Consider the following 115,343-nt stretch of genomic DNA (forward strand, 5'->3'; position numbering starts at 1 on the left):
CGCCAGCGTTCGTCCTGAGCCAGGATCAAACTCTCCATAATAGAGAACTTAAAAAGCTCATTTTGTTTTGCTGGCATCATCATTAAATGATGTCATAATTGTTTTGCTGTCGGACTAACTGAAGTTAATCTTTCAAGCTATATTTCTTAACGTTTTGCATGTTCAGTTTTCAATGTTCATGGTTTTAATTAATGGAGCGGGTGAAGAGAATCGAACTCTCATCATCAGCTTGGAAGGCTGAGGTTTTACCACTAAACTACACCCGCATATATAAAATTCAAATGTTGTTGTTTTTTTTGGCGCGCCCGGCAGGAGTCGAACCCACAACCTTCTGATCCGTAGTCAGACGCTCTATCCAATTGAGCTACGGGCGCATTATTGCTTTGGTGCGGCCGAGAGGACTTGAACCTCCACGGGGTTATCCCCCACTAGGCCCTCAACCTAGCGCGTCTGCCATTCCGCCACGACCGCGTAGTTAATAATTAGGACATGTTTTATTGTACTCTCATCAACTAAGTTTGTCAACAACAAATGATGAGCCATGAAGGATTCGAACCTTCGACCCTCTGATTAAAAGTCAGATGCTCTACCAACTGAGCTAATGGCTCGTAAAATGGCTGGGGAACCTGGATTCGAACCAGGGCATGACGGAATCAAAATCCGTTGCCTTACCGCTTGGCTATACCCCAATATGGCGGTCCCGACCGGGATCGAACCGGCGATCTCCTGCGTGACAGGCAGGCATGTTAACCGCTACACCACGGGACCTTGGAAATATAAAATTGAAATGACCCCTACGGGATTCGAACCCGTGTTACCGCCGTGAAAGGGCGGTGTCTTAACCGCTTGACCAAGGGGCCATATAAATGGCTCCGAAGGTAGGACTCGAACCTACGACCAATCGGTTAACAGCCGATTGCTCTACCACTGAGCTACTTCGGAATAATTTTTGTCGTTTTGTTCTTCTCGACTTTTTCTATTATAAAGAGCCTTTCGCGAAACGTCAACTACTTTTGTGAAATTTATTTAAGTTTTTTTGAAGTTACTAAAACAAGGTCCCCCAAACACTTGCCACATCTGTATTTGCGTGTATTTAAACGAATTTTCCGATTATATGCCAAGGAGCATTTTGCACATTGATAAGTATATCTATTCCTACTGACGCGTCTATTCCGTTCAACAAGAGTAGAACAAAACCTAGGTGAATTCGTTCTTTTCAGTAGCTCTCTAAAATCTGCATCTCGATGTTTATAACCCTTTCCTTCTATATGTAAATGATAATGACAAAGCTCATGTTTAATTACTCCAATCAATTCTTCCATTCCGTGTTTTTCAAGGACAAGTGGATTAACTTCAATATGATGTGTTCTTAACATATACCTTCCACCCGTTGTACGCAGGCGTTTATTAAAATAAGCTTCATGCCGGAAGTCTTTCCTAAAAACCTCCTTTGATACACTACAAACTAGTTCATACAGCTTTTCATCCGTCATAATACCTCTCCTATTTAAAAAAAGCTTGTCCAATGACTAAACATTGGACAGCCGTTAAATTGTTACACCTGTTGCTCTGGAGGAAGCATTGTAAGTGCGATTCTTCCTTTATTCGCATCAAACTGATCTACCCATACTGTTACTATATCTCCTAACGAGACTACATCTAATGGGTGTTTCACAAAACCTTTTTTCAACTTCGAAATATGAACAAGTCCATCTTGTTTGACACCGACATCGACGAACGCCCCAAAGTCGACTACATTACGAACAGTTCCTTGGAGCTCCATACCTGCTTTTAGATCTTCCATTTTAAGGACGTCTGTTTTCAAAATAGGTTGTGGGAAAGCTTCACGTGGATCGCGGGCTGGTTTGATCAATGTGTCTACAATATCTTTTAATGTGATGTCGCCAATTTCTAATTCTTTACTTACTTCTTCTATTGAAATGTTTTTTAAAGCTTCTTCAGCTTCTTTTGAGCCGATTTGTTCTTTTTTCAGTCCTGCAATTGCTAGCACTTGTTCAGCTGCTTTATAACTTTCTGGATGAATTCCTGTTGCGTCAAACGGATTTTTTGCATCTGGTACTCTTAAAAATCCAATTGCTTGCTCGTATGTTTTCGCACCCAAGCGTGGTATTTTCTTTAATTGTGCCCTTGAAGTAAACCTTCCTTGCTCGTTTCTAAGATTTACTACGTTTTCAGCGACAGTTTTTGATAGCCCGGAAACGTATTGCAAAAGGGATGCAGATGCTGTGTTTACGTTGACTCCAACTTGGTTAACTGCAGTTTCTACTATAAAAGAGAGTGACTCGGATAATTTTTTCTGTGATACGTCATGTTGGTATTGACCTACCCCTACCGCTTTTGGATCTATTTTTACAAGTTCAGCTAGTGGGTCTTGTAATCTTCTTGCGATCGACACCGCACTTCGCTGCTCAACTTGTAAATCAGGAAACTCATTTCTTGCAGTTTCGGATGCAGAATATACGCTTGCCCCAGCTTCATTGACAATAACGTAAGCAACATCACCTTCTACTTCTTTTAGACAATCTACTATAAACTGCTCTGTTTCACGAGAAGCAGTACCATTACCTATAGCGATTAACGAGATCGGGTATTTCTTAAGATAAGTAAGAACTTTCTTTTTGGAACCTTCTACATCCATTTTCGGTGCATGAGGATATATTGCGGAAACGTCTAATAGTTTACCAGTGTCATCGACTACAGCAAGTTTACATCCAGTCCGGTACGCAGGGTCTACTCCAAGAATTACTTTTCCTTTTAACGGTGGTTGTAATAAAAGATTACGTAAGTTTTCAGAGAAGATGTGAATTGCTTGTGCTTCTGCTTTTTCAGTAAGCTCCGTTCGGATTTCACGCTCTACCGAAGGCTGTATTAGACGTTTGTATGAGTCTTCTATTGCAAGTTTGACGTGTTCAATGGCATCGCTAGAGGAATAATTGGGTATCCACTCTGTTTGCATTACTGTTGTTACCTTATTTATTGGAACTTGAATACTTACTTTTAGTACATCCTCTTTTTCGCCACGGTTAAGCGCTAGTATACGATGTGGCACGATTTTTTTTACTGGTTCTTCATATTCATAGTACATTTCAAATACATTTTTCTCGTCTAATTCAGCCTTTTTCACGGAACTGATTATCAGTCCATCCGCACGTGAAATATTGCGGATTTGTTCTCGAATTTTTGCATCATCCGCGAATTGCTCAGCTAGTATGTCTCTTGCGCCTTGTAGAGCTTCTTCTATTGTAAGTACTTCTAGTTCTTCATTCAAAAAGTCTTTTGCTAAAACAGCAACTGACTCTTTTGGAAAGGTCATCAATATACTCGCAAGTGGTTCTAAGCCTTTTTCTTTGGCAATCGTCGCCTTTGTTCTACGTTTTTGCTTGAATGGACGATATAAATCTTCTACTCGTTGCAGAACAGTTGCATTTTGGATAGCTACACTCAACTCTTCTGTCAGCTTCCCTTGCTCATCAATAAGTCGAATCACTTCTTCTTTTCGCTGTTCTAACTGTTGTATGTAGTTATAGCGATCTTCAATTGCTTTTATCTGAACTTCATCCAATGATCCAGTTTGTTCTTTTCTATAACGCGCGATAAAAGGAACTGTATTTCCTTCTTCTAATAATTTAATAACTTGTTCAGCTTGAGAAGATTTAACACCAGTTTCTTTAGAAACGAGCTGTAGCATTTTCTTAATTTCCAAAACAAACACACCCTTTCCTTATTAAGTTTAGTTTAACACAAAAAGCTTACCCTAATGCCTTCTAGAGTAAGCTTCCTACTATAAATGTAGCGTCGTCGCCATGTTCAATTGTATCGAGCACTGAATTGTAAAGACATCTTGCATTCAGTGCATTTTTAATCGTTTTTTTAGGACTATTCATGTTCACACCATCAGAATGTAACATGAATAAATCATTTTTCTTACATGCGTAAGTTTGTGTTTTTACTTTTTGTTTCCTCCCTGATAAATAGCCCATTACTGGTAGGGGGTATAACATTTTATCTGTTTCCTTCTGGTACATATAAAATTTGATATTTCCTATGCAACTATAGGATATAGTTTCAAGATTATAATCTATTTTCACAATTGCGACAGCAGCGCCTCTTTTTTGAATCATTCGTTCATTACATCGTATTAATAATTCGTCTAACGATTCTTCAGGGTATTTCTCCAATATCTCTGGAATGATATCAGCAGATTCTTTTGCAATAGGTCCATTCCCTAACCCATCTGCAATAGCGCACAACATGAAGTTTTCATTTTTAGACACATAGTATGTATCCCCTGATTCTAAATTACCCGACTTGGCTTCTTGAAATACTAACAGCTCAACTTTTTCGTCCGAAAAATTCTTCACTTCACTACTCCACCTGACGCTAATATTGCCTCTTGCAATTTCTTAATCGCTTTTCGCTGTATTCTCGAAACGTGCATTTGAGAAATTCCCAGTCGATCGCCCGCTTCTTTTTGGCTCAATTGCTCTAAGTATGTAAGTTGAATTACTTCCTTTTCACGATCAGATAAAACACCAAGAGCATTAGCTACCAGTAAACGCTGATCAGTCTTTTCAAATTCTCCGTCCGCTTTTCCAATTACATCGAATAATGTAATCGTACTTCCGTCTGAATCTGATTCTAGCGAGTGATCCATGGATAATGCTTGATAGCTTTTCCCCATTTCCATTGCTTCTAATACATCTTCTACTTCTACATTTAAGTATTCGGCAATTTCTGGAACTAATGGTGAACGTTGGAATTCATTTGTTAATGTTTCTACGGCTACCCTAATTCGAGGGCCAAGTTCTTTTATTCTTCTCGGTACATGGACAGCCCACGTTTTGTCTCGAAGAAAACGTTTAATCTCACCTATGATTGTTGGAATAGCGAATGCTTCAAAGTTTTTACCGAACGCCGGATCATATCTTCGTATTGCACCAAGCAGTCCTACCATTCCAACTTGCACAATATCCTCATGATGGGATTTTCCATTTGAGTACTTTCTTGCTATAGACTCAACCAATCTAGTGTAATTTAAAACCAAACTGGTCTGTGCTTCTTCACTCTCTGTCTTTTGATATTCACTTATCCACTCTAGGATTTTTTCTTTGGATTGCTTGTTAGGAAGAGATGTGTTCGACATTACCATCCACCTGCTCTACTCCGACATGCTTCGTCATAAATACAGTTACACCTTCCTGTTGATGCACTTTCACCTCGTCCATTAATGTCTCAATTAAATATAATCCAAGCCCGCCTTCTCTCAAGAAAGAAATTTCTTCTAATTCATTATATGGTCCGACTTTTGCTTTTGTCTCTTCGAAGTCAAAGCTTTTTCCATGGTCTGCTACCATGATTTCCATTTTCTCTTCGTATAATGCGCAACCAATTACAACCTCACCGTCTTCATCTTCGGCATACGCATGTTGAACTGCGTTTGTTATCGCTTCGCTCGCAGCTATTTTTAAATCTTCTATCTCGTCATATGTAAATCCAACACGGTTTGCTAGTCCCGAAATTGTTAAACGTGCAACACTTACATATTGCGGCTTTGCAGGCACTCGAATTTCAACATAATCAAACGGTTTCATCTATTTTCACCTCTCCACTGCTCGCTTGTATATCCATTATTTCTCCTAAACCAGTTATATCAAACAGTCGTTTTAAACGAGATGAAAGTCCAATTAGCTCCATATGACTATTCGATGCATTTATACTCTTATAAAACCCAACAAATACTCCTAACCCTGTACTGTCCATATAGGATACATCTGTTAAGTCTATTGTCACTTGAAGGTTTTCTTTTAGGTCAATCTCGGCAAGTTTTTCTCTTAAAATTGGTGCTGTAAATGCATCAATTTCTCCTTTTATGATTCCATTAACTATTAGCGAGTCTTTTTGATGTAGTTCAACTGTAATATTCATGTGTTTTATCCCCCGTTTTATCTATATAGTGTTTGTAATACCACGATTCAACTAAAGTTAAACATCTTTACAAAAAAAGACTATACTTTTTTGAAAATCACAAGGGTGAAATCATCTCGTTGTTCAAAGTCTTGTAATTCTTCCAACTTATGAAACACATACTCTACCATTTCTTGAGCAGATTGATCTTTAACATTTTCAATTATATCCATAATCGTTTTTTGTTCGATAAACCCCTCTTTTGAACGACATTCCGTAACCCCATCCGTCATCATCACAACAAAATCACCTTTGTTTAGGGTAATAGAATGTTGTTCATATTTCACATTGGGAATTACACCTAAGAGTAAACCTTTTGCTTGTAACTCAGAAAAACTAGATGACTCCGAGCAATAAAAAAGCGGAGGTTCATGTCCAGCTGAAGCGTATGTAAATTCACTATTCGATGTATCATATCTTCCGTAAGACATGGAAATAAACATCGAGTCGCTTACACTTTTCTCTACGATTCGGTTGATCACATCTAAAACAATTACTGGATCCGTTTCTGCACCGTCTAAACTGTCCATTCCGTATTTAATCATGGACATACATAGCGCAGCAGGAATACCTTTTCCGATAACATCTGCTACTGCTATACCTACATGTGTGTTGTCATGCAAAAAGTGTGCATAATCCCCGTTCATTTCTTTTGCTGGAACTGAAATAATACCTATATCTAAATCTATTATTTGAGGTACTTTCGTTTTTAACAATGTTTGTTGCACGTTCGCAGCAAGCTCCATTTCCATCTTGATATTTTGCTGTTTTTGAATCAAAGTTTGATGCTCTTTAAGTGCCAATCCATAGCGAACCATCACTTCAATGAGTAAATCAAAAGAATGCATTACATCGCCATCTAAATCAGACATAATCTCTTCTAATGACGCCTTATGTATGCTGATTACTTCCTCAGGAGAGATATTTTTCTGAATAAGTTGCCTACTAATATTTTGACCTTCATACAAATTATGTTCCGTCTGTTTTAATATATATTGTTCTAAAATTTGTTTATATTCTTTTTTAAATTCCTGCATTTTTTACAACACCCTCCTTACCTCATCCACTTGGTTGCACTAATCACCGTACCTTCTCCTATAACTGTTTCAATCTTAAAGTCATCCATGAGCCGCTTTACTCCAGGAAGTCCAGCTCCTAATCCACCAGATGTTGTAAATCCATCTTCCATCACTTTCCGAACATCTGCTATACCTGGGCCTTTATCGGATGCAATAACTAGTAATCCTTTAAGATTGCCTTCTGTAATTTGTTTTATTTCTATATTACCTCTTCCTGCATATAAATAAATATTACGAGCAAGTTCACTAATTGCTGTTGTAATTCTAGCCTGGTCAACTGTACCGAAACCTACATCCTTCGCTTCATTTCTTCCAAGCTGCCTAGCAGCAACAATATCCCACTCCGTTATAATATCAACAGAAGACCTTAAGTTCATAATGGACTAGTCCTCCAATTCTCGTTCTAATTTTTCCAATCCATTTTCTAAATCTAGTGCTGTTACAACGTTTTCTAGTCTAATACCTAGCTCTATTAATGTAATGGCAACAGCAGGCTGAATACCGGTAATAACTACTTTTGCCCCCATTAAACCAGACATATTAATAACATCTCCTAGTACTTTAGCGATGAACGAATCAATAAAGTCAATTGGAGTCAAATCAAGTACTACTCCTCTTGCTGCAGTCGTGTGCAATTTTGCCAATAAATCTTCTTGAAATGCTAACGCAGTTTGATCATCTAATTCCCATTGGATTGAAACAATTAAGCAGTCTCTTAGTTTTAAAATTGGAATTCTCGTCATCATTTCACGTTCACCTCAATAATCGCCCGATTTGTTAAAGCAAGAGCTTGCTCCATTCCTCTTTGCAACGTACTTGTCGTAGTAAAATCAGTTAAATTTATACCAAGCGTTACAATTGTTTGCGCAATCTCTGGACGAATTCCGACAAGCATACATTTAGCACCTACTAAACGAACGGCGTCCGCTGCTTGAATAATATGATGAGCGACCATTGTATCTACTACAGGAACACCCGTGATATCAAGCAATACAACCTCTGCACGATGCTTCACAACACCTTGTAGTAAGTTTTCCATAATGAGCTTTGCACGTTCCGTATCAATTGTACCTACTAACGGCATGACAGAAATTTTATCAAATACAGGGATTAGGGAGGCTGAAAGTTCTTGCAAGGCAATTTTTTGGAGATTCACGGTTTTTTCCCAAACTTTAGAATAGGCATCTACCACACTATGATTAAGCGGTGTAATCCAATTTGTCAGTATTTCTCTAAATGATTTATAATTACTTTCATTTAACGAACCTGCTTCTTCCATTTCTTCGTAGATTACTTCCGTGAAATTGTTAAGTGCTCTTAGTACAAAAGTGATCGACCAGCCATAACGAACAATTTGAACAGAAAAATCCTTTAGCTTCTCATCGTAGGTTTCTCCACTTGCTGTTAAACTAGAAACCATCAGTTCTCCAAATTCGCGAACGGTAGTATCAATGACTTGATCAGACATTATTTGAAAGAATCGGTCATCCTGATCGTCTTCCATTTTTACTTTCCATCTATCTAAAATATTATCTATATTATCATGAATATATGTTGCAATTTGTTTATTCATACTATTTCGTCCATCTCCTCTTTTTGGTATTCGTACTTACATTCTAACGAATTACAGGATAATATACATCTTTTAACGCAAAAAATAAAAAACACAATGCGTATTTGTCGGCTACACATTGCGTTTTGTCTATGTATTAAAATTTTACAATTCCCAAGCTAATACCTAATGCATGATCGACTTCACACATAACATCTTCATCTAAATGTGTAATTTTATCTGTCAGCCTAGATTTGTCTATCGTACGCAATTGTTCTAACAAGATAACCGAATCTCGTTCAAAATCATACTGTTTCGCATTGATTTCCACATGTGTTGGTAATTTTGCTTTTTGAATCTGCGCGGTAATTGCTGCAATGATAACAGTAGGACTGAATCGATTTCCTATATCATTTTGTATCACCAAAACGGGTCTGGTTCCACCTTGCTCAGACCCGATTACAGGTGATAAATCTGCAAAAAAAACGTCCCCACGTTTTACGATCAAGTTTTCATCCTCCACTTACGAGTCGCTCTGTCGTATGTTGCGCTTCATATTCCGCATGTAAACATTCCGAACTTATGGATAAGTTTATATGAGACATTTCAACATAACCTTTCATCATCGCTTCTCTTATAAGATTTGCCTGGCCTTTCTTAATGTATTCATTTGCTTGGACACGAACAAGATTTTCACTATTAGCGAATGATTGTTTGACAATTTTTACTCCTTCATTAACCATTTGCTTTGGAAGCTCTATAACTGCTTCCTTTTTCTTTTTTCCACTTACCACAGCAAACACCTCCGACAAAACATTTCCCTATATGACAATATACTTAATCTTACCATTACTAGAGGCATAATAAAAGACATTATAAGAAATGGTTAGACAAATCATGCACTAAGTTCGAGTTTTGTCGAAGAATTATTCACTATATAATCTAGGAAGTCTATTGGAAAAGGTGCAGCAAATTTCATATGGTATTGTCTGCAAAGCGTTTGCCCATTCTTCTATCCTAATCTCTTCATTCATTTGTTTCCCTAGCAACACTACTTTTTCACCAATATCCACTTGTTCATCTAAACGGATCATACACTGGTCCATGCAAATTTTTCCAACGATCGGCATTCTCTTTCCTTTTACCAAAACGAATTGGTTATGCAACTTTCGCAAGAATCCATCTGCATAACCAATCGGTAGCGTTGCAATCCACTCATCCGTTTTAGCTGTATACGCTGCACCGTAGCCAATCGTCGCACCTTTTTTCACTTTCTTCACATGCACTATTTCCGTATGTAGCGAAAGTGCTCTTTCCAATGGAAATGGAAGGTTTTCATCTATCCAATTTGAGGGTGCAATTCCATACATTGATATACCGAAACGCACACCATCATAATGTTGACTAGGATTTCTAAGCGTTGCAGCACTATTGGAAGTGTGTACAATTGCTGGTCGTTGTTCAAATAATTGAAGCATTCGTTCGAATGATAAAATTTGTTTCTTTAAATGATTTTCGTCTTCTTCGTCTGCTGTCGAAAAATGGGTAAACACGCCCGTTACTTCTATCCAATTTCTTTCTCGAATAAAAGCAATTGCTTTCTGTAATTCTTCCTCTTGTACAATACCAATTCGGCCCATCCCACTGTCAATTTTAATATGTGTTTTAAAAGGTTTTGTAAATTCCCGTGTAGCAAATAACCACTCAAACGAATATGCTGTTAGTGTGATGTTCCGTTCTGATGCAATGGATAAAAAAGAGATCGGGGAAGCTCCGAGAACAAGAATATCAGCAGTTATTCCTGCATCTCTTAACTGAACCGCTTCCTCCGGAGAGGCGACGGCTAATTGAGTAGCCCCTGCTTGTAAGGCTGCTTTGGCGGTTTCAATTGCTCCGTGCCCATATCCATTTGCTTTTACAACAGCCATTATACTAGTATGCTTTGGTAACTTTTCTTTTAAGCGCTTGATATTAGACTTGATTGCTTGTAAATTTACTTGGATAAATGTTGGACGGTAATATGGCTGAGACATAAGACTTCCCTCTTTTTTCGTTTGTTTTACTATTATGCTTCTAATTATCCTACTAGTGAGAAGAAGTCGTCAATTAGTTTACTTCAGTCCAGCTATCGTCATAGATGCTGCTACTTCAATCATTTCTTCTTTGGTTAATGATGTAGATGCGATGAAGAATGACATTCCATCTTGTTCCCAAGTAAGTGATTGATCCGTTACTGCCCCAACAGCTACCCCTAAATCTACAGGATCACCTGGTGCAAATACTGGGATAGTAGATGATACACTTGGGTCGCTAAGTTGCTGAATAATTGTAAATTCTTTTTCACCACTAAATGTTAAAATAACCCGTTTATCGTCTTCCACTTTCATCTCTTTTTCATCGATCAAGTGAACACCTTCCCACTTAATCACTGGATAATGTGTTTCAAACTCTTTGTTTTCCATCTCTGCTGAAGCTTCTACAGTGCCCTCTTCCACTTTCCCAGTTGGCTTTTGATCAATTTTGTACTCTCCTGCTGCATGTGTTTTCCCAAGTGATACTTGTTTGAATTTAATATGAATCTGTTCTTCTTTCTTTTCATTCAATATCGCAACATCTTTTGGCAATAAAGTCTTTTTGTCGATGTAAATTCTTTGAGTTGGTAGCATGTTTTTGTGATTATTCGAAGTTTTTGTTTCAAATACATAGTTTTTTCCTTCTTCTTTAAATGTTGAAGATTTATCGTTTTTAATATCTTGCGCAAGCGAACCGATTAAATAAGCTTGGCTATTTTCCGCTGGCCAGTTACTTTGAAACTTATACGTTTTGTTAAGCGCTGGTGTTACAACAAAAACTCCTTCAGTATTGCGTACAATCATTTGCGTATTTTCGGCATTCTTATCTGATACTTTCACGCGGTAAAAATCAGGCTTTGTATGCCAAACCTCCACGTCATACACTCTCGGCTCTTGACCAGTTAAGATGCTCATTTCCGCAGTTAACTCATATCCTTTTGCATCCACCCACTTATTACTCAATTTTTTTACTACGTCTTCTTTTGACTCAGCTCCACATGCAGATAGTACCAGGATCATCATAGCTAATACAAATAACAGTTTGGCCACTCGGCTTTTCAATCAGTCCACCCTTTCTATTATCACTGCGTTCGTTCATTGTATGTAGTTGGACGACCGGTTATGATTGTAGAATTACTTGAGCAGCTGCATATTCTTTTGTGTGGGTAATGGAGACAAAGCCATTTACTTGGATTCCTTTAAAATAAAGGCTTGGTTTGCCGTTATTTTCCTTTAGAATTTCAATATCATGAAAGCTACATTCTTTTCCTATTCCCGTTCCTAACGCTTTCGAAAATGCTTCTTTTGCTGCGAATCGTCCCGCTAAAAATTCTATTTGTCGCGAAGCTGATAATTTCTGCATTTGTGCAATTTCTTTGTTCGTTAAAATACGCGCTTCAAATTTACTTGTCTTTTCTTTAATTTTTTTTATTCTTGTTAATTCGGTTATATCTATACCTATTCCAGTAATCATGAGCGTTTCTCCTTTTCAAATGTAGCTTATACAAGCTATACTATTAGTAGAAAAATTGAGGTGAAATAATGTTTACAAGAACTGAGAATTTTAAACAATACACTAAACTCTATCCAGTCGTTTCTACTTTGCTTGCTTTAAATATTGTTATTTATATTTTAACGAATATCCCAGTCCTAGGAGATGCAATTTACTCTCAGGGTGTTCACTTTAACTTACTTATAAGCGAAGGTGAATATTGGCGTTTAGTTACCCCGATGTTTTTACATGCTACTTTTTTTCATTTGTTATTCAATATGTTCTCTCTATATCTATTTGGTCCAGAGCTTGAACAAATTGCAGGTAAGGCTCGTTTCTTAACCATTTATATGTTATCTGGTTTAGTCGGTAATATCGCTACTTATTTAATACACGATTGGAATTATATAAGTGTAGGTGCTAGTGGGGCAATATATGGTATTCTTGGTGCCTTTGGTGCTTTAGTTTATTATACGAGAAATTTAATGCCACAGCTAAAACAAATTATTATACCTATAATTGTTATAGGGGTTATTATGACATTTCTTCAACCGCATATTAATGCTACTTCACATATTGCAGGCCTCATAACAGGTTTTGTAATCGGAATTATTTACTTCCACCCAAAAAGAATCGCTGCATGGAAAAAACGTAAAAGTCATTTAAAATCAGTGAAGTAAAAAAGTATAAATGTTCTTTATGTATATCTGGCTTTTCAAAGCCTTAGGAAGTTGTACAGTATAGAGATACTGCGCACTAATGGAGGTTTACAAAGCGACCACTATGATTTCCGCTGTAGGCGGACGCTTTCCGCGGGGTGAGCGATAAGCCATCGCCGACGCATACGCGTCCGCCTGGAGTGGAAATCATAGTGACTCCTAATAGAGCAAGTTACGACACAGTATCTCTAAATAGTGGCGTACCATCTACTTTATAATTTCCAAAAGAATAAGAAAAGAACAGCCTTAATCTACTGGCTGTTCTTTTTCTATGGTTGTTTTATGATATGGTTCATACCAATTTAAAAGCATTTCTGCATCCGTTTTTTCAATATGTGGGATTGTAGTTGAAGCACCTGTCACACCAGATTTAATCGTTGTAATAATAGATGAAACGTTTGCCTTTTTTTGAAAAAGCGTTGTGCTTTCCGTCATGGATTGAATTCTTCTTTTCTCCATCCATACCATTACTTTACTAAACAGTCGGTATTGTATAACTAGCTGACGTTCATTCAAATAATAGCCGGCAGTTTTTTGTTGCCACACACCAAGCCCGTAACTTAGTGGGAATAATAGTAGCGAAAATAATCCAAAAGGGTAAAAAAAGTAGCTAACTGCTCCAGCGACCGGAATCATCCATATATAATCTAATCGATAGAAAAACTTTCTTGACCTATTTGGTATTCTAGTAAGTTGATGGTTAAATAGAAGCTCCGGAAATATTTCCTGTAATATTGGTGTTATCTTCGATTTTTTAATAAGTGGAAGCAAACGGATTTTTTCATCTTTTTCCGCTAGAGAACCTCCAGCACTATCGACAATTACTGTTGCGTAGCCCATTAGCTGACGTAATGGATTTTCAACTACTCGTACTCCTTGGATTCGGGAAAGTGGAATTGTTATTTTTTTCTTTTCTAACAATCCCCTTGTAATAATAATTTCCTCATCCTCTACTGTAATCATAAATTCATAGTAGTTTATAAATGTGAGCACAACGGAAACTATCCAAGCGATTAACAACACAACAAAAACAGCTAGCGCCACAATAAGTGCTCCAAAACGAATGAACACAACTATTTCTTCATAAATCGCTCCATACGGAATAACATTTGAAAATTGAGAGGCAAAGACGGCTAGCCCTGAGAAAAACACACCTACTCCACCAGAAGTACTTGCAAGCACAAACAAATCTTTTGGAGACATTTTAAAAATCGCTCGTCTTTCCTCTTTTACAAGTGGTTGTACTTCCATCGAATCATTTAATTCTTCCGGAAGTTTATTTTTTGCTTGTAGCATCTCAAGTTTAATCTGATCGGCTGCAACTTTTGTAATGGCTGTCAACTCTGCGTCCGCTTCCTTTGTTGCTCCTCCACCAGCCGTTTCTACTTTTATTTTCACTAATCCAAATGGTCTATGGAAGATGCCTTCCGTATAGTTCAAACTTTGAATACGTTCAAAAGGAATATATCGCTTTTTCTTTACGAACAATCCATATTCAATACGGAGTTCCTCTTCTTCAAACCAATATCTGAACCGTTTCCATTTAATTATGCCACTAACTAACATAAAGATTAGAATTATCGCGTAAATACCATAGGTAATATAGGAGGACCAATGACCAGAATCCTCACTTCCTCCAAAACCATTGACTGCAATGACTACAATAAATGGGATAATCATTTCTTTTAATACTTTTACAAAGTTTATGACTGCAGAAATCGGATGTAGCTTGTATTTTTCTTTAGACATCATCTTCCGCCACCCTTGCAAGTACAGAAATTCTTCCACGTAGTTCATCCGCTTCTGCGGTAATAAGTGCAGGTATTGTATGATTCGTTGCAGCTGTTGAAATTGTAATAGAAGCTAAATCATATTTCCGTAAGATTGGTCCTTGTTCTGTATCGACATGCTGTACACGAACCATTGGCACTAATGTCCTCTTTACAACGAATAGACCGTGCTGAAGTTCTATTTCTTGTTCTCGTACTTCATATCTCCATCGCGCCCATCTAACTTTAGGAAACAAGTAAATTAGTAAATACGCAATAATTAGTACAATTACCAAATCTACTATGTACAGCCAAATGTACTCGCCAGTAAAGAAGTTTATAACCCCCACACCTATACTGAGTAGTAATGCAATGAGTGTTTGGAAAACCCCATAGATTCGCCATACACGTAGTCCTTTTTTAGATAATTTATTTATTGGTTCTGCTCTCATTATCAACACCTCTTCCCTTGTATTGTATACGATTTTAGAGGGTAAATGTTTCAAATTATAATAGGAATGTTTCTTAAGCTAGTTGATTATCCGATTTTTCTACTAGATCATCCGATTAACTGATGTGATTATCCGAATATCGTCGTTCATTATCCGATTTCATTATTTTAAAGAAAAAAAAGGATGAATCCACATCGAAATGTGAGATTCATCCTAAAAATTTAATATTAGCCTTCGTTACGTGGTGAACGAGTTCTTGTGCTACGTTGAGTAGAACCGTCACGTGGACCGCTGCTACGACGTGAGCTACTAGGACGTGAACCTCCGCTTGAGCGTGAAGATCCGCGATCGCTTCCTGCGCGTCCTGACGAGCTACGTCCTCCGCCGCTGCGGTTACCACCTTTGTAACCACCACCGGAACGAGATCCGCCGCCACCGCTACGCTCTCTGCGAGCAGGTAGTGGACGCTCTTCAGAAAGTGCGATTGGTGTTGCGTCTGGTTCTTTCGTCATTGATTTAATAGCTGCAGCAATTACGTCTATTGCTTCAAACTTTTCAAGCATTTCTGAAGCTAATGTACGGTAATCCCCTAAATCATTCTTTTTCACGATTTCTGATAAATTTTCAATCGCAACACGTTGCTGACCTACTAACGCTTCATCAGAACTTGGTGGAGTAAGAGCTGTCATACGTTTTTTCGTAGTATCTTCTACGATACGTAAGTAACCCATTTCTCTTGGCGTTACGAATGTTACAGCGACACCATTTTTCCCTGCACGGCCTGTACGACCAATACGGTGAACATAGCTTTCAGGGTCTTGTGGGATATCGAAGTTGTATACATGTGTTACACCAGAAATATCTAATCCACGTGCTGCTACATCCGTTGCAACAAGGATATCAATTTTATTTGATTTGAATTGTTTTAATACAGACATACGTTTCGCTTGGCTTAAATCTCCGTGAATTCCTTCCGCTAGGTAACCACGAATGCTTAGTGCTTGAGCTAATTCGTCTACACGACGTTTTGTACGACCAAAGACAATTGCAAGCTCAGGTTGGTGTACGTTTAATATTCTTGAAAGTACATCGAACTTTTCGCGCTCTGTAGCTTTTACGTAGAACTGTTCAATGTTTTCAACAGTCATTTCTTTAGACTTGATTTTTACTTCTACTGGATCTTTCATGAATTTTTCAGCAATTTTACGAATTGGACCCGGCATTGTAGCTGAGAACAATAATGTTTGGCGCTCTGGAGGAACGCTTTCTAAAATTTTGTTGATATCTTCAATGAATCCCATGTTAAGCATTTCATCAGCTTCGTCTAAGATAAGTGTTTGAACTTGATCAAGTTTTAACGTACGACGATTGATGTGGTCAAGAATACGACCAGGTGTACCAACGATTACTTGAGGTTTGTTTTTAAGTGCACGGATTTGACGACCAATTTCTTGACCACCATATACAGATAAAAGACGAACCTTTTTGTCGTAACCTAATTTATAAAGCTCTTCCGAAACTTGGATTGCAAGTTCACGAGTTGGAGCGATAATAAGTGCTTGGATATTAGGGTTTTTTGTATCGATTTTCTCAATCATAGGAATACCAAAAGCAGCAGTTTTACCTGTACCAGTCTGTGCTTGACCGATAACGTCACGTCCACCCATAGCATGTGTAATAGTACCTTCTTGGATTGGGGTAGCTTCTTCAAATCCCATACGTTGAACGGATTTTAATGTTGAAGCGCTAATATTTAATTCTGAAAAATTTGTCAAAATTTTAATCTCCTTTTTCTTGTGTTTTGACAAATGGTTACATTTTCAGATGAAATTGCGGCAAATTCGAGCCTATACGAGGAACGTTTCCGTTACTTAAAATTCTCTGTGGTTTACAGTTCAGAGGGGTCTTTTATAAAGGGAAAGCCCGGTCTTTTGCCGAGCGGTTTGTTAATGAGTGATCTTATCCTACTTCAACAAACCGTTATGTTCAAAAAAAAGTACTCTTCATCAAATACTGAAGAGTCTTCACACAAAATGTATCCATTGCTCTAAACGTAGTATAGCATGCCTTATTATTAGTTGCAACGAAATAGCCACTGTTATAATTATTAGTTTAATCATCCGCTCCTTTTTCGCTTATAAATCTTAACGCTCTATCAAACCAATCTTCACAGTCCTCACAATAACAAATATGGTGTTTACCTGTTTCGGAAAAGATAAGTTCTTTTTCCTTTGAGCCAATTTGATTGAATAAAAATTCAGCGGTCGTATAAGGTACAATACCATCTTTTTTACCTTGGACTAAACAGACTGGTATTTTAATGTGGCCGTAATACGGCTCAACTATACGTACTAATCGTATAAATTCGAGCGTTGCACGAATCGGTGTTTTTTTCAATTTAGAGCTGTATCGCTTGTACAATATATTATCTTCTAGTTTCCCTTCCACTGCTTCTTTTGCCATTTCTTTAATATCTTGCAAGAGCTGTGTAGGATAAATATATTTAGCTGCAGCACTTAACAAAATAAGTTTGGAAATTGGATACCGAATTGCTAAGTACATCGCAATGATCCCACCCATTGAAAATCCAACTATGTATACCTTGTCCACATCTTTTAGAAGTTCTCTTAGTGCTAGCTCTGCTGCCATCAACCAATTTTCCGCTGTTACCTGTTTTAGTTCCAGCGTTTCTCCATGGCCAGGAAGTGTAGGGACAATAATTGTCCAGTCTGTCCTTTCCTGTAAATACTCCACGAACGGTTGCACCTCATATGGTCCACCAGTAAAACCGTGAATACAAAGGACACCTGTTTTCATATTGCCCTACTCCTTTCTTGTTTTTACTTTTGAAAAGGTTCAATGATTCGCTCTAACTTCATACCACGTGAACCTTTTACTAATACTATGGACTCTTCATTTATTTTTTCATTTAAAAATGAAATGATTTGTTCATGCTCATTCTCAACCCAAATTAGCTGTTCATCCTTGAATTGATCTACTAATTTCTTGTAAAGCCACTCCATTCTCGGTCCAAATAAACAAACGCCTGTAAACACTTGTTCTGAGATAAATGTACTCATCTCTTCATGATACAGCTCTTCATTCTCACCGAGTTCCAACATGTCTCCAAGTACGAGCCATTTATCTGATTTTATCGTCGATTTTTCTACAAAAGAAATAGCCGCTTTCATCGATGTGGGTGCTGCATTATAAGCATCATTGATAAAAATTGCTCCATTAGTAGCTTCAATTACTTGCATACGCATATCTGTTAACACAATTTGCTTTAATGCTGCTCGCATTTGCTCGGACGAAAGCCCAACTTCTTTTGCGATCAATAGAGCCGCCAACGTGTTTTTCACTTGATGCTCCCCAAGTATTGGAATCGACATTTCTTCATTTAAAAAGCCATCTGTGTGGAACTTACTACCTTGTTCGGTAAATGTCACTTCTGCAATGCGCAGATCATTGGCTTCTTCTGTACCAAAAGATATTGATTGTAGGGAAGGGATATTTTCTACAAACGGGCGTAGTAATGGCTCATCGCCATCATAAAAAAGTTTCCCTTTCTCCTGTAAGCCTGCAATAATTTCAAATTTTGCTTTTGCAATTCCTTCGCGGGAGCCAAGATCTTGCATATGCGCTTCGCCAATATTTGTAATAACTGCATACATTGGTTTTGCAAGCCTTGATAGAAACTCTATTTCGCCAAATGAACTCATACCCATTTCCAATACGGCAAATTCCGTATCTTCCTCTAGGGAAAGAATTGTTAGAGGCAATCCTAGTTCATTGTTAAAATTACCTTCCGTCTTTTTCACACGGAAATACGGAGAAAGGATACCGGCTACTAAATCCTTCGTAGACGTTTTTCCGTTCGATCCTGTAATTCCGATAAAAGTAGCGTTCAACTCTTTGCGGTACGCTACCGCCATTTGCTGAAGTGCTTTTTCCCCACTGTCGACAAATAATAATGGAACGTCCTTTGGTGGATTCGGTTCATCTTTTAACCAAAGGGACGCAGCTGCTCCTTTATCAAAAGCATCTTGCACAAAGCGGTGTCCATTTACATTTTCTCCACGGAAAGGGATAAATAAATCGCCGGCTTGCAATGTTCTTGTATTAATCGAAACACCTGTTACAAGTGGATTATTTTCAAGGAATACATCTTCCCCTAACCAGTTTGCGATTTCTGCTAAACTTTTCTTCAACTTGCTCACTCTCCGTCCTTTGAATGCTCAAGCTGTTGCTTTTCCTCGAACCGTTCGAATGCAAGTGTGATTAGTTCCTCGATTAATCCAGGATAAGTCAAACCGGATTCCATCCAAAGCTTCGGATACATACTAATCGGCGTGAAACCTGGCATTGTATTTACTTCATTAATAATGATTTCTTCATTATCCGTCACAAAAAAATCTGCACGAACAAGCCCAGAACAATCGAGCACTTTAAATGCACGAATCGCTGCATCTTCCATTCTCTTCAGCAAATCTGCAGATACTACAGCTGGAATCGCATAATTCGTCGTACCATCTTCGTATTTTGCTTCGTAATCGTAAAAATCTTTTGCCGGCAATACTTCACCAGCTATGGAACATCTTGGATGGTCATTGCCGAGAACACTCATTTCTAATTCGCGAGCTTTAATTCCTTGTTCTACAATAATTTTACGATCGTATTTGAAAGCTAATTCTACAGCTTTTATCAGCTCTTCTCTGTTCGCCGCTTTTGTAATCCCTACACTCGATCCAAGATTAGCTGGCTTGACAAATAATGGCCATTTTAAGCTTTCTTCCATTTGTTGAAGAAGGGCTTCCTGATTACTTTTCCATTCTTTACGAATGAAATGCAAATATGGAACTTGGGATAATCCAGCTACTTCAAAAAGTTGCTTCATTACTACTTTATCCATTCCAGCAGCAGATGCGAGCACCCCATTTCCTACATATGGTAAATTCAACACTTCAAGTAAACCTTGAACAGTGCCATCTTCACCGTTTGGACCATGAAGTAATGGAAAAATAACATCTAAATTAGAATTGTCGTTTCCTTCTACTGGTAAGAAACTTGAAATATTATTTGGCTTGCTAACACCTTCTCCAAACTTAAGTGTTTCAACGGTTTCCGCTGGACCTGCCAAAACACTTCCTTTTCTCCATTCACCATTTTTTGTTATATATATTGGATATACCTCATATTTATCAAAATTTATCGCTTGTGTTACTGCCCTTGCTGTAAGTAATGACACTTCATGCTCAGCAGATTTCCCACCGTATAATAAACCTAATTTAATTTTCATTTGTAAATACCTCCACGTTTCGGATAATACTAGTTTATCACGTACAACATAATTAGATGAACACTTATCCGAATAATTTCAAGCCAACCACGCCAAAGATAATGCAACTTAAAAATAATAACTTTTTCCAGCCTTTTTTCTCATGAAAAAAGTACATGCCTATTAAGACACTTCCAGCTGCTCCAATTCCCGTCCACACTGCATAACCAGTACCTACCGCAATATCTTTCAAAGCAAGAGATAATAGGAAAAAACTTAAACAGGCTGAAATAATAGTTAGAATGGTGTACTTTACATTTTTAAATCCATCCGAAAGTTTCATATTGACCACGAATGCTACTTCAAATACGCCTGCAATGATTAATACAATCCACTCCATTAAGCAACCTCCTCTTCATCATCTACTAGTTTTAGCCCAATGATGCCAAAGAGTAATACACATAAAAAGAATAGCTTGCCGAAGCTAACTTCTTCCTGAAACCAGAGTATCCCAACAATCACAGTTCCGGCCGCACCGATCCCTGTAAAAATAGCATATGCCGTTCCAATTGGAATCGTCTTCATTGCTTTTGCAAATAAGAAAAAACTTATGATTAAAAAAATTATTGTCATAATAGAAGGTATAAGTTCAGTAAAACCATTTGCTTCCTTTAATCCAATCGCCCAAACGATTTCTGTCAGTCCCGCAAAAATTAAAAATAACCAAGCCACTTCTAAACACCTCTGTTCTTTTTCATCCGCTCATTTTAGCACATTAATGATTTGTGTAAAAATAAAAGCCCAAGTAGCTTCAAGTGTATCCTCTTTTCTGATAGTTTCCACAAAAGAAAATATGTGCAATATAGGGATAATGCGTCTTAGAAAGTTGAATAAAGTGTCCGCAATGATTTTTGCTACAGGGCGGACGCTTTCCGCGAAAATCAAAAGAGCTTGCTGACTAATTAGTTTCTCGCTTTATAAACCAAAAGTTTTATTAGAATCGAAGAGAAAAATCCATTATTATTATTATTATTATTATTATTATTATTAAGCATCTCATTAAAATTAATCCAGTAAATGGCTAAGAGCAATCAATTCCCATAACAAAGAGTTTACTTAATAGGAGACGACCATTAATAACACCAAAATATACATTATTTGGTCATTCATAACGTAGACGTTCACTGTTTAATAAGCAAATTTTCAGATAGTGTTAGCTGCCACTTTCGCCTTCGTGCATCGGTTCTAATATTTCTTAGTGGTTTGTTTAGCTAAACGCGCTAATTAGCTAGCATATTTCGTTGATTGGAGCGGAAGGCGGCGACTCCAACGGGAACAGCAGATGTTTTTTGCACCGAAAGCGAAGCGACAGGTGCACGAGCTGAAAGCCCCGCAGGAACGCACAAAGGAACAAAGGCTAAGAACGCCACCCCGTGTGGCAACGCCTTCGTGACCAACATCCTGTTGGCCCGAGGAGATTGAAGCCGTGCCCGCGGAAAGCGTCCGCCTGGAGCGAAAATCAACTGCGCTTGCGGTATTCCACTGCGACGCATTATCATTAAAAAGTGACATACTATTTTTTATTAGGAAGTTATCCACTTGTATAATTTGTATAATAGCCTTAAGCAAAATAAACGCCTTTGCAGTTGGAGCCTTGCAAAAGCGTTTTAATGTTATAGTTCGATTATAAAATCAGCCGGCTTTTTTAAGTGAAGTTTTAAATCGCCTAGCACTTCATCTGGAAATATGTTCTCTGGCAAACTTCTAATTTCAATTCCATAATTCGTTTTGCCTATTTTACATAAAGACATTAACACACCGTCCTCGTAGTAGTCGGCATATGCTTCTACTTTTTTTGTCGTCAATTCCGGCAAAACGATGTTGTTTTTTTTCCGCCAAAATGCAGTAGTTTTCGCTTTTTCACTAATTTGTTGGTTAAACACACTAGCAACCAGTTGATTGAAGTCTTCTGTATCGCGGAAATAAATTTTCGTTATTTGTTCACTCTCATCCGTTAAATAAACAAACCTATTTTGAAGATGATGATAAAAAGGCAAACGCAATGTCTCTTTTTTATGTGCGATATATAGCAACTCCGCTTGTTCTTGAGGGGATAGCATATTTAATTTTCGTTCGTCCGTAAAATCCAATAAGCATAAAGCGGTTGGTCTTTCTGCAAAATCCTTTAAAAAGCGATTATATTGACCATGCACAACAAACTCTAGCTGTGTATGGATATTAAAAGATGCTTCTTCGTATTGATGTTTTAATAATAAAAGAGCCGGCAAATCTGAGAATTGCCGAATAAACTGGTGAACTGAAATACCACTAAACAATACAAAATGTTCAATATCGTTTACATGCACATATAAATGCGCCATATATTCTTCAATTTCTTTCTCTTTTTTTGCCACTAAATTCACCCCTTATTCTACCTAATATAACATAGCATAATTTTTCCAATGAAACATCTTTATCTCAATCTTCGTCTCTTATACCTACAAGCCAAAAACATTATTTTAAGCTATAATAAATAAGTGAAATTTGAAAGAAACTTAGGTGACTCTTATGGAAAATAAAAAAGGCTTTGCCGATCGCTTCGATTGGACGCTCGCTTTTATTATATTATTATTTTTAATCGTTAGTTTACTAGCGATTACTTCTGCACAAACAACTGGTCAATATGCCGGAAAGAATTTTGCAGCTCAACAAGTTTTTTGGTATGGTGTTGGAACGGTTATTATTGGTTTTACTATGTTTTTTGAACCAGAACAATATAAAAAGATGTCTTGGATTATTTATGGTATTGGAATTTTTCTATTGTTCACTTTGTTCATATTACCTGATAGCTTGCCGCTCGTAAAAGAAGTCAATGGTGCAAAAAGTTGGTTTCATTTACCCGTCGGTAATATTCAGCCTGCAGAGTTTATGAAGACATTTTATATTTTAGGTCTTGCCAGGTTAATCACTAAGCATCACGAAACATATTTAATAAAGAGCTTGAAAACAGATTTTATATTACTAGGAAAGATTGGCATCACTTTAATTGTCCCACTTGCATTAATTATGGAACAGCCAGACTTCGGTACTGCACTTGTATTCTTGGCTATTACAGCAGCATTAGTAATCGTTGCAGGGATAACTTGGAAGATTATTCTTCCCGTGTTTTTTGGTGCAGCAGGTTTAGGTGCTCTGTTATTGTGGATGGCTCTCTTTATGCAAGACTTTTTAGAGGAAAAGTTTGGGTTTGATCCTTATCAATTCGCACGTATTTATTCTTGGTTAGATCCTTATTCCTATGCTTCCGATGAAGGAATGCACTTAATCACTTCTTTGAACGCCATTGGTTCAGGTGAAATTTTCGGAAAAGGTTATGGTGGACGAGTTGTATATGTCCCTGAAAATCATACAGACTTTATCTTTGCGGTTATCGGTGAAGAGTATGGGTTTATCGGAACAAGTATTGTCATCAGTCTATTCTTTTTACTCATTTTTCATTTGACGAAAATTACGCTTCAGTTAAAGGATGCTTATAGTACGTATGTGTGTGCAGGAATAATTGCTATGATCACATTCCATGTGTTCGAAAACATAGGCATGACGATCCAACTATTACCGATCACTGGGATTCCACTTCCGTTTATAAGTTATGGTGGTAGTTCGCTTATGGGTAATATGCTTGCACTTGGCTTAGTGTTTAGTATGAAGTTTCACCATAAAACTTATATGTTTGCAAAAAATGAAGATGATGACTAAGAAAAGCGGAAGCACCTAAAAAGAGTGGCTCTAAAGTTCATTTACATACGAACTTTTCGAGCCACTCTTTTTAACTTTGCGTGTGGGGAGTTTGTGCTGGTGGTGCTAACGCTTTAAGTATGTCAAGTCTCGATTTTGTCATTGTAACTGTAACACCCAGCTTTGAAAGATTACTTACAATTTTCTTTAAATCAACTTCCTTTGCCATTCTATCCACCTCGTCCTCTCCATTTATTATTACGATTTATTGTGAAAAAAGTTTCTTAGGTTTTTCATTTTGTTTTTATCATACCACTTTTTTATTCATTTTAAACTTTCATTTATATTACATATTTTAAACTTTTGTAAACCACACTAATTAAGAAAAGCCTACAAAAGGAGCGATTTTAAATGAATGTGAAAGATGTGATGAGCAGAGAAGTAGTGACATGTAATCCACAAGATTACGTAAATGAAGTTGCAGAACAAATGCGAGCACTTGATATCGGTTGTTTGCCTGTTGTCAGCAACAAAAAATTAGTTGGTATGATTACCGATCGGGATATCGTAACACGCGCTGTTGCAAAAGATGTCAAAAGCAAAGTGGAAGATGTCATGACGAAATCTGTAATTTCAGTTTCTCCTAACGATACTACTGCAGACGCCTCCATTGTAATGGCCCGCAATCAAGTTCGACGGCTTCCTGTAATGGATAATGGGCTACTTGTCGGCTTCGTATCATTAGCTGATTTAGCATTCCCCTTTCCGCATGTTCAAGAAATTTCTAGCGCTATGGAAAGCATTTCCGAACCACGAAGTTATTAAACATAAGAGCTATCCCAAAATTTTCGTGGGATGGCTTTTTTTCGAGTTAGTCGTGTTCAGCAACTGGTTCATCTAAAATATGGTTATATTAGCTACACCTTAATTTATGACTCCATTTTCTATGTGCCAAATTGTATGGAAATGTGTAATATAGAGGGTAGAAGTTTTGCAGAAGGCAGGTTTTTGTGTGAAAAAGACTCTTTTTATATTAATGTCCATACAGTTTTTAGTTTATCTAGGATTTGGGATCATCATCCCTGTGTTACCAGAAGTAATTTTACACCAGAATTATCATGAAGTTCATGTTGGTGGTTTATTAACCATTTACTCACTAGCTGCGTTTTTCACTGCTCCACTGTGGGGAATGCTGTCCGATCGTATAGGTCGAAAAACACTTATTTTAGTAGGTCTTGTTGGATTTAGTTTGAGCTTCTGGCTATTTTCCTTATTTTTCGATTCACTGTTTATGCTTTATTTATCCCGTGTAGTAGGAGGATTATTCTCTGGCGCACTTTACGCAGCTGTAACAGGATTTGTGGCTGATTTATCGAATGAAGAAAATCGTAATAAGTATATGGGTTTTCTTGGGATGTCAATTGGTTTAGGTTTTATTTTTGGACCTGCAATTGGCGGTGTGCTTGGACACATTAACTTGGCATTGCCGTTTACTGTTTCAGCACTGTTACTACTTTTGATATTTGTGTATGCGTTTATTATTTTGAAAGAGCCAGTGCGTGCTGGGGAAGCAAACAAACGGGCACTTCTTCCGAGAGGTGCCGCAAGTCTTTGGGGTTATCGTATTAAGTATTTGTTCTTGTTTTCATTTATGGTAACGTTTTTACTTGCTGGTTTAGAGGCTACATTCCAATTGTTCCAAATTGAAAGGATTGAAATTACGCCACTTCAAATTGGTTACTTATTTATGTTTAGTGGGTTTGTCGATGCAGCCATCCAGGGCGGTGTTGTGCGCCGCATTAAAAATGGTACCGAAACAAAGTGGCTGTTATATGCACAGATTATTACTGCAATCGGCCTGTTCCTGACCGTATTTACGAATAGTATTTTCTGGGCTGGTTTTTCTTTATGTGTATTTACAGCTGGTAATGCACTCGCAAGAACTACTATAGTTTCCCTTACCTCGAAAGAGTCTGGAGGCCGCTATGGAACAGCAGCTGGAATGGCTTATTCGATGGATAATTTAGGAAGAATCATTGGTCCATTATTATTCGCATGGTTGTTTACCGTGCAACCAGATAATATTTACATGGTGTCAGGTGTGCTTGCGGTTCTATCTATTGGATTGATCTTTGCATTCCGCAATTCAACGAAATCACTTAAAAACGTGGAGTGAGATTGCAATAAAAACAAAATGCCAAGGAGTTGAATAATGACTCCTTGGCATTTTTCTATTTTCTAATTCAGGATGTGCGTTACGAATAACGAAAGATCTTACATAGTTCTACACCATCCAATTGATTTATCCATTTTCTATGAAAAAGATGCAAATATGGCATTATTACTTATGAAATAGGGCAAGCAAAGAAGTCGTCTCCACATCATTTCTGACTGGGAGACGATACTTTTATCTATGTGGTTGTATTATTTTTTATACGGTTGGAAACCAGGACGTAAAATTACCATTTACTCTGTATGGTATTTCCAGTAAATATCCATCCAATTTGTAAACTTCGACCAAGCATCTTCAAAATCAGGTTGTATGCATGAAACTTGTAGTAGTCCTCTTTCTAACAAATAATCACTTCTATAATGGAGATCGAAGCCAGACATTCGTGCATCTTCTGCTAAATAGGGAAAAGTTTTTTCCTGCCAAGTAAAAATCATTGGATAAGGTTCATTAGCTAATAATGGAATTTTATACTTATTAACTTCTGCCTCGATGAACTTCATCCGGTTTTGTAAAAGTGTATACCTTGCACCATTCTCATACGCTTTCAGTGCATATTCTAAGCATTGAACTAGCTGAGATGACATGGTGAACGGAATCATATGGTTGGCCGTCAAACCAATATCTAAATAAGCAGGAATTTGATCACTCGTTACTATTTCCGCGTTTGAAAAGACGAATGCTAAACCACTCATTGTTCCAATAGCTTTTCCACTCACTCCGGTAGCTAAGTACACACCATCCATTGAATAGGGTAGCGCACCAAAGGAACTTACACAATCTGCACATAGCAATACATTATGTACCTTACAAATTTTAGCTATCTCATCTAATTGATTTAACATACCGGTTGAAGTTTCTCCATGCGTCATGAGTAACCAGCTATAATTACCCGTTGCAAGTTCTCTTTCAATCTCATCCAATTCAAATGAAGTTCCCCACTCATGAGCTTTTACATTATATGATAGCTTCCATCTGCCGGCTTGCTTCTCCAAACGTTCTCCAAATGCACCATTTGTGAGGATTAGCCCCTTCTCGCCTAATACATGTAACTGCGCAATCATCGCTTCGTTCGCAAGTGTTCCACTTCCAGCTAATAGATGCACATAGTTTGCTCCACTCATCGTCAAAAGGTTATTTTTTACACGCTCGAGCATTACTTTAAACTCATGTGAGCGATGAGATATTGGTTTTTCTAGAAATGCCTGTGAAATTAATCCAGTTTGTTGAACAGGTCCTGGATAAAACGAATATCTTTTTTGTTTAAATCGAGCAGCAACCGAACGATCAAATCGTTCTCTTGTTAACACCATCGGTACAAAAAGTGCATCTCCTGTTCCTACTGTCCCTGCAAATGGTTCAAAACCAAGCTGATTATATAATTTTTGTTCTCGAATAGTTCCAGAGATAACTGCTGCTGCGTATCCATTTTCATACGCATAATCAGATAATGCACGCGCTAAATAGTAAAATACTCTTCCGTTTCGATGTGCCTTATCAACTGCCATCAGCCTGACCTCGCACAACAGCCCGTTAAGTGCATCTTCGGGAAGCAAGTTCTCTATCGGTCCGAGCTTCAAATCTAATGAAAAAGGACGGACTGCACGAAACGCAACCATCCCTGCAAGTTCCTGATCCTTCAGTACTATCACATACACGTTTTCATGATGAAATGGATCTACCCTCATTCCACTTGGATCCGGCTCATGTTGCGGAATTTCTTCTACGAACGTTTGATAGTTTAATCTAGCAATCGCTTCAAATTCTTTTTCCGTTCTCGCAATTTTACACCAGTACATCCCAAACACCCCTATCTACTCACCTACTCACTAGAATGGTATCGTGCTGTTCTTTTTTCTAGTAAAGTAATACCAATTACTATTAGCAATGCAGCTAATAGTATCATCATACTTATATACGTACCAACTCCAACTAAAGTTTCCCCATAAATAGTAACTCTTTTTAAAGCTTCCATCCCGTAATAAATGGGTGATAGCCATTTCATCGCGAGCAAGCCATCTGATTGTACAATTTCTAAAGGCCAGTAGGCTCCGCCAATCATCGCAAAAGCTACAGCAAGTAAGGAAATAATAACACTACTCTGACTAACAGTTTTCACAAGTGAGATGATAAACAAGGAGAAAGCCATTACGAGTAATACATAAAAACTAGAAATTACGACTACTTTCCAAAATCCACCGTACATATTCGTACCGATGATAAATCGAAACAAGAAAATGACTAATAGCATTTGAACAAGTCCAATAAGATAACTAAAAGATAAATGACCGAAATACAATTGGAATCTACTTATAGATGCAAGCTTCAAACGATTCCATATTCCTGTACGTTTATCTTCTAAAATAAATTGTACGTTGATAGAAATTGTATAAAAGACAAAATAGAGCATGAATCCAAAAAGACTTTGAAGTGCTCCGTCATATCTGAAAACTTGCGACTCATCCATTGAATCCTTCTTTAATAGAAAAGATGGCTCTTCTAATATACCTTTTTCTACTTCCTCCCACTTACTTTCCCCGGCAACAGCAACTACTTGGTCGTGAAAAGCAAGATCGTTATACATTGTTTCTACTGCGAGAGACAGCATTCTTACGACGTCCGATTCCGTATCTGACAGAACAGAATACGTTTTTTCATGAAGCAGTAGTCCTATTTTGTCCCTCTTTTCCTTTATTATTTTCTGTAATTCATTTTCTGTTAAAACCGTTACTGTATAGTCATCCTCATTTTGCAGCCTTTCCAGAACCTCATTACTCATGGTCGTATTATCCGTTGCTACGAGTAAAGTTAAACTACTACCAACACCACCGCTTAGTATATACGCAAAAATAACAGTCATAACCGTCATCGAAATAAGAACGAGAGGCTTTCGTTTCAAATTTTGAAGTCTTGCCAGCCATATTCCCTTCATGACGTCACCCCTCTTTTCGGAAATAAAACAATAGATAGAAATATACAAAGAACAAACCATCCATACAATGGGAACATATATGACCAAATGCCCCCTAGTTGCTGACCTTTTTGAATCGTCAAAATTGCGGTCATGGTTGCTCCATTTGGCGTGAAATTTCCTATAGTCGCAAGTAGACTAGAGACATCCCCGATATTGAAAAAAGAACCTCCTAGAAATGCGAATATAGAAACTACTAAACCACTAAATATATTTGCAACTCCATCTGATTTCGTTCGAAGTTGTAATGTTGTGAGTAAAGCGGAAAGTCCTCCAACAAATAAACTATAGCTTAAGACGATTACAGTCATTCCCTCTAAACCAATCCAGTCAATTCCTAACACAAATTTACCGAAGAGTAAGATTATGACTTGCTGCATTAGCGCAACGATCATTCCCGTAATAAAAATAGAAAAAGCATATAATGTAGCTGACACACCAGCTAAAATAATTCGATTATATACTTTCCACTGCACTTCCTGTAATGCGAAGCCAGACAAAAACGTCGGAATATAAAGAGCAAACATCACCAGCATTCCAATCGTGTAATAAATGGACGCAGGAATCTTTCGCTCTCTTTCTTGTAACACCTGTTCTATTCTTTCTATTGTTTGCCCATTTTGCATTATTTCATCAGGTGAAATTCCTACTTTCGTTAAAGCTAGCGATTTTGTAAAACCAGTCTGCCACTCGTGAAGCACAGATTGAATAATCGAAGCACGTATTCCATTCTCTTGGCTTAATAATAAGTCCATATCAGGTGTTTCATGTTCATCAAAATAAGCTGATTTTATATAATTTAAACGAAAGTTAGTAGGGATCACTAAAATACCATCAATTTCTTTGTCTTTTCGGATGTTATCTAGTTCTGCAGGTTGTCGCTTTTCTAGCGCGATATACTTATTTATATCTTCCGAGTTCAAAATAGATCCTTCTAAAATACGAATAGGATCATTGCTTTCAAAAGTTTGAATTAAAGCCTCCAAAGCAGGTCCTCTAACTTTCTGCTCTTCCAAGAACTTCACGATAGATGCCTCTTCTTGTTCCCAGTTTGACTCATCTATTAGGACTAGTCTTGCTTGGATAGCTGTTTGCTCATCACTATTCATTACGCTAGCAAGGGCAGTAGAAAGAATAGTAATGAGTACAACAGGCATTACTAGTAAAATGATAAGAGGTTGTTTGTTACGCAATAGCATTTTCATCTGTTTTCCAATTAAACTTAATAGCATTACAGATCCTCCCTAATCTCTCAAAGCTCTGCCTGTTAAATGTAAAAATACATCTTCCAGTGAAGGAATTTTCACAATTGCAGAAGTTATGGTCACAGTATTCTCCGCAGCAATTGCAAAAATAGTCGCTAACGGTTCTTCATTTTTAGGCACACTAATCAACAGTACCTCGTCTTCTTTTCGAACATTAGCAGCTGGCAGTTGCTTTTTTAATGCCTCTTCGAATTGGGGATTGAGTAGATGTGCTTTTAATTCAATTGTTTGATTGTCCGAAACGAGCAATTTTAGTTGTTCTTTTGTTCCATATGCAATGATTTCTCCTTGGTCCATTATGTAAATCTTGTCACAGAGAAGCTCTACTTCTTCCATGTAATGACTTGTGTATAGTAATGTCATGCCCTCTTCCACAAGCTGTTTTACGGTATCTAAAATATACGCTCTCGATTGAGGGTCAATCCCAACTGTTGGTTCATCCATGATTAATATAGATGGTTTATGTAAAAGAGCAGCTCCGATATTTAAACGACGCTTCATGCCACCCGAAAAGGTTTTAACTATATCATTTTTGCGATCAGACAATCCTATTTTTTGCAAAGTTTCTTCCGTACGTTTTGCGAGTAATTGTCCTTTCAATCCATAAATCCGCCCAAAGAAGTGCAAGTTTTCTTTTGCAGAGAGCTCTGGATATAATGCTATTTCTTGTGGCACGACACCGAGCGTTTTACGGAGTGCTTCTGGATTTTTATTGATTGATACGTTATTCCATAACACCTCTCCGCTAGTCGGCATTACTAATGAAGAAAGCATCGAAATGGTTGTCGACTTACCAGCTCCGTTTGGACCAAGTAATCCAACAGATTCTCCTGCTTCCAATTGCATATTCACTTGACGTACTACCTCTTTTGTTTTGAATTTCTTATGAAGATCAACTGCTTGTAGCATTTATCCAACTCCTTGTTATACATATTTAGTTAAATTATAACAAACTATTTTCACAATATTTGAAATTCTATCCGTTAAATTTATGTAAAGTATAGTGAAATTATTTAGGATTGACATAACTAAAATATAATTGACTTTGAAATGTATCTTGTAATTCGAAAACTCCCACAGTGCAGTATAGAGATACTGTGTCGTAAGAAAGTTACCGTAGGATTTCCGCTGCAGGGCGGACGCTTTCCGCCGGGTGAGCGATAAGCCATCGCCGACGCTTACGCGTTCGCCTGCGATGTCTTATCTGTCTCACTCATCCGGCAGGAGTCGCCGCCCTTCCGCTCCAATCCAAAAGAAATTGCAAGCTAATCAGCACCACTGTTACAAATGAAATCCAATAAATGGATAAAAAAGACATAACAAGCTACGAACACGACAAACTTCCTCATAGTAAGACCTTACTTGTGATGGGATAGCATATTCTAATTTCATTTAATAAATATTGGGAAGTAAACCTGATCAATTAAATCTATGATAGCTGCAGACACCAAATTAGCAAGCAATTCCTATTGATTGTAGCGGAAGGCGGCGACTCCAGTGGGAATAGCAGATGTTTTTTTGCACCGGAAGCGAAGCGACAGGTGCATGAGCTGAAGACCCCGCAGGAGCGAACAAAGGAACAAAGGCTAAGAACGCCACCTCGTGTGGCAACGCCTTCGTGACCAACATCCTGTTGGCCTGAGGAGGTTGAAGCCATGCCCGTGGAAATCATAGTGGTCGCTTTGTAAATCTCCATTAGTGCGCGGTATCTCTATAATGCGCATGAGGTGACTTTAAGTAAGTCATCTACAGGAGGATGCTTAGCTCAAACAAATAGAATTTTTTTATTGTTACGATAAAGTTATCCATATGCTATAGATTTAATAATTTCATACAACACGAAAAAGCCGCCCTCGAAAGGACGGCTTTTTGTATTTCTAGTTATGCTTCTACTGTTTGTGAATCTAATGGTGCATTGTATACATCTTTATCTAACTCACCTGTGATTTTTGCAGTAGTAACACCCGCTGCCATTGATCCACTTACGTTTACAGCTGTACGTCCCATATCAATTAATGGTTCTACTGAAACTAGTAAACCAGCTAAAGCAACTGGTAGATTTAAAGCAGAAAGTACTAGAATTGCAGCAAATGTTGCTCCGCCTCCTACTCCAGCCACACCAAACGAACTAATCGCAACAACTGCTACGACTGTTAAGATGAACATCGGATCTAGTGGATTAATCCCTTGAGATGGTGCGATCATGAATGCAAGCATTGCTGGGTATACACCCGCACACCCATTTTGTCCAATAGACAAACCAAATGATCCGGAGAAGTTAGCAATTCCTTCCGATACACCTAATTTGTTTGTTTGCGTATTAATATTAATAGGTAATGTTCCTGCGCTTGAACGTGAAGTAAATGCAAAAAGTAATGGCTCTGCTGCTTTTTTCAAATAAGTTATTGGATTTAGTCCCGATAACAGAATGATTAGTAAGTGCATTCCAAATACTACTGCAAGTGCTACGTAGGAAGCTACAACGAACTTTCCTAAGTTAAAGATCGCTCCAAAATCAGAGGTTGCTACTGTTCTAGCCATAATTGCTAAAATACCATAAGGAGTTAAACGTAAGACAATTTTCACTACACTCATGACAAGTGCATACACTGCATCAATACCTTTTTTAATAATAGTTGCATTATCTTTGTCTCTTCGCGAAACCCCTAAATAGGCAAATCCTAAAAATGCTGCAAAAATAACCACTGCGATAGTCGATGTAGAACGTGCTCCTGTGAAATCTAAAAATGGATTTGCAGGAAGTAAATCTAATATTTGTTGAGGAAGAGCTTTGTCTGCAACTTCTGCAGAACGCCCTTCGTAATATTCAGCACGTGCCGATTCTGCATCTCCTTGCACAATCTGATCAGCATTTAAATCAAATATTGCCGCTGCCCCCATACCTACAACTGCGGCTACTGCTGTCGTACCGATCAGGAAGCTTAAAATTATTGCTGCCATTTTTCCAAAGTTTTTACCAATTGTAATTTTCGTAAAAGCACCTAAAATTGAAATAAATACTAATGGCATTACAATCATTTGAAGAAGCTTCACATAACCGGATCCAATTAGGTTATACCATTGTACTGAATCGGCTAATACTTCTGAAGTTGCTCCGTAAATAAAGTTAAGTGCTAATCCTAGTGCGATCCCTAGCCCTAACGCTGTAAATACTCTTTTTGAAAAAGAAACATGTTTCTTTTGCATTATGATTAAAATCCCAACGAATATTAACAATGCTACTACGTTGAGAATAATAAATAATAAATCCATCTAAAATACCTCCCTATTAACTCTTAACATATAATAATTCTTTTATTCCTATCGGTCAAGTGGGTTTTTAAAATTAACTCAACTCCTACCTATATCACAGATTTCGAAGCTCGTCGCAAAAGTACATGCTCCTGCGCAAAGCTCATCGCAAAAGTACATGCTCCTGCGCAAAGCTCGTCGCAAAAGTACATGCTCCTGCGCGAAGCTCATCGCAAAAGTACATGCTCCTGCGCAAAGCTCGCCGCAAAAGTACATACTCCTGCGCGAAGCTCGTCGCAAAAGTACATGCTCCTGCGCAAAGCTCATCGCAAAAGTACATGCTCCTGCGCAAAGCTCGCCGCAAAAGTACATACTCCTGCGCGAAGCTCGTCGCAAAAGTACATGCTCCTGCGAGAAGCTCGTCGCAAAAGCACATGCTCCTGCGCGAAGCTCGTCGCAAAAGTACATGCTCCTGCGCGAAGCTCGTCGCAAAAAATCTTTTGTCGCAACGACTGCATGATCTACATCCTGTAGGCCTTTAGCGCAATTCAAAATCGGGACGCAATTACACTGGAGCGTATTTGATTTTTGCTTTTCTTCTTTCTTTTCGTTAAATCAGCTATACTGAAGATAAACTTCACTTTAGGGGGTGTTATTATGGCAGCAAGTGTTTATAGCCTACTCGTTTTCGGCATTCTTATCTTAAATATTTTCCTTGCTATTGCATTAATATTTTTGGAGCGACGAGACGCTTCATCTACATGGGCTTGGATTATGATTCTGTTTTTTATTCCTATCGTAGGATTCGGTATTTATTTATTATTTGGAAGAAAGTTACGTAAAAAGCATTTGTTTCGATGGGAAGGAAAAAACAAAATCGGGATTGATAAGCTGATCGAATTCCAAATGGAAGCCATAGAAGATGATTCTTTCGATTTCCGCCTAGATGATGCTAGCCTCTATAAAGAGCTTATTATTATGCATTTGCACAATAACCACGCAGTTTTAACACAAGACAACGATGTTGAAATCTTCACAGATGGTCGTAAAAAATTCGATGCTCTTTTACATGACTTAGAAAATGCAAAAGATCATATTCATATTCAATATTATATTTTTCGTTTAGACAACCTTGGGCAGAGGATTTATCAAGTACTTTTAGCAAAAGCAAAACAAGGGGTAAAAGTTCGAATATTATACGACGATACGGGATCCCGTTCTTTAAGGAAAAGGCATTTTAAAGAATTAATTGATTTGGGTGGAAGAGTAGAAGCTTTCTTTCCAGCCATTTTACCTCTTATTAATCCGCGTATGAATTACCGTAATCACCGAAAAATTGTCGTAATTGACGGACGTATCGGCTATATCGGTGGATTTAATGTGGGAGATGAATATTTGGGATTAAACAAAAAGTTTGGATATTGGCGAGATACACATTTACGTATTGAAGGAAGTTCCGTCCATCCGCTCCAAACACGTTTTATACTCGATTGGAACCAGGCTTCTGCAGAACATGATATTGAGTACTCCGATATTTTTTTCCCGGCTATCCCCTTGAAAGGTTCTGTCGGTTTACAAATCGTTTCAAGCGGTCCAGACTCTGAATGGGAACAAATTAAAAATGGATACTTAAAGTTAATCATGATGGCTAAAAAGTATATCTATATACAAACTCCGTACTTTATCCCAGATGCTAGTTTTATGGATACATTACGTATTGCCTGTTTATCGGGAATTGATGTGCGCATTATGATTCCAAACAAACCAGACCATATTTTTGTTTATTGGGCAACTTACTCTTATGTTGGGGAACTTATAAAAGCTGGGGCGAAAATATATATTTACGAAAATGGATTTTTGCATACAAAAATGATTGTGATCGATGACGAAGCCTCTACTGTAGGAACCGCTAATATTGATGTACGTAGTTTCAAGTTGAATTTCGAAGTAAATGCATTTATTTATGATCGAGAAACTTCGCATAAATTAGCTGAAATTTTTGAAGAGGATATGAAAGTATCGACCGAGATGACGTGGGAGATTTACGAAGAACGAACTAGAATGATTAAATTTAAAGAATCACTGGCTCGACTACTATCCCCAATTCTATAAAAAAGAGGTTTCCATAAGTCGGAAACCTCTTTTCTTTTACAACTTGAAATATTCTTCTAACGTTGTTCCTGCTTCAAAAATCTTTGGAGCAAGCTCTTTACCAACATATCGGAAATGCCACGGTTCGTACATATAACCAGTGATTTTTTCTTTTCCAATTGGATAGCGCATTATAAAACCATATTTATGGGCATTGGCAGCCACCCATTTACCAGCTTCTGTCTCTCCGAAGCTTTCTCTAGCAAAATGTTGCTCAAAATGTAGTTCTCCTATATCGAAAGCGAGCCCTGTTTGATGTTCAGAATAACCTGGCCTTGCACTATAACGATCCGCTGCCTCTTGACCATCGTTACTTACATACTTTTCATATAAAGTAGTTTGATAATCAAACGAACGATACGTACTGAATGCGACTAACTCATATCCAGAGAGTGTAGCCTCTGCTGCCATTTCCGCGAATGCAGCTCTTGCTTCCTTGCTTTCACCGGGAGAATATGTAGATGGTAATGGATATTTTTTACTCGAAATCAATACACCTTCCACGTATGTCGGTTCTTCTGGTAATATTTCGTTACCCACATAACCTTTTGCTCCTGACATATCGACTTCAGGCTCTACTAAAGGTGGTGTTTCCACAACTGTTTCTTCTACAGGTTTTTCTTCCACTTCTTCTACGGGAACAGACTCTTCTGCTTTATTAGAAAGACCTAAAGCAGACATACTTTTATCTATATCCCAATCATTCCACCAAATCCATCCGACAACTGCTACTATTAAAACTCCTAAAATGGATCCTGAAACAATATAAGGCCATTTTCTTTTTTTCTTCTTTTGTAAAAGACTATATCTTGATTGCATAACTTGGTCTTCCTTCTTTCCACTAACGATACTTCTAGTTTACCATTTTTTTATGAATAATTCGCTAGACTATCTTCATAATTTAAAAACGAAAAACTACCCTTAAAAAGGATAGTTTTCGCACTTCAGGAATAGTGCGACATAAAAGCTCTATTAGGAGACCAATGATTTCCGCTGCAGGCGGACGCTTTCCGCGGGCATGGCTTCAATCAATCGGAATTTCTTGCTAAATTAGCGTATGCAGTTATCAGAGATATAAATTTATCCGGTCCACTACCCAATACTAATAAACCTAATTAGAAAATGCAGTCTCCAAATAAGTGGAGCATTTACTAGGATAAAGTTGGTTTCATTCATTAAATCATTTATTGACATAACGCCTCGTAATCATTGCTGTCTTGCTTATTTTGTTGCTGTCAATGACCGGTTTGTTGCTCTAAGCTATCTTTTAGATTCACACATTTAAATAACTACATAATATTTAGTTTTAGCGAGTCAGTACTAATTAAGTAAGCATTTCCTTTGATTGGAGTGGAAGGGCGGCGACTCCAGCGGGATGAGTGAGACAGATGAGACATCACAACGAACGCGATAGCGGCGGTGATGGCTCATCGCTCACCCCGCGGAAAGCGTCCGCCCTGCAACGGAAATCCTAGCGGAAACTACTTGTTGCGCACTATTCCTACAATGCGATTAATATAAAAAAAGTTGCATAACTTTGGTTGCATAGAGACTGTTATCCACATAACATTACTCTTATAATGCAATAAAAAAACGTCTACCTTTTTCAGGTAAACGCATTTATTAAAATAATATTAATCCTAACATGACGAAAAATAAGACAGTAAAGATGATTGCCATCGTTCGCATCCATTTCGCTTCACGTACATATCCTTTTTCTTTAAAACTTATTGCACGATAGCCATTACTAAGTGCAAAAATAACCGTCATAAATAGAACCGCCAAGTTCAAATTACCTTGGACAATAAACACTAATGCAGTAATTGCAAATCCAACAATTAAAACTCCAAAAATCCATTTGTTCTTCATTACATACACCTCACAAGAAAAAACGAAGCTATCGAAGCTTCGTTTTTCATACTGTTTCTTCTGCTTTCTCTGGATGATTCGAGTAGAATTTTCTTCCTAAGTATGTTTGGAATATTAATAATAACCCACCAACTGTCCAGTAAAGTGGCAATGCTGCCATTGAGCTGAACGAGATGAACATGATCATAATAGGCGAAATATAAATCATCATTTTCATTTGTTGCTTTTGTTGTTCAGGTACCGTCCACAGTGAAACTTTTGCTTGAATGAAATATACTGCTCCAGCAATAAGCGTCATTGCAATATCAGGTGAACCTAAGTTAAACCATAAAAATGGATGTGTCTTGATCTCTGTAGAATACAAGATCGCAAAATAAAGTCCCATGACAATAGGCATTTGAATAACCATTGGTAAACAGCCCATATTTAGTGGATTTACTCCGTGTTTACGGTACAGACCCATCATTTCTTGCTGTAAAGCCATTTGTTCTTCTTTAGATTTTGTTTCCTTTAATTTCTTTTGAATTTCATCCATTTCTGGTTTTAATTTATCCATTTTTTCTTTCATGCCTTGTTGGTGTTTATAGTTTCTAAGCATTAACGGCATAAGCGCAAAACGGATGATAACTGTAATAGCGATAATCGCTAGTCCATAGCTACCATTGAACATTTCACCGAAGAAATGTATTAAGAATTCAAAAGGTCGAACAAATATATTGTAAAAAGTACCTTCTTTGTTTTCTACTCCTGAACATCCACTTAGTACAACGGCTGCGAATACAAGAATAGAAAGTAAACTAATCTTCTTTTTCAATTCATTCACCTACAATTATTAAACTATACAGAGTATACATCACTATGAAGCTATTTATCAAATCTAAAGTGATTTTGGTTCATTCGGGAATACATATTTGAAATTTGGATGTTCGAGATGATTTCTAAATTGTTTTGGAGTTACTCCCGTATATTTTTTAAAAATACGCGTAAAGTAGCTTTGGTTACAAAAATGAAAAGTATCTGAAATATCCGAAATAGCTTTATTCGTGTGCCGTAAGAAAAACTGGCATTCTTCCACTTTACGGATGTTTAAATACTCTACTAGAGTTACTCCAGTATGTTCTCTGAATATACGGGACAAATGGCTTGTACTAATATTGAAATGTTTTGCAATATCCTCAACCGTTAAATTCGTCTCAATCCCATCGTTTATAAAAAGTATTACTTTATTAACTGTTTGATGACCAAAGGAAGGTTTTTTCCTTTCTGTAATTACCAAAACGAAAAATTCAACTAACTCATCTGCACATTGGAGAAACTGAGCATCATTCATTTGTGTTTCAATAATATCGACGCTTGCAATATTAAATGCCATTACTTTATCAGTAGGCACTTGGTTTTCGTAAAGTTTTCTCGCCATAATGGATGCTAATTGTATGTAGTAGTTTTTTACATTTAAAATCATCTGTTTTCCAGTTCTAGCGATGATTAAGTCAATCATTTTTCTTAATACTGCTTTTGCTTCCTCAATATCATATGAAAACATATGTAGAAATAGCTTTTTCTCTAATTCGAAAAATTGATCTAATCCTTCGATTCTATTTGTGACACCCATTTCTTTGTTATAAGACTTGGAGAAAAATTCTAAAAATATTTTATCTTTGCTATACATATAAACCTCAACTTTCTTTCTTCTAGTACTTTTGTAATCTTATATTTAGGATTACAGAATCACTTTATATCATTATACTGGAATTTTAAACTATTATCACTTAAATTAGGTGAAATTTTTCACAAAAAATTCCTGTGTATATATATTTAAATAATTATAGAGTTATATTGTATTATAGTTTATTTCGACATTTACCACTTTTTTTCAAATACTTTTTTACTACCCTTTTGTTGATTCCTATATTTCTTTACATTTCTAGTGTGAAACTGTTCTAAATGCTAAACTAAAGAATAGGTTCAATATAGAAAAGAGGAACTAAATTGCGCTTATTTGTTTATATCATCATCTTTTTTTCATTTTTTGATTTGTTTACACAGTTGCCCATTATGAGTCCTTATGCTAATAAACTTGGTGCGACGCCATTTATAACCGGCTTAGTTGTAGGTATGTATTCATTTGCAAATACAATTGGAAATGTCATTTCTGGTTTCTTGACTGATAAAAAAGGACCTTTTTATATTTTGCTTTTTGGTTTGTTTGCTACAAGTGGTGCCTTATTTTTGTATCAGTTTGTAACAGAACCATTAGGCTTATTATTCATACGATTTATCCACGGTTTGGTTGCAGGATTTATCGTTCCTGCTGCTTTTACTTTTTCGGCTAACCAAACAGCTAGTGATAACCGCGGGAAGGGTGTGGCACTATCTGGAGCATTTGTTGGATTAGCTGCTATAGTAGGACCAGCTATGAGTGGGATTATTGCTAGTAAAAAAAGCGAAGTGTTTGTACTTAGTATTACGGCTTCCATCATGCTTTTGTTAAGCGTTTTGTCCGTTATTCTTTTAAGATCCATTACAAATCATAAAAAAACAATGATTGCCAAATCTACTGCCACTATCTCAATTCGTAATTTCTTCCAGGAAGCTGGACTAGTAAAAGCTTTTGCAGGTGCATTTTTCTTAATGTTTTCGCAAGGTGTACTAGCTTATATGCTACCTTTAAAGATTTTGCATCTCGGATTTGATTCTAAAACTAGCGGATTGCTACTTAGTATTTTCGGGCTTGTCGCAATTCTTATTTTTATTTTGCCAACTAATCGAATTTTCGATCGAGTAAAACCTGTAAAAACGCTAGCTTTTGGAATGGCTCTTATGGGAATAAGTATGTTGCTTTTAGGACAAACAGAGATATTGTTTTTGATGTTTATTTGGATGGGTTTTTATGGGGTTGGCTTTGCGTTTTTATTCCCTTCCATTAATTCACTATTGATAGATTCTACAGATTCTTCATACCGGGGTAAAGCATATGGTTATTTCTATGCGTTTTTTTCTATTGGAGTTGTCGCTGGTTCGGGTCTGACAGGTTATTTAGAGTTAACAGCTAATGACGGCTTTTTTCTAACAGGTATCATATTACTGATAACTTCTGGGTTATCTATTTTAATTAACAAAAAATAAAGGCTAAGTTAAACAATAATGTTGATTCGTTGTTGGCGGCATTTTCCACTACAATCTAATAAATGAGTTAAAATCAACATTTTAATATAGCACAGCTAAATTAAAAAACATATACTTCCCAAAAATAAAAAGTGCCCTTAATAGGCACTTTATTTTGTTTCGTCTGTGTTTTTTGGGGTTTTGTCTTGTACTTCTTCGTTGTAGTACTGGACACTTGTCATTGCCCCTTCAGATACCATTTTGTTATCTGGGATATCTTGCGGATCTGGGTTACCCGTTGCTGTTAAATCGGAATTATTATGCTTTTGGGCATCCATATACGAATTTACTTTTGCTTTTGTATTATTAAAAGCTACTACCGCTTTATCTCTATTTTCTTTTTTTCTAAAATAGGCATATGCCCCTGCTGCAAGACCTGCTAATAGTAATGATTTATTTTTTGCCATTTAAATTACCTCCGATGTTTATCTTAATGTATTACCTGTATACCCTTATTTGAAACATATAAACTTATGTTCTTTCGCCTAGCAAGTATTGTTTGTATTTTTTATTCTACTTATCGGTAGAAGATTGTTCGTATTTTTGATATGATAACAAAAAGAATTTAGAGGTGATTTCAAATGATTAGGGCGACGACGTTAGAAGATATTTCAACTGTACAACAAATCGCAAAGATCAGTTGGAACGAAACATATAAGGATATTATTCCTGATAATATACAAACACTATTTTTAGACAAAGCTTATTCGAATACAATGCTTGCGAAAAGAATGGAAAAAACTATTTTTTTAATCGCCGAATATAATGGGCAACCTGTTGGATTTGCTAGCTTCACCTATGTAGATGAAGATGGCGATTCGGAACTCACTGCCATATACATATTGCCCGAGTATCAACACCTCGGTTACGGCAAAAAGCTACTCCTAGCTGGATTAGAAGAGATGCATACCGGCCGCCAATTATTCGTTTACGTAGAAAGTGAAAATAAAAAAGCTCGTGCGTTTTATGAATACTTTGGATTTGAGTGTTTAGAAGAATTCGACGAATATTTTGAGGGGCATCCATTATCCACAGCAAAATATATGTATCTATTGAAAACACCAGCTTACTAAGCTAGTGTTTTTTTAGTTATATTGTTTTGTAGTAATCGTCTTGCTCCTGCGCAAGCTCGTCGCAAAAAAATCAAATTCACTACTTACTTAGAAACATTTTTTTCCGTATTATTCCACTTTATTTAGTGTTTAGTATTCTTGTTCAGCAGATTGTACTGGTGATTTACGAACAAAGCACATAATAGCCGCGACATACAATAAAATTGAAGTTATTGAAATAATTCCAGCAAATAGCCCCGCCAATATGAACATAGCACCTGCAAGCTTTGGTTTTTTGTTTTTAGTAACAGAAATAATTCCAACGATATTCAACACAAGGCTAATCACAAGGACAATAATGAATCCCCACCCAAAAGCACTGAACATACCTGGTAATACCTCTAAAAATTGTGCAAGCATTTCTGCTTCCTCTCCTGTTAAAGCTGGGTCATTCAATATTTGTTGTTGTATTTCAGCGTTTACTGCCTCGTCATTAACCGCAGCACTTCCACTAATTACAAGAAAAGCTAATGCTATAATTGAAATAGCCGTAAATATTGCACTTATAACTCCTAAAACCATTTCTCCTGTTCGTTTCATGTGTAATCCCTCCATTTATAAATTCAACTATACTTACTCTACGAATATCGTTTATAAAAGTTTCGTCTTTTTTAGTTTTCCCTTCACCCTTTTAGCTAAACCTGTTTATAAAATTCTAAATTCGGGTAATTATATACTAACACTCATATTAGAAAGGATGATTAGATGGAGAAAAAATTGATTTTTAACCAGTCTGATTTCTTTTACACATTGGCAGGTGCTTCTGTATTAACAGGTATTTTAGTATTGTTTACACAGATTTAATACATGAACGATAAAAAGGCAAACCACTTATTAAAAGCGGCTTGCCTTTTTATTGGCATATGAATAAATTTCTACAAGTGATTCTTCGTCTAGACTTCAGCGCCTTGCTCCTGCGCACAGCTCGTCGCAGAAGAACGTTGCCCCTCGGGGTCAAATGTGAAAAAGTTGCTCCTGCGCAAGCTCGTCGCAAACAAAATCGCTTGTGGTGGCTAAGGAGCTGCCTCCTCGCTTTTTCACATTTGCCTGTCGGGGCAGACATAGGCGCTTCCGCATTTGTTCTTTACTTAAGCCTTTATATCATTATATTCATCTGATTTATTGAAGACCGCTACAACATATGAGCATACAGCTTCCATTTTTAAATTATTTTGGCGAGCATAGGAAGCGGCAGCATCCAGTAGTTTTTTTGCGATACCTTGACCTCTTAACTTATCAGAAACGTAAGTGTGATCCATTACCATAATGTCTCCCAGTAATGTCCAAGTTATTTCACCAAGTTTTTCACCCTCTTGCGTATACTCGTACGCAAAAACGTCATTGCCTAATTCTTTGTATTGAAAATCCATTGTCTACCACTCCTTTTCTGAATTTTAACACATTCATTTGTTAATTGACAACGGTCGCAACTTGGCTTCGATTTGTTCTCTTTGTGGTTCTAAGAAAGGTGGTAGTGCAAGTTTTTCTCCAAGTGATTCCATCGGTTCATCGGAATCGAACCCTGGTTCATCTGTTGCCAATTCATATAAGATTCCGTTTGGTTCTCTAAAGTATATCGATTTAAAATAATACCGATCGACTAACCCTGAAGTAGTAAACCCACGTGTGCGTAGTAATTCTTCCCATTTAGGGTAATCTTCCATTGTCGGAATTCGGAAAGCCACATGGTGCACACTTCCACGACCTGGTCGCTCAACAGGCAAATCTGTACGGGTTTCGATATGCACTTCTCCTGCTGGTCCTCCTTTTCCTGTAGTATATACAAGAATATCAGGCATATTTTCTATTTTAGATGGATACGATCCTGCTAATGTAAAACTAAGTATACTTTGAAGTACTTTTTCTGTTGCTGCTGGTTTTCTTACCGTTAAAGTTACTGGACCTAAACCTACAATGGCGTTTTCAGCAGAGATTTCATCTTTAACCCATGGTTTTCCATAAGGAATCCCCTGTCCGTCATCTACTACAAGCATCATTCTTGATCCTTCAAAATCCTCAAAGTAAAGTGTGTTTCTACCGTATCTTTCCACGATTTGATCGTGAGGCACCTCATATTCCTCTAATCTTGCTTTCCAAAATGTTAATGCATCATCGCTTTTCACACGAAATGCAGTATTGCTAATACTAGATACTCCAGGGTATGTTCTGCCTGCCATCGGAATGTCAAAGTACGTCATATCCGTTCCAGGTGTTCCTATTGCATCTGCATAAAACAAATGATATGAAGAGGTACTATCCTGATTGACGCTTTTTTTCACTAAACGCATTCCTAATATTCTTGTAAAAAAGTCATGATTTTTGTCTGCATCCCCAGTAATCGCTGATACATGGTGTATACCTGCTAATTTCATTTTTTATTTCCTCCTTATTTATCTTGAATTCGAGATATGTTAATTATATATTAACAAAGGTTTATTTTGCATGTAAATAATTAAGCATAATAGCTTTAAGTGTATCCTGTTTTCCATGAAGATAATATGTGCAATATAGAAATAATGCGTCGTAAGAAGTGTCCGCTAGGATTTCCGCTGCAGGGCGGACGCTATCCGCGGGGTGAGCGATAAGCCATCACCGCCGCTTACGCGTACGTTGTGATGTCTTATCTGTCTCACTCATCCCGCTGGAGTCGCCGCCCTTCCGTGAAAATCAGAGGAGCTTGCTGACTGATTAGTTTCTCGCTTGATAAACCAAAAGTTTGATTAGAATTGAAGAGGAAAATCCATTATTAGTAAATATCTAGTAAAATGATCCAGTAAATGGCTAAGAGCGACTAATTGGTCATTGAAAGCAATTGATCCTATAAGGAAAGCGACCAATTTATATACGGAAGCAATCCATTAATATTGTGAAATTAGACATTATTATTTGGAAATTAATAAAATAGCGAAGCTCATGTTCACTGATTAATAAGCAATTTTTTCATATAGTGATTGCTGCTACTTTCGGCTTCGTGCAGCGGTTAATATTTCTTATTGGTTTGTGTTTTAGCTAAACGCTAATTAGTTAGCATACTTCGTTGATTGAAGCGGAAGGCGGCGACTCCAGCGGGAACAGCACGAGCTGAAAGCCCCGCAGGAACGCAGTGACGAGGAGATTGAAGCCGTGCCCGCGGAAAGCGTCCGCCTGGAGCGAAAATCAACTGCCCTTGCGGTATTCCACTGTGACGCATTATCTCTAAACAGAGGCGGACCTTATGTGTTGAGAGAAAACTATACAATTACAGATACTTTATAATTTCCACAATTATAAAAAAACATCCTAATTATCTCGTATGGACAATTAGGATGTGCGTATTAGTTAAACATAGAACGAATAGATTCAATTAAATTATTAAAAAAGTCTTTAACACTTTGCCAAAAGCCTTCGTTATCTACAAGATTACCGACTTTTTCTTCAATTGTCTTACTTAAATCATCTAACTGATCTGACCATTTGCTAAAATCGATATCTAGCTGACGAATACGATCCATAATGTCAATTAATAACTGACGTTCTTTTTCAGAAAGTTCAATTTGCAATTTTGTGAGCTGCTCAGATACAATCTTTTCTACCTCTTCACGAGTAACTGGGTTTTGTTCAGCGATTTGCTTTTTAATTTCTGTTAACAATTCGCTTACTTTCGCTTCATCAATACCCGCTTCTTTTGAAAGTATGGTAGCAACAGATAACTCATCATTCGCTACATCTGTACGTTCAGTATCTAGCTTTCCACCTGTTACTTCATACGCCTTGTAAATACCGACTAATGCCGAATGACCAGTAACTGGTTTAGGAGCTGCAATTTCAACAACTGCATCTTGAATACCCGCTGTTAGCATTGCATTGGCATACATTTCAGACGTTACTTCTGTAATATTGTTCGGGGTAACGATATTAATAACTAGCCCTTTCCCTGCATCTTTTCTTGTAATCTTAGCAGAAGAAAACATTCTAGCAGACGCATCGCCGTCTTTTAAATAAGTAACCAGATCTTGCCCTGTTACTTCAATCTCTTGAACGTCAGAGCTATTTGTTATTTTCAAACTTTCTTTTACGCTATTCTTTTGATCTTCTGTTAGATTGCCACCGTAAACAACGATTGGTGCGCCAAACTTCTCATTTACTACTTCTTCAGTTGTCGACCCATCTGAGTCTGCTAGTGCAATAGACGGGGCAATAAACGCGCCTATTACTAGTATTATAGCCATTATGGTTTGCAAAAACTTTTTCATTTCATCAAACTCCTTTCCAGTTGGCTCTCCCATTAGTACGTAAAAAGGAGCAAAAAGTTCCGAATAAATCGATTCTCTTTACCCCTTTTTTCCTACTTTAGGAAATTATAAAATACCCGGCATGTGAATAACTTTCTACAAGTGATTCTCCGTCGAGACTCCAGCGCCGCGCACAACTCGTCGCAGAAGAACGTTCCCCCTCGGAGGCAGACATAGGCGCTTACGCTTTTATTTCTTACTCTTTTACTTGTGTCCAGCCTTCGCTTTGCACGATTTTGCCTTCTTTCATAAGTTTACCAAGTGCTCGTTTAAATGCCGCTTTGCTCATCGTGAACATTTCCTGAATTTCTTCCGGTGTTGATTTGTCTGTGAATGGCATTTTTCCACCAACATCATTTAAATAACGAAAGATTGACTCTGCATCATCGCCTATACGCTCGTGTCTCCGTGGAAGTAGTGACCCATTTAAAGAGCCATCTTCTTTCGTATCAATAATTCGAACGGTTAGATCTTGTCCAAGTCTTGGCTCTTCCACACGTTCTGATTGATGTACGAAAATTCGATAGTTTTCTGGTACGCTTAGTAAAAACGTCCCGATAGGAAGTAATCGATAAGGTCTAGCTTGAATATTTTGATTAAATAATGTAGTTGGAGCATCAATATATAATTCTTCTACTCGATCCTCTGTTGCCAAACGTCCAAATAACTCCCCGTCTTTATCTGTTCGAAGGGTCATATATAGATGGTCGCCATTTACTGGCCAAAGTTCTTTTATCTTAGGTAAGTCCTCTGCTTTTACTTGCACTTCTTTGGAAGTACCAATATCTACAAGAGCGCCTTCTATTTCAGAAACTTTGATTACTCTCGCCCATCCATAAGTTCCTTTTTGTATAGTGGGAAGTGCTGTTGTTGCAGATAAATTACCTCTTCGATCCACGAATAGAAATACCTCAATCGTATCATCTACTTGTAAATTTTCTGGCGCTTCTGATGCGTTTAATGGAATTTCCATCGCTTGATGCTGTAGCAGCCATTTTGATCCTTCTTGTGACTTTACTTTTAATTGTACAATTTCTCCTGATGCTAGTTCTGTCAAATGTATCGCTCTCCTTATAACCATGGATAATAGTGGTTTTGTTTTAGTCTTTTGTTTCTTCTTTTAATGCAAGAAGTCTCGATTGCAGCTCTGGGTTTTCTTCCAAAAATAAAACCAAATCGGCAATTCGATCGATAGAATTCCAACTCAAATGATGTTCAATACCTTCAACGTCTGCATAAATATTTTCTTCTTCTACTCCGATTAATCGTAAAAAGTCTTCTAGTAAATCATGTCGCTTCACTAGTTTTTTACCAAGTTTCATACCTTTTGTTGTAAGGGTTAGACCACGATATTTTTCGTATATTAAGAAACCATCTTTATCTAGTTTTTGTACCATTTTTGTAACGGAAGATGGTAATACCGATAATGCTTCTGCTATGTCAGACACACGAGCATATCCTTTCTGCTCGATTAATATATATATTTGTTCTATATGGTCTTCCATGCTTGGTGTAGGCATTTACATCTTCCTTTCATCACTTCTTTGTTCATTTTACTACATACTGTGACCTATCACAATTCAAGACCTATTTTCCTACAGTAGTTTGATGAACTTACCGCTCGTTCTTTTGTGAATTCATGAGAAGTGTTTCTTTATAAATGTATTGTGGAATTATTTTCCTAAACGGAAAATGTTTAATACCCTATCTTAAAGGGTAACTTTTTAATAACAACATATATCAATGGAAAGGATGTTCCATATGGGCAAAATATTATGGACGATTATTGTAATATTAATCGTACTTTGGTTATTAGGTTTAGTATTAAAAATAGGCGGTGGACTTATCCACGCACTATTAATTATTGCGGGTATTATTTTCGTCATTCAACTTGTAACAGGAAGACGATCGCTCTAGAAAAAGGTGTTGCCAATTGGCAACACCTTTTTCATATGATTTATGCTCTTGTTTTAGCATAAATGCAAGTATCTCTTAAATTTTTACCATTAGCAGATAAAGAATCGTGGTGAAGCGTTCCTTCTAATGTGTATGATAGCCTTGCCGCAACGGAGCGGCTTCGTACATTTTCACTATCACAACGAATTTCTACGCGATTTGCACGTAGCTCTTCAAACGCAAATTGGGTAATGCGCTCAACTGCCTCCGTCATTAGTCCTTTCCCTTCAAACTTACTATCGATCCAGTAGCCAATTTCAAATTTTCGTACATTCCAATCAATCCGATGTAAGCCAGAAGAACCTACAAATTCGCCCGTCTCTTTTAAGAACAAATGCAATCTTAAGTCTTCGCGGGTGATAAAATCAGCAACCGCTTGTCGCAAATTAGTAGTAGTCTGCTCCAATGTTTGTTTCGATTGCGCCCATGGCATCCATTCTTTTAAAGCATCATGCGAACTTATGATCGCTTTCCATACTACTTCTGCATCTCCTACTTCGGGTGCTCTAATGATTAATCGTTCCGTATCGAGTTCTTCTGAAAAGGAATAGTCTTCTGTTATATGCATTTCTGGATGAGAATCATCATCCCATTTTACTGGAGTTGCTGTTCCTTTTAAAAAGTCTTCTCTAGTCATACCATACGTAACTGCATCATAATAAGATTCTTCTTTCGGAGAAAACCATGCTTGACGGAGCTGTGCCTCTTTTACAAAGCCAGCGCGTTCAAACGTTTTACGCATGGCAAAATTATCTTGTCTTGTATGACCTTCTAAACGAATTTTTGCCTCCGGTAATTGGAAAACATACTCAGCTACCATTTTTAATGCTCGAGGACCATAACCTCTTCCTCGTGCTTCATCTGCAATTCGCAAATCAAATAAAGGAATCTCATCTTGCAAGTCGTAAATTTTAACGATGCCAACTTGTTCATTTTCTTCATTTTCTACCCAAAATGTTTTTACTTGATCGGATTGATATCCGCCTTCCTCGATTGTTTTTTCTATTAATTCTCTAGCAGGATGAGAATTTCCATGGTATGGCCATGTGTTTGTAGTCATGAAATGGATGAGCTGCTCTTGCTCTTCCATCGTCCATTCTGTAAGCTTCATTTTATTCCCTCCGAACATACTATTTATGCACTTTTAATAGTCGTAATGAATTCAATACTACTAGTAAAGTTGCCCCCATATCTGCAAAGATGGCAATCCATAAAGTTAACCACCCCGGAATGATGAGCAATAGCGCAATAATCTTTAACCCTAAAGCAAACATAATATTTTCTTTAATAATATGCAATGCTTTTCGACTTAATCGTATCGTATATGGAAGTTTTTCTAAGTCATCTGCCATCAGTGCAACATCTGCAGTTTCGAGTGCAGCATCCGTTCCAGCACCACCCATCGCAATCCCTACAGATGCTGCGGCTAGAGCAGGGGCATCATTTACTCCGTCCCCAACCATTGCAACTGCCCCATATTTTTCTTTTAATGCTTTAATAGCATTTAGTTTTTGTTCTGGCATAAGTCCTGCTTCGACATCTGACATGTCAAGTTTAGCCGCAATAGCGTTTGCTGTTCGTGCGTCGTCTCCAGTAAGCATAACCGTGTGCTTGATGCCTGCACTTTTAAGATCTTGAAGCACTTTCTTGCTAGTTGTACGCACTGGGTCTGCAACAGCGATAAACCCTTTGTATACCCCATCCTCTGCTGCAAGCATTACCGTATTTCCTTCTGATTGCAATTGCTTTACTCGTTCAATTACTTCAGCTGAAACGGTGCTATTCGAAAGAATCCAAGATACACTACCTACTGACCACTTATTCCCACCGACAACTCCTTCTGCACCTTTTCCTGTAATAGACTGGAAATTATCAATGGTCAAGGCATGTATATGCTCTGTCTTTCCGTATTTCACAATTGCTTGTGCAAGCGGATGTTGGGAATACGCTTCAATTGACACTACTTTTTGCATGAAATCTTTTGGGTTTTCGGACTCAACAACTGTTACTTCAGGATATCCTTTCGTTAAAGTTCCGGTTTTATCAAAAGCAATTGCTCGTATACGTCCGATTTCCTCTAAGTGAATTCCACCTTTAATAAGCACACCTTGCTTCGCAGCATTTCCGATAGCCGTTACGATTGCTACTGGTGTGGATACAACTAAAGCACATGGACATCCTACTACTAACACCGCAAGTCCTTGGTAAATCCATGTTTGCCAGTCGCCACCAAATAATGGAGGTACGATTGCTACTAAAAAAGCAATTGCTATAATTACAGGTGTATAATATTTAGCAAATTTATCGACAAATTTTTGGGAAGGTGCTTTTTCCGCTTGCGCCTCCTCGACTAAATGAATTATCTTCGCGATCGTTGTATCTTCAACTCTTTTTGTTACTTTTACTTCCAAAGAACCTTCTTCATTTAATGTGCCAGCAAACACTTCGTCACCAGTTGTTTTATAGGCAGGTACTGCTTCACCTGTAATAGATGCTTGATTGACCGATGAAGCTCCTTTCAACACAATTCCGTCCATCGCAATTTTTTGTCCTGGTTTTACGATTAACACATCATTTATTTGAATAAATTCCGTATCGACTTCTACTAATTCATCGCCTCGACGAATGGTTGCAGATGGGGGTGCTATATCCATTAACTGGCTAATCGATTGTCGCGCTTTATTCATCGAATATGCTTCTAATGCTTCACTAACTGCAAATAAAAAGACAACAACTGCCCCTTCACGCCACTCACCGATAATTGCTGCCCCAATAATCGCAATCGTCATTAGCGTTTTCATATCAAAATAAAAGCGAGATAAATTAAACAACCCACTTTTGAACATATCGTATCCACCAACTACAATGGCGATTACAAATAAGCTAATTGCAATAGGATGTGTTTCCTCATACATAAACGAGGCGATAATCCCAATTACTAAAAAAACAAAGGAGATGGCCGTTACTACATTTTCTTTTCGTTTGAAAAATGGCGTTTTTTCTTCTTTTCGTTGTTTAACGGGTGCCACTTTAATACCGTCAAAAGCACCCGCCTTTTCAATATCTTCTACGGTAACATTGCCAACAACAGCAACTTTAGATGCACCGAAATTAACAAATGCTTCTTCCACATTTGGCAGGCTTTTTATATTATTTTCAAACTTCATTGCACAGTTTGCGCATGAAAGGTTTTCTAAGCGATATTCATTTTTAGCTGTTTTCTCCAATCTTCTCACCCTCTTCTATCGCGTGTTCGTACGCGATCTTAACTAACTTGTTCACGTGATGATCCGCTAATGCATAATAAACTAACTTTCCTTTACGTTCGGATTTTGCCAGTGATAAATCACGTAAATATCGTAAATGATGTGATGCAGTAGCTGTAGAAGAACCGATTATTTCACTCACATCACATACACAAAGCTCTTCTTCTATTGTTAATGCATACGCTATTTTCAAACGTGTTTCATCTGCTAATGCTTTGAAAATTTTCGCAACGTTCGTTACATCTGGAAGTTGCTGTTTCACCGAAAATACAACATCTTCATTTACTTTTGTTACCTCACACATATCTTTCGTTTGCACTTTCTCACCTCATTCAAATGTCTGTTTGATTGTTACCATCATTATATGTTCAAACTATTCAAAAAGCAAGGTCATTCAAATATATATTTGAATGACCTTGCTTGGTTGTGAGCAGTCCGCGCTTTCAATAAAAAAACATCCTTGTAAAGGACTCAATATAAGGATAATGCGTATAATAATTAAAGTGGTAAGCCTAATGTTGATTAGAAAGTTATTCAAATAACATTAAATTCACAATTTCTTTAGGCATAAAAAAAAGAACCTGTGAATATACATTCACAGGTCCACATTCTCTCCGACAATTTTCACTTCAAGTTCAAGCTCCACGTCAAAGTTTTTCTTGACTGCTGCTTTTACCATTTCGATTGTACTAATATAATCGGTTGCTGTTGCATTGTTTTTATTAATAATAAAACCGGCATGCTTTGTTGAAACTTCTGCTCCACCATAGCCTTTTCCTTGCAATCCACTATCTTGAATAAGTTTCCCTGCAAAGTAACCAGGTGGGCGCTTGAACACGCTACCTGCTGAAGGATATTCAAGCGGTTGTTTAGATTCCCGTTGGAACGTTAAATCTGCAATTTTTGCATCGATTACTTCCTGGATACCGGGTTTTAATTCAAATTCAGCCGATAATACATAATACCCTTTTTTCGTAATGATACTTTTACGGTAGCCAAGTTCGAGCTCTTCTTTTGAAAGAACAAGCTTCTCACCACTTGGTGTTAGAACAGTTGTTTGAACGATCACATCTTGAATTTCTCCACCATATGCACCGGCATTCATTGCCATTGCACCGCCAATTGACCCAGGAATACCGCATGCGAACTCTAATCCGGTGAGTGTCTCACTTGCAACCGCTCTTGAAACATCGATAATATCTGCTCCACTTTCAGCGATCACTCTGTTTCCGTTTATCGTAATCTTGTTCAGTTTTTCCAAACGAAGTACTATACCACGAACCCCACCATCTCGAACGACCATGTTAGAACCATTTCCTAGTAGCAATAAAGGAATATTGTTTTTATATGCATATTGAACTGTAAACGCTGCTTCGTCTTCCGTGTCAGGTGTCACAAATATATCTGCAGTACCACCCATTCTTGTCATTGTATGCAGATTCAATGCTTCATCTATTTTTACGTTCTTCGAATCTATTTGTGTAATTAAATCTTGAAACCATTGTTGTTTAGCCAAAAATAGCCAATCCTTTCTTCATTAACCTAATACCTTTCCATAGTATGCGTGCTTGCACCTAATTTTTCAAGCAAAATTGTCAGAACCATTCTTTAGACCAAGATTCAATTCCATCAACTACATCTTTTAGTGCATAACCCTTGTCAGTTAAATTATATTCTACACGTACAGGAACTTCCGAGAAGACAGTTCTTTCTACTAACCCTTCTTTTTCGAGTTCTTTTAGGCGCTCTGAAAGCAATCGACCACTTATAGGAAGAGACGACTCGATTTCATTAAACCGTTTCGCTCCATCAATTAATTGAAAAATAATTAACGCAGTCCATCTTTTTCCGAGCAACTCCATTGCCTTCGCTAAACGTGGACATAATATCGTTTCTTTCATCTGATTCACCTCTATTACTACCTATTATACGCCTATATATTTTTTTTGTAAATTAACAGTAATTTAATTACTTGACGTAAGTTTAGTATTATTTTAAAGTTAGTTACATAAAGTAACTTGTAGTTTATTGATAGTTTAAATGGGTAAAGAAAATTGTTAGGTTTTTTATTTGTTTTGAAATTAAACATCTTGATTTCGAAACAAGTATGGTTTATACTAATAAAAACAAGAAATCCTGAGGAGGAAATTCAAAATGACAAAATTCAATCTTGACGCAGCGCATTCTAGTATCGATTTTTCTGTAAAACACATGATGGTTTCAAAAGTAAAAGGTTCTTTCACTAACTTCACTGCAGATTTAGATGGTAATGCAGAAGACTTAAATGGTGCAGCAATCAGCTTTGACATCGATGTTAAATCGATTACTACAAATAACGAAGATCGTGATAACCACCTACGTTCTGCTGACTTCTTTGACACAGAAACGTTCCCAAATATCAAATTCGTTGCTACTGACATCAAAAAAACAGATGATGGCGAATATGACGTAACTGGTGATATTACGATTAAAGACGTAACTAAACCTGTAACTTTCGAAGTTGAATACGGCGGAAAAGGAACGAACCCATGGGGTCAAGAAGTTGTAGCATTCTCTGCTGAAACAAAAATTAACCGTAAAGAATTTGGTTTAGTATGGAACCAAGCGCTGGAAACTGGTGGCGTCCTTGTTGGAGAAGATATCAAAATATCTGTAGAACTTGAGTTAAACCCCGCTCAATAATTTATATATCTCTAAAGCAACTCTGGCCATCCAGAGTTGCTTTTTTATTTATAAATTAATGGCATAATAGAAGAAAACACTTACATTCCCATTCAAAGAAACTTATTTTTCTGAAATATATTATATACTTCATAATCATGATATTATGTGGACTATTCTATATTGTCAGAAAGGAGTGACTACTATGTCACAAATGCTCGCTCTAGTTATCGTTGTCGCGATTTTATTCATAGGAGATCTTGTTTCTACTCGAACGAAGGCTTGGATACCTTCTGTATTCGTTTCCGCCGTTCTTTTCCTTATCGGATACTGGACATTCTTCCCACAAGATATTGTAGCCACTGCTGGAGTTCCACCAGTTGTTGTTACAATGATGATTTATTTACTTATTACAAATATGGGTACTTTACTTTCTATACAGCAATTAAAAGAACAATGGAAAACCATTCTAATAGCACTCGCTGGAATTTTAGGTATTGTTGTAATTCTATTTGGAATTGGTACATTATTATTTGACTTGAAAACAGTGATTGTTGCGATACCGCCTTTAGTTGGAGGAGTTTTATCTTCCTTAATTATGTCGGAGGGTGCTGCTAATGCGGGGCTGACTACTCTATCTGTTTTTGCAATCGTTATATACGTAATGGCAGGATTTGCAGGCTACCCACTAACTTCTTTTGTACTGAAAAAAGAAGGGATAATGATTCTTGGAAAGTTCCGCAAAGGGGATTTGGCTTTTACAGGGAAAACGTCTGCCTCTTCTGATGAATCAGAAGAAGAGCTGAAAATGTTCCGCAAGATGCCTAAACAGTACAATACGGACTATTTTAAATTTTTCCGTCTTGCTTTCGTAGGATTTCTTGCTTATCTTGTATCTACATTATTAGATCCACTCGTTTCAATTAGTCCTTATGTTCTCTGTTTATTGTTTGGTATTATTGCGAAAAGCATTGGCTTTTTGGAGAGCCATGTATTACAAAAAGCAAATGGCTTTGGAATATGTGTAATGATTTTAATGTTATTCGTATTTGATGGGTTAAAAGTAGCTACCCCATCTATGATTCTCGAAATGATATATCCACTAATCGTAACAATCGTATTAGGCGTTATCGGAATGTATATCTTCTCCTTCATCATGGGAAAAATGCTAAAAGTAAGCAAAAATATGGCTTTCGCAATCTCTTTAACTGCATTTTATGGCTTCCCAGCAGATTATATTATTACGAATGAAGTAATTAATTCTTTAACACAAGATGAAAAAGAACGAAAAGTATTAACGGATCATATGCTTGCACCAATGCTTGTAGGCGGATTTATAAGTGTAACAATTGTTTCTGTAGTTCTTGCAGGTATATTCGTAGGTTTCTTATAAGAAAAGTGCAAGCGCCTATCTCAAAGGAACACAGTCTAAGTTCGCGACATCGTGTCGCAACAACTGTATGACCTGCATCCTGCAGGCCTCCGACAGGCAAATGGGGAAAAGCGAGGAGGCAGCTCCTCAGCCACCACAAGCGATTTTGTTTACGACGAGCTTGCGCAGGAGCAGCTTTTTCACATTTGACCCCGAGGGGCAACGTTCTTCTGCGACGAGCTGTGCGCAGGAGCAAGGCGCTGGAACTGGATCAAGAATAGGAGCGATAGTATGTATGCCAATCAACAAAGAATCGAACAGCATATTGAACAATTAAGTCAATTTACAGCTACCCCTGGAGTCGGTGTAACCAGACTTACTTATTCTAAAGAAGATTTAGGTGCTCGAAATTATATTAAAGACCGTATGCTAGAATATGGGCTTACTGTTTCAGAAGATGGGTTTGGAAATATTTTCGGAAAGCTCGAAGGAACGATTCCGGACGCCCCTTCTGTTATCGTTGGTTCTCATTTTGACTCCGTTCAAAATGGTGGAGCATATGATGGTACCGCAGGAGTAGTAATTGGATTAGAAATAGCTGCTTTGTTTCAAGAGAATAATTGTAAGCCTGCATACCCTCTCGAAATCATTGCACTTGTCGAAGAAGAAGGATCTCGTTTTGGCGGTGGGTTAATGGGCTCAAGAGGTATGATGGGTTTATTAACCAATGAAAGCTTTCAAACATTAGCAGATAAAGACGGTATCCTTGCAGTAGATGCGATGCGACAAATCGGTTTAGATACTGAGAAAGAGAAGCTTCGTGATCCGAAGACAATAAAAACTTTTCTGGAACTTCATATCGAGCAAGGGCCTATTTTAGAAGAAAATGCAATTCCCATTGGAGTAGTAGAAGCAATTGTTGGGCTAACACAATTAGAAGTAACGATACAAGGACGGGCTGGTCACGCAGGGACTACCCCAATGAGTCATCGTTCTGATGCTCTTGTTGCAGCCGCTGAAGTGATTGCTACTTTTCCACAGCTTGCAATAGAAGAAGGAAATGGCACGGTAATTACGACGGGGCAGCTACATGTATTTCCAAACGGGTCTAATGTTATACCAGAAAAGGTTGTGTTCTCGGTAGATATACGTTCCGGTAAAGAACAGCATATGCAAAATGCAGTGCGAAAAGTGGAAGAATTGATTGCTTCCAAAAACACTACTAGAATCCTAACTTCTATTGAACAATTATTATATATTTCACCGAAAGAGATGGATGAACATATTCGATCTATCCTTAAGGAAACGAGTGATAAGTTGAACATCCCTTATTGCTCGATCAATAGTGGTGCTGGTCATGATGCAATGGTATTTTCCGATTTTACCGCTTGCGGAATGATATTTATTCCTAGTAAAGGCGGACTTAGTCATTGCCCCGAAGAATGGTCGAATGCAAGCCATCTCGTGAACGGTGCGAATATTTTGTTCCAAACAGCTTTACAATTAACGGAGGGAAATGAATCATGATTAACCATAAAATTAAAGAATCTATTACAACTAATAGTGAAGAATTAACAACTCTACGTCGTAAATTGCATAGTGAGCCTGAGTTATCATTTGAAGAATTCAAAACGACTGCGTTTATCTGTGAGTACCTAGACAATCTTGGTATTCCTTACCGAAAAACGGAACCTACTGGAGTTATCGCTGAAATTCAAGCAGTTCCAGGCGGTAAAACAGTTGCACTACGAGCAGATATGGACGCACTTCCAATTCAACAACTTAACAAACATGTACCATATGCTTCTAAATTTGAAGGAAAAATGCATGCGTGTGGACATGATGCACATACTTCTATGTTGTTAATAGCAGCCAAAGCATTGAACGATGTAAAAGATCAGCTTCCAGGAAATGTACGTTTTTTATTCCAACCGGCGGAAGAAGCTGCTGCTGGAGCAAAAGCAATCGTTGCTCAAGGCGCAATGGACGGGGTAGACAACGTATTTGGTATTCACATTTGGTCTCAAATGCCGACTAGTAAAGTTGCCTGCGCGCCAGGTCCCTCATTTGCTGCAGCTGATATTATCAAAGTGAGATTCAAAGGAAAAGGTGGACACGCTGCAATGCCGGAAGCTTGTATCGATGCAGCAATTGTCGCTTCTTCATTTGTTATGAATGTCCAAACGGTTGTTTCAAGAACGATTGATCCACAAAGCCCTGCGGTTCTAACTATCGGGAAAATGGTTGTCGGAACAAGATTTAATGTAATCGCAGAAAATGCGGAAATCGAAGGAACTGTTCGTACATTCCATCCCGAAACGCGAGATCATATTGAAAAAAGCATTACACAGTACGCGGAAAGTGTTGCTGCTGTTTACGGCGCTACTGCAGAAGTGGAATATATTCGCGGTACAGATACAGTAGTGAATGAGGAAGAAAGCGCAAAACTCGTTCAACAAGTTGCTGCTGAAGCATTTGGTCCAGAAGTGGTATTTGATGAAAAACCAACAATGGGTGCTGAAGACTTCTCCGCTTACTTAGCGAAAGCACCAGGTAGTTTTGCACTTGTTGGAAGTGGAAATGCTGAAAAAGATACCGAATGGGCTCACCACCACGGGAACTTCGATATCGACGAAGATGCACTCGTTACTGGAGCAGAGTTGTATGCGCAGTATGCATGGGCGTATTTGAATAAATAATTCCTTCCCCGAAATTTTTCGGGGGAGTTTTTTTGTTTTCTAGTGCTTTTCCAACTAAAGTGACTTTTTTTCCAACTAAACTAAGATTTATTCCAACTAAACTGATTAATGATCAGAATAATCTATCATTAACGAAACTATTTCTTTCTGTTTTCGTATATACTTAAGAAAATGCTAATAGGAGGAATTTAGATGGATGACTTAATCGGGTTAGTTGCCGTGGTGATGGTTTTTTCTATACCAATTACTGCAATATGGACGACGCATTTACGAAAAACGCAAAAGTTTAAGGCACAAATTGTAAAAGATGAAATCGAGCTAGAAAAACTGAAATACAATAACTTTCTAATAGAAACGGAAAAGATGCGAATAGATTTGCAGCAAAAGCAAGCAGATTTACTGGAAACATCCAAGGATCCGCTCATTTTAGATTTACAAAAACGCGCACCAGCAGAAACAAAAACTTCATCTTTCTAAACAATCGTGCAGAGGTCTCTCCGCACGATTGTTTTTTTATGAAATAGGTAGCTCTTGTCAAAACACATTACTCTTCTAAGCTCTCTCCTTCTGAGTCGCTACTTCTCCACTAATTCGATTACAATAGAAGTAACTTAAATAACGAAATGGGAGTTTACTATGCAAACATCTACCAAAGGTTTCTTCCAACTACTCAAAAGTCTTAAGTGGCCAGTAAAGATAACAATTATAGCAATCGTTCTTTCCCTCTTAAGCACTGTTATTGGATTAATCGTACCTCTTGTTACAAAAAATTTAGTTGATACATTAACAACTACTGCTTTCAATTGGAAAATGATCGGCGTATTACTTGTTGTATTCCTTTTGCAGGCGATTTCCGGCGGTGTTTCATTTTACTTATTATCATATATCGGAGAATTTATCGTTGCAGATCTTCGTAAAAAACTATGGAGCAAGGTACTCCACCTACCTGTTCCCTACTATGATCAAAATGAAAGTGGCGAAACGATGAGCCGTATTACACAGGATACGACTACGTTGAAATCACTTATTACAGATCATTTAGTAAACTTTGTATCAGGAATTATTACGATTATTGGGTCTGTCATTATCTTATTTTTTATTGATTGGAAAATGACATTGATCATGCTTATTAGTGTTCCACTGAGCGTAGCAATCATGATGCCACTTGGAACGATGATGCATAAAGTATCAAAAGCGACACAAAAAGAAATGGCTTCATTTTCAGGGTTACTCGGTCGAGTGCTATCTGAAATTCGTTTAGTTAAGTCATACAGGGCAGAGAAAACGGAAACTGTTAGTGGGAATGAAGCCATTCAAAATTTATATCGATTTGGCTTGAAAGAAGCCAAAATTCAAGCGTTCATCTCCCCTTTTATGACGCTTATCATGATGGCTATTTTAGTCGTCATTTTAGGCTATGGTGGTTTACAAGTATCTAAAGGAATCTTATCTGCCGGAGATCTTGTTGCGATCATCTTTTACTTAGTGAATATTATTGTCCCTTTTGCACAAATGGCTACATTTTTCACTTCCTTTCAGAAAGCAGTTGGAGCAACGGAACGAATTCAAGACATATTCCATATGGATAGTGAAGCAGTGGAACTAGAGGCGAAACAGCCGTTAGAGGATGGAATAATCACTTTTCTGGATGTTCATTTTTCTTATGGTCCTGATAAAAAAGTGATTGATGGAATTTCACTAGAAGCACCTCCTGGTACGGTTACTGCCTTTGTCGGCCCAAGCGGCGGTGGAAAAACGACCATTTTTTCTTTACTAGAAAGGTTTTACGAACCAGATACAGGAGAAATCTTGTTTAATCGAACACCAATCGAAAAACTTTCGTTGCGTACATGGCGTTCTAAAATTGGCTATGTATCACAGGAAAGTCCATTAATGAGCGGCACTATTTTATCAAATATGACATACGGAATGACGGACAATCCTCCAATGGAAAAAGTAATCGAAGCAGCGGAAGCAGCAAATGCTGCTATGTTTATCGATGAGCTGCCAGACAAATATGATACGCTCGTTGGAGAACGGGGCATCAAGCTTTCTGGAGGACAACGCCAACGGATCGCCATTGCACGAGCGCTACTCCATAACCCAAAAATATTATTATTAGACGAAGCTACTTCCAACCTAGACAGTGGATCAGAGGCTTCTGTACAAGAGGCGCTAGAACGTCTAATGAAAGGTCGTACCACATTAATCATTGCACATCGACTTGCAACAATTATACATGCCGACCAAATATTCTTCCTCGAGAAAGGAAAAATAACTGGTGCGGGTACACATGACGAGCTCATTGCGAATCATGACTTATATAGAGAATTTACACATGGACAAGGATTGTCGTAAAAATAGTCCTTACATAATATAAGCCGGCAGTACTCTAAGTTTTTTGAGTACTGCCGGCTTTTTTCATTCAAATATTAAACTGACTTTCATATAGCTCCGCGTAAAAACCTTTTCGCTTCAACAGTTCTTCATGTGTTCCAGACTCCATCAATTCCCCTTGATTAATAACTAATATTCGATCTGCATTTTCAATCGTTTTTAAACGGTGCGCAATAACGAAGCTCGTTCTACCTTCAGATAATCGATTCAGTCCTTGTTGTATTTCAATCTCGGTTCTCGTATCGATGCTGGAAGTAGCTTCATCTAAAATTAGTATATCGGAATCTGCTAAAATTGCTCGAGCAATCGCTAGTAGTTGACGCTGACCTTGACTTAAACTAGATCCTCCTGAGGTAATATGTGTTTCATAGCGTTCTGGTAAATGCTTGATGAATCGGTGTGCAGAAGCCATTTTTGCAGCGGCTATGACTTCTTCGTCCGTTGCTTCTAGACGCCCATAGCGGATATTTCCCATGATTGTTCCGGAAAATAAGAATGTGTCCTGTAGCACAATGCCTATTTTTTCACGGAGTTTACTAACCTGATAATCTTTAATATTTCGTCCATCGATTTTAATTTCCCCGGAATCGATATTATAAAATCGCATTAATAGATTAATAATGGTTGTTTTTCCCGAACCAGTTGGACCTACTAAAGCAATTTTCTCTCCTGCTTTTGCTTGGAAGCTAATGTTTTTTAAAATTGGCTTGCTTTCTTCATACGAAAATTTCACATTGGAAAACGTGACATCTCCTTTGAAGGAGTCGACTTCGATCGCATGCTCTTTATCGGTAAGATCAGGTGTTTCGTCCATAATCTCAAATACTCGTTCTGCTCCTGCTATGGCAGACTGGAATGTGTTTAATAGACTCGATAGTTGGTTAATTGGACGGAAAAATTGGCGAGAATAGGTAACGAATGCGGCAATAATCCCGACTGTTGCCATTTCTTGTACCGTCATAAGGGCACCGACCCCTATTATTAGCACAAGTCCTAAATTATTAATAAAGTTATTAATCGGTCCTAAAAAGCCGGATACGGTATCAGCCGCCATTGCAGAAAGTCTAAGTCTTTCATTCACCACAGAAAACTTCGTGAACGTTTTTTCTTCCTGTCCGAAAATAGTAATGACTTCATTTCCCGAAATGGCCTCTTCGATAAAGCCGTTCAGTTCACCTAAATCACGCTGCCTTTTGATAAAGTTACTACTGCTATATTTAATAATGTTTTTCGTTGTAAAAATAATTAATGGAATGATCAATAAAGATACAATAGCAAGTACCCAATTAAGTAAAAACATCGCTATCGCAACACCCGATACCATTAATATAGATGAAATAATTTGAATCACACTTTGACTAAGTGCATTATTCAAGCTTTCAATATCATTCGTCACGCGACTCATTAAATCGCCATGTGTTCGTTTATCAAAAAAGCGCAAAGACAATGTCTGAAACTTATTAAAAAGCTCCTGGCGTAAAATCCGAATCGTCTTCAGTGATACTCGCACCATCAAAAATGTTTGTAGCCAAGTAAATATGGATGCAGCTATATACACATTAGCTAGTAACAGTAAAAATCGAATTGTGCCATTCATATCTTTTGGAATAATATATTGATCGATAATAACACCTATCATATAAGGTACAAGTAAGTTCAAAAGAGTAGAAATGACAACAAAAATAACGGATGCAATCATCGCTATTTTTTGCCTCTCCATGTACTTCCATATCCGCTTCAGTGTACCTTTTCGATCCTTTGCTTTCTCCACTGGTCCACTAAACCCTCTTGGTCCACGTGCTCGCCCAATCGCATTTGCAGTAGAAGCTTTATTCATAAGAATAGACCTCCTTTCCAGTTTGCGTTTCGTAAATTCCACGGTAAACATTACTTCTCTCTAGTAGTTCTGTGTGTGTACCACTAGCTTCTATCATTCCATCTTCTACAACTAGAATTTGATCTGCATCGATTATGGAAGATATTTTTGCTGAAATAATGAACACCGTTGTATTTGCATGATTTTGTTGTAATGCTTGTTGAACAGAAGCTTCCGATAGGGCATCAATTGCAGAGGTGGAATCATCTAGTATTAAAACTGTCGGCTGACGGATAAACGCACGAGCCATCGATATTCGTTGTTTTTGGCCACCAGAGAGATTCGTTGCTCCTTGCATCAGTTCATGGGCAAATTTATCTTCTAGCTTATCGATAAACTCAATTGCGGCCGCAGACTTAGCTGCTCCTTCCATTTCCAAAAGACTTGCTTCCTCTTTTCCATAGCGTAAATTGTCTTCTATTGCTCCTGAAAATAACGTAGCCTTTTGTGGAACAAAGCCAATCATTTCTCTCAAGCGCTCAAGTGGATATTCCTTTAACTGAACCCCGTCGATTAGAATAGATCCCGAATCAGGATCATACAGCCTTGGGATCAGCTTGACGAGCGTTGACTTTCCACTACCAGTTGAGCCGATAATACCAATCTTCTCTCCTGCTTTTGCTCGGAATGATATTTTTTTCAGGACGTATTCTCCGTTTTTACTATAGCTAAAATACACCTCTTTAAACTCTACTTCACCTTTTATTTTAGGAAGTGTAGCAGATATTTCTTGTTCCTGAATATCAATTTCCGTATCAAGTACTTGGCCAATTCGGTTAGCAGAAGTAAAAGACCGAGTAATTTGCATTAATACATGACTGCTCGACATCAGTCCATTCATAATAATATTTAAGTAATTAATAAAAGCCAAAATAACGCCAACTTGTAGCGTCCCTTCATTCACTTTTATTGCACCCATCCACATACCTGCCACGACCCCTAAATTCACTATAAATAGCATAATCGGCATCAATGTTAGAATGACTTGTTCAGCAGACATATTCCGTTTCGTTAATGTATCATTTACTTTTTGGAAAGTTTTAATCTCATAATCTTGACGATCAAATGCTTTAATCACTCGAATACCCGCAAACGTTTCTTGTAGTTTTGTATTCACTTGATCCATCACATTTTGGACTTTTACAAATAACTGTCCCGATTTAGTCGAAAAATAATAAATACAAATCATTAAAATCGGTATCGCTACCAATAAGACCGGGAATAACTCGCGCGCCGTAAACCAAACAATTGCTACGGATCCAATAAATAATAGCGGACCGCGTACAAAAACACGCAACGTCATCATTAATGCTTGCTGAACCGCTGTTACATCATTCGTTACAATTGTGATTAGTTTTCCAGCTCCAAATGCATCCGTATTTTTACTAGAGAACTGTTCCGTTTTTTTGAAAACATCTCGACGTACATCAGCAGCAAAATTGACCGCCGCTTTCGTACTATAAATCGTACAACCAACCCCACCTACTAAGCCAATACAGGCGGTTAAAAGCATTAACAATCCTAGCCAAATCACATAAGCATCATCGTTATTTGCAATTCCTACATCAATAATATGCTGCATAATGGTCGGCTGTAGTAAATCCATTGCAACTTCTACACACATTAATAGCGGGCCTAAAATTGCAAACAGTGTGTACGGCTTTAAATACGGAAGGAGTTTCCACATGGATTTCATAGCATTTCCCCTCTCTACCTATTTTCTTTTTGTAAACGTTCGGTTATTTCTTTCACAAAGTCTTTTAATTTAGTCGTTTTTTCTGGGCTTTTACGTGACTGTTTAATTGCTTTATGTAGTTCCGCTTCCCATAATTCCATAGCTGACTTTAGCTCTGTTGCTTCATCTGAGTTTTGCCAAACCCAACGTGCCTTCCACTCATCCCAAAAGTCGCCTTCTCTCCGATTTGCGAATTCCGCAAGGCGTGCATTTCCTTTTTCTTTTATCTCATAAGTCTTTTTGTCCGATGTAGGATCTAGACCTATCATCGCCCGCTCCGTTAGCTCCTGGAGCGCTGGGTAAACTGTTCCGGCACTTGCTGAATAAAGCCCACCTGAACGACTTTCTAGTTCTTTCATCATTTGATAACCATGCATCGATTCTTCTTTTAGTAAATGCAAAATAGCTATTTGTATAAATCCTCTCCGTTTTTTCAATTGAATCCACTCCCTCAACTATATCGATAATTTTAGTCGATATATCGATTAAAAACAATAGTAAAGGAGTTACCCAATATATGATTTGGGTAACTCCTTTTGATGAGATTATTTTATATGAAGCCGTATTTCAACTCCTATTTAGTCGATATATTCAACCTTTTCTAATGGTTCAAAAGCTGGTCCCTCTATAACGTCACCATTATAACTAAACCTTGAACCATGACATGGGCAATCCCATGAGCTTTCCGCATTATTAAAGGAAACATTACAGCCCATATGAGAGCAAGCGGGTTTTACAAGATAAACTTTTCCTTGATCATCCTTGTAAGCCCCTACCTTTTTACCATCCATCATTATGATATCTCCACTACCAGATTGTATATCCTCTAGTTTCAAATCGGGTATCTCCGTCTTTCCTTTAACAAGTTCCTTTGCAACACTTGCATTTGTCTTTGCGAAGCTTGTTATATCTTCTTTTTTCATTTTGGACCTCGCTGGATTATAGAGTTCTATATAGCGGTTTTCCCTTTCCAATACAAGATCAGCCATAATTTTTGCGGCAACCGTACTGTTAGTCATTCCCCACTTTGCATAACCCGTGGCCACTAATACATCTGACTTTCCTGCTGTTATCGTACCGACATATGGTAGCTGATCTGAAGTGACTAAATCCTGAGCAGACCAACGATAATCGTAATTACTAACCTTAAACTGCTCTCGCCCAAAAGCTGCGAGGTTTTCGTAATTTTCATTTGTATCGCCTTCGAATCGACCAGTTACATGACCTTCTCCACCGATTAACAAATACCTTTTTCCATCACTGCCTAATGCAGTTCGCACAGATCTTGTCGGCTTCTCTACATTTATAAACATACCTTTTGGATAGTTAGTCGGTGCAATAGAAGCCAGAGCATAGGAACGTTCTGAATGCATCCGTGCAAAGTATAATCCATCCCCGTCATTAAACGGGAAATGACTGCACACTAGTATTTTGTTTGCCCGGATTTTTTGACCTTCCATCAGTTCTACTGTGTTCGACTTAACGGTTTTTGCACGAGTCTCTTCAAAAAATTGCACTCCATTTGCTATTGCTTTTTCCATTAATGCCTTTGCGTATTTAATCGGATCGAACTGACCTTGATTTTCCAACTTAAGTGCTTGCTTCACTGTATAAGGAAGTCCTGTGTCCTTCGTCAAGGTTGCTCCCTCTATGCCTAGAGTGTTATATGCATCCATTTCTTTTTCAATTTCTTCCACTCCAGCTTCGGTATCAGCGTATATATAAGCTGGCAACGTTTCGAAATCACATTTGATATTAAATTGTTCGATCGTTTGTTTCATAAATTCTTTCGCTTCCGTATTTGCATCATAATATAACCGGGCTTTCACCTGGTCAAAGGTATTGATTAGCTGTTGATAAATGGGACCATGCTGGACAGTCACCTTAGCTGTTGTGAACCCTGTAGTTCCTACCAGTATTCTATTACCCTCCACCACAATTACCTTTTTGCCACTACTACTTAGCAAATAAGCTGCCGTGATTCCGGTGAGGCCCGCCCCAATAATTACAACATCTACTTCTATATCTTCACTTAGTTTTGGAAAAACCGGAAACTCCTTATGGGCACGCCAATATGAATGCGATTCACTTGGTAAAATTTTTTGAGTCATATGATTCCCTCCTGTTTCTTCTATTCTCTATCTATTAGTGAAACTTTATTCAATTCGAATCGTATTTATTGAAAGAGGCAAGGGAGTGAGACGATGGATTTCTTTAATATCATGAATATAATGGGACCTTTATTTATTGCTGTTGTTTTTATAATAGTTATCTGTGGATTCATTTTTACAATAGGAAGTAGCATTAAACAGCGGAATAAAAATAACAACTCTCCTAAATTATCTGTACCCGTTCAAATAGTAGCGAAACGTTCGAATACGCGGGGAGGTTCAGGTGATAGATCTGCATCTACTTCCTACTATGTAACGTTTCAAGTCGAAAGCGGAGATCGAATGGAGCTTCAACTGAGTGGACAGGAATATGGTATGTTAGCAGAGGATGACCTTGGAATTCTGACTTTCCAGGGAACTAGATTTCTAAACTTCGAAAGAAAAAATTAAAAAAATTCTCTTCCATATTGTTTAGGAAGAGAATTTTTTTTATTTGTAACCGGATGGGATTATTAATGACCGGTTAAAAAGCTTTATGACCGGATAGCATTATTGTGCAGGTGAAATTCCTTCTTCTTCCGCCACTTTATTTAATGCACCTACGAATGATTCTAGTGGTTGTGCACCTGAAATAGCATACTTATCATTTAACACGAAAAACGGCACTCCGCGAACACCAATTTGCCCTGCTCTTGCGATATCTAATCGAACCTCTGTCAAGTAAGCATCTGAATTTAACACTTTCTCTGCTTCTTCTCTAGGTAGTCCAAGTGACTCGATTAAGTCTAGTAGCACATCATGCTTGCCAATTTCTTTTGCTTCGATGAAATAAGCATGAAGCAGTAATTCATTTGCTTCTTTCGCTTTCCCTTGCTCAGATGCCCATTTCACTAGACGGTGTGCATCTTGCGTATTCGCTGGTTTCATGCGATCAAAATCATAATCTAAGCCAACTGTTTTTGCTTGTTCTGCAACGCCCGCTGTCATTTGTTTTGCAGCTTCTACGCTTTGCCCGTATTTTTCCGCAAGCACTTCAACCATCGATTTATCTGATGTTTTTGGTGAATTTGGATCTAACTCAAAGCTTTTGAATTCTATTTCTGCTTGACCAGCAAAACCTGTTTCTTGCAATGCTTCTTCTAACCTTCTTTTTCCTATATAACAAAACGGACATACGAAATCTGACCATACTTCTATTTTCATCTCAATCACCTCCACTTCATTGTAAAGTTTACTTCTTTTGATTTCAAAACAATTGCCTGAAAGGTTCTATTTTATTGTTTTGTCGCCTTGGACTGGTTGTTTGTCGTGTTCGCAGGGGGCTTTGTCGCGTTCACTTGATCATTTGTCGTGTTCAGCGTTGGTTTTGTCGCCCCCAACCATTTTATACCAAAATAAAAACTTCCCGACCAAAAGTCAGGAAGTCCATGTATTAGTTAGCTAACGCTTCAGTTAACGCTGGTACTACTTGTTTTTTACGAGATACGACCCCTTTTAGTAGGGCTGTATTGTTTTCGAATTTCACTCCGAAAGCCGCTTCTGCTTTTAACGCTAATTTCCCAAGCGCTAGAACTACTGAGTCATTGTTTAAGATATCAGTTACGACAAAGAAGAAAAGATCTAATTCTTGTTCTTCGATTTCACGATGAATTAGTTCTTCTAGTTCCGCTTGGCGCCCCATTACATCGTTTACATCTACTGCATTTACTTGAGCGATAACTACTTTTTGCTCACTCATACTGAATTCTTTTGCGTCTAATGAAAGTAAATCTTCTAAGCTTTTATCGCTTAAATCCGCTCCAGCTTTTAGCATTGCCAGTCCATATTCTTCTGCATTTACGCCGGCGATTTTTTCTAGCTCACGTGCTGCCGCGATGTCTTCGTCTGTACATGTTGGTGATTTGAATAATAAAGAATCCGAAATAATTGCAGATAACATCAGTCCTGCAATACTAGCTGAGATTTCAATATCTTTTTCTTTGTAGATTTTATTTAAAATAGTTGCAGTACATCCTACTGGCTCTGCACGGTAGTATAAAGGCTCAGCCGTTTCGAAGTTTGCAATACGATGATGGTCGATTACTTCTGTTACTTGTACTTCCTCGATCCCATCTGCACTTTGTTGTTTTTCATTGTGGTCTACTAAAATTACTTTTTTTGCTTCAGTCGCTACGTTTTCGATCAATCTTGGAGCTTCGAATCCAAATTTTTCTAAAGCGAATTTTGTTTCATTGTTTACTTCACCTAAACGAACTGCTTCGGCTTCTACTCCTATTGCATTCTTTAAATGTGCGTAAACGATCGCCGATGTAATTGTGTCTGTATCTGGGTTTTTATGTCCAAAAACTAATACTTTTTCCATTATAAAATCCTCCTAGTCAGGTTAAACATTTTCCGAACTTATTTTATCATATATCCTGCTTCTCATTGAAAAGTAAATTCGCTAATTTATGCTTGTTGTGTAAAAAGTCAGCAAGCGTGTATCCATCTAATACTTTAAAATACGCAATTAGGGCACGGTTCAATGCACCTTTTAGTCCACAAACCGGCGAAATAACGCATGTATTTGATTTACAATCAAAGCATTCTACTAAATGGAAGTCATCTTCCGTATGTCGAACTACTTGTCCTATATTAATGTCTTCAGGCTCCATTGCCAAACGAATGCCACCGCCTCGTCCACGGATTGTTTCAATATAGCCCAATTTACCTAATTCATGTGTAACTTTCATCAAATGGTTTTTAGAAATACCATATGCATCTGAAATAGCTTGAATTGTGGAGAGTTCGTTTTTTTCTTTTGTTCCCAAGTATATTAACACTCGAAGTGAGAAATCTGTATACATAGTCAATCTCATATTGCCACCGCCATTCTACCTTCTCATTATAACGATTTTGACAAACTCGTGAAAGAAATGTGTCTGATTTATTAATGCTAACTTAAAGATGTATTTTCAATATTGCTTTAAAGTTTTAACAGGAGTATTGTAATAAGTGTAAATAACAAAACAAAAAAAGGACGTGTAATGATATGCTATCTCAACAAACAATTGATATCGTTAAATCTACGGCTCCAGTTTTAGAAGTACACGGAGTTACAATTACTACCGTTTTTTATAAAAATTTATTTGAAGCACATCCAGAATTATTGAATATATTTAACCATGCAAACCAGGAAAAAGGTCGTCAACAAACCGCTCTAGCGAATGCTGTTTATGCAGCTGCTGTACACATCGATAATCTTGCTGCAATTATTCCGGCTGTAAAACAAATCGGACAAAAACATGTAAGCCTTGGTATTAAACCCGAACACTACCCAATCGTTGGTGAACACTTACTTGGCGCTATTAAAGAAGTACTTGGTGACGCGGCAACAGACGATATTATCAATGCGTGGGCTGAAGCATATGGCGTAATCGCAGATGCATTTATGGGCATCGAGGAAGAAATGTATGTAGCCGCAGAATCAAAACAAAACGGATGGAGATTCTTTAAAAATTTCACTGTAGTCCACAAAGAAAAAGAGAGTGAAAATATCACTTCATTCTACTTAAAACCAGCTGATGGAAAAGAAGTACCTACGTATGTACCGGGCCAATTTATTACAATTCGAGTAAGTGTTCCGGGAGAAAAGTATTTATTAAACAGACAATACAGTCTATCAAAAGCTTCAGATTTAGAAACATTCCGTATTTCGGTGAAAAAAGAAGACGATCATGATCCTGCTGGAAAAGTTTCCGTTCACTTACACAATAATGTAAACGTTGGAGATACAGTTGAACTTACTGCTCCAGCTGGAGATTTCATTTTAGATCCTGAGAAAACTACACCTGTAACATTTATTAGTGGTGGAGTTGGAATCACTCCTATGATGAGTATGTTCGAAACTATTGCGAAAAACCAACCTTCTCGAAAAGTTTCTTTCATCTATAGCGCACGTAATGAAAGTTTACATCCTTTCGATAAAGACATTAAGTTTTTATTGGAACCAATGGAAGATGCAAAATACATTACCCTTTACTCAGATACTGAAGATGGGTTTATCACAAAAGATGTTCTTGCAGTAAATGCAATTCAAAGTGGGGATGTCTATATTTGTGGACCGGTTGGATTTATGGAAGCAATGATTAATTACTTACTTGAATTAGGATATGCAAATGAACAAATTCACTATGAATTCTTCGGACCAGCTATGCAACTTGAACTAAATGCATAATCTATAAATATTTAGAAAAAAATAAAAGCATCCTTAAGGTCCAAACCATATTCTATGGTACTACTCACTTAATTGAATGGAGTGAAAGGCGGCGACGACTCCAACGCAGGCCCGACAGGATGTTGGTCACGAAGGCGTTGCCACACGATGTGGCACTCTTAGCCTTCGTTCCTCTGGTGAGACAGATGAGCCATCACAACGTACGCGAGAGCTGTGGTGATCGCTCATCGCTCCCCCCGCGCCAAAGCGTCCGCCTGTAACGGAAAACCGTGTTATTGAATCGATCTATTTCTCCAAAATAGCTGTATTTATAGAATGGAAAATTATATACTTTCTCACTCTTAAAAGTGTTCCTTCTTCTGAAGAAACACTTTTTTGATGTTCATCTATCCATAGGCATTTTTTGACGTTTAAACATGCTTTATGTAGTGTGCATAAATGGAAGTTAGTGCTATAATTAGCCTATAATTCTATCAAAGTAGAAATGAGTGAAGTTATTAACATGACCAAACACTTTGAAAATAAATATATTCCACTTGCCAACTTTTTCAAACAATCGACAAGTAAAGAAATTACTTTAACTTTTAATGAAATAGAAGCGATTATCGGACAAGCTTTGCCAAATGCCGCTTATTTAAGTAGTAGCTGGTGGAAAAAAACGAAGCCACCTGCATTACATTATTTTGCATGGATGGATTATGGTTACTCCATCCGAGACGTTGAATTAGGAAAGTTCGTTCATTTTCATAGTGTTGTGCATGAAACAGATGAAAGGAACGCAGATGAAAACGAGCAAAAAGACATACTAATTATTCGAGAAGCAGAGTTAGAAGACGCTCGATCTTTTATCAAACTACAAGAAACCATTTTCTCAGAGACCGACTTTATGTTGTATGGAAAATCGGATATTCAAATGACTGTACAACGTATTCGGAAAAACTTCACTTCTTGGAAAAACGAATCTAATTCCATTCTTTTACTAGCCATTATGAATGGACAATACGCAGGCTATGTTCAATTCACTGGAGGTCCAGCCCCACGTGCCCTACATAGAGCATCTGTTGTAATCGGTGTAACCCAAGAGTTCTCTAAAAAAGGAATTGCCTCTTCTCTCATGTTTCACGGCGAAAAATGGGCAAAAGAAGCAGGAATCTCTAAACTCGAGCTTAGCGTTATAAAAGAAAATTTAAACGCTCAAAAATTATATAGAAAGCTTGGCTTCGAAAAAGAGGGCGATCGAAAAAATGCACTTATTATTAATGGTCATTTTGTTGATGAATACTATATGGGTAAACTAATTTAAAAAGATCGACCCAGTTTTATTGGGCCGATCTTTCTTATGGGGAACTCTTTAAGTTATCTTGTTTTCGATACAAATGGATTGTCAGTTTCCCAAAACCTATACGGATAATGCACCGCTTCCCCACTATTTTCAATACCTATTCTTGGTCCTGTGGAAATTGCAGTTACTTTTTCTCCTTCTGCCATGTACAGAGGTTTTTCCGTCCAATGCTTTCCATAGGATTCCATTGTAATTCCTAATGCTTTCGTCAATTTACCTGGCCCATTTGTCCATTGTTTCATTGGTTGGTTTTTCCGAAATTCCTTCATTTGCTCCAGTCCTTCGATTGGTTCCACCGCACGTATTAATATGGCATTCGGAGTATCTACAGGTGCAGCAACAACATTGATCAGTGTATGTGTGTGCATTTGATACGTATAGATTAGCCCTGGCTCTCCGAACATTACTTCTGTTCGTTTCGTTCTTCTATTACCAAAGCTATGTGCAGCTCGATCTTCTGGTCCCATATACGCTTCTGTTTCCACGATTTTGCCAACGAGAAGTCCGCTGCTATGTTCGTGCACAATGTATTTACCTAGTAAGTCTTTTGCTAAGTCTAATGTCGGTTGATAAAAGAATGCACGCTTAACTATGTTCAATTTAAATAAACCCCATTTTCTTTGCTTCAAAAGTTAATTCTTCTCTAAATTTTGGATGCGCTATCGAAATAAGCTGTTTTGCTCGTTCCGAAATAGGCTTACCGTACATTTTAGCAATTCCAAATTCTGTTACGATTGCATCCACATCGTTTTTAGAAGTTGTCACAACAGACCCTGGTGCTAGGCTAAGCTTGATACGTGAAATTTCGTCGTTTTTGGCAGTAGATGTCATACATACGAATCCTTTTCCTTCTTTAGCAAAACGAACACCTCTTGCAAAGTCAGCTTGTCCTCCAGTAGAGGAATAATACTTACCTGCGACCGTTTCAGATGCGCATTGACCGTATAAATCTACTTCCGTCGTCGCATTAATGGAAACGATTCGTTCTTCTTTAGCAATTTCACGTGGATCATTGACAATGCTTACTGGTAAAAATTGAACAGCAGGATTATTGTGTAAGAAGTTATAAATTTTATTAGAGCCATGTGCGAAGGTTGCGATGATTTTCCCTTTATTCGTAAACTTTTGCGTCCCGTCCACTGCACCAGCTTCTACTAAATCGACAATACCATCTACAAACATTTCGGTATGGATACCTAAATGTCTATGCTCCTTTAATAAACTAACAACTGCATTCGGAATAGAACCTATCCCGATTTGTAGCGTATCTCCATGTTGTATTCTTTCCGCTACATATGAGGCAATTTGCATATCGTTTTCTCCGATAGGAGGTGCGATATCCTCAAACAAAGGACGATCATTTTCTACAAACCCCTCAATTTGACTAATGTGAATTTGATTTTCTCCAAAAGTCCGAGGCATATGCTTATTCACCTCAAGTACGAACGGAACTTTCCCGATAAATTCACTTACAATGTCGGCCTGAGTTCCTAATGAAAAATAGCCGAATTCGTCCATAGGAGAAGCAACTGCCATAATCATCGAAAGGTTTGTTGACTGTCTTAATATTCTTGGCATCTCATGGAAATGATTTGGAACTAGATCTACCATTCCTTGCTGGAACAATTTACGCGTAGCACCACTCAAAAAATAAGAAACATGCTTCAGTTTCCCTGGATATGCATCCTCCATATACTTCCTTTGCTGCAACGCTAATAGCTGATGTATTTTCACATTCGTTAAACTATCTACATTTGCTTCTAATATATCGAGTAGTTTATGCGGTTCGCCATTTGTTAGCGGAAGAATAATATCCGCGTCCTTTTTGATCAAATCGATTATTTGTCTATCTGATAGTTGTTTTGTTTTCATGTTGTTTTGCACCTACAGTTTTCAAATTTACTTCTCCCCCTCATATTACTATGTTTTATAACGTAAACAAAATAAAACCTGTTTCCACTAAAGGAAACAGGTTCTCCCGGCTATTCAAGTTCCGTTTGTTTCGTCTCTGTACCGAGAAATACTACCGATAATACACCGATCACAATCGCAACACAGAAAATATCGAAAATATATCCAATCTCATATCCAGCTGCCACAAGTGAACCTACTAATAGTGGTCCAAGAATACCTCCGATACGTCCGGCTGAAGCCGCCATACCTGACCCAGTTCCACGAATAACGGCTGGGTATTGCTCTGGAGAGTACGCGTATAATGCTCCCCATGCGCCTAGGTTAAAGAACGAAAGTAGCATACCAGAAACCATTAATAACGTAGTCGATTCTGCAGAACCGAAAACCAATGCACTGGCTGCTGTCCCAAGCAAGTATGTTACCAATACAAACTTACGCCCAGCTTTCTCGATTAACCACGCAGCTGAAAAGTATCCTGGCAATTGCGCAAGTGTCATGATTAGCACGTATTCAAAGCTTTTAATAAGTGTAAATCCTTTCATCACCATTACACTTGGAAGCCAAAGGAACATTCCATAGTAAGAAAATACAACCATAAACCAAACGATCCATAGCATAAGCGTTCGCTTTGCATACTTCTTCGACCAAACTTCCTGCATATTTTGCATAATCGTTCTAGATTCAGCTTTATTTCCTTTATATTGAGGTGAATCCGGTAATTTAAGTCGTAAGTAGATTGCGTAAAACGCTGGTAATGCTGTTATGAGTAAAGCGATTCTCCAACCATAATCAGGAATGATAAAGTAAGCAATGAGGGCGGAAACAATCCAACCAGCAGCCCAAAAACTCTCAAGTAATACAACAACGCGTCCTCTTTCTTTCGCTTCTACACTTTCCGATACTAATGTCGAAGCAACTGGTAGCTCTCCTCCAAGTCCCATTCCTACAAAAAATCGTAAAATCAAAAATATCGTTAGACCAGTAGCTAGTGCTGACAATCCACTTGCAATCGAAAACAATAATAACGTTAGCATGAATATCTTTTTCCGTCCTACTTTATCTGCAAAAACGCCGAATACGAGTGCCCCTACTGCCATTCCAATAGAGTTAATACTTCCAATCCATCCCATCTCTCCGGGAGTAAGATTCCATTCTACCGCAAGTGCCGCGATAACAAATGATAGAATCCCTACATCCATTGCATCGAACATCCAAGCAAGCCCTGCGATGCCAAGTAATTTATTTTTAGATATTGGTTTTTGCTCATTTTTAGATTTCATGTTTTACTCCTGTCTTTACACCTGTAATGTTTTTTGTTTACATGATTAGTATACCCATAGAATAAGGAATCTACAATAGAAAATTCTGCTTGTTTTTTTGGCTTTATTAAGGTAAAATGTCCTTTATAGAAATACATATGTTTATTCAAGAAGAACAGAGAGGCGGAACACATCATGGCTTGGCAAGGACTAATCGAACATTATAAAGAGTTTTTACCTGTAACAGAGAAAACACCTAAACTATCACTACTTGAGGGAAATACGCCTCTTATTAAACTAGAAAATTTATCGAAAGAACTAGGAATTGAGCTTTATGGAAAAGTAGAAGGTGCAAATCCAACTGGTTCGTTCAAAGATAGAGGGATGGTATTTGCTGTAGCAAAAGCAATAGAAGAAGGAAGCGAATGTGTTATTTGTGCCTCTACGGGAAACACTTCTGCTGCTGCTGCTGCATACGCTGCGCGAGCTGGGATTAAATCGATTGTTGTCATTCCAAAAGGAAAAGTGGCACTAGGAAAGTTAGCCCAAGCATGTATGTATGGTTCCAAAATTATAGAGATTGACGGTAACTTTGATGATGCGCTGCAAATTGTTCGAAAAGTTAGTGAAACATCTCCGGTTGCACTAGTTAACTCGGTGAATCCATATCGTTTGGAAGGACAAAAAACAGCTGCTTTTGAAATTGTAGATGTATTAGGCTCTGCTCCAGATTATTTATGCATACCAGTTGGGAATGCCGGAAATATTAGTGCATACTGGAAAGGATTCAAAGAATATAACGAAGTAAAACAATCAGGCTTGCCGAAAATTTTTGGTTTTGAAGCAGAAGGTTCTGCCGCAATTGTACAAGGCGCACCAATCGCTAACCCGGAAACAGTAGCAACTGCAATTCGTATCGGTAATCCAGCAAGCTGGTCTCTAGCAGAAGCTGCTCGTGACGAATCTGGTGGTTTAATCGATGCTGTTACGGATGAAGAAATTCTACAAGCTTATCAATTGATTGCTAGTCGTGAAGGCATATTTGTTGAGCCTGGTTCCGCTGCTTCTTTAGCAGGAGTTATTAAATCAGTGAAAAACGGCAAAATTTCGGCTGGAAGCAAAGTCGTCACTGTTTTTACAGGGAACGGGTTGAAAGATCCGGATACAGCAATGAAAGTTTCTACAGTCGACTTAGTATCATTAAAGAATGATGAAGATGAAATTCGTCAGTACATTGAGGGTGTACTATGAGTAAAAAATGGGCTATTTCCATTCCCGCAAGTACAGCGAACTTAGGACCTGGTTTTGATTCGATTGGGATTGCTTTAGATAAATACTTGGAGTTAGAAGTTGAACTAGCTCCAGCGTGGAAGATTGATAACTTATCGGATAATTTACCGGATGTTCCCAATCCAGCAGATCATCTAATTATTCAAGCTGCCGAGAAAACAGCTGAATTATATGGACAAAGCCTGTCCCCATGCCATCTATCTGTGAAAAGCGAAATCCCACTTGCTCGCGGAATGGGAAGCAGTGCATCTGCCATCGTTGCAGGAGTAGAGCTTGCCAACCAAGTGTTGGAACTTGAGCTAACTGCACAGGATAAGTTAAAAGTGGCAACTTTGATGGAAGGTCATCCCGATAATGCAGCCGCTTCTATATTTGGTGGCTTTACGATTTCATCGAGTGCCGATAACGGAGAAATTCATGTGTTTCATGCGTATCATATTGATGCTTCTTTTGTTTTATTTATTCCTAATTTTGAACTAAAAACGGCAGCAGCAAGAAATGTGTTACCGGATAGTTATACACGTCAGGTCTCCGCACAAGCAAGTGCTACCGCTAGTTTACTTACTGCTGCTTTTCTCTCTCAATCATTTGAGCAAGCTGGCATCTATATGGAGCAAGATTTGTTTCACGAGCCATATCGCCTTGACCTGATTCCAGGGGCTAGGGAGATTAAAGTTGCGGCAAAAAATGCAGGTGCATTTGGTACTTGTATAAGCGGTGCCGGTCCTACGCTTTTATCACTTGTACAAAAAGGAACCGAAGCTGAATTCATTTCAAAGTTAGAAGGAATATTCCCAAACTTTGAATTGGTACCAGTAGAGATGAACCGTACAGGAATCGTCGTAAAAAATAAAAATGGCAGTGCAGTTTTCTCTCATTGAGAGGAACTGCACTGCTCTTTTTTTCATCCAGACTCCAGCGCCTTGCTCCTGCGCACAGCTCGTCGCAGAAGAACGTTGCCCCTCGGGGTCAAATGTGAAAAAGCTGTGGTGGCAGGAGAGCTGCCTCATCGCTTTTCCCCATTTGCCTGTCGGGGCAGAAATAGGCGCTTGCGCTTTTGCTACTATGCCATTAAAACTAAACTTAGTGCCATTACTAGCATCCCTGCTACTACACCGTAAATAGAAGAATGTGTCTCATCGTACTTTTTAGCTGCCGGTAGTAATTCATCTAAAGATATGAAGACCATAATACCTGCGACTGCAGCAAAAACTACTCCAAAAACTACACCGTTTAAAAATGGCATTAATACTAAATAAGCAACAAGTGCCCCAACCGGTTCTGCAAGTCCTGAAAGGAATGATAATTTAAATGCTTTTTTCCGATTACCTGTTGCATAATAAATCGGCACTGCTACAGCGATACCCTCTGGAATATTATGAATGGCAACCGCAATCGCAATCGCAATTCCTAAACTAGGATCTTGTAATGCAGATGCAAATGTAGCAATCCCCTCTGGAAAGTTATGAATACCTATAGCAAGTGCAGTAAAAACACCCATTTTCATCAACTTCGTCTGTTCTGCATTAGTTGGAGCGGTGTCCATATCCTCTACACTTTTTACTTCATGTGGATTTCCGAGTTTGGGCAGTAATCGGTCTACTATTGCAATAAAAATCATCCCACTAAAAAATCCCATGATCGTCATCCAATATCCATTTGTTGTACCAAGCTCCGTTGTCAACGAGTCCTTAGCTTTCACAAATATCTCCACTAACGACACATAAATCATTACCCCTGCTGAGAAGCCCAATGCGACAGATAAAAACTTCGTATTTGTACGTTTTGTTAACAACGATAGTAAACTGCCTATACCGGTTGCTAGACCCGCAAATAACGTAAGTAATAATGCAAAGGCAACATTACCATCCACCTGTATCAACTTCTTTCTATTTATCGAGTTTCATTTATTATACGCATTAAGTTTCCCTGGCACAACTCTTTTAGACTAATGAAAATTAACATTTTGAAGAAGCAATGTATTTCCCGATTTCCTTCCAATCTTCTTCTAAATAATCGCGATTGGAAGGACGATAAAATACAGCTGCAGGATGGTATGTTGGAATGATTATGTACTTTTCATCCGACCATATAAATTTAGTTTCTTTAAGCGAGGCTAAATATTGTACTTCGTGTTCGATTAATTGTCCATGCAAAACAGATACTTTTGCATCTTTGCCAAGTAACCGTTGCAACCCCACATTTCCTAACGTAACAATGACGGTTGGCGCTATATGGGTTAGTTCATAATCGAGTACCGGCGCATGTGCAATTATTTCTTGTTGAGTAGGAGGACGATTATATTTTCTCTTCGTTATCTCGCCATTTCTTGCTTTCTTTTCTTTCCACACATATGGACGACTTCTCACTGCACTTGTCATATAGACGTTATCTCTTGTTAACCCGATGCTTGCAAGTGATTTGACTAATTCATTTCCTGCTCTTCCGACGAATGGTATCCCTTGAATAGCTTCATTTTCTCCTGGTGCTTCTCCTATTAGCATGATCGTAGGGTTTTTTGGCCCTTTTCCTTTGACGAATCCTTCTACAGGAAATCCTTCAATTCTTTTCATGCCAAGCGTGACTAATTCATCTGGTAATTCAAACATACCGCTTGCACTCCTTTATAAAAAATCCTTTCCAAGAGAAGGAAAGGATTTTAGCGTATATTCTTTTTAAAAATACTTTTCCGATATTCATACCATAATGCAACGAGGACAAACCATGTATACCCTGCCATCCATCCTGCAAAAACATCTGTGGCATAATGGCGACTTTCTGCAATACGAGATAATCCGATAAGTATTGTAAGAAAAAGTGCTATGATCCATATTAACACACGTATTTTTTTATTGGATTGATGATCTGCTGCGAAGTAGGCAATCGTGAATACATACAATAAACCAACCATCGCATGTCCGGATGGAAAACTAAAACTTTCTAGCTGATTTGGAATGTCAGGCCGCTCTCTTTGAATCCATTTTTTGAGCAGTTGGTTAAGTACATTCCCTACCCCTACTGCAAATAAACCAAATAACATCCCTCGATAATTTTTAGAGTGTATCCATAAGTACGCGAACAAGATTAGCATCATAATGACGATAAATTTTTGTTCCCCTAAATAATGAAATAGCGTGATAAATTGATTGCCGTATATGAGTTCGTTCATTTTACGATCTAGCTGAATCATTTCTTCTGATGTAAACGTGATATATAATGCAACAAATCCAAGTAATGTTACAAGTCCAAGTGGGTAAAACCATTTCTTCATTATGCCCCACTCCTTTCAAACTTATTAGTCATGACAAAAGTATAGACTACAATATAGCTATGTACAATTGAAAGAAGTATGCATGGATAGATCGATTCATCCTCCAAATAAAAGGACTACCCTTATAAAGGATAGTTTGATCTATAGGAAAAGTGCGCACTATTTTATTTTTTCTTAAGCAACAAGAAAAAAATCCACGAGGATCAATTCCTCGTGGATTTCTATTATTTACTTGCTTTTAACTCGTATATCCCACCACTGGACTCAATAATATGATCAGGTTTAGGCTGACCAAGCTTTGCTTTATGACCAGCAATATGCTCGGGGCTCTTTTCCCAGTTCTTCCAGTCAAGTTCTGACGCCCATTGTACGATGACTAATACTTCTTCTTCACCACGTCGAACCTTTTTTACAAGTACTTCAAGCTTTTCAAAACCTGGCTGCTTTTCAATAAGTCCTTCACTTTGAAAACGGTCTACGACAAGTTGGAAGTTCCTTCTTTAACGATCATACGTCTAATTTGATAGAACATATTATTGAAGTGCCTCCTGTATGGAAGCAAGTTTTGCTTTTTCTGATTCAATACCACCACCTGATAAGTACCAGGCTTCTGGATCTAAGTAAAAGACTTTGCCATTTTTAACAGCATTTGTTTTACTTACGATTTCGTTTTCAATGGCTGCTTTTGTACCAGATTCTCCTTCAGATGCTACTGCATCGCGGTCTACTACGAAAAGCATATCAGGATTTTTCTCAAGTACATATTCAAATGAAACGCTTTGTCCATGCGTAGATACTTCTAGATTTTCATCTACAGGTTTAATACCGTATACATCATGGATTACACCAAATCGGGAACCAGGACCGTATGCACTTAATTCGCCTTCAGATGCAAGAACTACTAATGCTTTTTCATCTAAGTTCGCAGTTTTTGCAGTGATTTCTGCGATTTGTGCATCAATTTCTTCTAAAGCTTTCGTTGCTTCTGCTTCTTTACCGAAAACTTTACCCGCTAATTCTGTGTTAACTTTAAATGAGTTAACATAGTCTTGTGTGTCTAAGCCAACATAAACGGTTGGCGCAATTTTACTTAATTCTTCATATGCATCAGCTTGACGACCAGAGATGAAAATTACATCTGGTTTCATTGCGTGAATTGCTTCGAAATCTGGCTCTTTTAAAGCACCGGCATTTTTATAAGTAGCTTCATCCGCATATTTACTTAAATATTTCGGTAAGCTTTGTTGTGATACTGCTGCTACGTCAACACCTAGTGCATCTAGAGTATCAAGGAATCCATAGTCAAATGCTACAACTGTTTTTGGTTGTTCTTCCAATGTTACTTCAGCATACCCTTCTGGTTGCGCAATTGTTAATGGGAAAACAGATGATTCGTTTGTTACAGGTGTTTCTTCTGTTGTATTTTCGTTTGCATTAGAATTATCTTCTGTTGCTTCTTCTTTATTTCCACATGCTGCTAATACTAATAAAAGCATTGCGAACATGACTGTTAAAAATTTATACTTTTTCATATGTCAATTTCCCCTTTTTCTTATGAATTAAAATATACACAAATGCGACAGCTATTCATTTCTTGGATTGGAATATCCATATCATAAATCTCTTTTAGCGCATCCGAATTAATAATTTCATGTGTGGGACCGTCCTTAATTACACGCCCATTTTTCAATGCAACAATATAATCAGAGTATACAGAAGCAAAGTTAATATCATGCAATACAATGACTACTGTTTTACCAAGCTCTTCTACAAGCTTACGTAGAATTTTCATAATTTGGACAGAATGCTTCATATCTAAGTTATTTAATGGTTCATCCAATAGAATATATTCCGTATCTTGCGCAATTACCATGGCGATGAAAGCTCGTTGACGTTGCCCACCGGACAATTCATCTAAATAATCATCTTGAATATCCGCTAAATTCATATATTCAATTGCTTGATCGATCATTTTTGTATCTTCTGCATTCAGTCGCCCTTTAGAATAAGGAAATCGACCAAATGACACTAATTCACGTATCGTTAAGCGGACGTTCATATAGTTCGATTGCTTCAAAATAGAAACTCGTTTAGAGAACTCATCGGATTTCCATTTACGTACATCTGATTTATCTAGTAGGACCTCACCCGTGTCTGCATCCAATAAACGACTGACCATTGACAATAGTGTTGATTTTCCAGCACCATTCGGACCAATAAATGACGTAATCTTCCCAGACTGAATATTGACACTTACTTTGTCTACTACTGGTTTTTTACCGAAGTGCTTTGATATCTCTTTTACTTGGATCATTCTTAAGCTCGACTCTCCTTTAATAATAAATAAATGAAGTAAATTCCACCGATAAAGTTAATAATGACACTTAGCGTTGTATTAAATGTGAAAATTCGTTCAACAACCCACTGTCCACCTATTAAAGCAACTAAACTCATTAAACTTGCACCCACTATAAGAGTTGAGTGCTTGTAAGTCTTAAAATATTGATACGATAAGTTTGCCACGATCAATCCAAAAAACGTTATTGGACCAACAAGAGCAGTAGAAGTGGCGATTAACACAGCTGATAACACCAGCATACTTTTAACAATTTTATCGTAATTCACACCTAAGTTAATCGCATTGTCCCGTCCTAAAGACAATACATCCAATTCCCGAATGTACCGCCATCCGTATATGGTAGATAATGTAATAATTATCATAGCCAACCATACTAAGTCCCCGTTTACATTATTGAAGCTCGCAAACATTTTATTTTGCAAACTTGTAAACTCGTTTGGATCGATGAGCACTTGTAAGAAAGTAGTAATACTTCCCAAAAACGTACCCATTATAATCCCAACAAGAAGTAAGAAATAAATCGGTCGTTTACCCGCCTTAAATAAGAAGCGATAAAGCAAAAGTGCGAATACAATCATCGCGATTATAGATATAAAGAAGTTATAGTTTTTGTTTATAACTAAAATGGACATTGATCCAAAAAAGTAATAAATGAATGTTTGTACTAGCATATATAACGAATCTAACCCCATTACACTCGGTGTTAAAATTCGGTTATGCGTAATTGTTTGGAAAATTACAGTGGAATATGCAATTGCAACCCCTGTTATTGCCATCGCTAATACTTTAATCGTACGTCTAGGTAGCGCATAATCATAACTTCCATTCAATCCTTGAAATAAATACAATGATATACACGCAATACTTAAAACGATTAAAAGAATCAGTTTTGTTCTAGTTCGCATACGCTCTCCCCCTAAACAGTAAGATTAGGAAGATTGCACTTCCGATAACACCAACCGTCATACCAATCGGTATCTCGTAAGGGAAAATAAGAACTCTACCTAGAATGTCACATAACAGTAAGAAAATAACTCCGAGTAGTGCAGTATGTGGTAGTGTTTTTTCTAAATGATCCCCTTTAAAAATGGATACAATATTCGGGATGATTAAACCTAAAAATGGAATCATACCTACTGTTAAGACAACAGTAGTAGAAATTAACGCTACTAGTACTAACCCTAAATTTAGCACTCTCTTGTACGAGAGTCCTAGGTTTTTAGCGAAATCCTCGCCCATTCCTGCAACGGTAAATCGATTTGCATAGAAGTACGCAATGACGAGTACCGGTACACTTATGTACAACAGTTCATATCTGCCTTTTAAGATTAAAGAGAAATCTCCTTGTAACCAGACAGTCATGTTTTGAATAATATTAGCTTTGTAAGCAAAAAACGTGGTAATGGAAGATAGAATATTCCCGAACATTAATCCAACTAGTGGAATAAATATTGCATCTTTAAACTTAATACGATTCAATATTTGCATAAATAACAATGTGCCCGCTAATGCGAAGATGAATGCAAATGATAATTTTTGGAAATACGTAGCATTCGTAAAAACTAACATCGATATTAAAATTCCTAGTCTAGTCGCATCTAGCGTCCCAGCTGTAGTTGGTGATACGAACTTATTCCTACTAAGACTTTGCATGATTAAACCTGCGATGCTCATCCCTGCTCCTGCAAGTATAATGGCAATTAGTCTTGGTATTCGGCTAATAAGAAATATTTGCGTCTCTTCCGAATTAAAGTCCAGCAAGTCTGCCGGAGAAATTCTGCTTACACCAACAAAGAGAGATAAAAGAGAAAGTGCTACTAGTACAATTAAAAGATATCTTTTTTTCATGTCTATCCTCATCATTCTTTTTGTGAATTCACGATAGTGAAAATCATTATCATTTACCCACAAATTTATTATAGCATCTTGCCTATACAAGTCAACCTTTAAATGAAAATGATTTTCAATTGACAATACACTATATAAGCTATTTTGCCCTACTACAATCTTACTATATAAAAGGTAGAAAACAAAAAGACTGCACTTATTAAAAGATAGTTTGCGCAATATAGGGATAGTCCGTCTTAGCAAGTTGAATAAAGTATCCGCAATGATTTTCGCTACAGGGCGGACGCTTTCCGTGGGGTGAGCGATGAACCTTCACCGACGCTACGCGTGCGCTGTGAAGTTTCATCTGTCTCACTTCATCCCACTGGAGTCGACGCCCTTCCGCGAAAATCAATGGAGCTTGCTGACTAATTAGTTTCTCGCTTTATAAACCAAAAGTTTGATTAGAATCGGAGAGGGAAATTCAATATTAGTAAGTATCTCGTAAAAATGATCCGGTAAATGGCTAAGAGCAACCAACTTATGTACGGAAGCAATCATTTCCCAGATCAAAGAGTTTACTTAATAAGTAATAGGAGGTGAGCATTAATTTGTAAAATACATAGTGAAGCTCATGTCCACTGTTTAATATGCTTTTTTTCATATAGCGATAGCTACCACTTCGGCTTCGTGCAGCTGTTCTAGTTATTTCTTATTGATTTGTTTAGCTAAACGCTAATTAGCTAGCATATTTCGTTGATTGAAGCGGAAGGCGGCGACTCCAGCGGGAACAGCACGAGCTGAAAGCCCCGCAGGAACGCAGTGACGAGGAGATTGAAGCCGTGCCCGCGGAAAGCGTCCGCCTGAAGCGAAAATCCAGCGGTCACTTCTGGTTTCACATTTCCCCTTAAAATCGGTGTTCCTTATTTTATTGAGGAAAAGCTATCCACATATCATTATTGTCAATATTAATAAAGCCAACAAAAAACTGCTCCCAACCGTTGTTTTATCACAACAATTGGAAGCAGTTTTATAGTCATACCATTTTATAGTTCTACAGCGTTATCGATTACTTCTTGTGGAATGACGATTTCTTCTACTTCATTAAAACCAGAAAAAGTAGATTTTACATCTTGTACGACGTTCAATTTTTCTCCGTCTATTTCCATATCCATATCAATCACAACATCTAATTTATTCGTTTGGAATGTCTCTTTATCAATGTGTATCAAATAGTTTACCGATTTAATATCGAAATCCATTTGAATCTCTTCTCCTGCACCCATCGATTGCATTACTTCATCTACTTGCGCTTTTACTAATTCAGTGAATTTTTCACCTGAAGCTTCGAGTGTTAATATATAGTTTGAATTATCCTGTTCGAATGTAAATTCATCTAAATATCCTTTAATCTGTTTCAATTGATCAGAAGCATTTGCTTGTTCTGCGGCATTCATAATTCCTGCCATCATTTCTTGTGGAAACTTCATCCACTCTCCAGCAGATTCTTCATACACATATAAATCATCCGCCGTCATATAACTTTCAGAACTAGAAGTTTGAGCAGGCATACCTTTCGCCAATCCATTTACAGTCGAAGTCCCTTTTTGATGCATCTGCATCGGCTCTACTATATATTCCATGTCCATCTTCGAGCTAATTTCCAATTCATTTTCTTCGCTAGGTATATTCATTGTTTGATTTAAGTCCATTACTGCTCGTACACTTTTGAGCTCTTCTGATGCAGTGATAGATTTATCGTATACTTCTTGAAGTGTTAACTTACTCTTTTCTGTTACCTCTCCACTTCCTGCAGGCTTAGCAGTCTCGTTACATGCAGCTAAACCTAATGATAATGTGGCTACAGCTATAAGCGTTGTCCATTTCTTCATATCAGTTATCATCCCTTCCTGCTTTGATAACTATAATACGAGGAAGGTTTGTGAAAGGTTTCATTTATTTTACTCCACGCATATATTTTTGGATTAAAGGCGTCATTAAATATAATAACAATCCAATAACAAGCGCGATTACACCAATTACACCAAAGTATAAAATTTCATTTTCGGGTGAATACAATTTAACGACTTGTGCATTTATCGCTTGTGCAGATGCGTTCGTCATAAACCATAAACTCATTGTTTGAGCCGCAAAAGCGCCTGGTGCAAGCTTCGTTGTTGCAGATAAACCAACTGGGGATAGAAGTAACTCACCAAGCACTACTAAGAAGAAGCTAAGTACAAGCCAAAATGGATTAACAAGTGTCTCTGTTCCATTCATATAGGCTGGAATGATCATCACAATGAATGACATCCCCGCAAAGAATAATCCGAAAGCAAACTTTTTAGGTGTAGATGGTTGTCTATCACCAAGTTTTATCCACATCCAAGCAAAAATAGGAGCGAGCACAATGATAAATAACGGATTTAACGATTGGAACCATGCAGGCGAAATCTCAAAAGATCCTACCATCAGATTAACTCGCTCATCTGCATATTGCGCTAATATATTCGCTCCTTGTTCTGCAATCGCCCAAAACATCATCGCTGCTACAAATAACGGTATATAAGCAAGCAATCTCGACTTCTCATCAGCAGATGTTCGATCACTTCTATACATCACGATAAAATACAAAGTAGGAATAACAATACCTAAAATAGAAACCGTCATAGTGAATACATCAATTGTCATAATCCCTTGTTGCACTAAAACAAATCCAAGGGCCAATACGATTACAATGACAATCCCGATTCTAGCAAATACCTTTTTACGTTCTTCTTTGGACATTGGATTTGGCACATACGAACCAGCTAATCCAAGATTATTCTTCTTCGTTAGTAAAAAGACGATTAATCCAAATGCCATCCCAACTGCTGCTAGTCCAAATCCTAAATGGAAATTATACTCAAGACCAATAGTTCCAACGATTAATGGTGCAAGGAATCCACCCATGTTAATACCCATATAGAAAATACTGAATCCAGAGTCACGACGTGCATCCTTTTCCGAATACAAATCGCCAACAATCGTCGAAATATTTGATTTCAATAGCCCTGTTCCAATGATGATTAGTGCCATTGAAATAAATAGTGGCGTAATTCCACCAGGAAACGACAATACGATATGCCCGAGCATTATTAATACTCCACCATAAAACACGGTTTTTGTCGTACCTAACAGGCGATCGGCTATCCAACCACCTATAATTCCTGACATATAAACAAGAGAACCATACACTGCCATTATAGAGTTTGCTGTTGACCGCTCAAGCCCTAATCCACCTTGTGTTACTTCATAATACATATAATAGATTAGAATTGCGCGCATCCCGTAGTAAGAAAAACGCTCCCAAAACTCCGTGAAAAATAAGGACATTAAACCTTTAGGATGTCCAAAGAAGCCTTTTTGAGGAACTGATTTTACAATTTCATCTTTTGAAAACATGCTTTAACCTCTTTTCTAAAATAAGACATTCATTATAACGTCCTAACTTTTCCCTGTCAAAAAATATCCAATTATTTCGTTTTCTGAAATTGTTCGCTATAATAGTCACTATGTATTACAGGAAAGGAGAGATTTTGTGCTAAAGAAGTTTTTTTCATTTTACAAACCACATAAACGATTATTTGTTATCGACTTTAGTAGTGCGGTATTCGTCGCCATCCTAGAGCTTGCGTTTCCTGTCGCAGTGCAATGGTTTATCGATGTATTATTACCTACTAGCGATTGGAATATGATCGTAAGAGTTAGTATTTTGTTGTTGCTCGTCTATATGTTGAGCACTTTCCTTAACTTTGTAGTGAGTTATTTTGGGCATAAGCTTGGTATTAATATCGAAACCGATATGCGTCAGCAATTATTCAATCACGTGCAACGGCAGTCATTCCGTTTTTTTGATAATACGAAAACCGGACATATTATGAGTCGTATTACAAATGATTTATTTGATATTGGCGAACTTGCCCATCATGGTCCGGAAGATATATTTATCGCTGTTATGACACTTATTGGTGCGTTCGCAATTATGTTCAATATCAACCCAGAGCTTGCAATTATCGCAATCATTATGGTTCCTTTCCTATCCATTGTTGCTACGTATGGAAACATTATGATGAACAGAGCATGGAAGAACATGTACGGCAAAATCGCAGATGTAAATGCCCGTGTCGAAGATAGTGTTTCCGGTGTACGTGTAGTCCAATCATTTACAAATGAAAAATTTGAAATCGCTCGTTTTAAAGAAGATAACGGGAAATTTCGGCTAGCAAAACTAAGTGCGTATAAAGTAATGGCTGGTACTCATTCCAGCATTTATATGATGACTCGCCTTGTGACATTAGTCGTACTTGTTGTGGGGGCTTGGTTTACATTTAAAGGTAAACTTACAACCGGGGAGCTTGTAAGTTTTATACTTTATGTCAATGTGTTAATCAAACCAGTGGATAAAATTACCGCACTTTTGGAGCTATATCCAAAAGGAATGGCTGGATTTAAACGATTTTTGGATCTCATGGAACAAGAACCAGAGATTAATGATCGTCCAAATGCTGTAAGTGTCACTCATTTAAATGGAAACATTGAATTTGAGAATGTCAGCTTCCGTTACGATAGTCATAAATCTGTACTAGAGGATATTAACCTTTCGATTAAAGCTGGTGAAACAGTAGCATTTGTCGGACCTTCGGGGGCAGGAAAAACGACCATTTGTTCACTTATTCCACGTTTTTATGATGTGAATGAAGGTGCAATTTCTATTGATGGTCTCAATATTCAAGACGTAACAATGCAATCATTACGTGCTCAAATTGGTATTGTACAACAGGATGTATTTTTGTTTACTGGCACTATTGAAGAAAATATCGCATATGGGAAAAAAGATGCTTCTGTAGAAGAAATTCGAGATGCGGCGAAAAAAGCTCATTTAGAAGATTTTATAGCTGGCCTTCCAGAAGGGTATGACACGCAAATCGGAGAAAGAGGTCTTAAATTATCCGGTGGTCAAAAGCAACGCTTAGCAATCGCTCGCATGTTTTTGAAAAATCCTCCTATTTTAATATTGGACGAGGCTACCTCTGCACTTGATACGGAAACAGAAAAAATTATCCAAAAGTCATTGATGGAGCTTGCAGAAAATCGAACTACGCTTATTATCGCGCATCGACTAGCTACTATTCGAGATGCGGACCGAGTGTTAGTTGTAACTGAAGACGGGATTGCGGAAGATGGATCATATAATGAATTAGTTGCGCAAGATGGTATTTTTGCTAGGTTGCATAATATTCAGTTCCAGGAAGTTTAATATGGAAGATCCCTTTGACTTGGTGTCAAAGGGATCTCTTAGGTTTTGTCGTGTTCGGCTAGTAGTTTGTCGTGTTCGACTTGTTGTTAGTCGCGTTCAAGGGCTTGGTTGTCGTGTTCACTAACTCTATTGGCTCATTCAGCCAATTTCTTCCTGTAAAGTCACATAAAAAGAAGAAGCATATCGCTCATGCGGAATGACTTCTTCTTTTTATTATTGAACAACAATGAATTCTTGTAGTCGATCATAGTCGGATTTCTTTAATTCAACTTTTACTAGTGTTCCTTCCTCTTCGTATGAGGTTGACTCCACGGACGCATGTTCATTTAAATACGAGACAAGATCGCCCCTGTCAAAAGGGATTAACAAATTGCACACAACATAATCCGCAAAAATGTGCTTTTTAATTATCCCTAGCAGTTCATCTAGACCTTCTCCTTCTTTCGCAGAAATCCAAATATTTTCTCCAGATACATAAGGATATCTCAAATCTGCTAGGTCCGATTTATTGTATACATAAATTGTTGGGACATCTTCCACCCCTACCGCAAGTAGCGTTTCGTTCGTAACGTCCATCATATAACGGTGTTCGGCATTTGACACGTCAACTACATGTAGCAGTAAGTTCGCATCTCGTGCTTCTTCTAAAGTCGAACGGAATGCTTTCACTAAATGGTGAGGAAGTTTGCTAACAAATCCAACTGTGTCTGTTAGTAAAAACTCTTTTTGGTCTGGCAGCTTAATCTGACGAACGGAAGTTTCAAGCGTAGCAAATAGCATGTCCTTTTCAAATACTTGTTTGGAATCTGCTTGGCCAACTTTGTTCAACAACTGATTCATAATGGTGGACTTCCCAGCATTTGTGTACCCTACTAGTGATACGACTGGAATGGCATTTTTCTTACGCTGTTTTCGTTGTGTTTCGCGTTGGTCTTTAACATGCTCTAGCTCGCGTTTTAGTTTTGCAATTTGGTCTTCGATTTTACGTCTATCTAGCTCTAGCTTTGTTTCCCCGGCACCACGGTTTTTAAAGCCGCCACCTGTCCCCCCACCTTGTCTACCTAAAGATGCCCGAAGTCCAACTAGTCGTGGGAGCATATATTGAAGCTGCGCCAATTCTACTTGCATCTGTGCTTCGTTCGATTTTGCTCGTCTTGCAAAAATATCCAAAATAAGCATCGTTCGATCGATTACTTTACATTCTAAGTCCCGTTCTAAATTTCGAATTTGTGATGGTGTAAGTTCATCATTAAAAATAACAAGATTGGCATCAGCTTCGTCGTAAAAGTTTTTAATCTCTTCTACTTTACCTGTACCAACGTAATGGGAATTTGTAACACGCTCTAGATTTTGTGTAACTTCTCCCACTACTTCCACATTCAACGCTTCGGCTAAATTGTGTAATTCTTCTAATCCATATTCAAAATGCTCGTCATTTTGCATCTTGACCGCAACAATGATCGCCTTTTCTATAAGTTCTTCCAAAAATAACTCCTCCTCCTATTGGCAATGATACATTGCCTGTTCATATATAAGCGTTTCTTTATCCTTGAATCCTTCTATATGAACTGCTGTAAGTCTTTCTTTCGTTCCGTTTTCTAACTGTTTGAACACTAGCTTTGTATTTCGTAGTAATAGTATGTGTTCATCCTCCTCGACTAAATCAAAATATCTTTTCCACTTATTCATTAATTCCTTTGGATTACGCACACGAAACTCACATGCTGAAATGTTTAATTGTAAATTACTTTCATCAATTGTGCCATCCTCTTGAAGTAATTGATAGCGATCTTCATCACTTTCCTCCCATTCGATGAAAAACGGAGTTGGCAGTGCATCACCTATTTCTTCTTTTACAAATAACATCTTCCACTTACGTATTAGACCACTTGTTGTTTTTCTTTCGGCATGTAAAACCCCAGTAGTTTCTATACCTTTCCGTTCCAGTTGCTGACATAGTTCGTCAATTGTTGTCGTACGAATACAAATGGTTCCAAAACCAGGACCTGTTTTCAAATCAAGCAACATTAGATTAATTAATGGATGATTCGCATTTTCGGCAATTTCTTTATGTTCAAGTGCCAGCCACTCGATATAACTGGTTTTTGTGTATAAAAGCGCATTATATGTACCCCAATGTGTATGCTGACCTCCAATAACTGAATGAACTCCATTCACGTTCCAATCTATCGCTACTTCCTCCGGTGTCTTTGTTACGTGATGAACTATATGATCTAAATACATTTTAACAACCCTTTCCTATAAAAGTTACAAATGAAAGTGTGTAAAACAAAAGAGATGACTTAGAAATATGTCATCTCTTTGTCGATTTCCCGGGAAATAAGTAATCTAAATGCGCCTTAGCGTATTTGGCCCAGATTTTGCAGCGGGCTTTTGTATCTACCGCTGATAAAGATTATACCAGGGCTTTTTCTTTCGACATTTCACGAAGTAAGAACTTTTGAATTTTACCGGATGCTGTCATTGGATATGCATCGATAAATTCAATGTATTTTGGGATTTTATGATGTGATATTTTCCCTTTGCAGAACGCCTTTAGCTCTTCTACATTTAAGCTTTCACCTGTTTTTAAAATAATCCATGCCATAAGCTCCTCTCCATATTTCGGATCAGGAACTCCGACTACTTGTACATCTTGAATGGATGGATGCTGATACAAAAATTCCTCTACTTCTTTTGGATAAATATTCTCTCCACCACGAATGACCATGTCTTTAATGCGACCTGTGATATCGAGGTATCCTTCCTCATCCATAACCGCGATATCCCCAGTATGTAGCCATCCTTCTGCATCAATCACAGATTTTGTCGCTTCTTCGTTTTTATAATAACCTTTCATCACTAGATAACCTCTCGTACATAACTCACCTGGAACTCCTGCTGGTGTGTCTTCCCCTGTTACAGGATCGACAATTTTCACTTCTACTCCCGGATGTGCCTTTCCAACAGTGGAAACACGTTTTTCAATCGCATCGTCCGTCTTCGTTTGTGTAATTACTGGGGAAGATTCTGTTTGCCCATATGCAATTGTAATTTCCGACAATCCCATATCTTCTATTACTCTTTTCATTACTTCGATTGGACAAATAGAACCTGCCATAATTCCTGTGCGTAATGTTTTTAAATCGAACTGTGCAAACTCTGGATGGTTTAACTCTGCTATAAACATTGTAGGTACACCATGTAATGCAGTACACTTTTCGTCCTGTACCATTTGTAATACTTTTTCCGCATTGAACTGTTCAATGATGACCATGGTTGTCCCATGCGTTACAGATGCAATCGTTCCCATAACACATCCGAAGCAATGAAAAAATGGAACGGGGATACATAGTCGGTCATTTTCTGTAAGATGTATATAATCTCCAACGAGTTGTCCGTTATTCACTACGTTCTTATGCGTTAGCATAACCCCTTTTGGAAATCCAGTTGTTCCAGAAGTGTACTGCATATTAATGACATCTTCATTATGAAGGGCGTTCAAGTGTTCCTCAAGTGTTTCATCAGATACCTCTACAGCGTGAGCTAGTAACTCAGACCAAGTATAAATACCTGAATACTTATTTTCACTCATGACAATTACACGTTTAAAATGCGGTAATTTCTCAGATTGTATTTTACCTTTTTCCGAGCTCTCGATTTCTGGGCAAACAGCGCGCACAATATCCAGATAAGATGTTCCTTTATATGACTCACACAGAATAAGCGTTGTTGCATCAGACTGTTGCAGTAAATACTCCAACTCTTTTTCTTGATAGTTCGTATTTACAGTTACTAGAACAGCTCCCATTTTTCCTGTTGCAAACTGACTTAGTAACCACTCTCTTTTGTTATCAGACCAAATTGCAACATGCTCCCCTTTTTCAATACCCATACCAATGAATGCTTTTGCTAGTTGGTCTGTTTCCTCATCAAATTCTTTATAGGTTTTTCGAATGCCAAGCTCGGGATATACGTATGCTTCTGTCTCTGGAAACTTTCTCGCAGATTCTTTTACAATTTGTCCAACTGTTTTTTCGTTTAACAAACAAATCTCCCCTTTTTGAGTGTTATTTCTTCCCCTTATTATTCTATCATAAAATTCTGACAAAATAGACTTTTTAATGACTAATTGACTTAATACTAAAACATGATAAAATCCTAATTACTTCGCCACTTCAAAGCGTTGAAGCGCGAAAGTATTTTGATAGATTTTTTAACTAGGGGGATTTATAATGTTTCGAATTCGTTCGACTATTACACCTTCTTTTTTAGAGGCTGTTCTACTTACGATTATGATTATTGCATTAATGGCAGTTTGCATTATTCAATTTGCTGCAGTTCCACATATGCCTATTTTACTGGCGATTTTATTACTGATCACATATGGGTTATTTAAAAGAGTACCTTTCAAAAAGTTAGAGGAAGGACTTGTAGAAGGATCCAAAGCCGGACTTGGGGCAATTTTCATCTTTTTCTTTATTGGTATATTAATAAGTAGCTGGATGATGGGTGGGACCATTCCAACACTTATCTACTTAGGTTTCCAATTTATCACTCCACACTTTTTCTTTGCGATTGTATTTTTAGTTACCTGTATTGTTGGATTGTCCATTGGGAGTTCCTTAACAACAGTAGCAACAGTTGGTGTAGCATTTATTGGGATGGCAAGTGCTATGGATATTTCATTAGCTATTACAGCTGGTGCAATTGTATCTGGTGCTTTTTTTGGAGATAAAATGTCTCCATTATCTGATACTACAAGTCTTGCATCTGCAATCGTTCAAGTGGATTTATTTGAACATATCCGCAATATGGGGTGGACGACAATCCCGGCATTTATAATATCGTTTGTTGGATATGCGTTATTATCGCCAAATAAAGATATCCAAGAACTGGGTCAAATTAATGCCTTTCAAGAAGGGCTTCTTCAAACAGGTATGGTCCACTGGTATACATTACTTCCGATTGTTTTACTCTTTATTCTTTCTATCAAAAAAGTGCCTGCTATTATCGCTTTAGCATTAACTTCCATTGCAGCTATTTGCATTTCTTATTTCTTTCATTTTACTCCTTTTGCAGAAGTACTGAATATATTGTTTAACGGCTATACATCTAGCATTGGAATTGAAGCAATCGACTCTTTGCTTACGCGTGGAGGTCTGAATAGCATGATGTTTACTGTAGGACTTGTCATACTTGCATTAAGTATGGGGGGGCTATTATTTACACTAGGTATCGTACAAAGTTTACTTTCGAAAGTGGAAAGTTTATTGAAAAGCGTAGGGTCGGTCATTACAGCGGCTGCTTTCACTGGAATAGGTGTTAACACGCTAATAGGTGAGCAATATTTATCTATATTACTGACAGGCGAATCATTCCAAGCACAATTTAAAAAAGTTGGACTAGCGAATAAAAACTTAGCACGTGTCATGGAAGACGCTGGTACAGTCGTGAACCCTCTCGTTCCATGGAGTGTATGCGGGATATTTATAACGAATGTATTAGCTGTTTCTACAATTGATTACTTGCCATTCGCTTTTTTCTGCTTGTTAAGCCCAATTCTTACGATATTGTTTGGACTGACTGGCAAAACACTTACTTATATTAAGTAATTTCCATTTACTGCATATTACAACTAAGCCGCCCAATTTTCCAACTAACCTAAGTTATCATCGATGTGATACACTATTTCCAAGTATATTACGGAAAAAGAAGGCGAATCGTATGGAATTTCAAGAAATGAAAGAATATCTAATAGAGCAAATTGTAAATAAGCAGTTGGTTGCTGCAACAATCAGCCAGCCACGAGCTAAGTCCAATGAAATAAAGCGTGTAAAACTAAAACCAATCGAAATAAAAAATATGTATCATATTCAACTAGAATATCAATACGAACGCATTCTAAAACATGAGAATGTGCTGTTAGAAGAATTCGAAAAAACTTTGGATGATTTGTTGACACAGTTTCGTCAGATTCACGTGGATTTTGTTACTGAAAAAGTACAAGCCCAACTTTCTAAGAAAAATAAAGTGATGTGGAAATCGGAGAAAACTGTAGCTGCAAAAACAGTAAACCTTTCCCATAACCGGAAAAAGAATTATTTATTAGATGAAAACACTCCATATCCTTTCCTTATTCGTTTAGGGGTGCAAACCGAGGAAGGTAAAGTAAAAAAACAAAAGTACGATAAATTCAAGCAAATCAATCGCTTCGTAGAGTTTATCGACGATGCTCTTGCCCATTTACCACAGGATAAACCCGTGCGAATTCTCGATTTCGGATCAGGGAAATCGTATTTAACATTTGCCCTATATCATTACTTAAAAATCGAAAAAGGTTTCGATATTCGGGTAACGGGATTGGATTTGAAAAAAGAAGTAATTGAAGAATGTGCGAAGATTGCAAAGGATTTAGGATATGATCAGCTCGAGTTTTTAGTTGGAGATATTAATGATTACAACGACGAAACGGCTGTGGATATGGTTGTAACACTGCATGCTTGCGACGTTGCAACAGATATGGCACTTGGGCGTGCAGTTAAATGGGGAGCGAGTGTTATTTTAAGTGTCCCTTGCTGTCAGCATGAATTGAATAGACAGTTAGATGCACCGGGACTCGATATTATGCTAAAGCATGGACTCATAAAAGAACGATTTGCAGCGCTTGCTACAGATTCGATTCGAGCAGAAATTCTAAATATGGTTGGCTATGAGGCACAATTAGTCGAGTTTATAGATATGGAAAACACGCCGAAAAACATATTAATACGAGCTTATAAGAACGGAAAAAAAGCAACTGCTGAACAAATGGAAAGTTATAAACAGTTTAAGCAGATGTTAAATGCGGATCCGTTTTTGGAGAATGAGCTAAGAGAATACATGTAAGTTTAGAATCGGAGTTGAAGTAATGAAAGAACCGTCATTAAAAAAAGTTGCATATGGTGTAGCAATGGCAATCGGCATCATACTTGTGCATTTTATTGATGCACGAGTATATAATATGCCCCCTATTTTAGCCTTGTTATTAGCGATTTTCGTCACCTTTTTAGGAATAAAATTCATCAACAAATCGAGGAAATTTGATAAAAATATTTCGAGAACGCAGTACAGCTTACTTAATACAGTAGTCGTCCTCGTTCTATTCGTCGCTTATTTTGCAATTACACAGTAAAAGTCGTCACGTTTGAAGACGACTTTTTTTGTTTTAATCTCGTTACAAGAAATGATGACAAAGGCATAATTGGAATCAACTCGCTGGTTATCTAATTATTGTGGCTTGTTATTCGATTATTCGGCTTTATTATCCGATTATCTTGACTGATCATCCGATTATTCTACTTGGTTATCCGATTATCTTGGTTGATCATCCGATTCTAACCTTTACAAAAAAACCGCTCCTTCTCACATACTAGTGAGAAGGAGCAGTTTTAGTTTTGCTAGTTACGATGGCATAGGAGTGTTAGTTGGCGCTGCAAAACCTTCTTTATAGGCTTCGTCAATTGCATTACGAATTTCTACTAACGACTTACCTTCTTGTACCATTTTAATGGAAGCTACAGCCGTTTCCAAACAAGCTGCGCATCGTGTCCCATGGTCATCCCACACGACTTCTCCATTATCTTTGATCTCTTGAACGAAGCAGTTAAAGTTATTCAAATGACCTGCGCTATCACCGCAACCACAGTAACACGGCATCCACTTTAAAATATCATGCGCTTTTGCTGCTGCTTGATAAACAAGTTGCATATCTTCTGACTGATGTTCTAAAAATGTTGGCAATACATCCGTTGAGGCAGTCGTCTCTTGTAAATCGCCATTTGCTAAATGTGCAATATGATCTTCATGACCTTCATGCTCTACGTGATTTTCTTTCGTCGCATTCTGCCCACATGCGGAAAGCACTAATATAGAAGTAAGGCATATAAATAGTATTTTTTTCATGTTAGATATTTCCTTTTCTTAATCAATTATGCCTCGGAGTAATTGCGTCCAGATTTTGAATCGCGTTAAAGGCCTACAGGATGTTGGTCGCTCAGGCGTTGCCGTAGGACGCGGCGATCTTAGCTAGAGTTCCTCTAATCAGCATTTTTATTTGCGACGAGTAACCGCAGGAGCAGGGAGTTCGGATTCACTCTGATTGAAATGCATTCCGTCATTCATCCCGCAATTTATAGATGTTTGGAATTTCTGCTGAGTCAAGTTAAATCATTTTTTCCGGACGTACAATTTCATCGAACTTTTCAGCAGTTAATAAATCAAGCGCAACTGCTGCTTCTTTCAGTGTTGTTCCATTTTTATGTGCATGCTTCGCAATTTTCGCCGCATTTTCGTAGCCGATATACGGGTTTAATGCAGTAACTAACATGAGCGAATTATTTACATGATGTTCGATTGTTTCTAAGTTTGGTTCAATTCCTACCGCGCAATTGTTGTTAAAGCTAATGATTGCATCGCTTAGTAGTCCTACAGATTGAAGGAAATTATGAATAATTACTGGTTTGAAAACATTCAACTGATAATGTCCTTGGCTTGCTGCAAAACTAATTGTTGTGTCATTACCCATTACTTGGGCAACAACCATCGTCATTGCTTCACTTTGCGTCGGATTCACTTTTCCTGGCATAATGGAACTACCTGGTTCATTTTCCGGAATCGAGATTTCTCCAATTCCTGAGCGTGGACCACTTGCAAGTAAGCGAACATCATTAGCGATTTTCATTAAGTCCGCAGCAAGTGCTTTCACTGCTCCATGCACGTATACGACATCGCCATAGCTTGTTAAGGAGTGGAATTTATTTTTGGCTGAAGTAAATTCAATACCCAATGCTTTGGATATTTCAGCAGCAACTAAATCGCCGAATCCTTTTGGTGCATTTAGTCCCGTACCTACTGCTGTTCCACCGATCGCAAGTTCTTTCATGTCTTGTACACTTTGAGTAATCATTTTAGCTGATTTTTCTAGCATACGATGCCAACCGCTAAACTCTTGTCCAAGTGATAATGGTGTTGCATCTTGCAAGTGCGTACGCCCGATTTTTATAATATCCATAAATTGTTCTGATTTCTTACCTAGTGTTTCTTTTAATATATCAATTGCTGGTAGCAGTTGTTTTTCTACAGCGAGCACTCCTGCAATATGTAAAGCTGTTGGGAATGTATCATTGGAGCTTTGAGATTTGTTAACGTCATCATTTGGATGAAGTCGTTCGTCGCTCCCTTGTTCCTCCAGAATTTGATTTCCTCGATGGGCGATGACTTCGTTTACATTCATATTCGATTGCGTACCGCTACCTGTCTGCCAAACAACTAATGGAAAATGTGCATCTAGATTTCCTGTTAGAATTTCGTCTGCAGCTACTGCGATAGCATCTTTTTTTGTTTCTGATAGATTTCCTAGAGAGTGACTAACTATTGCTGCAGATTTTTTTAGTAGGGCAAGTCCATGAACAACACCAATCGGCATTTTTTCATTGCCAATTTTAAAGTTTTCTTTTGACCTTTGTGTTTGTGCACCCCAAAGACTATCTTGTGGAACTTGAATTTCTCCCATAGAATCACGTTCAATACGATAAGACATTTTTTTCTCTCCTTCTTAATCCCATTTGTTGTTTTTTTCTTCTAGCATTCTCAAAAACTCATCCACTACAAGCGGGTTAAATTGAGTGCCTTTTCCATTTTTCATCTCTTGAATAGCTTCTTCAATCGTCATCGCCCCTCTATAGACACGGTTTGTCGTCATAGCATCGAACGCATCTACGACGGAAACGATAGAAGCTTCCAATGAAATTTCGCTCCCCATTAACCCATATGGATATCCTTTTCCATCATACCGCTCATGATGCTCTTCCACAATAAAAGCGGCTTCCTGCAAACGTTCTACCTCATGGTTCCTCATCATTTTCGCCCTAATGTAGTATGCATCTTGATGATTTCCCACTCATTCTCTGTTAATTTTCCCGATTTATTTAAAACTTCTATTGGAACCGCTAGTTTACCAATATCATGAAAATATTACCCTATGCTTATAATAGATACACCTTGTGTCGGTTTCATCCTTTTCCAAAGTTCAATAGAATAATCCCTGATTCTTGCACAATGGTGATAAGTATACCCGTCCACTTCTTGTATTTTTCTTGCGTCTTGTTGGATCATATACCGCTCCTTAAAGTTGTGCTCAAAAAAATGGAGGTCATTTCAAATAACATTTCTACAGTTTCTTTTGCATAACAAGTATGGACATCGTGATTCATTTTTGTATCAATTACATCACCAGGATACAAGATAACTTTCTCGCATCCTCTTTCTACTTCAAGTTCTCCACTAAGAATGGTATATTGCTCTTTAAATGTGTCATCATTATTCTGAGGGTAATAAATCCAAGAAATACTACCAGGGAATAAAGTGTATAAAGAGTAGGTAATGCCCATCTGCAGTCCCTATGTAAGTCGTTACAGATTTATCTGTCACAACTATCGGCGAATGCAGCTTTTGCTTGAGATCCCGCACCTGTTCGATTGTTAGCATGCTATTTGCCTCCATTCATTCGACAACATCCCACATTATATAGTTTATTTAGAATAAGTGAAATAAAACAAAAAAAGCCGAGGGTTTTTCCTCGGCTTACATATAGATCATTTCGCTATCTCAACATTGGATTTTTTTATTTCTTCTGTTAGCTGGTCAAGACTTGGTCGAATATTCCCTTTGCCAGAGTAGTTTTCAAGCATTTCTTTTACATCGATACCGGATGAAGCTTTTAACGTTTCTTGTAGGGTGGACATTAAACTAGTTGCATAAGAAGTCACTTTGTTTGCACCGCCACCTTCTCCACTTCCTGTATCTACTACCGTAATCTTATCAATATTGGAAAGTGGACTTGCAATTTGTTTTGCATATTCCGGTAACATATGGACAATCATATCTAAAACAGCTGCTTGACCGTACATATCAAATGCTTCGGCAATTTTGCGTTTTGCTTCAGCTTCTGCCAGTCCTTTTAGACGAATAATGTCGGCCTCGGATTCGCCTTGTGCTCTTTGGGAATCTGCTTTTGCAAGTCCATCTAATCGGACTTTCTCAGCATCGGCTTTCGCTTTCGCTTCAATTCTATATTTTTCAGCATCGGCTTCGGCAATTTCTCGGGATTTAGAAGCTGCTGCATTTTGCTCAATAGCATAACGGTCTGCGTCAGCTTTTTTCTTTACTTCGGAGTCATATTGTTTCTCACGACGTAAAATCTCTTTTTCTTCTAGCTCGATTTGCTTTTGTCGCTCGATAATTTGGATTTGCATTTCTTGTTCTGTTACTTCTTGCTTGGAGCGCGCTGTCTCTAGCTCGTATGCTTGGTCGGCACGAGCTTTTGCAATATCTTGTTCACGGCGATATTCCGCAACCTTCAATTGATTATCTTTTTCTGCTTCTGCAATTTCAGTCGCACGTTCAATCTCGGCACGCTGCGCATCTTTAGAAGCTTCTGCACGTTTAATTCGCGTTTCTTTTTCTGCCTCTGCCGTTGCAATGTCTGCATCTCTTTTTACTTGCGCAATTCTTGGTTTTCCAAGTGAATCAAGATAACCATTTTTATCGCGAACATCTTTTATCGTAAATGAAACAATGATTAATCCCATTTTCGCTAAGTCTTGAGAAGCGACTCTTTGTACTTCTTGTGAAAACTTATCACGATTTTTATAAATTTCTTCTACGGTCATTGATCCTAAAATGGAGCGTAAGTGACCTTCTAATACTTCTTTTGCTTCATTCTCACGATCAGCTTTAGATTTTCCTAAAAACTGCTCAGCTGCAGTGGCAATCTCGGATATGGAGCCTCCGATTTTAATAATCGCTGTTCCATCTGCCATCACAGGCACACCTTGCTCTGTATACACTTCAGGCGTCGTAACTTCAAGCTTACTCGATAAAAGACTAAGTGGTACTCCTTGTTGGAATACCGGAAATACGAAAGTTCCGCCACCGCGTATTATTTTAATGCGGTTCCCAGAATCGTCCGTATGTACGTTTTTCGATCCTAAATAACTACCTGTTACGATAAGCGCCTCGTCTGGACCTACTGTGCGGTATTTAGTAATATACACTGCAAGTACAACGATCAAAACAAAGACAACAATTCCTATTACGATTAAAAGTCCTAAATCCATTTTACATTCCCCCTATTATCATTTTAAAGGCTCATATTCTTTTACCAAAAATGTACCGTTTTCAACATCAATTATTAACACTTTCTTGTCGTAATCTATCTCTTCTCGGTCATATCCTGCTGCCCTTTTAGAAATGATTCCATTCACTGTTTCAATCACTATTTCTCCAAAACCATCCAGAGGAATTGGTACAATTACTCGCGCAACCTGACCTTGCAGTGACTCATTTGTATATGCTGTCGAAACTTCTGCAGAAGCTAATGGAACTAGAACAAAGAAATATAATAAAAATGTTATTATGCTTGAAACTACAAGTGCTACTATTATTATTATTTCTTCATTCCAGCTCGTTACCTTTAATAGTATAAAGCCAGTTGCACAGATAAATAGTAAGAAAGTAAGTACAGTCGTTGGATTAAAAATTCCACTATCCATCCCATCAATCGCATCTGCAAACAATACATATAAGATTGTGATTAAACCAATACCGAATAATCCATATAAGAAGATTTGCTCTATTTCTCTCACCCCTTTCCCCTATTTGATTCTATAATCTTATATACGGGATAAATAGCTGAAAGTTTCATATTTTTACATTCTTATAAATCTTTAAATATATTTTTATAAAAAGCGCTTTCATTTAGCATATCCCATCCTTATTTTAGGTGGCAATGTTACAGTATTGTAAATTTTGATAACATAAAGTAAAAAGTGTGTAGATTTTGTAATTTTTTTGGTATGCTATTTGAGGAAAAAATGTTGAAAAATAAATTTCAAAGTCCAGGAGGCTTTTTTATGATTGGTTCAAAAAAGACAGATCCCTTTTTCGCTTCATTGTTAAATATCGCCAAAAACATGCAAGAAGCAACGCACTATGCAGATGATTTCCGCATTAATTCCGTTGCAGATTTAAAGGAAATTAGTGTTCATGTAAAAAACTATGAGACGGCAGGAGACAAATTAATTCACGATCTAATTGTAATGCTGAATAAATCGTTCATGACCCCTATTGAACGAGAAGATATCTTGCAATTAGCCATTAGAATGGATGATATTTTAGATGGCATTGACGATTTTACAGCAAATTTAGAAATGTTCTCTCTTATTGAAATCGATGATTCTATGCGTACGTTTTTAGGATATATTGTAAAAAGTACAGATGAAATTGTAAAAGCTATGGAACTTCTTGCACAGAAGAAGCTTCTTAAAATGCATGAGCATTCGGTTCTTATTAAAGATTATGAACGTAAATGTGATGAAGTACTTCGTTCATCTATTAAACAATTGTTTTTAAATGAGAAAGACCCGATTCGAATTATTCAATTTAAAGATATATATGAAAAACTAGAAGAAGTTGCAGATTATTGTCAAAACGTAGCTACTACGATTGAAGCAATTATCATGCGAAATGCGTAGGAGCACGTCTTATGGATTCTATTTTAATTCTTACAATTCTTGTTGTCTTTTTTGCTTTAGCCTTTGATTTCATAAACGGGTTTCATGATACGGCTAATGCTATTGCAACTTCTGTTTCAACAAGAGCTTTAAAACCAAGAGTTGCGGTATTAATGGCCGCTGTTATGAACTTTGTTGGAGCGCTTACTTTTACCGGAGTTGCAAAGACAATTACAAAGGATATCGTTGATCCGTTCTTATTACAAAATGGCTCGCTAATTATTTTAGCTGCTTTACTTTCCGCTATTATTTGGAACCTATTAACTTGGTATTTTGGGATTCCTTCCAGTTCTTCGCATACTTTAATCGGTTCAATCGCTGGGGCTGCCGTTTCTGCTGCAGGGTTTGGGATTTTGAACTGGGAAGGATTCATAAAAATCATTCAAGCATTAATCATCTCACCATTTTTAGCGTTAGCAGTCGGATTTTTAATGATGTCTTTATTCAAAGTACTATTTAAAAAGACAAGCTTACATGGAACAAATAAAGGGTTCCGCACATTTCAAATCGGAACGGCGGCACTTCAATCATTTACCCACGGTACAAACGATGCGCAAAAAGCAATGGGGATTATTACAATGGCTTTAATCGCTGCAGAGTTGCAAACAACGGATGATATTCAGTTATGGGTACGAATTGCCGCAGCAGCTGCAATGGGACTAGGTACATCCATTGGAGGTTATAAAATCATTAAAACGGTTGGCGGTAAAATTATGAAGATTCGTCCTATAAATGGAGCTGCAGCCGATTTATCATCCGCTATGATCATTTTTGGTGCAACTACTATTCACTTACCAGTTTCTACGACACATGTTATTTCATCTGCTATTATGGGGGTTGGTACTGCACAACGTGTGAAAGGTGTAAAATGGGGCGTAGCGAAGAAAATCGTTTTAACATGGATTATTACATTACCGATTTCTGCAGTAGTAGCAGGAGTTATATTCCAAATACTGAACTTATTTTATTAAATAGAAAGGGGCTGTTCCTAAAGTCATTTAGTGACTGAGGGATAGTCCCTTTTCCAATGAATTGATTTCCGTTCCAGACGGACGCTTTCCGCGGGCATGGCTTCAATCTCCTCAGGCCAACAAGATGTTGGTCACGAAGGCGTTGCTACACGAGGTGGCGCTCTTAGCCTTTGTTCCTATGTGCGCTCCTGCGGGGCCTTCACCTCATGCACCTGTCGCTTCGCTTTCGGTGCAAGAAAACATCTGCTATTCCCGCTGGAGTCGCCGTCTTCCACTACAATCAATTTCCTTCAAAAAATAATAGCTTACTAAAAAAGTATATAAAAAAACATGTGTAGAAAAAAACTCATTTTTCTACACATGCTTCAACTTAGGGACTTATTGGACAGCCCCTTTTTCATATGATTTATTCTTTTATAATTAGACCGAGTGATTTTGCAAAGCTTATTGCTTGGTCAGTAGAAACAGTACAATTTTTGAGCTTTTCCATTGATACTGTGAGCTGTTCATATATATTTGTACTTAAATCGATTCCTTTTAAATCGGTTTCGGTGAAATTTGCTCCATCTAGTTCACATTTTTCCAAGCTTACTTTATCAAATGATGCTTCGATAAAATCTGCTCGATTTAAAGTGGTTTGTTTAAACATTACTTTCTTTAATTTAGAAAAACTCATACTCATATAATTTGCAACAGAATCCTCTATTTTCACGTCTGTCAGTCTACTTTGAGAAATATTAGTTCCTATTAGCTTGGAGTTTCTTATCTCAACTCGATGAAATACAGTATTTCCAAAGTCCACATTAGACAAATCACATTTTTCAAACAAACAATCCACGAATTCGACTTGATGAAATCGTACTCCTTCCATTGAAATGCCTTGAAAATGTATTTGGTCAAATATGATCTTATCTTCTTGCTCCTCTTCCAATTCTAAAAATGTAACGATCCCTTCTGATACGTAATAATCTTCTAAAATTGCACTTTTTACATCCAGTTCAGGTAAAAAGCTGCGCAGCTTTGGTGGAGTAATTTTCAATTAAGATTCCTCCCTTTCATTTTCCTCTTATCTTAACATCATATTAGTATATTCTCTCTGCTTTTTAGTACAATAAAGAAAGTTATTTAGTATGAGGAGGAAACTTTATGCAATGGTTGTCTAATATAGTTACACGCTATTACAAAACGATATTAATCTTTTGGTTAGTACTTTTTATTGCTTTGGCGGTTCTTGCCATTCGTTTACCAAGTTTATTAGCAGGGGACGGGTTTAGTACGAACGGTGAGCATCAGCAAGTGATGGAAGAACTAACAGATACATTTAATCTACCAGCGGAAACGTTATTTATTGTTTTTAATCAGGTGTCGAATGAAACAATCCAGCAAACTATTTCTCAGATGGAAAATTTACAGATTGCTGAATCGATTCAGTCACCTTTAGATGATCCTGCACTTTACAAAGATCAAGTTGCTTATGCAATGTTACATTTCAGTGGCAACACTGCGGATATGAACGAAGTGGTTGATAGTATTCGCAAAACGATCGACGGTGAAAAAGGGGTTACATTAACCGGGGGTGCTGCTATTAATAAAGATATTAATGCTGCCAGTCAAAAAGATTTAGCTAGTGCGGAAGCAATTGGAATACCGATTGCTATGGTTGTACTACTTCTTGCTTTTGGTAGTGTAGTTGCAGCATTTGTTCCGCTAATCGTCGGTATCGTAACGGTTGTTTCTGCTTTTGGCGTTATGACATTATTTAGCGAAACGATGAATTTATCGATATTTGTATTGAATATAATTCCAATGCTCGGGCTTGCGTTAAGTATTGATTTTGCGCTCTTACTTATTAACCGCTATAAGGAAGAACGGGTGAAACAATCTATTATAGAAGCCGTGCAGATATCGATTCAAACGGCCGGACGCTCTATTATTTTCTCTGCAGTTTGTGTATTCATCGGTTTAGGTGCAATGCTTGTCATGAAAGTAGAGATATTCCAAAACCTGGCACTTGGTGGGATGCTTGTCGTGTTTATGGCTGTGTTAGCATCCATTACGCTACTTCCTTCCCTCTTATTATTATTGAAAGATCGTATTAATAAATGGACGATTATTCGAGTAAAACCCGGTGCTTCAACTAGATGGCGTAACTTTGCCGCTTTTGTCATGAAGCGTCCTGTTGCATTAATCTTAGTAGCGCTTATTCTTTTAGGAATTGGTATTATTCCTGTAAAAGATATGAAACTAACGATTCCACAAGTAGACTCATTGCCCATTTCTTATGATTCTCGCCAAGCGTACGAATTAATGGATAAAGAGTTCGGATTAGGTGAAAAATCCACTGTTTATATGATTGCTGAACGTAGTGATGGCTGGGAAAATACGGACGGGCTTGAAGAGATGAAAAAAATTGAAGACCAATTGTTAGAAGATAAAGATGTGAATTCGGTTAATACAATCTTTACTGCAAGTAATATTGCTACAATCGATCAATGGGAGCAAAGCATGCAGATTCCTGAAGTAAAAGCAGAGTTAACCCCTTTGTTTGAATCATTTGTTCAAGGAAACAAGTTATTAATCCCAGTAACACTGGATTTGAACGGTTCCTCTGATGAAGCACAAGATTGGGCTCGCGAATGGTCCGAAAAAAAGTTAGGTGTCGATATGATGCTAGGCGGACAACCTAAATTCAATCAAGAAATTTTCGATGAGATATTTAATAAAATAGGTGTGCTACTTGCAATCATTTTAGGTTCCACATTTGTCATCCTAATGATCGCTTTCCGTTCTATTTTAATACCGCTAAAGGCAATTATTATGAATGTGATAGGTCTATCCTCAACGTTCGGAATTCTAGTTTATATATTCCAGTACGGACATTTTGGAGTAGAAGAAACCACGATTGCACTTATTATACCGGTCATCGTATTTAGCTTAGTTTTCGGGCTCAGCATGGACTACGAAGTGTTTTTAATATCCCGCATTCAAGAAGAGTACTCGAAAAGTCTGGATAACACAGCCGCTACAATTGATGGGCTTACCTCTACGAGTAAGATTATTACTTCTGCTGCACTAATTATGATTGTCATCACTGGCGCTTTTGCTTTTACAGATGTAATGCCAGTGAAGCAAATTGGAATCGGCATTGCTATTGCAGTCGCAATCGATGCATCAATAATTCGATTGTTACTAGTTCCGAGCTTGATGAAGCTGTTCGGAAAATGGAATTGGTGGATGCCTTTTAGAAAAGGACCATATAAAGCCAGTAAATGGCATTAAGAGTCGGAAACCGCCAAGTAAAGTTAAACTTTGTTTGGCGGTTTTGTTATTCTTTCAAAGACAACTATTTCCCAATAAAAAAAAATACCAATAAACCGGTTCATACCGATTTATTGGATCATTGATTTCTTAAAAATTGTTTTGATACCAAGCTTTCGCTGCTTGTACTTCATCTTGTGTTAATTGATGTCCATATGAATGCCAATATAGCTCTACTTCTGCTCCGGCATTTTGTAGTAAATCACGTAATTCCTCGGATTCTGCGGCTGGGCACATTTGGTCATTTTTCCCTGCACCGATAAATACAGGTGCACCTGTAAGAGTCGGAAGTTCTACTCCACGTCTAGGAACCATTGGATGATGCAAAATTGCACCTTTCAACACGTTTTTATATTCGAATAATAGATTAGCCGCTATATTGGCACCGTTTGAATAACCAATGGCCACTACATTATTACGATCAAATTCATAGTTTTCAGCTGCTTCATCGACGAAGTTTTTTAACTCCTCTGTTCGAAACATTAAATCCTCCATATCAAATACACCTTCAGCTAAGCGTTTGAAAAAACGTGGCATACCATTTTCAGATATATTGCCACGAACACTTAATATGTTAGCAGCTCCGTCGATTTCTTTCCCCAATCCAACCAAATCATGCTCATTTCCGCCTGTACCGTGCAATAATAATAAGGTTGGTCTTGACTGATCTTCACCTTTATAAAAAACATGTTTCATGTTCATATTCCTCCTCACATATCTTGAATTCAAGATAATTATAACTTCATTCATTTAGTAGGTCAAATAAAAGAGTTTGCATTGAAACTACTTAAGTTAACAACCGCTTTAACTTTTCTGGTTCATCCACTCGAATTGCAAATTCAGTTACTTTCTTTTTCACTCCCATAAACATTGCTGCTTCTACTGGTGCATGTAAGCGGACAATTGCCTGAGGTTCAATTTTTTCAAGATCTTTATATACAAGTTGCAACGTTGTCTTACTCGGTAAAGCGGCACCCCACTCTACTTCCTTAATATTAGATAAAGAAACAATGATTCGAGATGCCATCCCTTGTGTAATATATAGTTTTCCGTTTTTTATTTCCATTGGATGAAGTCTTGTAATTTGGATGTCAGCAATAATAAAAAAGATAGAGTATATATTTAGTACGAGTAAAATTATCGACAGAACGAGTGATTTTTCATGTAGCCACCAATGTAATCCGATTGTTTCAATTACAATTGCATGGATCAGCATAATATTCACCGCAATAGCGCTCGTCTTTTCATGCATGGTCACTACACCTTCGTGGCAAGGTGCTTTCTTTTTCCATGTAAACAACGCATAGTAAAACATCAAAAATTCAGACATTAGCACACGAATAAGAACATTTTTTGTTGCTACTTTTTCAACCGCTGGAAGTAAGCTATAAATTGCATCCTCTTTCAATTCTTTCATTTCGGTTCGAATTGCTGATGCTTTACGAATAACGATAAAAATAAGCGCTAGCTCTGCAAACACTAACAACGCTTCCAATGCAAGACCAGCATACAACTCATCGGGAATAATAAATTTTGCTAGTACTAGACCAAATACCATTAATCCAATTGTTTGTTTTATTGATATTTTAAATGCCACATAAACTAAAACGGGTGCAACAATTGCTAAATCAATAAGCGATCCAATAGCTACACCGCTATTTAATGAAAGAGATAGAAAATCTGGGACTCCAGAATGATAAAGAAGAAAATTCGTTGTAAGTACTAGAAGAAGAAATGCCAGCGCTAAATTAGCCTTTCGGGTTTTGCGATACACCATGTAAATTCCTCCTTTTCTTTTATTATATCTTCCCTATGAATAAAAACCTTCTCAAAAGATACAATTTTGTGACATTTCAAAAGTGAATTTACTTCCGCACAATCAGTTTCCAACTAAACTTCCCGTTTTTCCACTAAACAATGAAATATTCGAACTAAAACTTTCTTTTCTCACTAAGAACAAAAGCGCTCATGCTCCTGTCACTATCTGATATAGCATGTGGAAACAATCAATGGAAGCTCGCACATAATAGGAATACAGCGCAATAAAAAGCTCAATTAAGTGTCCGCTATGATTTCCGCTACAGGCGGACGCTTCAATCAAAGAGAATTTCTCGCTAATTTGGCGTCCGCAGTATGAGAGATCTATGTTTATTACATCCACTAGGCAATAATTATTAAACCTAATTTGAAAATGCCGTCTCCAAATAAGTGGAGCATTTACTAGGATAACACTTGCCTCATTCAGCTAGCTATTGGAATAACACCTCCTATTTATAGTCGTCTCAATCCAAGTAAAATTGCCAATTTAATAATTTGGTACTTTTACCAGCAATTTAATTGGTTTCCATAACTGGTTGTTTGCTCTTAGCCATTTACTGGATACCTATACATCGAAATACTACATAAGATTGAATTTAAACAGTAACGCTGATTTGCTAGCAATTTCGGTGGATTGTAGCGGAAGGGCGGCGACTCCTGCGGGATGAGTGAGACAGATGAGACATCACAACGGACGCGAAGCTACGGTGATGGCTCATCGCTCACCCCGCGGAAAGCGTCCGCCCTGCAGCGGAAATCCTAGCGGAAACTAATTGTTGCGCAGTATTCCTATATAGCGTTCTATATAAAAATGACATACCTTATATCGATTGGAAAAATTATCCGTATTTCTAGCTTTTAATAATTTCCTAAAGCACAAAAAAACTGCTCCATAATTCAAATTATGGAACAGCTCTCTTTATGCTATTTTCTTTGTACCCTTCCATAAAATCGATCCGATCATTGTAATAAGTAATACGATCAATCCTAATACAAATGGATATATAATATGCACATCATATAATAATCCGGCTAAAAGTGGTCCTAATACATTTCCGATACTCATATATGCGTTATTCATACCCATTGCAAATCCTTGTTCCTGTCCTGCTAACTTCGATATTAGCGTCGTAAGCACTGGACGTAAAATCGAAGTAGATAGGAAAATAATCATTGTAATAACGAAGAAAAATGCATAGTTAGATACGAAAATCGATAATAAAAAGCCAAAAGCTGCTACACCTAAAAATATTTTCAACACATTTACTTCTCCAAAGCGGCGTACAACCCAGTCAACAGCCGCTAACTGGACAATTACACTGACGATTCCAGTAGCTGTTATCATCCAGGCAATATCTTGTGGAGTAGCACCAAATTCATTGTCCACAAAAAGACCAAGAACGGATTCATACGCCATCAACCCAAAGCTCATCACAAGTGTAATAACAAGTGGGATAAAATAAGGTTTCTTAACCGATTGCACAATCTCTTTCACCATAGGCTCTGGTTTATGTTCAGGCACTACACTATTTTCCGGTTTACTTTCCTTTAGTACGAATAGCGAAAAGATAACTGCTACCACACCTACAATTGCAGATATCAAAAGTGGCATTTTCAAACTAAATTCGGCTAAAAATCCACCAATACCAGGTCCAACAACAATCCCAAGCGACATCGATGCAGAGATAAAACTATTCCCTTTTGCACGTTGATCCATCGTCGTGATATCTGCAACATAAGCAAAAATTGCTGGTACTAGTAACGCTGCACCTATACCACCTATCACACGCGACACATATAAAACACTTACAGAATCAGAAAAATAAAACACGAACATAGATAATGCTAAGCCGCTTAAACCCGCAATAATCATAATTCTTCTTCCATATTTGTCTGCCCATTTACCTGCAATTGGAGACATCACAAGCTGTGCCCCAGCGAATATCGCAATCATAAGTCCTGCCGCCGTTCCACCTTGCCCGATAGACTTCAAATACGCCGGCAAAATAGGAATAATTATTCCAAAACTCCCTATCGCGATAAACATATTTATCATTAAAACAAATAGTTTCTTTCGTTGATCTTTCGTCATTTGTTACCTACTTTCATTCAAAAATAATAGCACACCTGCAAAAGAATACCACGCTACCGAGTACTATACAAGAATGTATTTTTAGTCCACGTAAAAATAAAACTGTTGGGTAACTTGCGGAGGTTTTTGGTGGATTCGCCACGACAAAAAAAGAGTCACTCGTTTAACTAATCGAGCAACTCTCTCTTACTATTCATTCAACTTCTCAAGCGTTTTGGCTGTTCCTTGCATTGGATAAGATTCTGCTAAAGCATCATAACCAACTTTTACTTCATCATATTTTTCTAGCGCTTCTCGTAGACCCATTGTTATCGTAAACCATGTTGCATCTTTTCCATTATCAATTGCCTCTTGTACAGAAAGGTTTTTTGCTTCCTCTGCCGTCAGATCACCCACGACAAGTATACTCGTGTTATTCATATCTACAATAATTCCACTCATATACCCAGTTGGCTTTGATTGGGTTGGATTTTTTTCATAAAACTGCATGATGAAATAAAAGATAGCCCCAATCGCTAAAAGCGTAAGAGCTAACATAATTGCAACAGTAGATCTCCCTTTCACATGAAATCCCCCTTACTTAGAAGCCACTTTACGGAAGCCTTCTTCTAGTAGATACGCTTTTGCTTCTGCATAGGAACCGAAGCTTTCTTCTAAGTTGTAGCCATGATAAATATTCCACATTTCATCCTCTTGTAACAATGTTAACTTCGAGTTTTCTTTGTTTTTCCACACTTCTTCTACTTCTTCCAGGGCAACCTCTTCTTCCTCTGTCGCTAAATAAGCGATTGAATCTTTAATCGTTTGTCTTAATTCATCAGCAGTAGCCTCACGAATGTTCAAAAGTCCTTTGTCATCAGCTTCTTCATATTGCGGAAGATCTCCTACATAGACAAATCCATTCCCATTTGGATGAAGGTGATAAATGACTGTCGTTTTCTCATATAAACTAGCTTCATAATGATAATTCACGCGCTTTAAAGATACTTCTTTTCGAGTGAGTTCCTTAAACTCTTGGATAATTGCTTCTTTTTCTTCAAATGTTAGCATGTGATTCCTCTTTCTTTATCTGTTTCATTTGTATAGTATATCATACTCATTATCCTCTACGCGTCCACCATTCCGCAACGATTATAAAACAAATAACCACAGCTATAGCGACTGCAAAAAACCAATCTGGTAAACTACCCAATTGCCTTATTCCTCCTTGCTAATTTGTCTCACAAATCGACTGAAGTTTTGCGATGTAAATCCTAGGACCTTTTCTGTTGAATAACTCTTCAATAAATACCTAACTAAATTTTGTGTTTTCGATGCATCTTCTAACCCATTTACAAATTCACTTATTCCATCAAAGTCTGAGCCTAATCCTATCAAATGTTGTCCTCCAAGAGAAGTAATATGATCAACATGTTTTACTAAATACGACATATCCACATTTTTTTCAGAATTGTTAATAAACTGTGGATAATAGACAATATGAATTGGTGAATCTCTATCGATTAATGCTTTTAGTTGCTTATCCGTTAAATTTCTATTCGAGTCGCATATCGCTCTAGCATTTGAGTGGCTTGCCATAAGCCATTTTGCTTTTGGAAGTACACTCCAAAATGATTTTTCACTTAAATGGGAAACGTCGATAATAATATTTTGCTCGTTTAATAATATAACTACTTCTTCACCAAATGAAGTCAACCCTGTTCCAGATTCTTCGGCTGCACCGTCTGCTACAGCATTTGCACCATTCCAAGTAAGACCAACTAATTTAACCCCATGAGATAGTAGCAATTTTAGCTTTTCAATATCTCCATTAATCATGTCCAATCCTTCTAGTGATAATACCGCACCGATTTGCCCTTCTTGTAGTTTTTCAAGTTGTTCCCACTTATAAATGGCTACTATATCATCATGCTTTCCAACAATTTCGTTATGGAAAAATTCAATTTGTCTTACTGCCTCCATAAATTGCTTTTCTTTTGGAAATCCTTCAGATACAAACACCGCAAATACTTGTAGAGCTATTTTACCAGCTTCTAATCGCTCTTTATTTGCTTGTAGTAAAGGTGAATCTGTAAAAGAAATTGGTGACTCTGCTTTAGCGAGTTTATATAGCACATCACAATGTAAGTCGTATATTTCCATCTCTTTTTTCCTCCTAAAAAAACCGATACTCTTCGAAAAGAGGTACCGGTTGAGTTTTATAGTAATTCCGCACGAAGTTGTTCGGCGGATTTTGGTGAAAGTAGTCCAAATGGAATATCAAATGCGGTTTTCGCACCACTTTGACCAGTTTGCCCTAAACGATATGCAGCTCTTGCATATGCCACTAGCACACTCGAAGTGAAATTAGGATTGCTTTCAAGTTTCAAGGAAAACTCTATCAATTGTTTTTCTTGACTGCCACTTTCACCACTACGAATTACAAATCCACCATGAGGCATGCCACTGTGGTTTTGTTGTAATTCTTCTTCCGAGATAAAATGCACCGTCGTATCATAATCAGCGAAATAGTTTGGCATAGTGACAATTTGTTTCTCCACAACTTCTTGTTTTGCCCCGTCTTCTAATACAACGAAACATTCTCTTGTATGCTTTTGGCGTGTGGAGAGTGTCGGATGTTCTCCATTGCGAACACGATCTACCGCTTCTTTCACCGGTAATGTATATTGAACCGCATTTTTTACACCCTCGACTCGACGTACTGCATCGGAATGTCCTTGACTTAAGCCATCTCCCCAAAATGTATATGTATTACCTTGTGGAAGTACAACTTCGCCAAGCAATCGATTTAAGGAGAATAAACCCGGATCCCATCCAACCGATATAACACTTATTTTATTAGAAGCTTTTGCAGCTTTATCTACTTTTTCAAAAAACTCTGGGATTAATGCATGTGTATCAAAACTATCTACGGTGTGGAAATCTTGTGCTATTTGTGGCGTTTGTTCAGGTAAGTCTTTCGCAGAACCACCGCATAAAATCATAACATCAATTTTATCTTGAAAATCCTTTGCTTCTTCTACTAAATATACACCAACAGAAGCATCGTTTACTTGAACAGTTGAAGGATCCCGTCTGGTAAATACACCAACTAACTCCATATCAGGATTTTGTTTCACCGCTAACTGGACTCCTCGCCCTAAGTTTCCGTAACCAATAATACCAATTCGAATTTTACTCAACAACTTTTCCCCCATCTCTACAATTTCTCTAGTATTAAAATACATGCATATTACTAAACAGTCAACGAATAATTATTCAGGTGCTTCTCCAGAAAAAGCCAGCCATTCCTCTTTCGATGGACCATACATCCCTGGTACTACAAGCCCTGCTTGACGCATTAACACGGTGATTTGACCCCTGTGATGTGTTTGATGGGAGGTTAAAACGTGTAGAATATTTGCAACTGTCCAAGTTTGACCGTACATATCTTTTTCTTCTAGTAGCGTATCATCTGACCACTGCTCTTTTATCGCTCGAACCATCTCATCGCTAGATTCTCTATATGCCACTGCCATTTCTTTTGCTGTTGTTGGTTTCGGTGCATCATGTGAAGTGGCTTTGAATTGCAATCCTGTTTTCCCGACCATCTCATCGATTGTCACAACGATATGCCAAGCAAGCGTCCCTAGTGTTCTGCCTTCTTCATATACCTTTTGGTTTAATGATTCGTCTGTTAATGTATTTAATATTTTGAGCGTTGATTCAGATTCATGTTTCCAATTCATCAAAAAATCATCTAAAGTTCTAATCATGTAGATTCCTCCAAATTTGTTTATAAGTTATATTTCGATATAATAAAGAAAGATTCCTGCTTACTTGCGAATAGATATTACTGCCTCGTTATGGTAGACTAAAGGACAGACAATAAGAGGACGTGAGCAAATTGATTAAAATCGAATTACCAAAACCAACTGTTACTATTACCCAACGTGAACAAGTACTAAAAGAAGGCGAGATTGAAATTCCATCAATTCATGGATTTATCGACTTCCACCAACTCCCTCGTGATAAAGGTGGCATCTTTATGTTTTATAACAAAAATGATGAGCTATTATTCGTCGGGAAAGCACGTAAAATTAGACAACGTATTAAAAAGCACTTTGAAGACAATGTATCCCCAATGATTAAACACCGTGACGAAGTGTACAAAATCAGTGTATGTATAGTAGAAGAAGCGATGGATCGTGAAATTTACGAAACATATGCTATTAATACACTAAAGTCAAAATACAATATCGACAAAGCATTTTTTAGATAAG

Annotated in this window: 111 protein-coding genes, 8 tRNA genes and 1 pseudogene; 27 read left to right on the forward strand and 93 right to left on the reverse strand. The window is 37.7% G+C overall.

Going from position 1 to position 115,343, the window contains the following annotated elements; all coding sequences use genetic code 11:
* Positions 1-192 precede the first annotated feature (192 nt).
* The 23 genes from BMZ04_RS13775 to acpS all read right to left on the reverse strand — a co-directional run bounded on the left by BMZ04_RS13775 (position 193) and on the right by acpS (position 12,162).
* Positions 193-266: transfer RNA gene (locus BMZ04_RS13775), tRNA-Gly, on the reverse strand.
* 31 nt (positions 267-297) lie between these two features.
* Positions 298-374 (reverse strand) — tRNA-Arg (locus tag BMZ04_RS13780).
* A gap of 10 nt (positions 375-384) precedes the next feature.
* A tRNA-Leu gene (locus BMZ04_RS13785) sits at positions 385-471 on the reverse strand.
* Between the two features lie 64 nt (positions 472-535).
* Positions 536-608 (reverse strand) — tRNA-Lys (locus BMZ04_RS13790).
* A 6-nt stretch (positions 609-614) separates the two neighbouring features.
* A tRNA-Gln gene (locus BMZ04_RS13795) sits at positions 615-689 on the reverse strand.
* A 3-nt stretch (positions 690-692) separates the two neighbouring features.
* Positions 693-768: transfer RNA gene (locus BMZ04_RS13800), tRNA-Asp, on the reverse strand.
* A 20-nt stretch (positions 769-788) separates the two neighbouring features.
* Positions 789-860: transfer RNA gene (locus BMZ04_RS13805), tRNA-Glu, on the reverse strand.
* 7 nt (positions 861-867) lie between these two features.
* Positions 868-942: transfer RNA gene (locus BMZ04_RS13810), tRNA-Asn, on the reverse strand.
* An 80-nt stretch (positions 943-1,022) separates the two neighbouring features.
* Positions 1,023-1,493, reverse strand: a complete 471-nt coding sequence (locus BMZ04_RS13815; protein ID WP_093271814.1) for a SprT family protein — start codon at positions 1,491-1,493, stop codon at positions 1,023-1,025.
* 62 nt (positions 1,494-1,555) lie between these two features.
* Positions 1,556-3,724, reverse strand: coding sequence for a Tex family protein (locus tag BMZ04_RS13820; protein WP_093271818.1), 2,169 nt, complete (start codon positions 3,722-3,724; stop codon positions 1,556-1,558).
* Between the two features lie 61 nt (positions 3,725-3,785).
* Positions 3,786-4,382, reverse strand: a complete 597-nt coding sequence (locus BMZ04_RS13825; RefSeq protein ID WP_255367925.1) for a SpoIIE family protein phosphatase — start codon at positions 4,380-4,382, stop codon at positions 3,786-3,788.
* Positions 4,379-5,164 (reverse strand): RNA polymerase sigma factor SigB, encoded by a 786-nt coding sequence (gene sigB / locus BMZ04_RS13830; protein ID WP_093271823.1) that lies wholly within the window; start codon positions 5,162-5,164, stop codon positions 4,379-4,381. The genes BMZ04_RS13825 and sigB overlap by 4 nt, the downstream gene beginning before the upstream one ends.
* Positions 5,142-5,612 carry an anti-sigma B factor RsbW gene (gene rsbW / locus BMZ04_RS13835; protein ID WP_093271828.1) on the reverse strand — a complete coding sequence of 157 codons (471 nt, stop codon included), beginning with the start codon at positions 5,610-5,612 and terminating at the stop codon, positions 5,142-5,144. The genes sigB and rsbW overlap by 23 nt, the downstream gene beginning before the upstream one ends.
* The gene (locus BMZ04_RS13840; protein ID WP_093271832.1) at positions 5,599-5,946 is read right to left on the reverse strand and encodes an anti-sigma factor antagonist; all 348 of its coding nucleotides are present in this window, start codon (positions 5,944-5,946) and stop codon (positions 5,599-5,601) included. The genes rsbW and BMZ04_RS13840 overlap by 14 nt, the downstream gene beginning before the upstream one ends.
* 80 nt (positions 5,947-6,026) lie before the next feature.
* Positions 6,027-7,022, reverse strand: a complete 996-nt coding sequence (locus BMZ04_RS13845) for a PP2C family protein-serine/threonine phosphatase (RefSeq protein ID WP_093271836.1) — start codon at positions 7,020-7,022, stop codon at positions 6,027-6,029.
* 17 nt (positions 7,023-7,039) lie between these two features.
* On the reverse strand, positions 7,040-7,441 hold the full coding sequence (locus BMZ04_RS13850) for an anti-sigma regulatory factor (RefSeq protein ID WP_093271839.1): 402 nt from the start codon (positions 7,439-7,441) through the stop codon (positions 7,040-7,042).
* A 6-nt stretch (positions 7,442-7,447) separates the two neighbouring features.
* Positions 7,448-7,810, reverse strand: coding sequence for an STAS domain-containing protein (locus BMZ04_RS13855; RefSeq protein WP_093271843.1), 363 nt, complete (start codon positions 7,808-7,810; stop codon positions 7,448-7,450).
* The gene (locus tag BMZ04_RS13860) at positions 7,807-8,637 is read right to left on the reverse strand and encodes an STAS domain-containing protein (RefSeq protein WP_093271846.1); all 831 of its coding nucleotides are present in this window, start codon (positions 8,635-8,637) and stop codon (positions 7,807-7,809) included. The genes BMZ04_RS13855 and BMZ04_RS13860 overlap by 4 nt, the downstream gene beginning before the upstream one ends.
* Positions 8,638-8,773: 136 nt before the next feature.
* Positions 8,774-9,124, reverse strand: a complete 351-nt coding sequence (locus tag BMZ04_RS13865) for a type II toxin-antitoxin system PemK/MazF family toxin (protein ID WP_093271851.1) — start codon at positions 9,122-9,124, stop codon at positions 8,774-8,776.
* A 4-nt stretch (positions 9,125-9,128) separates the two neighbouring features.
* Positions 9,129-9,410 carry a transcriptional regulator gene (locus BMZ04_RS13870; RefSeq protein WP_369802672.1) on the reverse strand — a complete coding sequence of 94 codons (282 nt, stop codon included), beginning with the start codon at positions 9,408-9,410 and terminating at the stop codon, positions 9,129-9,131.
* A 132-nt stretch (positions 9,411-9,542) separates the two neighbouring features.
* Positions 9,543-10,649 carry an alanine racemase gene (gene alr, locus BMZ04_RS13875; RefSeq protein WP_093271858.1) on the reverse strand — a complete coding sequence of 369 codons (1,107 nt, stop codon included), beginning with the start codon at positions 10,647-10,649 and terminating at the stop codon, positions 9,543-9,545.
* Positions 10,650-10,727: 78 nt separating this feature from the next.
* Positions 10,728-11,750, reverse strand: a complete 1,023-nt coding sequence (locus BMZ04_RS13880; RefSeq protein WP_093271862.1) for a LolA family protein — start codon at positions 11,748-11,750, stop codon at positions 10,728-10,730.
* Positions 11,751-11,808: 58 nt separating this feature from the next.
* A complete protein-coding gene (gene acpS, locus BMZ04_RS13885) occupies positions 11,809-12,162 on the reverse strand; it encodes a holo-ACP synthase (RefSeq protein WP_093271866.1) in 354 nt (117 codons plus the stop codon).
* Between the two features lie 68 nt (positions 12,163-12,230).
* On the opposite strand from acpS, the gene BMZ04_RS13890 reads away from it, so the two are divergent.
* Positions 12,231-12,860: a rhomboid family intramembrane serine protease gene (locus BMZ04_RS13890; protein WP_093271870.1), complete on the forward strand. Its 630-nt coding sequence runs from the start codon at positions 12,231-12,233 to the stop codon at positions 12,858-12,860.
* 285 nt (positions 12,861-13,145) lie between these two features.
* Here BMZ04_RS13890 and BMZ04_RS13895 read toward each other — a convergent pair whose 3' ends face one another.
* The 9 genes from BMZ04_RS13895 to BMZ04_RS13940 all read right to left on the reverse strand — a co-directional run bounded on the left by BMZ04_RS13895 (position 13,146) and on the right by BMZ04_RS13940 (position 22,812).
* Positions 13,146-14,648, reverse strand: a complete 1,503-nt coding sequence (locus tag BMZ04_RS13895; protein WP_093271873.1) for a PH domain-containing protein — start codon at positions 14,646-14,648, stop codon at positions 13,146-13,148.
* The gene (locus BMZ04_RS13900; RefSeq protein ID WP_093271876.1) at positions 14,641-15,120 is read right to left on the reverse strand and encodes a PH domain-containing protein; all 480 of its coding nucleotides are present in this window, start codon (positions 15,118-15,120) and stop codon (positions 14,641-14,643) included. The genes BMZ04_RS13895 and BMZ04_RS13900 overlap by 8 nt, the downstream gene beginning before the upstream one ends.
* A gap of 227 nt (positions 15,121-15,347) precedes the next feature.
* Positions 15,348-16,895: a degradosome RNA helicase CshA gene (locus tag BMZ04_RS13905; RefSeq protein ID WP_093271879.1), complete on the reverse strand. Its 1,548-nt coding sequence runs from the start codon at positions 16,893-16,895 to the stop codon at positions 15,348-15,350.
* A gap of 337 nt (positions 16,896-17,232) precedes the next feature.
* Complete coding sequence (locus BMZ04_RS13910; protein ID WP_093271884.1) at positions 17,233-17,937, reverse strand: alpha/beta hydrolase; 705 nt, start codon at positions 17,935-17,937, stop codon at positions 17,233-17,235.
* Between the two features lie 23 nt (positions 17,938-17,960).
* Positions 17,961-19,331: a UDP-N-acetylmuramoyl-tripeptide--D-alanyl-D-alanine ligase gene (murF, locus tag BMZ04_RS13915; protein WP_093271887.1), complete on the reverse strand. Its 1,371-nt coding sequence runs from the start codon at positions 19,329-19,331 to the stop codon at positions 17,961-17,963.
* A gap of 5 nt (positions 19,332-19,336) precedes the next feature.
* Positions 19,337-20,419 (reverse strand): D-alanine--D-alanine ligase, encoded by a 1,083-nt coding sequence (locus BMZ04_RS13920; RefSeq protein WP_093271891.1) that lies wholly within the window; start codon positions 20,417-20,419, stop codon positions 19,337-19,339.
* Between the two features lie 64 nt (positions 20,420-20,483).
* Positions 20,484-20,798, reverse strand: a complete 315-nt coding sequence (locus BMZ04_RS13925) for a DMT family transporter (RefSeq protein WP_093271896.1) — start codon at positions 20,796-20,798, stop codon at positions 20,484-20,486.
* Positions 20,798-21,130, reverse strand: coding sequence for a DMT family transporter (locus tag BMZ04_RS13930; RefSeq protein WP_093271899.1), 333 nt, complete (start codon positions 21,128-21,130; stop codon positions 20,798-20,800). Before BMZ04_RS13930 ends, BMZ04_RS13925 begins: the two co-directional genes overlap by 1 nt.
* 941 nt (positions 21,131-22,071) lie before the next feature.
* Positions 22,072-22,812, reverse strand: coding sequence for a hypothetical protein (locus BMZ04_RS13940; protein ID WP_093271906.1), 741 nt, complete (start codon positions 22,810-22,812; stop codon positions 22,072-22,074).
* A 154-nt stretch (positions 22,813-22,966) separates the two neighbouring features.
* Between BMZ04_RS13940 and BMZ04_RS13945 the strand changes: the two genes are divergently transcribed.
* Positions 22,967-24,154 (forward strand): FtsW/RodA/SpoVE family cell cycle protein, encoded by a 1,188-nt coding sequence (locus BMZ04_RS13945; RefSeq protein ID WP_093271910.1) that lies wholly within the window; start codon positions 22,967-22,969, stop codon positions 24,152-24,154.
* Positions 24,155-24,224: 70 nt separating this feature from the next.
* On the opposite strand, the gene BMZ04_RS22420 is transcribed toward BMZ04_RS13945, so the two are convergent.
* The gene (locus BMZ04_RS22420) at positions 24,225-24,362 is read right to left on the reverse strand and encodes an Lmo0850 family protein (protein ID WP_170206517.1); all 138 of its coding nucleotides are present in this window, start codon (positions 24,360-24,362) and stop codon (positions 24,225-24,227) included.
* 182 nt (positions 24,363-24,544) lie between these two features.
* On the opposite strand from BMZ04_RS22420, the gene BMZ04_RS13950 reads away from it, so the two are divergent.
* Complete coding sequence (locus tag BMZ04_RS13950; RefSeq protein ID WP_093271913.1) at positions 24,545-24,958, forward strand: CBS domain-containing protein; 414 nt, start codon at positions 24,545-24,547, stop codon at positions 24,956-24,958.
* Positions 24,959-25,169: 211 nt separating this feature from the next.
* Complete coding sequence (locus BMZ04_RS13955) at positions 25,170-26,309, forward strand: MFS transporter (RefSeq protein ID WP_369802673.1); 1,140 nt, start codon at positions 25,170-25,172, stop codon at positions 26,307-26,309.
* A 290-nt stretch (positions 26,310-26,599) separates the two neighbouring features.
* Here the strand turns inward: BMZ04_RS13955 and BMZ04_RS13960 are convergent, their stop codons facing one another.
* From BMZ04_RS13960 to BMZ04_RS13980, 5 genes are all read right to left on the reverse strand, one after another.
* Positions 26,600-28,162, reverse strand: coding sequence for an aminotransferase class V-fold PLP-dependent enzyme (locus BMZ04_RS13960; RefSeq protein WP_093271917.1), 1,563 nt, complete (start codon positions 28,160-28,162; stop codon positions 26,600-26,602).
* A gap of 23 nt (positions 28,163-28,185) precedes the next feature.
* Entirely contained in the window at positions 28,186-29,295 is a 1,110-nt protein-coding gene (locus BMZ04_RS13965; RefSeq protein ID WP_177184448.1) for an ABC transporter permease, read from the reverse strand.
* The gene (locus tag BMZ04_RS13970; protein WP_093271927.1) at positions 29,292-30,566 is read right to left on the reverse strand and encodes an ABC transporter permease; all 1,275 of its coding nucleotides are present in this window, start codon (positions 30,564-30,566) and stop codon (positions 29,292-29,294) included. The genes BMZ04_RS13965 and BMZ04_RS13970 overlap by 4 nt, the downstream gene beginning before the upstream one ends.
* A 12-nt stretch (positions 30,567-30,578) precedes the next feature.
* Positions 30,579-31,508 carry an ABC transporter ATP-binding protein gene (locus BMZ04_RS13975; protein WP_093271932.1) on the reverse strand — a complete coding sequence of 310 codons (930 nt, stop codon included), beginning with the start codon at positions 31,506-31,508 and terminating at the stop codon, positions 30,579-30,581.
* A gap of 972 nt (positions 31,509-32,480) precedes the next feature.
* Positions 32,481-33,872, reverse strand: coding sequence for an L-cystine transporter (locus BMZ04_RS13980; RefSeq protein ID WP_093271936.1), 1,392 nt, complete (start codon positions 33,870-33,872; stop codon positions 32,481-32,483).
* Positions 33,873-34,508: 636 nt separating this feature from the next.
* Between BMZ04_RS13980 and cls the strand changes: the two genes are divergently transcribed.
* Positions 34,509-35,963, forward strand: coding sequence for a cardiolipin synthase (gene cls, locus BMZ04_RS13985; RefSeq protein ID WP_093271941.1), 1,455 nt, complete (start codon positions 34,509-34,511; stop codon positions 35,961-35,963).
* Between the two features lie 36 nt (positions 35,964-35,999).
* Here the strand turns inward: cls and BMZ04_RS13990 are convergent, their stop codons facing one another.
* The 4 genes from BMZ04_RS13990 to BMZ04_RS14005 form a co-directional block, all read right to left on the reverse strand.
* Positions 36,000-36,821, reverse strand: coding sequence for a M15 family metallopeptidase (locus tag BMZ04_RS13990; protein ID WP_093271945.1), 822 nt, complete (start codon positions 36,819-36,821; stop codon positions 36,000-36,002).
* A gap of 804 nt (positions 36,822-37,625) precedes the next feature.
* Positions 37,626-37,871: a hypothetical protein gene (locus BMZ04_RS13995; RefSeq protein ID WP_093271951.1), complete on the reverse strand. Its 246-nt coding sequence runs from the start codon at positions 37,869-37,871 to the stop codon at positions 37,626-37,628.
* 46 nt (positions 37,872-37,917) lie between these two features.
* Positions 37,918-38,685 carry a membrane protein insertase YidC gene (gene yidC / locus BMZ04_RS14000; RefSeq protein ID WP_093271955.1) on the reverse strand — a complete coding sequence of 256 codons (768 nt, stop codon included), beginning with the start codon at positions 38,683-38,685 and terminating at the stop codon, positions 37,918-37,920.
* Positions 38,686-38,748: 63 nt separating this feature from the next.
* The gene (locus tag BMZ04_RS14005) at positions 38,749-39,540 is read right to left on the reverse strand and encodes an AraC family transcriptional regulator (protein ID WP_093271958.1); all 792 of its coding nucleotides are present in this window, start codon (positions 39,538-39,540) and stop codon (positions 38,749-38,751) included.
* Positions 39,541-39,860: 320 nt separating this feature from the next.
* Between BMZ04_RS14005 and BMZ04_RS14010 the strand changes: the two genes are divergently transcribed.
* The gene (locus BMZ04_RS14010; RefSeq protein WP_093271963.1) at positions 39,861-40,997 is read left to right on the forward strand and encodes an MFS transporter; all 1,137 of its coding nucleotides are present in this window, start codon (positions 39,861-39,863) and stop codon (positions 40,995-40,997) included.
* Between the two features lie 149 nt (positions 40,998-41,146).
* Here the strand turns inward: BMZ04_RS14010 and BMZ04_RS14015 are convergent, their stop codons facing one another.
* On the reverse strand, positions 41,147-41,443 hold the full coding sequence (locus BMZ04_RS14015) for a hypothetical protein (RefSeq protein ID WP_093271967.1): 297 nt from the start codon (positions 41,441-41,443) through the stop codon (positions 41,147-41,149).
* A gap of 174 nt (positions 41,444-41,617) precedes the next feature.
* On the opposite strand from BMZ04_RS14015, the gene BMZ04_RS14020 reads away from it, so the two are divergent.
* The gene (locus tag BMZ04_RS14020) at positions 41,618-42,109 is read left to right on the forward strand and encodes a GNAT family N-acetyltransferase (RefSeq protein WP_093271972.1); all 492 of its coding nucleotides are present in this window, start codon (positions 41,618-41,620) and stop codon (positions 42,107-42,109) included.
* Between the two features lie 129 nt (positions 42,110-42,238).
* Here BMZ04_RS14020 and BMZ04_RS14025 read toward each other — a convergent pair whose 3' ends face one another.
* The 6 genes from BMZ04_RS14025 to mntR all read right to left on the reverse strand — a co-directional run bounded on the left by BMZ04_RS14025 (position 42,239) and on the right by mntR (position 47,939).
* Positions 42,239-42,688 (reverse strand): DUF4064 domain-containing protein, encoded by a 450-nt coding sequence (locus BMZ04_RS14025; RefSeq protein ID WP_177184449.1) that lies wholly within the window; start codon positions 42,686-42,688, stop codon positions 42,239-42,241.
* A 548-nt stretch (positions 42,689-43,236) separates the two neighbouring features.
* Entirely contained in the window at positions 43,237-43,518 is a 282-nt protein-coding gene (locus BMZ04_RS14030; RefSeq protein WP_093271979.1) for a GNAT family N-acetyltransferase, read from the reverse strand.
* A 33-nt stretch (positions 43,519-43,551) separates the two neighbouring features.
* Positions 43,552-44,520, reverse strand: a complete 969-nt coding sequence (locus tag BMZ04_RS14035) for a ring-cleaving dioxygenase (protein ID WP_093271983.1) — start codon at positions 44,518-44,520, stop codon at positions 43,552-43,554.
* Positions 44,521-45,462: 942 nt separating this feature from the next.
* Positions 45,463-46,380, reverse strand: coding sequence for a DUF1002 domain-containing protein (locus tag BMZ04_RS14040; RefSeq protein WP_093271986.1), 918 nt, complete (start codon positions 46,378-46,380; stop codon positions 45,463-45,465).
* Positions 46,381-46,615: 235 nt separating this feature from the next.
* Entirely contained in the window at positions 46,616-47,476 is an 861-nt protein-coding gene (locus BMZ04_RS14045) for a CvfB family protein (RefSeq protein WP_093271989.1), read from the reverse strand.
* Positions 47,477-47,519: 43 nt separating this feature from the next.
* The gene (mntR, locus tag BMZ04_RS14050) at positions 47,520-47,939 is read right to left on the reverse strand and encodes a transcriptional regulator MntR (protein WP_093271992.1); all 420 of its coding nucleotides are present in this window, start codon (positions 47,937-47,939) and stop codon (positions 47,520-47,522) included.
* 241 nt (positions 47,940-48,180) lie between these two features.
* Here mntR and BMZ04_RS22050 point away from each other — a divergent pair, with 241 nt between their 5' ends.
* Positions 48,181-48,336: a lmo0937 family membrane protein gene (locus tag BMZ04_RS22050; protein ID WP_143128306.1), complete on the forward strand. Its 156-nt coding sequence runs from the start codon at positions 48,181-48,183 to the stop codon at positions 48,334-48,336.
* A gap of 40 nt (positions 48,337-48,376) precedes the next feature.
* On the opposite strand, the gene BMZ04_RS14055 is transcribed toward BMZ04_RS22050, so the two are convergent.
* The 5 genes from BMZ04_RS14055 to BMZ04_RS14075 all read right to left on the reverse strand — a co-directional run bounded on the left by BMZ04_RS14055 (position 48,377) and on the right by BMZ04_RS14075 (position 53,542).
* On the reverse strand, positions 48,377-49,486 hold the full coding sequence (locus BMZ04_RS14055) for a GNAT family N-acetyltransferase (protein ID WP_093271995.1): 1,110 nt from the start codon (positions 49,484-49,486) through the stop codon (positions 48,377-48,379).
* Positions 49,487-49,505: 19 nt separating this feature from the next.
* The gene (locus BMZ04_RS14060) at positions 49,506-51,602 is read right to left on the reverse strand and encodes a heavy metal translocating P-type ATPase (RefSeq protein ID WP_304442102.1); all 2,097 of its coding nucleotides are present in this window, start codon (positions 51,600-51,602) and stop codon (positions 49,506-49,508) included.
* The gene (locus BMZ04_RS14065; protein WP_093272788.1) at positions 51,586-51,945 is read right to left on the reverse strand and encodes an ArsR/SmtB family transcription factor; all 360 of its coding nucleotides are present in this window, start codon (positions 51,943-51,945) and stop codon (positions 51,586-51,588) included. The genes BMZ04_RS14060 and BMZ04_RS14065 overlap by 17 nt, the downstream gene beginning before the upstream one ends.
* 291 nt (positions 51,946-52,236) lie before the next feature.
* A complete protein-coding gene (murB, locus tag BMZ04_RS14070) occupies positions 52,237-53,157 on the reverse strand; it encodes a UDP-N-acetylmuramate dehydrogenase (RefSeq protein ID WP_093272000.1) in 921 nt (306 codons plus the stop codon).
* Between the two features lie 79 nt (positions 53,158-53,236).
* Positions 53,237-53,542, reverse strand: coding sequence for a winged helix-turn-helix transcriptional regulator (locus BMZ04_RS14075; protein ID WP_093272003.1), 306 nt, complete (start codon positions 53,540-53,542; stop codon positions 53,237-53,239).
* Positions 53,543-53,795: 253 nt separating this feature from the next.
* Between BMZ04_RS14075 and BMZ04_RS14080 the strand changes: the two genes are divergently transcribed.
* The 6 genes from BMZ04_RS14080 (at position 53,796) to BMZ04_RS14105 (ending at position 60,731) form a co-directional block, all read left to right on the forward strand.
* Positions 53,796-54,323 (forward strand): YceI family protein, encoded by a 528-nt coding sequence (locus BMZ04_RS14080; protein ID WP_093272007.1) that lies wholly within the window; start codon positions 53,796-53,798, stop codon positions 54,321-54,323.
* Positions 54,324-54,507: 184 nt separating this feature from the next.
* Positions 54,508-55,695: a hypothetical protein gene (locus tag BMZ04_RS14085; RefSeq protein WP_093272010.1), complete on the forward strand. Its 1,188-nt coding sequence runs from the start codon at positions 54,508-54,510 to the stop codon at positions 55,693-55,695.
* 270 nt (positions 55,696-55,965) lie between these two features.
* Positions 55,966-57,201 carry a Zn-dependent hydrolase gene (locus tag BMZ04_RS14090; protein WP_093272015.1) on the forward strand — a complete coding sequence of 412 codons (1,236 nt, stop codon included), beginning with the start codon at positions 55,966-55,968 and terminating at the stop codon, positions 57,199-57,201.
* Entirely contained in the window at positions 57,198-58,373 is a 1,176-nt protein-coding gene (locus tag BMZ04_RS14095; protein ID WP_093272019.1) for an amidohydrolase, read from the forward strand. The genes BMZ04_RS14090 and BMZ04_RS14095 overlap by 4 nt, the downstream gene beginning before the upstream one ends.
* Before the next feature lie 192 nt (positions 58,374-58,565).
* The gene (locus BMZ04_RS14100) at positions 58,566-58,850 is read left to right on the forward strand and encodes a hypothetical protein (RefSeq protein ID WP_093272022.1); all 285 of its coding nucleotides are present in this window, start codon (positions 58,566-58,568) and stop codon (positions 58,848-58,850) included.
* Between the two features lie 159 nt (positions 58,851-59,009).
* A complete protein-coding gene (locus tag BMZ04_RS14105; RefSeq protein ID WP_093272026.1) occupies positions 59,010-60,731 on the forward strand; it encodes an ABC transporter ATP-binding protein in 1,722 nt (573 codons plus the stop codon).
* Between the two features lie 67 nt (positions 60,732-60,798).
* Here BMZ04_RS14105 and BMZ04_RS14110 read toward each other — a convergent pair whose 3' ends face one another.
* From BMZ04_RS14110 to BMZ04_RS14125, 4 genes are all read right to left on the reverse strand, one after another.
* Entirely contained in the window at positions 60,799-62,607 is a 1,809-nt protein-coding gene (locus BMZ04_RS14110; RefSeq protein WP_093272030.1) for an ABC transporter ATP-binding protein, read from the reverse strand.
* Positions 62,600-64,342 (reverse strand): ABC transporter ATP-binding protein, encoded by a 1,743-nt coding sequence (locus tag BMZ04_RS14115; protein ID WP_093272033.1) that lies wholly within the window; start codon positions 64,340-64,342, stop codon positions 62,600-62,602. The genes BMZ04_RS14110 and BMZ04_RS14115 overlap by 8 nt, the downstream gene beginning before the upstream one ends.
* Positions 64,343-64,356: 14 nt before the next feature.
* On the reverse strand, positions 64,357-64,818 hold the full coding sequence (locus BMZ04_RS14120) for a PadR family transcriptional regulator (protein ID WP_093272036.1): 462 nt from the start codon (positions 64,816-64,818) through the stop codon (positions 64,357-64,359).
* Positions 64,819-64,959: 141 nt separating this feature from the next.
* Entirely contained in the window at positions 64,960-66,492 is a 1,533-nt protein-coding gene (locus tag BMZ04_RS14125; protein WP_093272045.1) for an FAD-dependent oxidoreductase, read from the reverse strand.
* Between the two features lie 93 nt (positions 66,493-66,585).
* Here BMZ04_RS14125 and BMZ04_RS14130 point away from each other — a divergent pair, with 93 nt between their 5' ends.
* Complete coding sequence (locus tag BMZ04_RS14130; RefSeq protein WP_093272049.1) at positions 66,586-66,942, forward strand: DUF2500 domain-containing protein; 357 nt, start codon at positions 66,586-66,588, stop codon at positions 66,940-66,942.
* Between the two features lie 99 nt (positions 66,943-67,041).
* On the opposite strand, the gene BMZ04_RS14135 is transcribed toward BMZ04_RS14130, so the two are convergent.
* The 3 genes from BMZ04_RS14135 to BMZ04_RS14145 all read right to left on the reverse strand — a co-directional run bounded on the left by BMZ04_RS14135 (position 67,042) and on the right by BMZ04_RS14145 (position 69,350).
* Positions 67,042-67,695 carry a DsbA family oxidoreductase gene (locus tag BMZ04_RS14135; RefSeq protein ID WP_093272053.1) on the reverse strand — a complete coding sequence of 218 codons (654 nt, stop codon included), beginning with the start codon at positions 67,693-67,695 and terminating at the stop codon, positions 67,042-67,044.
* A gap of 229 nt (positions 67,696-67,924) precedes the next feature.
* On the reverse strand, positions 67,925-68,854 hold the full coding sequence (locus BMZ04_RS14140; RefSeq protein ID WP_093272058.1) for a manganese-dependent inorganic pyrophosphatase: 930 nt from the start codon (positions 68,852-68,854) through the stop codon (positions 67,925-67,927).
* Between the two features lie 46 nt (positions 68,855-68,900).
* Positions 68,901-69,350 (reverse strand): Rrf2 family transcriptional regulator, encoded by a 450-nt coding sequence (locus tag BMZ04_RS14145; protein WP_093272062.1) that lies wholly within the window; start codon positions 69,348-69,350, stop codon positions 68,901-68,903.
* A 173-nt stretch (positions 69,351-69,523) separates the two neighbouring features.
* On the opposite strand from BMZ04_RS14145, the gene hmpA reads away from it, so the two are divergent.
* The gene (gene hmpA / locus BMZ04_RS14150; RefSeq protein ID WP_093272066.1) at positions 69,524-70,708 is read left to right on the forward strand and encodes an NO-inducible flavohemoprotein; all 1,185 of its coding nucleotides are present in this window, start codon (positions 69,524-69,526) and stop codon (positions 70,706-70,708) included.
* Positions 70,709-71,210: 502 nt separating this feature from the next.
* On the forward strand, positions 71,211-72,011 hold the full coding sequence (locus BMZ04_RS14155; protein WP_177184450.1) for a GNAT family N-acetyltransferase: 801 nt from the start codon (positions 71,211-71,213) through the stop codon (positions 72,009-72,011).
* 53 nt (positions 72,012-72,064) lie between these two features.
* On the opposite strand, the gene BMZ04_RS14160 is transcribed toward BMZ04_RS14155, so the two are convergent.
* From BMZ04_RS14160 to BMZ04_RS14170, 3 genes are all read right to left on the reverse strand, one after another.
* Positions 72,065-72,649 (reverse strand): DNA-3-methyladenine glycosylase, encoded by a 585-nt coding sequence (locus tag BMZ04_RS14160; RefSeq protein ID WP_093272790.1) that lies wholly within the window; start codon positions 72,647-72,649, stop codon positions 72,065-72,067.
* Position 72,650: 1 nt separating this feature from the next.
* Positions 72,651-73,922, reverse strand: coding sequence for an acetyl-CoA hydrolase/transferase family protein (locus tag BMZ04_RS14165; RefSeq protein WP_093272074.1), 1,272 nt, complete (start codon positions 73,920-73,922; stop codon positions 72,651-72,653).
* Between the two features lie 110 nt (positions 73,923-74,032).
* The gene (locus BMZ04_RS14170) at positions 74,033-75,244 is read right to left on the reverse strand and encodes an MFS transporter (RefSeq protein ID WP_093272077.1); all 1,212 of its coding nucleotides are present in this window, start codon (positions 75,242-75,244) and stop codon (positions 74,033-74,035) included.
* Positions 75,245-75,418: 174 nt separating this feature from the next.
* Here BMZ04_RS14170 and thrC point away from each other — a divergent pair, with 174 nt between their 5' ends.
* Together thrC and thrB are read left to right on the forward strand one after the other, a co-directional pair.
* Positions 75,419-76,474, forward strand: a complete 1,056-nt coding sequence (gene thrC, locus BMZ04_RS14175) for a threonine synthase (protein WP_093272081.1) — start codon at positions 75,419-75,421, stop codon at positions 76,472-76,474.
* Positions 76,471-77,394 carry a homoserine kinase gene (gene thrB / locus BMZ04_RS14180; RefSeq protein WP_093272085.1) on the forward strand — a complete coding sequence of 308 codons (924 nt, stop codon included), beginning with the start codon at positions 76,471-76,473 and terminating at the stop codon, positions 77,392-77,394. The genes thrC and thrB overlap by 4 nt, the downstream gene beginning before the upstream one ends.
* A gap of 182 nt (positions 77,395-77,576) precedes the next feature.
* Here the strand turns inward: thrB and zupT are convergent, their stop codons facing one another.
* The 10 genes and pseudogenes from zupT to BMZ04_RS14230 all read right to left on the reverse strand — a co-directional run bounded on the left by zupT (position 77,577) and on the right by BMZ04_RS14230 (position 87,414).
* A complete protein-coding gene (zupT, locus tag BMZ04_RS14185; RefSeq protein WP_093272089.1) occupies positions 77,577-78,386 on the reverse strand; it encodes a zinc transporter ZupT in 810 nt (269 codons plus the stop codon).
* Positions 78,387-78,471: 85 nt separating this feature from the next.
* Positions 78,472-79,122: a uracil-DNA glycosylase gene (locus BMZ04_RS14190; RefSeq protein ID WP_093272092.1), complete on the reverse strand. Its 651-nt coding sequence runs from the start codon at positions 79,120-79,122 to the stop codon at positions 78,472-78,474.
* A 50-nt stretch (positions 79,123-79,172) separates the two neighbouring features.
* Complete coding sequence (locus BMZ04_RS14195; protein ID WP_093272096.1) at positions 79,173-79,784, reverse strand: phosphatase PAP2 family protein; 612 nt, start codon at positions 79,782-79,784, stop codon at positions 79,173-79,175.
* Between the two features lie 224 nt (positions 79,785-80,008).
* A pseudogene (locus BMZ04_RS14200) lies at positions 80,009-80,316 on the reverse strand (antibiotic biosynthesis monooxygenase).
* Position 80,317: 1 nt separating this feature from the next.
* Positions 80,318-81,316, reverse strand: a complete 999-nt coding sequence (locus BMZ04_RS14205; RefSeq protein ID WP_093272099.1) for a siderophore ABC transporter substrate-binding protein — start codon at positions 81,314-81,316, stop codon at positions 80,318-80,320.
* A gap of 20 nt (positions 81,317-81,336) precedes the next feature.
* Positions 81,337-82,098 carry an iron ABC transporter ATP-binding protein gene (locus BMZ04_RS14210; protein ID WP_093272103.1) on the reverse strand — a complete coding sequence of 254 codons (762 nt, stop codon included), beginning with the start codon at positions 82,096-82,098 and terminating at the stop codon, positions 81,337-81,339.
* 2 nt (positions 82,099-82,100) lie between these two features.
* Positions 82,101-83,048 (reverse strand): iron chelate uptake ABC transporter family permease subunit, encoded by a 948-nt coding sequence (locus BMZ04_RS14215; protein ID WP_093272106.1) that lies wholly within the window; start codon positions 83,046-83,048, stop codon positions 82,101-82,103.
* The gene (locus BMZ04_RS14220) at positions 83,038-83,991 is read right to left on the reverse strand and encodes an ABC transporter permease (protein ID WP_093272111.1); all 954 of its coding nucleotides are present in this window, start codon (positions 83,989-83,991) and stop codon (positions 83,038-83,040) included. The genes BMZ04_RS14215 and BMZ04_RS14220 overlap by 11 nt, the downstream gene beginning before the upstream one ends.
* Before the next feature lie 1,025 nt (positions 83,992-85,016).
* The gene (locus tag BMZ04_RS14225; RefSeq protein ID WP_143128307.1) at positions 85,017-85,862 is read right to left on the reverse strand and encodes a DUF6612 family protein; all 846 of its coding nucleotides are present in this window, start codon (positions 85,860-85,862) and stop codon (positions 85,017-85,019) included.
* A 64-nt stretch (positions 85,863-85,926) separates the two neighbouring features.
* Positions 85,927-87,414, reverse strand: coding sequence for a peptide MFS transporter (locus BMZ04_RS14230; protein WP_093272119.1), 1,488 nt, complete (start codon positions 87,412-87,414; stop codon positions 85,927-85,929).
* Positions 87,415-87,550: 136 nt separating this feature from the next.
* Between BMZ04_RS14230 and BMZ04_RS14235 the strand changes: the two genes are divergently transcribed.
* Positions 87,551-89,269, forward strand: a complete 1,719-nt coding sequence (locus BMZ04_RS14235; protein ID WP_093272123.1) for an ABC transporter ATP-binding protein — start codon at positions 87,551-87,553, stop codon at positions 89,267-89,269.
* 213 nt (positions 89,270-89,482) lie between these two features.
* Here BMZ04_RS14235 and hflX read toward each other — a convergent pair whose 3' ends face one another.
* The 3 genes from hflX to BMZ04_RS14250 form a co-directional block, all read right to left on the reverse strand.
* Positions 89,483-90,754, reverse strand: a complete 1,272-nt coding sequence (gene hflX, locus BMZ04_RS14240) for a GTPase HflX (protein ID WP_093272127.1) — start codon at positions 90,752-90,754, stop codon at positions 89,483-89,485.
* A gap of 15 nt (positions 90,755-90,769) precedes the next feature.
* Positions 90,770-91,513: a VOC family protein gene (locus BMZ04_RS14245; protein ID WP_093272131.1), complete on the reverse strand. Its 744-nt coding sequence runs from the start codon at positions 91,511-91,513 to the stop codon at positions 90,770-90,772.
* 172 nt (positions 91,514-91,685) lie between these two features.
* The gene (locus tag BMZ04_RS14250; protein WP_093272135.1) at positions 91,686-93,317 is read right to left on the reverse strand and encodes an AMP-binding protein; all 1,632 of its coding nucleotides are present in this window, start codon (positions 93,315-93,317) and stop codon (positions 91,686-91,688) included.
* Between the two features lie 187 nt (positions 93,318-93,504).
* Between BMZ04_RS14250 and nhaC the strand changes: the two genes are divergently transcribed.
* From nhaC to BMZ04_RS14265, 3 genes are all read left to right on the forward strand, one after another.
* Entirely contained in the window at positions 93,505-94,884 is a 1,380-nt protein-coding gene (gene nhaC, locus BMZ04_RS14255; RefSeq protein WP_093272140.1) for a Na+/H+ antiporter NhaC, read from the forward strand.
* A gap of 112 nt (positions 94,885-94,996) precedes the next feature.
* Positions 94,997-96,157 carry a class I SAM-dependent methyltransferase gene (locus tag BMZ04_RS14260; RefSeq protein WP_093272145.1) on the forward strand — a complete coding sequence of 387 codons (1,161 nt, stop codon included), beginning with the start codon at positions 94,997-94,999 and terminating at the stop codon, positions 96,155-96,157.
* Between the two features lie 22 nt (positions 96,158-96,179).
* Positions 96,180-96,443, forward strand: coding sequence for a hypothetical protein (locus BMZ04_RS14265; protein ID WP_093272151.1), 264 nt, complete (start codon positions 96,180-96,182; stop codon positions 96,441-96,443).
* A 269-nt stretch (positions 96,444-96,712) separates the two neighbouring features.
* Here the strand turns inward: BMZ04_RS14265 and BMZ04_RS14270 are convergent, their stop codons facing one another.
* The 7 genes from BMZ04_RS14270 to BMZ04_RS14290 all read right to left on the reverse strand — a co-directional run bounded on the left by BMZ04_RS14270 (position 96,713) and on the right by BMZ04_RS14290 (position 101,955).
* A complete protein-coding gene (locus tag BMZ04_RS14270) occupies positions 96,713-97,213 on the reverse strand; it encodes a PCYCGC motif-containing (lipo)protein (protein ID WP_093272155.1) in 501 nt (166 codons plus the stop codon).
* A gap of 259 nt (positions 97,214-97,472) precedes the next feature.
* Positions 97,473-98,849 (reverse strand): class II fumarate hydratase, encoded by a 1,377-nt coding sequence (gene fumC, locus BMZ04_RS14275; protein ID WP_093272161.1) that lies wholly within the window; start codon positions 98,847-98,849, stop codon positions 97,473-97,475.
* Positions 98,850-98,864: 15 nt separating this feature from the next.
* Complete coding sequence (locus tag BMZ04_RS22845; protein ID WP_255367927.1) at positions 98,865-99,167, reverse strand: HD-GYP domain-containing protein; 303 nt, start codon at positions 99,165-99,167, stop codon at positions 98,865-98,867.
* 116 nt (positions 99,168-99,283) lie between these two features.
* Positions 99,284-99,424, reverse strand: coding sequence for a hypothetical protein (locus tag BMZ04_RS22850; RefSeq protein ID WP_255367928.1), 141 nt, complete (start codon positions 99,422-99,424; stop codon positions 99,284-99,286).
* Entirely contained in the window at positions 99,421-99,699 is a 279-nt protein-coding gene (locus BMZ04_RS22855) for a cupin domain-containing protein (RefSeq protein ID WP_255367929.1), read from the reverse strand. Before BMZ04_RS22855 ends, BMZ04_RS22850 begins: the two co-directional genes overlap by 4 nt.
* A gap of 204 nt (positions 99,700-99,903) precedes the next feature.
* The gene (locus BMZ04_RS14285; RefSeq protein ID WP_093272165.1) at positions 99,904-101,427 is read right to left on the reverse strand and encodes a flotillin family protein; all 1,524 of its coding nucleotides are present in this window, start codon (positions 101,425-101,427) and stop codon (positions 99,904-99,906) included.
* Positions 101,428-101,445: 18 nt separating this feature from the next.
* Positions 101,446-101,955, reverse strand: coding sequence for an NfeD family membrane protein (locus BMZ04_RS14290; protein WP_093272170.1), 510 nt, complete (start codon positions 101,953-101,955; stop codon positions 101,446-101,448).
* Positions 101,956-102,222: 267 nt separating this feature from the next.
* On the opposite strand from BMZ04_RS14290, the gene BMZ04_RS14295 reads away from it, so the two are divergent.
* Both BMZ04_RS14295 and BMZ04_RS14300 read left to right on the forward strand, forming a co-directional pair.
* A complete protein-coding gene (locus tag BMZ04_RS14295) occupies positions 102,223-102,843 on the forward strand; it encodes a DUF47 domain-containing protein (RefSeq protein ID WP_093272174.1) in 621 nt (206 codons plus the stop codon).
* A gap of 11 nt (positions 102,844-102,854) precedes the next feature.
* Positions 102,855-103,853 carry an inorganic phosphate transporter gene (locus BMZ04_RS14300; RefSeq protein WP_093272178.1) on the forward strand — a complete coding sequence of 333 codons (999 nt, stop codon included), beginning with the start codon at positions 102,855-102,857 and terminating at the stop codon, positions 103,851-103,853.
* Between the two features lie 406 nt (positions 103,854-104,259).
* Here BMZ04_RS14300 and BMZ04_RS14305 read toward each other — a convergent pair whose 3' ends face one another.
* Positions 104,260-104,892, reverse strand: a complete 633-nt coding sequence (locus BMZ04_RS14305) for a pentapeptide repeat-containing protein (protein WP_093272181.1) — start codon at positions 104,890-104,892, stop codon at positions 104,260-104,262.
* 107 nt (positions 104,893-104,999) lie between these two features.
* Between BMZ04_RS14305 and BMZ04_RS14310 the strand changes: the two genes are divergently transcribed.
* Positions 105,000-107,132, forward strand: coding sequence for an MMPL family transporter (locus BMZ04_RS14310; RefSeq protein ID WP_093272186.1), 2,133 nt, complete (start codon positions 105,000-105,002; stop codon positions 107,130-107,132).
* Positions 107,133-107,261: 129 nt separating this feature from the next.
* Here the strand turns inward: BMZ04_RS14310 and BMZ04_RS14315 are convergent, their stop codons facing one another.
* The 8 genes from BMZ04_RS14315 to BMZ04_RS14350 all read right to left on the reverse strand — a co-directional run bounded on the left by BMZ04_RS14315 (position 107,262) and on the right by BMZ04_RS14350 (position 114,836).
* Entirely contained in the window at positions 107,262-107,867 is a 606-nt protein-coding gene (locus BMZ04_RS14315) for an alpha/beta hydrolase (protein ID WP_093272190.1), read from the reverse strand.
* A gap of 91 nt (positions 107,868-107,958) precedes the next feature.
* Positions 107,959-108,948 (reverse strand): hypothetical protein, encoded by a 990-nt coding sequence (locus BMZ04_RS14320; RefSeq protein ID WP_093272193.1) that lies wholly within the window; start codon positions 108,946-108,948, stop codon positions 107,959-107,961.
* Positions 108,949-109,908: 960 nt separating this feature from the next.
* Positions 109,909-111,081, reverse strand: a complete 1,173-nt coding sequence (locus BMZ04_RS14325) for an MFS transporter (protein ID WP_093272196.1) — start codon at positions 111,079-111,081, stop codon at positions 109,909-109,911.
* 189 nt (positions 111,082-111,270) lie between these two features.
* Positions 111,271-111,645: a DUF3221 domain-containing protein gene (locus BMZ04_RS14330; RefSeq protein WP_093272201.1), complete on the reverse strand. Its 375-nt coding sequence runs from the start codon at positions 111,643-111,645 to the stop codon at positions 111,271-111,273.
* A gap of 12 nt (positions 111,646-111,657) precedes the next feature.
* The gene (locus tag BMZ04_RS14335) at positions 111,658-112,131 is read right to left on the reverse strand and encodes a hypothetical protein (RefSeq protein ID WP_093272207.1); all 474 of its coding nucleotides are present in this window, start codon (positions 112,129-112,131) and stop codon (positions 111,658-111,660) included.
* A 147-nt stretch (positions 112,132-112,278) separates the two neighbouring features.
* Entirely contained in the window at positions 112,279-113,223 is a 945-nt protein-coding gene (locus BMZ04_RS14340; protein WP_093272212.1) for a dipeptidase, read from the reverse strand.
* Positions 113,224-113,279: 56 nt separating this feature from the next.
* Positions 113,280-114,263, reverse strand: a complete 984-nt coding sequence (locus BMZ04_RS14345) for a diaminopimelate dehydrogenase (RefSeq protein WP_093272215.1) — start codon at positions 114,261-114,263, stop codon at positions 113,280-113,282.
* 72 nt (positions 114,264-114,335) lie between these two features.
* Positions 114,336-114,836, reverse strand: coding sequence for a DinB family protein (locus tag BMZ04_RS14350; RefSeq protein WP_093272220.1), 501 nt, complete (start codon positions 114,834-114,836; stop codon positions 114,336-114,338).
* Between the two features lie 131 nt (positions 114,837-114,967).
* Between BMZ04_RS14350 and BMZ04_RS14355 the strand changes: the two genes are divergently transcribed.
* Positions 114,968-115,342: a nucleotide excision repair endonuclease gene (locus BMZ04_RS14355; protein ID WP_093272223.1), complete on the forward strand. Its 375-nt coding sequence runs from the start codon at positions 114,968-114,970 to the stop codon at positions 115,340-115,342.
* Position 115,343: the final 1 nt, after the last annotated feature.

The sequence above is a fragment of the Psychrobacillus sp. OK032 genome (genome assembly GCF_900111345.1).
Lineage (GTDB): Bacteria > Bacillota > Bacilli > Bacillales_A > Planococcaceae > Psychrobacillus.

What these genes read in the sequence shown, in the direction of transcription:
- BMZ04_RS13815 (WP_093271814.1), bottom strand. Translation starts at nt 1,493, where the DNA reads ATGACGGATGAAAAGCTGTATGAACTAGTTTGTAGTGTATCAAAGGAG.
- sigB (WP_093271823.1), bottom strand. Translation starts at nt 5,164, where the DNA reads ATGTCGAACACATCTCTTCCTAACAAGCAATCCAAAGAAAAAATCCTA.
- rsbW (WP_093271828.1), bottom strand. Translation starts at nt 5,612, where the DNA reads ATGAAACCGTTTGATTATGTTGAAATTCGAGTGCCTGCAAAGCCGCAA.
- BMZ04_RS13840 (WP_093271832.1), bottom strand. Translation starts at nt 5,946, where the DNA reads ATGAATATTACAGTTGAACTACATCAAAAAGACTCGCTAATAGTTAAT.
- BMZ04_RS13845 (WP_093271836.1), bottom strand. Translation starts at nt 7,022, where the DNA reads ATGCAGGAATTTAAAAAAGAATATAAACAAATTTTAGAACAATATATA.
- BMZ04_RS13850 (WP_093271839.1), bottom strand. Translation starts at nt 7,441, where the DNA reads ATGAACTTAAGGTCTTCTGTTGATATTATAACGGAGTGGGATATTGTT.
- BMZ04_RS13855 (WP_093271843.1), bottom strand. Translation starts at nt 7,810, where the DNA reads ATGATGACGAGAATTCCAATTTTAAAACTAAGAGACTGCTTAATTGTT.
- BMZ04_RS13860 (WP_093271846.1), bottom strand. Translation starts at nt 8,637, where the DNA reads ATGAATAAACAAATTGCAACATATATTCATGATAATATAGATAATATT.
- alr (WP_093271858.1), bottom strand. Translation starts at nt 10,649, where the DNA reads ATGTCTCAGCCATATTACCGTCCAACATTTATCCAAGTAAATTTACAA.
- acpS (WP_093271866.1), bottom strand. Translation starts at nt 12,162, where the DNA reads ATGATTACTGGAATAGGTATAGATATAACCGAATTAACAAGAATAAAA.
- BMZ04_RS13890 (WP_093271870.1), top strand. Translation starts at nt 12,231, where the DNA reads ATGTTTACAAGAACTGAGAATTTTAAACAATACACTAAACTCTATCCA.
- BMZ04_RS13895 (WP_093271873.1), bottom strand. Translation starts at nt 14,648, where the DNA reads ATGTCTAAAGAAAAATACAAGCTACATCCGATTTCTGCAGTCATAAAC.
- BMZ04_RS13900 (WP_093271876.1), bottom strand. Translation starts at nt 15,120, where the DNA reads ATGAGAGCAGAACCAATAAATAAATTATCTAAAAAAGGACTACGTGTA.
- BMZ04_RS13910 (WP_093271884.1), bottom strand. Translation starts at nt 17,937, where the DNA reads ATGAAAACAGGTGTCCTTTGTATTCACGGTTTTACTGGTGGACCATAT.
- BMZ04_RS13920 (WP_093271891.1), bottom strand. Translation starts at nt 20,419, where the DNA reads ATGAAAATTAAATTAGGTTTATTATACGGTGGGAAATCTGCTGAGCAT.
- BMZ04_RS13925 (WP_093271896.1), bottom strand. Translation starts at nt 20,798, where the DNA reads ATGGAGTGGATTGTATTAATCATTGCAGGCGTATTTGAAGTAGCATTC.
- BMZ04_RS13945 (WP_093271910.1), top strand. Translation starts at nt 22,967, where the DNA reads ATGGAAAATAAAAAAGGCTTTGCCGATCGCTTCGATTGGACGCTCGCT.
- BMZ04_RS22420 (WP_170206517.1), bottom strand. Translation starts at nt 24,362, where the DNA reads ATGGCAAAGGAAGTTGATTTAAAGAAAATTGTAAGTAATCTTTCAAAG.
- BMZ04_RS13950 (WP_093271913.1), top strand. Translation starts at nt 24,545, where the DNA reads ATGAATGTGAAAGATGTGATGAGCAGAGAAGTAGTGACATGTAATCCA.
- BMZ04_RS13955 (WP_369802673.1), top strand. Translation starts at nt 25,170, where the DNA reads ATGTCCATACAGTTTTTAGTTTATCTAGGATTTGGGATCATCATCCCT.
- BMZ04_RS13960 (WP_093271917.1), bottom strand. Translation starts at nt 28,162, where the DNA reads ATGTACTGGTGTAAAATTGCGAGAACGGAAAAAGAATTTGAAGCGATT.
- BMZ04_RS13965 (WP_177184448.1), bottom strand. Translation starts at nt 29,295, where the DNA reads ATGAAGGGAATATGGCTGGCAAGACTTCAAAATTTGAAACGAAAGCCT.
- BMZ04_RS13970 (WP_093271927.1), bottom strand. Translation starts at nt 30,566, where the DNA reads ATGCTATTAAGTTTAATTGGAAAACAGATGAAAATGCTATTGCGTAAC.
- BMZ04_RS13975 (WP_093271932.1), bottom strand. Translation starts at nt 31,508, where the DNA reads ATGCTACAAGCAGTTGATCTTCATAAGAAATTCAAAACAAAAGAGGTA.
- BMZ04_RS13980 (WP_093271936.1), bottom strand. Translation starts at nt 33,872, where the DNA reads ATGGATTTATTATTTATTATTCTCAACGTAGTAGCATTGTTAATATTC.
- cls (WP_093271941.1), top strand. Translation starts at nt 34,509, where the DNA reads ATGGCAGCAAGTGTTTATAGCCTACTCGTTTTCGGCATTCTTATCTTA.
- BMZ04_RS13990 (WP_093271945.1), bottom strand. Translation starts at nt 36,821, where the DNA reads ATGCAATCAAGATATAGTCTTTTACAAAAGAAGAAAAAAAGAAAATGG.
- BMZ04_RS13995 (WP_093271951.1), bottom strand. Translation starts at nt 37,871, where the DNA reads ATGAAGAACAAATGGATTTTTGGAGTTTTAATTGTTGGATTTGCAATT.
- BMZ04_RS14005 (WP_093271958.1), bottom strand. Translation starts at nt 39,540, where the DNA reads ATGTATAGCAAAGATAAAATATTTTTAGAATTTTTCTCCAAGTCTTAT.
- BMZ04_RS14015 (WP_093271967.1), bottom strand. Translation starts at nt 41,443, where the DNA reads ATGGCAAAAAATAAATCATTACTATTAGCAGGTCTTGCAGCAGGGGCA.
- BMZ04_RS14020 (WP_093271972.1), top strand. Translation starts at nt 41,618, where the DNA reads ATGATTAGGGCGACGACGTTAGAAGATATTTCAACTGTACAACAAATC.
- BMZ04_RS14025 (WP_177184449.1), bottom strand. Translation starts at nt 42,688, where the DNA reads ATGAAACGAACAGGAGAAATGGTTTTAGGAGTTATAAGTGCAATATTT.
- BMZ04_RS14030 (WP_093271979.1), bottom strand. Translation starts at nt 43,518, where the DNA reads ATGGATTTTCAATACAAAGAATTAGGCAATGACGTTTTTGCGTACGAG.
- BMZ04_RS14035 (WP_093271983.1), bottom strand. Translation starts at nt 44,520, where the DNA reads ATGAAATTAGCAGGTATACACCATGTATCAGCGATTACTGGGGATGCA.
- BMZ04_RS14040 (WP_093271986.1), bottom strand. Translation starts at nt 46,380, where the DNA reads ATGAAAAAGTTTTTGCAAACCATAATGGCTATAATACTAGTAATAGGC.
- mntR (WP_093271992.1), bottom strand. Translation starts at nt 47,939, where the DNA reads ATGCCTACACCAAGCATGGAAGACCATATAGAACAAATATATATATTA.
- BMZ04_RS22050 (WP_143128306.1), top strand. Translation starts at nt 48,181, where the DNA reads ATGGGCAAAATATTATGGACGATTATTGTAATATTAATCGTACTTTGG.
- BMZ04_RS14055 (WP_093271995.1), bottom strand. Translation starts at nt 49,486, where the DNA reads ATGAAGCTTACAGAATGGACGATGGAAGAGCAAGAGCAGCTCATCCAT.
- BMZ04_RS14065 (WP_093272788.1), bottom strand. Translation starts at nt 51,945, where the DNA reads ATGTGTGAGGTAACAAAAGTAAATGAAGATGTTGTATTTTCGGTGAAA.
- BMZ04_RS14075 (WP_093272003.1), bottom strand. Translation starts at nt 53,542, where the DNA reads ATGAAAGAAACGATATTATGTCCACGTTTAGCGAAGGCAATGGAGTTG.
- BMZ04_RS14080 (WP_093272007.1), top strand. Translation starts at nt 53,796, where the DNA reads ATGACAAAATTCAATCTTGACGCAGCGCATTCTAGTATCGATTTTTCT.
- BMZ04_RS14085 (WP_093272010.1), top strand. Translation starts at nt 54,508, where the DNA reads ATGTCACAAATGCTCGCTCTAGTTATCGTTGTCGCGATTTTATTCATA.
- BMZ04_RS14090 (WP_093272015.1), top strand. Translation starts at nt 55,966, where the DNA reads ATGTATGCCAATCAACAAAGAATCGAACAGCATATTGAACAATTAAGT.
- BMZ04_RS14095 (WP_093272019.1), top strand. Translation starts at nt 57,198, where the DNA reads ATGATTAACCATAAAATTAAAGAATCTATTACAACTAATAGTGAAGAA.
- BMZ04_RS14100 (WP_093272022.1), top strand. Translation starts at nt 58,566, where the DNA reads ATGGATGACTTAATCGGGTTAGTTGCCGTGGTGATGGTTTTTTCTATA.
- BMZ04_RS14105 (WP_093272026.1), top strand. Translation starts at nt 59,010, where the DNA reads ATGCAAACATCTACCAAAGGTTTCTTCCAACTACTCAAAAGTCTTAAG.
- BMZ04_RS14110 (WP_093272030.1), bottom strand. Translation starts at nt 62,607, where the DNA reads ATGAATAAAGCTTCTACTGCAAATGCGATTGGGCGAGCACGTGGACCA.
- BMZ04_RS14115 (WP_093272033.1), bottom strand. Translation starts at nt 64,342, where the DNA reads ATGAAATCCATGTGGAAACTCCTTCCGTATTTAAAGCCGTACACACTG.
- BMZ04_RS14125 (WP_093272045.1), bottom strand. Translation starts at nt 66,492, where the DNA reads ATGACTCAAAAAATTTTACCAAGTGAATCGCATTCATATTGGCGTGCC.
- BMZ04_RS14130 (WP_093272049.1), top strand. Translation starts at nt 66,586, where the DNA reads ATGGATTTCTTTAATATCATGAATATAATGGGACCTTTATTTATTGCT.
- BMZ04_RS14135 (WP_093272053.1), bottom strand. Translation starts at nt 67,695, where the DNA reads ATGAAAATAGAAGTATGGTCAGATTTCGTATGTCCGTTTTGTTATATA.
- BMZ04_RS14140 (WP_093272058.1), bottom strand. Translation starts at nt 68,854, where the DNA reads ATGGAAAAAGTATTAGTTTTTGGACATAAAAACCCAGATACAGACACA.
- BMZ04_RS14145 (WP_093272062.1), bottom strand. Translation starts at nt 69,350, where the DNA reads ATGAGATTGACTATGTATACAGATTTCTCACTTCGAGTGTTAATATAC.
- hmpA (WP_093272066.1), top strand. Translation starts at nt 69,524, where the DNA reads ATGCTATCTCAACAAACAATTGATATCGTTAAATCTACGGCTCCAGTT.
- BMZ04_RS14155 (WP_177184450.1), top strand. Translation starts at nt 71,211, where the DNA reads ATGACCAAACACTTTGAAAATAAATATATTCCACTTGCCAACTTTTTC.
- BMZ04_RS14165 (WP_093272074.1), bottom strand. Translation starts at nt 73,922, where the DNA reads ATGAAAACAAAACAACTATCAGATAGACAAATAATCGATTTGATCAAA.
- BMZ04_RS14170 (WP_093272077.1), bottom strand. Translation starts at nt 75,244, where the DNA reads ATGAAATCTAAAAATGAGCAAAAACCAATATCTAAAAATAAATTACTT.
- thrC (WP_093272081.1), top strand. Translation starts at nt 75,419, where the DNA reads ATGGCTTGGCAAGGACTAATCGAACATTATAAAGAGTTTTTACCTGTA.
- thrB (WP_093272085.1), top strand. Translation starts at nt 76,471, where the DNA reads ATGAGTAAAAAATGGGCTATTTCCATTCCCGCAAGTACAGCGAACTTA.
- BMZ04_RS14190 (WP_093272092.1), bottom strand. Translation starts at nt 79,122, where the DNA reads ATGTTTGAATTACCAGATGAATTAGTCACGCTTGGCATGAAAAGAATT.
- BMZ04_RS14195 (WP_093272096.1), bottom strand. Translation starts at nt 79,784, where the DNA reads ATGAAGAAATGGTTTTACCCACTTGGACTTGTAACATTACTTGGATTT.
- BMZ04_RS14205 (WP_093272099.1), bottom strand. Translation starts at nt 81,316, where the DNA reads ATGAAAAAGTATAAATTTTTAACAGTCATGTTCGCAATGCTTTTATTA.
- BMZ04_RS14210 (WP_093272103.1), bottom strand. Translation starts at nt 82,098, where the DNA reads ATGATCCAAGTAAAAGAGATATCAAAGCACTTCGGTAAAAAACCAGTA.
- BMZ04_RS14215 (WP_093272106.1), bottom strand. Translation starts at nt 83,048, where the DNA reads ATGCGAACTAGAACAAAACTGATTCTTTTAATCGTTTTAAGTATTGCG.
- BMZ04_RS14220 (WP_093272111.1), bottom strand. Translation starts at nt 83,991, where the DNA reads ATGAAAAAAAGATATCTTTTAATTGTACTAGTAGCACTTTCTCTTTTA.
- BMZ04_RS14225 (WP_143128307.1), bottom strand. Translation starts at nt 85,862, where the DNA reads ATGAAGAAATGGACAACGCTTATAGCTGTAGCCACATTATCATTAGGT.
- BMZ04_RS14230 (WP_093272119.1), bottom strand. Translation starts at nt 87,414, where the DNA reads ATGTTTTCAAAAGATGAAATTGTAAAATCAGTTCCTCAAAAAGGCTTC.
- BMZ04_RS14245 (WP_093272131.1), bottom strand. Translation starts at nt 91,513, where the DNA reads ATGTATTTAGATCATATAGTTCATCACGTAACAAAGACACCGGAGGAA.
- nhaC (WP_093272140.1), top strand. Translation starts at nt 93,505, where the DNA reads ATGTTTCGAATTCGTTCGACTATTACACCTTCTTTTTTAGAGGCTGTT.
- BMZ04_RS14260 (WP_093272145.1), top strand. Translation starts at nt 94,997, where the DNA reads ATGGAATTTCAAGAAATGAAAGAATATCTAATAGAGCAAATTGTAAAT.
- BMZ04_RS14265 (WP_093272151.1), top strand. Translation starts at nt 96,180, where the DNA reads ATGAAAGAACCGTCATTAAAAAAAGTTGCATATGGTGTAGCAATGGCA.
- BMZ04_RS14270 (WP_093272155.1), bottom strand. Translation starts at nt 97,213, where the DNA reads ATGAAAAAAATACTATTTATATGCCTTACTTCTATATTAGTGCTTTCC.
- fumC (WP_093272161.1), bottom strand. Translation starts at nt 98,849, where the DNA reads ATGTCTTATCGTATTGAACGTGATTCTATGGGAGAAATTCAAGTTCCA.
- BMZ04_RS22845 (WP_255367927.1), bottom strand. Translation starts at nt 99,167, where the DNA reads ATGAGGAACCATGAGGTAGAACGTTTGCAGGAAGCCGCTTTTATTGTG.
- BMZ04_RS22850 (WP_255367928.1), bottom strand. Translation starts at nt 99,424, where the DNA reads ATGATCCAACAAGACGCAAGAAAAATACAAGAAGTGGACGGGTATACT.
- BMZ04_RS22855 (WP_255367929.1), bottom strand. Translation starts at nt 99,699, where the DNA reads ATGGGCATTACCTACTCTTTATACACTTTATTCCCTGGTAGTATTTCT.
- BMZ04_RS14285 (WP_093272165.1), bottom strand. Translation starts at nt 101,427, where the DNA reads ATGGATTTAGGACTTTTAATCGTAATAGGAATTGTTGTCTTTGTTTTG.
- BMZ04_RS14295 (WP_093272174.1), top strand. Translation starts at nt 102,223, where the DNA reads ATGATTGGTTCAAAAAAGACAGATCCCTTTTTCGCTTCATTGTTAAAT.
- BMZ04_RS14300 (WP_093272178.1), top strand. Translation starts at nt 102,855, where the DNA reads ATGGATTCTATTTTAATTCTTACAATTCTTGTTGTCTTTTTTGCTTTA.
- BMZ04_RS14310 (WP_093272186.1), top strand. Translation starts at nt 105,000, where the DNA reads ATGCAATGGTTGTCTAATATAGTTACACGCTATTACAAAACGATATTA.
- BMZ04_RS14315 (WP_093272190.1), bottom strand. Translation starts at nt 107,867, where the DNA reads ATGAAACATGTTTTTTATAAAGGTGAAGATCAGTCAAGACCAACCTTA.
- BMZ04_RS14320 (WP_093272193.1), bottom strand. Translation starts at nt 108,948, where the DNA reads ATGGTGTATCGCAAAACCCGAAAGGCTAATTTAGCGCTGGCATTTCTT.
- BMZ04_RS14325 (WP_093272196.1), bottom strand. Translation starts at nt 111,081, where the DNA reads ATGACGAAAGATCAACGAAAGAAACTATTTGTTTTAATGATAAATATG.
- BMZ04_RS14335 (WP_093272207.1), bottom strand. Translation starts at nt 112,131, where the DNA reads ATGCTAACATTTGAAGAAAAAGAAGCAATTATCCAAGAGTTTAAGGAA.
- BMZ04_RS14340 (WP_093272212.1), bottom strand. Translation starts at nt 113,223, where the DNA reads ATGGAAATATACGACTTACATTGTGATGTGCTATATAAACTCGCTAAA.
- BMZ04_RS14350 (WP_093272220.1), bottom strand. Translation starts at nt 114,836, where the DNA reads ATGATTAGAACTTTAGATGATTTTTTGATGAATTGGAAACATGAATCT.